We start from the raw sequence: 111,821 nt of genomic DNA, 5'->3' as shown, positions 1-111,821 counted from the left end.
GCGCCCCCAGCCCGTAGAACAGCACCGAAAAGACGATCAGCCCGGCGAAATCAAACGCCCCGGTCATCGCCAGCAGAATGGGCGTACCGCTGAGGTTGCCCACATTGCCCATCTGCGCCAGCACCCCGTTGGCCAGGGCCCGGTCGCCCGGATCGGTGTTGATCTGCGGCACCGAGGCGAACCCGCCACTTTGCATGAAGCCCATGGCGATGAACAGCGCGCCCGGCGCCCAGACCACCCCCGGCGCCACCACCAGCAGCACCACCGAGGCGGCGGCCATCAGGTAGCCCGCGATCGCCACCGGCACGGCGCGAAACAGCTTCAGCGCCAGCGCGCCGAAGGTCAGGGCCGAGACGATGCCAACCAGGGGCAGCACGGTCATCTGCATCTCGCGCGTGGCCTCGGGCAGGAAGGTCGGCAGCACGGTCATCAGCGCCACAAAGTTGATCGCGTAGAACAGCCACGCCACCCCCGGCGCGGCGATGAAGGGCGAGGAATAGGCGGTGACATGGCGCGCCAGGATCATCCGCAGGCCCAGCCGTTCGGCAGGCTGCGCGACCCGGCCCTCGGGCAACGGGCGGTCATCGGGCAGGGCCAGCCACAGCAGCCCGGCCATCAGCAGCAGGAACCCCGCATGGCTGGCCAGCACCAGCTCGACCCCGCCCAGGCGCAGCATCCAGGGACCGAGCACGGCGTAGAGGGCGAAGGTGACGCCGAAATAGGTGCCCCACAGGGTCATAGCCATAGGCCGCGTGCGCTCGTCCGTGATCTCGGCCAGCAGGGTGGGCGCGGCCACGACGATTGCCAGATGCGGCAGGCCCTCCAGCGCGCGCAGCACCAGCATCACCGGCAAGGGCGGCAGGAACACCTCCAGCGCCGAGACCACCGCACTGGCCAGCAGCGCCCAGATCAGGGTGCGGCGAAAGCCCACGCGCATCACCACCAACCCCGCCAGCAGGCCCAGCACCACCCCCATGAGCGAGACCAGCGACACCAGGAAACCCAGGGCCGCGCCGCCGTCGGGGTAGACCTCGGCCCAGGCGGAAAACAGCACCGAGACCTTGCCGAACTGCGCCGCGGCGCCCATCCCGGCAGCGAACAGCAGGATGACCCGCAGCCAGGTGATCACGCCTGCGTCCCCCCGGTCTCGGTGGGATCGCCCAGATCCTTGCGCCCCGGGATCTCGCTGCGCTTGGTGCCTGCGCCTTCCCAGCTCTCGATCGCCTCCAGCGCCTCTTCGGCGGTCTCGACGAAGCGGAAGAGGTTCAGATCCTCGGCCGAGATCGTGCCCGCCTCGACCAGCGCCTCGAAGTTGATCACCCCTTCCCAGAAGCTGCGACCGAAGAACAGCACCGGCTGGCGCTCCATCCGGCCCGTCTGGATCAGGGTCAGCGCCTCGAAGGTCTCGTCCAGGGTGCCGAAGCCACCGGGGAAGACGCAGACGGCGCGGGCGCGCATCAGGAAATGCATCTTGCGGACAGCAAAATAGTGAAAGTTGAAGGTCAGTTCAGGCGTGACATAGGGGTTGGGCACCTGTTCGTGCGGCAACACGATGGACAGGCCGACAGACCGGCCCCCGGCCTCATGGGCGCCCTTGTTGCCCGCCTCCATCACGCCGGGGCCGCCGCCGGTGCAGACCACCCAGTCGGTGCCGCCCGCGGCCAGCGACTTTTCCGTCACCAGGGCCGCCAGCCGTTCGGCCTGGGTGTAATAGGTCGCCAGCTTGGCCATCGGGTGCCCCTCGGGCACCACCCCCGGCGCCCGGATGCGCGCGCCACCGAACAGCACCACGGTGGAATTGATCCCCGCCTCTTCCAGCGCCAGTTCCGGCTTCATCAGCTCCAGCTGCAAGCGGACCGAGCGCATCTCGTCGCGCAGCAGGAAATCCTCGTCCGCATAGGCCAGCCGGTAACTGGGCGACATGGTCTGCGGCGTCTGCTCGACATAGCGCGCGGTGGTCTTGTCGTCATGGGCGTCGCGGAAACGGGAATGGCGGCTGTCGCGGCTGTCCTGGGTCATGAAATCTCTGCTCGGGAAGGAAAAGTCGGAAAAGGGGGACCATAGGGCGCCCCTGTCTCATTAGCTAGCGCAGCGGCGCGGTAGGGACCAGCGCGATTGCGCGCCAATGCGCGAGGCCCTATAGGGGCGTGACCCCTGTTGCACCGGAGGAAGACCATGTCCAACGCCCAGCTTGAAGCCGCCATCGAAGCCGCCTGGGAGGCGCGCGACCAGATCACCCCCGCCACCACCGGCGAAACCCGCGAGGCCATCCTCGACACGCTGAACGCCCTGGACAGCGGCGCCCTGCGCGTGGCCCAGAAGGGCGAAGACGGCAACTGGCACGTCAACCAGTGGGCCAAGAAGGCCGTCCTGCTGGGCTTCCGCATCAAGGACATGGAACCCCACGCCGGCGGCCCCCAGGGCTCGACCTGGTGGGACAAGGTCGACAGCAAGTTCTTCGGCTGGGGCGAGAAGGAATGGAAAGACGCGGGCTTTCGCGCCGTGCCCAACTGCGTGGTGCGCAAATCCGCCTATATCGCCCCCGGCGCGGTGCTGATGCCCTCCTTCGTGAACCTGGGCGCCTATGTCGACAGCGGCACCATGGTTGACACCTGGGCCACCGTCGGCAGCTGCGCCCAGATCGGCAAGAACTGCCACATCTCGGGCGGCGCAGGCATCGGCGGCGTTCTGGAACCGCTGCAAGCGGGCCCCGTGATCATCGAGGACAACTGCTTTGTCGGCGCCCGCTCGGAAGTGGCCGAAGGCGTGATCGTGCGCGAAGGTTCGGTCCTGGGCATGGGCGTCTTCCTGGGCCAGTCGACCAAGATCGTCGACCGCGAGACCGGCGAGGTCTTCTATGGCGAAGTGCCGCCCTATTCGGTGGTCGTGGCGGGCACCATGCCGTCGAAGAACGGCGTGAACCTCTATTGCGCGGTGATCGTGAAACGCGTCGACGAGCGGACCCGCTCGAAGACCGGCGTGAACGAGCTGCTGCGCGACTGATCGTCCCTCGGCGCGTGACATCGGGCCCGTCTCCTGCCGGAGGCGGGCCTTTTCCTTTGTGCCCCCGGCCCCGGGGGCCCTCCTCGCTTCGCCTGCCGGCGGCGCTCTTCGGGGAACCACCGCCCGGGGGCCCGCGTTGATCCGGCAAGAGGCCCCATGGGGGGCGACGACGCATCGCAACACGCTTTCGAAATACGGACAGGAGAGACACAATGGTCGGCATCGGCTGGTTTCTGGCAATCATCCTCGGCGCCCTGGCGGGCTGGATCGCCGAGAAGATCATGAACTCCAGCATGGGGCTGTTGATGAACATCCTGATGGGGATCATCGGCGCCGTGGTGGGCAATTTCCTTCTGACCGCCATCGTGGGCGCCACGCTTTACGGCATCCTGGGCCAGATGATCGTGGCCGTGCTGGGCGCCTGCCTGCTGATCGCCCTGGTGCGCGGGCTGCGCCGCGCCTGAGGCGCGCCCCGCGCCATTCAATCCCGCCCTGCATTTCCACGCCCGCCCGGCCATACCGCGGCGGGCGTTTTGCTGTGCGCGCCCCCTCAGCCCGCAGGCGCCGCGTCCCGCGCGGCTTTCCAGCTGCGATAGGCCTCGCGCGCGGGCGCGGGCAGGTTCTGCGGATCATAGCCCAGCCCGGCGGCCATCCGTTCGAAGACCGACGGGTGGATCACCGCATCCTCGGGAATCTCGCGCCGGGCGCCGCCGGGCAGGGGCAGGCCCAGCAGTTTGCGCCCCGGGGCACCGCCGCCGATGCCCTTGCCGGTGCGCAGGAAGGGCACCCATTCCATCCATTCCAGCCCGCCCAGCTTGCTCAGGTCCAGGCGCCGGGTGGCATCGGGGGCATAATAGATCCGCTCGCCGTCACGTACCGCACCCGGCCCCTCGCCCTGCACCAGCAGTTGCACCAGGGCGTCGTCGAAGATCAGATCCTCGTGGCGCAGCTCGTCGATCATCCAGGCCAGGGGCACCTTGCCCAGCTGGCTGTCCTCTTCGCTGTCGCGCCCGCCGCCCACGTCGCGATGCACGCCCGCGAACCATTCCTCTTTCACGTCGCGCCAGGTGCGCGCCGACAGCTCCAGGTCGCGCATCCCTTGGCTGCCCCACAGGCGCGGGCGGAACATCACCCGGCGTTCGTCAATGGCCATGGCGTGGCGCAGCTTGCGCACCCCGGGGTTCTCATGGGTGAAGGCGTGCAGCCGCACCCCGTAGCGCACCCAGCCCTTGCGTTCGATCATCGAGGCGACGGTGTCGAACAGGCCCATGCTGGCCACCTCGACCTCGCGCGGGCGCAGGGCACGGCGATGCAGGTTGATCGCCGCCAGCGGCCCCTCGCGGTCGCGATGCTCGCGCGCGTCGCGCAGGTCGGGGCTTTCGTCGACCGAGCGGTAGGCGCGATAGACATAGTCCAGCAGGTTGAGGTTGCGCGGCTCCATCAGGCCGAAGGCATAGAGGAACCCCGCCAGCACCCGCGCCGAATAGGCGCCCCGGCTGAAGCCCTGAAGATGGATGCGGTCGCCCGGCTGGTAGGTCTCGACCAGAAAGCGGTAGGCCTCGCGGACGTTCTGGTGCATCCCGGCGCCGGTGCCCTGCTGCACCGTCTCGCGCCAGTTGGGCGGCACCAGGCGCAACGGGTCGTCGCCGCCGAAACTGCCGACGCCCGGGTCGTACCAGACCAGCTGGTCCTCGGATTTCACCAGCGTCCCGTAGAGGCGCAGGATATTGGTGCGCCGTTCGGTGATGCCGTTGCCGGTCCCGTCCAGCAGCAGGACGATGTTCTTTCCCATGATGCCCCCCCTGGCCGCGCGAATGCCCCCGGGCAAGCGGCCTGACTGATACGCCCCGCTGCCCAAGGGCCGACCGGGCTGAAATGCACGTACTGAAATCGCGCCCGACTGACGCCGGACCGCATCAGCATAGCCCCTCGCCCCGGCGCGGGGAATACGGGAACACCCCCCTTTACTCAGCCCGCCCTTTCTGGCACGGCCCTGCCCATCAGCGAGGAGCGCGCGATGAGCCAGGACAGCAAGCCCGCCAAGGAGAAGAAGGCGCCGAAACGGCAGCAGGTCTATACCCTGCTGGTCGAGGTCGGCCGGCACGAGGGCGACGGCCTGCCCGAGGGCAGCACCGGCGCCGCGCTGATGTGCTATGCCTCGGGCGTGGACGAGGCCGAGGCGGTGCGCGAGACCGTGGCGATCCTGAAACAGGCCGATCTGGCGCCGCTGGATGTGACCGGCTACGGCACCCTGGAAGACCGGATCGACATGGGCCACGAGGTGGACCAGGACGAGCGCGACCTGATGGCCCGCGCGGCGGAAGAGAACTCGGTCATCGTGGCCCAGATGACGCCCTTCTTCGGCGAGGAACAGGGCAGCGCCGCGCGCCCCAACTAGGCCAGGACGCCCCGTAGGGCGGAGGCCACTCCGCCATACCTGTGCCATTCCCGATGTTCCGAAAGGCGCCCCGCGCCCGGCCTCAGGCGGCGCGATGGCTGGCCAGCATCTGCGCCTCGTAGTCGCGCAGCACCGGCCGGGCGTGGCCCGCGTGATGCGGCAGGCGCGAGCGTTGATAGCCCGCCAGCAGGCTGGCCTCGACCAGCGCGGCCGAGCGGCGCAACCGGCCCACGTGCAGGCTTTCCATCCGCGCGCCGCAGACCCCCAGCACCTGCTGATCGGGCAGAAGCAGCTGATGCAGGGTGACCAGCGGCCCGGTCTCGGCCCAGGCGCCGGTCTTTTCCGTCACCAGATGCTGGGCGGCGACCAGCACGCTTTCGCTCTGGAACAGGTATTCGACCTCGGCGCCCTCGGTGACCAGGCGCTGGCCCGCGGCCACCACCACGTCACGGGTCAGGCCGAAATAGGGGGCGAACAGCTGCACCGGGCGGAACAGGCCGCGCGCGGGCAGGGTGCGGCGCAGGGCGGCCAGCACCGGCACGGCGCCCTCGCCCTCGATCCGCACCAGGTCGCCGCGCCGCAGCTCGCGCAGGGCGCGCCGCCCGTCGGGCGTGTCGATCGCCGTCTCGCCGGTCAGCCCCGGCATCGGCCCGATCGGTTCGATCCCGTCCGACACGGCCAGGAAATCGACCCCCTCGCCCAGCATCTCCAGCTCGGGGTACAGCGCCGCCTCGGTCAGCGCCTGGAAGGGCAGCGCCAGCGGATCGGCAAAGCCCGTGGCCAGCGGCGCCACGTCCCGTTCGGGCCGTTCCACCACCAGCCGCGCCACGCCCGAGCGACTTTCCCAGGACAGCATGACGCGGATCCGTTCGGGCCGTTCGCCGCTTTCCAGGTTCAGGCTGCAATGGCGGACCTTGCGGCCCCGCTCCAGCACCAGGGTCAGGGCCCCGCCCGGCACCTGGCTGAGCGTCAGGCGCCCGGCGACGGGATGGCGGAAGGGGATGTCCAGCAGCGGGGTCAGCACCCGGGTGGCGGTGATCTGCGCCTCGATCAGGATCGAGCCCTGGCCCATCAGCTCGGCCGGTCCCGCGCTGCGCAAAAGCGTCCCGGTGCCGCGCCCGATGGCCGGCTCGCGCGCCGCATCGGGCCCATGGGCGGCAATGGCCCCTGCACCGGGGCAAGAGATGGCGACCCAGCCCATGGCCTAGCCCCGCCCCCGGGCGCACGTCAGGGCAGCCCGCGCGACACCTGCCACGACGCAAGGCGCGGCGGCCCGCGCGGCTTTGCAAAGATGGATCGTCTGCCCTGTCATGGCGCCTCGCCCTGGCGCGTCTTGTGGCGCGCTCTTGCAGGCAGAATCGCATTCCTTTGGCCTCAGGTAAAGATCATATGGTGTCAAAGCGGGGTGAGGCGGGCAGATCTGCCCCCGCGCGCCCCCTCTTTAGGGCCCCCGCCCCGGCCCCTGGCGGCGCCTCCTCGCTGCCCGGACCTTTGCAAGGGGCGCGAAACCCGCTAGCCATTCGGCCAGAAAAGGAGACCTCTCATGTCCGCCGACACGACCGCGCCCACCGATGCCGTCGCCCTGACCGCCGATCTGATCCGCTGCCCCTCTGTCACCCCGGAGGAGGGCGGCGCGCTGGTGCTGTTGCAGGACCGGCTGGAGGCGGCGGGCTTTACCTGTGTCCGCGCCGACCGGAACGGCATCGCCAACCTCTTTGCCCGCTGGGGCGAGAAGGGGGCGGCGCGCACCTTCGGCTTCAACGGTCATACCGACGTGGTGCCCGTGGGCGATGCCGCCGCCTGGACCGCCGATCCCTTCGGCGCCGAGATCCGCGACGGGCGCATGTACGGGCGCGGCGCCACCGACATGAAATCGGGCGTCGCCTGTTTCGTGGCCGCCGCCATCGACTTTGTCACCCAGACCCCGCCTGCGGAAGGCGCCGTGGTGCTGGCGATCACCGGGGACGAAGAGGGCGACTCGACCGATGGCACCATCGCCCTGCTGGACTGGATGGCTGCCAATGGCGAGACCATGACCCATTGCCTGGTCGGCGAGCCGACCTGCCCCACCACCATGGGCGAGATGATCAAGATCGGCCGTCGCGGCTCGATGACCGCTTGGTTCACGGCGACCGGCAAACAGGGCCATTCCGCTTATCCGCACCGTGCCAAGAACCCCCTGCCCGCCATGGCGCGGCTGATCGACCGGCTGGCCAGCGCCGAGCTGGACCAGGGGACCGACCATTTCGACCCCTCGACCCTGGCGGTGGTGCAGTTCGACACCGGCAACGAGGCCACCAACGTGATACCCGCGCAATGCCGCGCCGCCGTCAACATCCGCTTCAACGACATCCACACGGGCGAAAGCCTGAGCCAGTGGCTGCGCCGCGAAGCGCAGGACGTGTCGCGCCAGTTCGACATCCTGATCGAACCGCGCCTGAAGATCTCGGGCGAGGCCTTTCTGACGCCCCCGGGCGAGCTGTCGGCGCTGGTGGCCCGCGCCGTCGAGGCCGAGACCGGCGTGACGCCGGAGCTGTCGACCACCGGCGGCACCTCGGACGCGCGTTTCGTCAAGGATCTGTGCCCGGTGGTCGAGTTCGGCCTGGTGGGCGAGACCATGCACCAGGTGGACGAGAACGTGCCGGTCGATCAGATCCCGCAGCTGAAGGCGATCTATGCGCGCATCCTGAAGGACTATTTCGCGTGAGCCTGACCATCGCCCCGGTTGCCGATCCCGCCCCCTGTTTCGCCCTGCGCGAAGAGGTCTTCATGGCCGAACAGGGGTTCACCGCCGAGGAGGAATGGGACGACCTGGATGCGGGCGCCGAACATCTGCTGGCGCGCCTGGACGGGGTGCCCGTCGGCACCGCGCGGCTGCTGGAAGAGCCCGGCGCCGGGCGCATCGGGCGGATCTGCGTGGTGAAATCGGCGCGCGGCACCGGCCTTGGCGCGGCCCTGGTGCGGGCGGGGATCGAGCGGCTGGCGGCGCGGGGACACGCCCGCATCGTGCTGGGCGCCCAGGTGCGGGCCATGGGCTTCTACGAGGGGCTGGGGTTCCGGGCCATTGGGCCGGAATACGACGATGGCGGCGTGCCGCATCGCGAGATGGAATTGCGGCTGGAGGCGTGAGGGGAAGGGGGCGCTGCCCCCGTCGCCCGGGGGGCGACTCCCCCGGAGTATTTTCAGCCATCGAATGGGAAGAAGGGCCGCGCCAGGCGGCAAGCGCAGGGAGAGAGAGCATGAAGGTTGCGGTGATCGGATGCGGGGCCATCGGCGGCTGGCTGACGGCGGGTCTGGTGCGCGGCGGCGCCCGGGCGGTGGTGCTGGCGCGGGGGGCGACCCTGGCGGCGTTGCGGGCCGAGGGGCTGATGCTGGACGAGGGCGCGGGGCCGGAGCGGGTGGCGGTGACCGCCACTGAGGATCCGGCGGATCTGGCCGGGGCCGATCTGCTGGTGCTGGGGGTGAAGGCCCATGCCCTGCCGGGCCTGCTGCCCGCCATCGAGACGGCCATGGGCCCCGAGACCCTGGTGATGCCCGCCGTGAACGGCCTGCCCTTCTGGTTCTTGCAGGATTTCGGCGGCCCCGCCGAGGGGCTGGTGCTGGATGCGGTCGATCCGGGCGGCGCCCTGGCCCGGGCCATTCCGGCCGAGCAGATCATCGGCAATGTGGTTCATGCCGCCTCGCGCACCCCTGCGCCCGGCCATGTGGAGCTGGTGAAGGCCAACACGCTGTTGCTGGGACAGATCACCCCGGGCGGGCCCGCCGCGCGGATCGCCGCGCTGGCCGAGGTCTTCCGCAAGGGGGGCATCCCGGCGCAAGAGACCGGCGAGATCCGGCGCGAGGTCTGGGCCAAGCTCTGGGGCAATTCCAACATGAATCCCCTGTCGGCCCTGTCGCGCGCCGATACCGCCGCCATGCTGGCCGACGCAGGCGTCCGCGCCCTGACCCTGGAAATGATGCGCGAGATGGCCGATCTGGGCGCCCGTATCGGCCTGCCGGGCTTTGACGACATGGAAGAGCGCATCGCCACGACGCGCAAGCTGGGCCCGATCCGCACCTCGATGCTGCAGGATGTCGAGGCCGGGCGGCGGCTGGAGATCGACCCGATCCTGGGCGCGCTGGTGGAACTGGCCGCCAAGCTGGAGATGGCCGTCCCCGCCATGGCAGGGGTCTACGGCCTGACCCGGCTGCTGGATGAAAGCCTGGCCTAGGAGAGGCCCGCGATCCCGTCCCACAGGAGTTTCACCGCCGCCAGGGCCACCAGGCCATAGCAGATGGCGTAAAGGCGGCGGGCGTCCATCCGCCCGTGCAGCCGGTGGCCCGCCCAAAGCGCCAGGGGGATCACCGGCAGGGCGGCGGCCATCAGCAGCAGCTCGGAGGCGCCGGGCGGCACCACCAGCATCCAGGGCACCAGCTTGGCCAGGTTGCCCGCCGTGAAGACGATCGAGGTCGTGCCCGCGTAGAGCCGGGGCGGCAGGTCGCGCGGCAGCAGGTACATGGCCAGGGGCGCGCCCCCCGCATGGGCCACCATCGAGGTGGTGCCGCAGCCCAGCCCCGACAGCAGCGCCCCCGGCGCGCTGAAGGCCCGGTGCCCGGCCTTGCGCCCGCCGTGCAGCCAGAGCGCGGTAAAGACCAGGGCGATGCCCCCCACCAGGATGGCCACCGCCGGTTCCGGCAGCACCCCCAGCAGAAGCGTGCCCAGGGCCGTGCCCGCCAGCACCCCCGGCACGATCCAGCTGACGTCCCGGCGGCTCCAGGTCGAGGGGGACCAGTAGCGCAGCCCGAACAGATCCATCGCCAGGAAGAGCGGCGCCAGCACCATTCCGGCCGTCAGCGGGTCCATGGCCAGCGACATCAGCGGGATGCCGATCAGGGCGAAACCGCCGCCGAAGGCGCCCTTGACGAAGGCGATCATCCCCGCCGCCGCCAGGGTGACGAGGACGGCGGCAAGATCCGGCAGGACGGCAAGGTCGGGCAGCATGGACGGGGCCTTCCGGGCAGGGGAAACGGCAGCAGAAGAGGGCGGCGGCGGGAAAAGGTCAAGCCTTCTGCCCTGCCCCCTTTTCCCGATGACCCGCCCGCGCGCCCGTGCTAGGGCTGGCCCATGTCCCAGCTTCCGACAAAGCAACAGATCCTCGACTGGATCTCTGCCAACCCCACCCTTACGGCCAAACGCGACATCGCCAAGGCCTTCGGCATCAAGGGCGCCGCCCGGATCGACCTCAAGCGCATCCTGAAGGAGCTTGAGGACGAAGGCGTGCTGGCCAAGCGCCACAAGACCTATCGCGACCCGGACCGGCTGCCGCCGGTCTCGGTGCTGATGGTCAATGCCCCCGATGCCGACGGCGACCTGACGGCGCGGCCGCTGGAATGGCATGGCGAGGGGGTGGAGCCGGTGGTGCACCTGATCCTGCGCGCCTCGGACCCGGCCCTGGGCGCGGGCGACCGGATCCTGGGCAAGCTGTCGATGATCGACGGCGAAAACGCCTATGAGGCGCGGCTGATCCGCAAGATCGGCAGCAATCCGACCCGCATCCTGGGCGTCTTCCGCGCAGGCTCCGAAGGCGGGCGGATCGTGCCCATCGACAAGGGCAACGACAAGGAATGGATGGTGCCCGCGGGCGCCACCCATGGTGCCAAGGACGGCGAGCTGGTCGAGGGCGAACAGGCCGGGCCGCGCGCCCGGATGGGCCTGCCCAAGGCGCGGATCGTCGCCCGCCTGGGCGATCCGACCGAACCGCGCGCCGTCTCGCTGATCGCCATCCACCAGCATGGCATCCCCGATGCCTTCCCCGACGAGGTGATCGCCGAGGCCGACGCCCGCAAACCCGCGGGCCTGTCGGGCCGCGAAGACCTGCGCGACATGCCGCTGGTCACCATCGACCCCTCTGACGCCCGCGACCACGACGACGCCTGCTATGCCGAAGCCGACGACGACCCGAAAAACCCCGGCGGCCATATCCTGTGGGTCGCCATTGCCGATGTGGCCCATTACGTCACCTCCGGCTCGGCCCTGGACCGCGAGGCGAAGAAGCGCGGCAACTCCAGCTATTTCCCCGACCGGGTGGTGCCGATGCTGCCCGACCGGCTGTCGGGTGACCTGTGTTCGCTGCACGAGGGCGTGCCGCGCGCCTCGATCGCCGTGCGCATGGTGCTGGACCGCCATGGCAAGAAGCTGCGCCATAGCTTCCACCGCGTCCTGATGCGCTCTGCCGCCTCGCTGGCCTATGAAGAGGTGCAGGCGGCCATCGACGGCAATCCCAACGACAAGACCGCGCCGCTGCTGGAGCCGGTGATCAAGCCGCTGTACGAGGCCTATGCCGCGCTGAAGGCCGCCCGCGAGGCGCGCCAGCCGCTGAACCTGGATCTGCCGGAGCGCAAGATCGTGCTGTCGGACGAGGGCGAGGTGCTGTCGGTCAACTTCCGCGAGCGGCTGGATGCGCACAAGCTGATCGAGGAATTCATGGTGCTGGCCAATGTGGCCGCCGCCGAGACCCTGATCGCTAAGAACTCGCCGCTGCTCTTCCGGGTGCACGAGGAACCCAGCCCCGAAAAGCTGAACGCCCTGCGCGAGACGGCGGATGCCGCCGGTTTCGGCCTGGCCAAGGGGCAGGTGCTGAAGACCGCCCATATCAACCGGCTGCTGGATCAGGCGGCGGGCACCGATCAGGCGGAACTGATCAACATGGCCACCCTGCGGTCGATGATGCAGGCCTACTACGCGCCGGTGAACTTTGGCCACTTCGGCCTGGCCTTGCAGAACTACGCCCATTTCACCTCGCCCATCCGGCGCTATTCCGACTTGATCGTGCACCGCGCGCTGATCAACGCCCACCACTGGGGCAAGGACGGGCTGACCGCCCAGGACATCGAGAACCTGGAACAGACCGCCAGCCATATCTCGGAAACCGAGCGCCGCTCGATGATGGCCGAACGCGACACCACCGACCGCTACCTGGCCGCCTATCTGTCGGAACGCATCGGGCAGGAATTCACCGGGCGCATCTCGGGCGTGGCGCGCTTCGGCGCCTTCGTGCGGCTGGATGAAACCGGCGCCGACGGGCTGATCCCGATCCGCTCGCTCGGGCAGGAGTTCTTCCACTTCGACCGCGAGGCGATGACCCTGATGGGCTCGCAGACGGGGATGCTGATCGAACCGGGTATGCGCGTCACCGTGCGCCTGGCCGAGGCCGCGCCGGTCACCGGCGGGCTGGAGCTGGAGCTGATCGAGCTGGACGGCGACGCCGTCACCCCCGGCCCCCGTGGCGGGCGCCCCGGGCGCGGCGGGCCCCGCAAGAGCTTTGGCAAGGGCAAGCCCAAGTCGAAGGGCAGCCCGAAACGCAAGCTGATCCGCGCCAAGGCCAAGACCGACAAGACCAAGCGCAAGCTGACCCGCAAGCGCAACGGCTAAGGCGGCCCCCTGCCGGCCTGACACAATCGCGCCCGCCCCGGCTTTCGGGACGGGCCGTTTCAGGCTACACTCGGGGCAACAATAAAGTCAGAGCAGTCGGATTTTCAGCCATGCGCGTTCCCGCCAAGGCCCTTGCCCTTGCCGCAATCGCGGCCACCCTTGCCCCGCCCATGAGCGGCGCTGCGGTGGCCGAGGCCCCCCAGACCTCGCTGCGCCCCCAGGCGCGGCCGGTGGTCATCGCCGGATCGGTCACCGCCGCCTCGCTGGCGCAGACCATCGCCCAGGCGACCCCCACCCCTGCCGCCGCCCCGGCGCGCGCCAGCGGCCCCGCCGCGCCCCGCGCCGATGTGGTGCTGGCCTCGGCCACCTCGCTGCGCCCGCGCCTGCGGCCCCAGGCCCTGAGCAGCCCGCGCCCCGCTGCCACGCCCCAGGCCACGCCCGCCGCCGCCGACCCGGGCTTTACCGCCTGGCTGCGCGGCTTCCGGGGCCGCGCCATGGCCCAGGGCATCACCGGTGCCACCTTCGACCGGGCCTTCCGCAACGCACAGTTCATGCCCGACGTGATCGCCAAGGACCGCAACCAGTCCGAGTTCACCAAGTCGATCCGCGACTACATGGACGGCGCCGTTTCCGACAGCCGGGTGCGCAACGGCCGACGCGAGTTCTCGCGCCAGTCGCGGCTCTTTTCCGGCATCGAAAGCGCCTATGGCGTACCGGGCCAGTACATCGCCGCCATCTGGGGGCTGGAAACGGCCTATGGCTCTTACCGGGGCAAGACGCCGCTGATCTCCTCGATGGCCACGCTGGCCTATGACGGGCGCCGCGGGTCCTTCTACGAGGCGCAGCTGATCGCCTTGCTGAAGGTCGTGCAGCATGGCGACAGCCAGCCCGAGAACATGCTGGGCTCCTGGGCGGGCGCCTCGGGCCATACGCAGTTCATGCCGACCTCCTACCTCAGCTATGCGGTGGACTATACCGGCGACGGGCGGCGCGACATCTGGGCCGAGGATCCGTCGGATTCCCTGGCCTCCTCGGCCAACTACCTGGCGAAACACGGCTGGCGGCGCGGCCAGCCCTGGGGGGTCGAGGTGACCCTGCCCGCCAATTTCAACTACGCGCAGGCCAACGGCCCGGAACGGCTGCCCTCGGCCTGGGCCCGACTTGGCGTGCAACCCGCCCGCGGCCAGCTGCGCGACTACGGCAATGCCCGGCTGCTGCTGCTGGCCGGCGCGCGCGGGCCCGCCTTCCTGGTCTTCCACAACTTCGACGTGATCAAACGCTACAACAACGCCGACACCTACGCCCTGGCGGTCGGCATCCTGGGCGACCGCATCGCGGGCGCGGGCGACATCACCCGCCCCTGGCCCCAGGGCGAACGGCTGCTGAAACGCGCCGAACGGACCGAGCTGCAACGGCTGCTCACCCGGCGCGGCTATGACACCGGCGGTGTGGACGGCATCCTGGGCTCGCGCTCGATCGCCGCGATCCGCGCCTATCAGCGCTCGATCGGCGCCACGCCCGACGGCCACCCCTCGGTCGCCCTACTGACCCGCCTGCGCGGCTGACATCAACGAGGCGCACCCACACCCCGGCGCGCCCCACTTTCCCCAAGGGGCCCCTGCCCGCCCGGATCCCGGCGCCAGGGCAGCCTACCCCAGGCACCCCGCCCCCTCTTCTCATTGCCAAAAATATCCCGGGGGCTGAGCGGCGTCTCAGAAATCGTCCGGGGGACGATTTCAGCCGCGAAGGAGCCCGCGAGGGCTCAAGGGGGGCAGAGCCCCCACCCTCTCTCCGTCTCGCGAAACCGCCCTAGCGCAGCCCCTCGCGGGCGATCTGTCCGGCCAGTTCGGCCACCGCCTGGGCCCGGGCCGCCGCAATCTGCGACGGGCCGGGGCCCGCCACCGGCACGGTGATGTCGAAAAGGCCCGAGCGCCCGCGCCCGCCCAGATCGGGGGCGACGAAATACTGCCCCGACAGGCGGAAACTGCCGTCGGCCTCGGCCAGCATCTGTTCCACCCGAACCTCCAGCCGCGCCTGGGCGCGGTCGTTGAAGGGCCAGGGCTCCGAGGCCACCTGGGCGCCGCTGATCCGCCCCAGATGGCGGGCCAGCTCCAGGCTCATCCCGCGGGCGGGCAGATCGGCCCAAAGGACATCCTTCGCCGCCGCCACCGCGCCGTCGCCCTCGCGGCGGGCGATCTGCTGGCGTTCGGCGTAGTCGGGCAGCGACACCTCGACCACCTCGACCGAACCATAGCGGATCGAGGCCGGCGCCAGCGCCTCGGCAGAGACATCGGGCACCGTGTAGAACCGCTCGTTGGCGGAACAGCCCGCCAGGGTCAGGGCGGCGGCAGAGGCAAGAAACAGATGGCGCATGATCATCTCCCGAAGAGGATGGAATTGGGGTTGCGTTCCAGTTCGCGGGCCAGGGCGCTGATCGCCTGGGCGGCGCGGTCCAGCTCGCGCAGGGTGCCGCGCAGGTCGCGGCCCACACCGGCCTCGGCGTCATAGCCCGACAGCACGGTGGCGGCGCGCGACAGAACCCCGCGCGCCTGCTCGATCAACTGCGGCAGCCCGTCGGCGGCCACCTCGATAGAGCCCGCCGCATCGCTGGCCGAGGAGAGGGTGGCGTTCAGATTGTCCACCACGCCGCCTTCGCGCAGCTCGGCCAGGGTGGCGCGCAACTCGTCCAGGGCCTCGTTCAGATGCGCGGGCAGGGCCTGGGCACCTTCGGTCGACAGCACCGCATCGGCGCTGGTCATCAGCCGGTCCAGCGTCGCGGCCAGCTGATCCAGCGGCACCTCTTCGGCACTGGCGGCGATGGCGTCGATCCGGGCCACCACGTCGGGCACCCCGGCCACCGCGCCGCTGACGCTGTCGGCAGCCGCCGACACGCCCTCCAGCGCCGCGGCCAGTTTCTCGGCCGCCGCCTGGGCGTTCAGCGCCGCCACCAGTTCCTCGACCTGGTCGGCGATGCCGCCGATCTGCTCGGGCAGGGCCTGCACCGCGTCCGACCCCACCAGGCTGCGGGCATCGCCCAGCAGGTCGCGCACATCGCCCGGCACGGCGTTCAGCTCCTCGTTGCCCGCCAGGGTGCCGATATTGTCCAGGGTGTGAATGGCGCTGTCGATCAGCTCTTCGATCTTCAGGTTGTTGATCCGCTCCATCACCCCTTCGGCAGTGGCAGAGACATCGGAAATCGCGCCCTCGGTGGTGGGGAAGGTGATGGTGCCGTCCTCAGCCACCAAGACCTCGGCCGGGGCGGCGCCCTCGATCTCGGCCAGTTCCACCTTCAGCCCGCCGGTCAGCACCGAGGCCGTGGCCAGGCGCGCCCGCAGCCCATCCTCGCGCACCCGGTCCTGGAAGAATTGCAGCGGCTCGATCGCCACGCCCGCGGCCTCCAGCCCCAGACGCTGCGGGCGGATCTGAAGCGTCACCGCCAGCCGCACCCGGTTGTCGCCAAAGCGTTCAGGGTCGACGATACCGCTGACCGCGTCCACCCGGCCGATGCGCAGCCCGCCATAGGTCACCGGCGCGTCCACCGACAGCCCGGCCACGTTCTCATCGAAGATCGCGTTGAAGGTCATCGGCGCCCCGTCGCGTTCGCCAAAGGCGCTGGCCCTGGCCGCGCCCTCGTTGGGATAGACGGTAAAGACCGTGCCCGCCGTCACCGTCTCGCCGCCCGAGACCACGGTGTTGAAGGTCACGCCCCCCGCCAGCAGCGAGGCCACCGAGGAGAAATCAAGGCTGGCCCCGTTCGGCCCCAGCGAGAAGTTGAATCCCGAGATGTCCCAGAACCGGGTGGCAGAGCTGATCAGCCGGTTATGGGGGGCAAAGATGATCGCGTCGGCCTCGACGGTGGATCCGTCCTCGCTGACCTCGGCCTGGCCCAGGTGGCCCACCTCGATGCCGCGAAACTCGATCGGGACATCGCTGGTCAGCCCGCCGTCATTGGCCGCGCGCAGCCGGATCCGCAGGCCCTCGCGCCCCTCGCGGTTCAGCGGCGCCCGGTCCAGCCCCTCGAACCGCTCCTGGCCGCCCTCGGGGTCGCTGTCCCAGAGCCCCTCGATATAGACGCCCGACAGCACGGTGCCGAGGCCGGTCACGCCGCGCGCGGTGACCTGGGGCCGGACGATCCAGAACTCCGCCTCGGCATCGACATAGTCGGCCACGTCCTTGTCCAGCCGGATGAAGACCTGCACCTGGCTCAGCCCGGCGTTGAAGCCCACCTTCTCGACCACCCCCACGGCCACGTCGCGATAGCGCAGCTCGGTCTCGCCCGCGGCCACGCCCTCGGCATTGCCGAAGCTGACCTCGATCAGCGGGCCGCGTTCGGCATAGCTTTGCCAGGCGACGCCCAGGGCGATGACCAGCGCCAGCACCGGCAGCAGCCAGATCACCGACAGCCGCTGGATCAGCGACCGGCGGGTCGAGGTGATGTGAACGTCGGGGGTCTCGCTCATCCGGCGGGCTCCTTCATGGGGTCTTGCGGCGGGGCGGGGGCGGCGGGCGCCGGGCCCTCCGCCTCGGCGTCCCAGATCAGGCGGCTGTCAAAGGCCATGGCCGAGAACATGGTGAAGATCACCGACAGCGCAAAGTACAGGCTGGCCTGGCCGGGGCGGATCGCCACCACAGAGCCCAGTTGCACCAGCGAACTGAGGATGGCGACGACGAAGACGTCGATCATCGACCAGCGGCCGATATATTCCACGATCTCGTGCAGGTGCTGGCGCCGTCCGGCGGACATGCGGCTGCCGTGGCGCACCCCCAGGGCCAGGGCCGCGATGACCGAGAACTTGGCCACCGGAATGGCCACCGAGGCAGCCAGGATCACCAGGGCGATCCCCCAGCTGCCATGGCGCCCCAGTTCCAGCGCGCCGCCGATGATCGTATTGTCCTGGCGGCTGACCAGGGTGCGGGTGATCAGCATCGGGTCCAGATTGGCCGGGATGTAGCAGATCAGCCCCAGAACCCACCACGCCCAGACATGTTGCAGACCGCGCGGGTTGCGCCCCTGAAGGTGATGCCCGCAGCGCCCGCAGGTCTCTGTGCCCTGGGGCCAGACCCGGTTGCAGCGGGTGCAGGCCACCAGGCCCATGTCGCGCGCCGATCTCATGCGCGGGCCTCGTCAGGGCGGGCGGCGGCGCGGGCCGCGCGGCGCTCCTTGCGGCCGGGGTGGACCAGGCTGCGGTCCAGGCTGCGCCAGACCGACTGGCGGCAGGTCAGCCCGTCCTGCACCGGCACCAGGATCACCAGGAAGGCGAAGATCCAGAAGGCCGGGCCGAATTCCACCCGGGCCAGGTCACTGACCTTGATCAGCGCCACGGCACAGCCGATGGCAAAGACCTCGGCCATGGACCAGGGGCGCAGCGCCTCGGACAGGCGGAAGGCGCCGATGGCGCCGGGCCAGGGGGCGCGGTCGCGCACCAGCGGCCACAGCACATAGATCGACAGCAGCGCCCGCAGGGCAGGGATGAAGACGATCAGCGCCGCCAGCAGCAGTGACAGCAGGGTGAACAGAGGCGACGAGGAAAAGGCCAGCGCCGCATCGAGGATCGACGAGGCATGGGCCAGCCCGGCGCGGCTGATGCGCAGGAAGGGCAGAGAGGTCGCGGTCAGCGCCAGGATCAGCACCGAGACCGCCACCGCGATGATCTGCTTGCCCGCGCTTTTGCGCGGCGCGATCAGCACATGGTCGCAGCGCCCGCAGACCGCCCGCTGCCCCGGCTGCGGTTCGACCACGCGCTGCACCGCGTCGCATCGCGGGCAGGCGATGAGATCGGCAAGCGGGTCAACAGCAGGATCGGCATGGGCCATGGTGGCGCGCCCCGGGGCGAAAAAGTCAGCTTTCAGCTAGCCTCACCATGGCTGATGTCAAATGGCAAGGCACGCGTCCCGACAGGCCCGCGCGCCCTGCCGCAGGGTCAAAGGGCGCCGTCAAGGGCGGGCAGCAGCCGGGCGATGATGCCCTTCAGCTTGGCCGCGCCAATGGGGGCGCTGTTCTTGGTGTGCTCGTGGCTGATGTTTTCGTCCGACAGGCCCGCGGCCATGTTGGTGATCACCGAGACGGCGGCGCAGCGCAGACCTAGGAAGCGGCCCAGGATGATCTCGGGCACGGTGGACATGCCGACGGTATCGGCGCCCAGCAGTTTCAGCATCCGGATCTCGGCCGGGGTCTCGAAGCTGGGGCCCGAGTACCAGGAATAGACGCCGGACTTGATGGCGATGCCCTCGGCCCCGGCGGCCTTTTCGATGGCGGCGCGGATGGCCGGGTCATAGGCGTCGGTCATGTTGACGAAACGCGCGTCGGTGGGCTCGCCGATCAGCGGGTTCAGGCCGGAATAGTTGATGTGATCGGCGATGATCATCAGATCGCCCGGCGGGATGTCGCCGCGGAAGCTGCCGCAGGCATTGGTCACCAGAAGTGCCTTGGCGCCCAGGGCCGCCATCACCTCCAGCGGCAGGCGCATGGCGTCCGAGCGGCCGTTTTCGTAGTAATGCTCGCGCCCGCTCATCACCGCGACGCGCATCCCGTGCAGGGTGCCGATGACCAGTTCGGCGGAATGGCCGGAAACGCCGGAATGGGGAAAGCCGGGCAGCTCGGTATAGGGGATGTGCACGCCCTCGACCTCATCGGCCAGCGGCCCCAGGCCAGAGCCCAGGATCATCGCCATCTCGACCGGGGCGTCGCCCGCCCGGGCACGGATCGTCTCGACAAGCGTCTGGGTGCGGGGGTCTGTCATGGGCTGTCCTCTGGTCTGGGTCGCGGGTCCTTCCCGGGTAGCCGCCCCGCCCGCCCCGGGCAAGCCCTGCCGATGCGCCAGCCGCCCGCCTTTGCGTCACCGCACAGGGGCCGTCCACCATCCTGCCGGAATCGCCTTGCGCCGAGGCACCCAGACGCTAGCGTCGGCACCGACGCAAAGGAGCCCCGCATGACGACCCCCGATTTCGACGAGATCATCGACCGCCGCGGCACCCATTCCGCGAAATGGGACAACATGGAAACCTACTACGGCCTGTCCCCGGACGAGGGCATCCCCATGTGGGTGGCCGACATGGATTTCCGTCCCCCGGCCTGTGTCACCCGGGCCTTGCAGGATTTCATCGACCAGGGCGTTTTCGGCTATTTCGGCGACGACAGCGCCTATAAGGACGCGATCATCTGGTGGATGCAGAACCGCCACGGCTGGCAGGTCGCGCCGGGCGCCATCTTCTCGACCCACGGGCTGGTCAATGGCACGGGGCTGTGTTTGCAGGCCTTCACCCGGCCGGGCGACGGCATCGTCATGTTCACGCCCATCTACCACGCCTTCGCCCGGGTCATCCGCGCGGCGGACCGCAAGGTGGTGGAATGCCCCATGGTGCTGGAAGACGGGCGCTATGCCCTGGATTTCGACGCCTATGACGCGCAGATGACCGGCAATGAGACGATGCTGCTGCTCTGTTCGCCCCACAACCCCGGCGGCCGGGTCTGGACCCAGGCCGAGCTGGAAGGGATGGCGGCCTTTGCCAGGCGGCATGACCTGATCGTGGTCTCGGACGAGATCCACCACGACCTGGTGATGCCCGGGCAAAAGCACATCCCCATGGCCGTGGCCTGCCCCGAGATCGCCGACCGGCTGGTGATGATGACCGCCACCACCAAGACCTTCAACCTGGCGGGCGGCCATGTGGGCAATGTCATCATCCATGACAGCACCCTGCGGCAGCGGTTCGACAAGGTGCTGGGCGCCCTGGGCATCTCGCCCAACTCTTTCGCCCTGCACATGGCCACCGCCGCCTATTCCCCCGAAGGCGCCGCCTGGGTCGATGCCCTGTGTGCCTATCTGGACGGCAACCGCCGGATCTTCGACGCCGGGATCGAGGCGATCCCGGGGCTGAAATCCATGGCGCTGGAAGGCACCTATCTGGCCTGGGTCGATTTCTCGGGCACCGGGATGGAGGCCGCCGAGGTGCAGCGCCGGATCCTGAAAGAGGCGAAGATCGCGGTGAACTACGGCGAAAGCTTCGGCCTGGGCGGCGAAAGCTACCAGCGGTTCAACCTGGCCACGCCGCGCGCGCGGGTGGAAGAGGCGGTGAGCCGGATGCAGAAGGCCTTTGCCGATCTTCAGTAGGTGGTGAGGGGGGCTGCCCCCTCCGTCGCCGGAGGCGACAAATGAAAGGGAGAATGGGGGCTCTGCCCCCCTTGAGCCCATGCGGGCTCAATTCCCCCCGGGATATTTTTGGCAAACGAGAAGAGAGGGGCGGGGCGCCCGGGGGAACCGTCGCGCGCCTGGCCCGGCGGAGGACAACAGATGCAGGCAGGGGTCTATCTGGATCATATCGTGGTGGTGGCGGCGGATCTTTCCGACGGGATCGCCTGGACCGAAGAGAGGCTGGGCGGGACCCTGCCCCAGGCGGGGGGCAAGCATCCCCTGATGGGCACCCATAACCGGGTCATGCGCCTGGGCGCGGCGGCCTTTCTGGAGGTGATCGCCCCCGACCCCGAGGCGGCGGATCCGGGCCGCGCCCGCTGGTTCGATCTGGATCATCCCCCCGCCAGCCCGCGCCTGGGCCACTGGCTGGTGCGGCTGCCCGGCCTGGCGGCGCGGGCCGATCTGCCACGGGTGAACGGCCAGGTGATCGCGCAGCAGCGCGGCGATCTGCGCTGGAAGATCTCGGTGCCCGAGGACGGGCATCGGCCCTTCGATGGGGTCTTCCCCTCTTTCCTGGACTGGGAATGCGACGAGGCGGTCATTCCGCCGCGCGCCATGCCCGGCGGAGATTTCACCCTGACCGCGCTGGAGCTGCACCATCCCCGCGCCGCCCAGGCCGAGGCCCTGCTGGCGCCGATCCTGCGCGACGACCGGGTCCACTGGCAGACGGCGCCCGAGATCGGCCTGTCCGCGCGGCTGCACGGCCCCGGCGGCGAGGTGGTGCTGGGCTGAGGCCCAGACAGCAGAAGGCGCGACCCCCGAGGGGAGGCCGCGCCTGACTGAGGCCCGAGGGAGGCCCGTTTCGAGGTAAGTCCCGGGCGGTCTCGGTCCCAGACCCAGAGGGGCCCGAGGGCCTTAGGCGTCCTGGGCTTCGATCGCGCGATGGTTCACCGTGGTGCCCCGGGCGATCTCGATCCGGCGCGGTTTCAGTGCTTCGGGCACTTCGCGCACCAGCTCGATATGCAGCATCCCGTCGGTATGGGTGGCGCCCGTCACCTGCACATGATCGGCCAGCTGGAAGCGGCGCTCAAACGCGCGGGTGGCGATGCCGCGATGCAGATAGGTGCGCGGCTCGGTCTCTTCGGCCTTGCGGGCCGAGACCACCAGGGCGCGGTCCTTCACCTCGACCGTCAGCTCGTCTTCGGCAAAGCCTGCGACGGCGATCGAGATGCGATAGGCATCGTCGGCGGTTTTCTCAATGTTGTACGGGGGATAGGTGGATTGGGCGCCGTCATTGGTCAGCACGCGATCCATCATGTCGGCCAGCTGGTCGAAACCGACGGTGGCACGGTAGAGCGGCGCAAGATCGAAGTTACGCATGGGGTCATCCTTCTTGAAGCGATAACTATGTCTGGTGGCCTTCCCCAGGGGACAGGCCGGTCTGACGGGACCCGTTTGGCGTCCCGTATCCCTGATCTGGGAAGGCAAAATCGCGTTTTCAAGAGGGGGGTGTCGGGGCGCCGGTCACTCGCCCGGGCGGATGAACTTGGCCCCGATGTCGCTGCGCCCGCCGCCCACGGTGATGCGGTTGGCGCGCGGCGCGGGCGCCAGGCCATAGCCCTGCCCGGCGGCCAGTTCCGCCTTCAGCACCGCCAGCGGCGCGGCAAGTTCGGTGCCCAGGGCCACCGGCCCGCCGTCCACCTCGGCCTTGGCCGAGACCACCGAGACGATGCGCGGCACACCGCTGGCAAAAGAGAAGATCGGCGCGCCGGAGCTGCCGTAATCGACATTGCACGAGGTCACCAGCACACCGCTCTGGCGCGCGATCACGCCGCAGATTTCCTGCAAAGAGGGCGCCTCGGCCCGGTCATGGGCGTAAGAGACGATGCCCACCTTGTCCCCGGCGGCGGGGCGCATGTCGGTCTGGAAGGGGATGACGGTGGTGTTGCGAATGGGCTGATACAGTTCCAGCAGGGCCAGGTCATTGGCCACCCGTTCGGCCGAGACGGCGGCCTCGAAGACATAGTCGGGATGGGTGACGGCGCGGCGCACCTGGCGATAGGCGCTGGCACGGCCATTGCGCATCCCGGCCAGGAACTCGATCTCATCGGGGTCGATGCGGGCACCGCTGCCGCGTTCGTACAGGCAATGCGCCGCTGTCAGCACCAGGTCGGGCGCCACCAGGGCGCCGGTGCAGAACCCCTTGCCGCCGATGTCGAGGCGCCCCACGGCCTCCCAGCCGCGGCCCGCATCGCCGGTGTCCAGCCGTTGCAGCTCCGAATCGGCGGCCTGGGCGGTGGTCAGCAGCAGGAACGGCGCCAGAAGCGCCAGGGCCAAGGGGCGAAACAGGGGGCGGATGGGCATGCGGGGCATCGGATCTCCGGGTCTTTCTGCCGCCATCCTGCGCGCCGCTTCGGGCCAAATTTGGGCGAAGGCGCGGTTTAATCGCGCAGCCCCTCAGTCGCGCAGCAACGGCACCGGCATCGCCCGGGGCTGCGGCAGCGGATCACCCGACAGCGCGGGTGGCATCGGCCCGCCCGTGGCCCAGTCCAGCAGTTCCACCGAATGCACCACCGGCACCCCCGTTCCCGACCCGATCTGCATCATGCAGCCGATGTTGCCTGCGGCGATCACCTGCGGGCTCAGCGCCTCCAGCGTCGCCACCTTGCGCGCCTTCAGCTGCCCCGAGATCTCGGGCTGCATCAGGTTGTAGGTGCCCGCCGAGCCACAGCACAGATGCCCGTCGGCGGGCAGCAGCACCTCGAAGCCTGCGGCCTTCAGCAGCGCCTTGGGCGGGTCGGTCACCTTCTGGCCGTGTTGCAGGGAACAGGCGGCGTGATAGGCGACGCGCATTCCGCGTGCAGGGTGATCGGCGGCGACCTCGGGCAGGTCCAGCTTGGCCAGCAGTTCGGTGATGTCCATAGCCAGGCCCGCGACCTTCGCTGCCGGGCCCGCCAGGTCGTGATCGCGGAACATATGGCCATAGTCCTTGACCGTGGTGCCGCAGCCCGAGGTGTTGATGACGATGCCGTCCAGGCCCGCGCCCTCCATCTCGGCCTCCCAGGCGCGGATATTGGCCGCCGCCGCCGCGTGGCTGTCACCCTCGCGGCCCATGTGATGGGTCAGGGCGCCGCAGCAACCGGCGCCCTTGGCCACCACCACCTCGACCCCCAGACGGCGCAGCAGGCGCAGGGTGGCATCGTTGATGTCGGTATTCAGCGCGCGCTGCGCACAGCCGGTCATCAGCGCCACGCGCATCCGGCGCGGCGCGGCGGGCGCGAAGGTCTGGGGCCGGTCGTTGGGCGAGACGGGGGGCAGGTGGCGCGGTGCCATCTCCAGCATTGCGCGCAACCGGGCATCGGGGATCAGGCGGCGGAAGGGCCGGGCGATCTTGGCCCCCATCATCGCCAGGCGGAAGCGCCCCGGATAGGGCAGGATGCGGGCCAGCAGGGCGCGCAGGGCGCGGTCATGCCAGGGGCGGGTGTAATGCGTCTCGATATAGGCGCGGGCATGGTCCACCAGATGCATGTAATGCACGCCTGAGGGGCAGGTGGTCATGCAGGCCAGGCAGGACAGGCATCGGTCGATATGCTTGACCGTCTTCGCATCCGGCACCCGCTCATTCTCCAGCATGTCCTTGATCAGGTAGATGCGGCCCCGGGGGCTGTCCAGCTCATCGCCCAGCACCTGATAGGTGGGACAGGTGGCGGTGCAGAAGCCGCAATGCACACAGGCGCGCAGGATCTTGTTGGCCGTCGCCGTGCCGGGATCCTGCAATTGCTCGGGGGTGAAATTGGTCTGCATGTCAGGCCCCTTCCATCAGGCCGGGATTAAGAAGGCCCCGGGGGTCGAACTTCGCCCGAAGGCCCGCTTCCAGCCGGGCGACCGGGGCCGGGCGGGGCTGGAACATGGGCACGGTGGCGCGCAGGGCCTCGCCCGCACGGATCAGCGTGGCATGGCCGCCGATGCGGGCGATCTCGCCCCGGATCCGGGCCGCGCCTGCGTCCTCCGCCTCGGGCACCCGCAGCCAGATCAACCCGCCGGACCAGTCCAGCAGCACCTCGTGCTCGACGCCCGCCCCCGCCAGCCGCGCCAGCAGGCCCGGCGCCTCGGTGGGTTTCACCGACAGTTTCCACACCGCGCCCGGCTGGCCCACGAAGGGCGCCACATCGCGCAAGGCGCGCCACAGGGCGGCGCTGTCGTCGCCCTCGACCAGATCCCAGCCGCCGCCCAGGGCCTCGGCCAGGGCCGAGGCGCGATAGGCCACCGATCCCGCCAGCCCCTCAAGGCGCAGCTGCGTCGTGCCGCCAACCCAACCGGCGCCGCTGACGTCATAGGGGGTGCCCATGGCGCGGCACATCTGGGCCACGGCGGCCTCGGCCCCCTGCCCTGATCGGATCAGCGTCGCCTCGGCCTGGGGCCGGGCCAGCACCTTCAGGCTGACCTCGGTCAGCACCCCCAGGGTGCCCCAGCTGCCCGCCATCAGCTTGACCAGATCATAGCCGGTGACGTTCTTCATCACCCGTCCGCCGTTCGACACCACCTCCCCGGCGCCGGTGACAAAGCGTACCCCCAGCAGGTGATCGCGGCAGGCGCCGACCTGCACCCGGCGCGGGCCGGACACATTGGCGGCCACCACGCCGCCGATGGTCGGTTCGCCGCCCGTGCCCAACAACGCACGGTGATCCATCGGCTCGAACGCCAGGCGCTGGCCCTTCTGGGCCAGCAGCGCCTCGACCTCGGCCAGGGGCGTGCCCGCCGCCACCACCAGGGTCAGCGCGCCGGGCTCATAAAGGCGCACCCCCGACAGCCCGCCGGTCTCCAGCGCCTCGCCCGTCAGGGCCACCCCCCGCGTGCCCCCGCCCCGCACCGCCAGCGGCGCGCGCGCGGCCTGCAACAGCTCGGCCAGTTCGGTCTCTGTCCCGGGTCTCATCATCCGAAAGCTCCAAATACTCTGGGGGCCAAATATCCTGGGGGGAGGGGCGCCGTCAGGCGACCCGGGGGGCAACGCCCCCTGCGCGGCGCGGTGCCGAGGCCTCCAGCGGGAACACCTTGGCCGGGTTCAGCAGCCATTGGCCGTCGAAAACATCCTTCACCCGCATCTGCGCCTCCAGATCGGCGGGCCGGTACTGGTGGCCCATCAGGTCGCGCTTCTCGATCCCCACCCCATGTTCGCCGGTCAGACAGCCGCCCACCTCGACGCAAAGCTTCAGGATCTCGGCGCCCAGGGCCTCGCACAACTCCAGCTGCCCCTCCTGGTTGGCGTTGAACAGGATCAGGGGATGCATGTTGCCGTCCCCCGCGTGGAACACATTGGCCACGTCCAGACCGAACTCGCGGCTCAGCTCACCGATGCGGCCCAGCACACGGGGCAGTTCGGTCACCGGAATGGTCCCGTCCAGGCACATGTAATCGTTGATCTGCCCCATGGCGCCGAAGGCCGACTTGCGCCCCAGCCAGATCCGCGCGCTTTCCTCGGCCGAACGGCTTTCGCGCAGCTCGACCGGATCATGGCGGCGGGCGATGGCGGTGATGATCTCCAGCTGTTCGGCGATCTCGCCCTCCGATCCCTCGACCTCGACGATCAGCAGGGCCTCGCAATCGGGATAGCCCGCGCCGGAAAAGGCGTCGGTGGCGCGGATGCAGGGACGATCCATGAACTCGATCGCCACGGGCAGCACGCCCGCCTCGATGATGTCCGACACGCACTGCCCCGCCACCTCCAGGCTGTCGTAACCGATCAGCACGGGCCGCGCGCCCTCGGGCTTGGCGATGATCCGCAGGGTCGCCTCGGTCACCACGCCCAACTGCCCCTCGGAGCCGCAGATGAGGCCCAGAAGATCCAGCCCGGCGGCGTCCAGATGCGCGCCGCCCAGCTCGATCACCTCGCCCTCCATGGTGACCATCGTGACACCCAGCAGGTTGTTGGTGGTCACACCGTATTTCAGGCAATGCGCCCCGCCCGAGTTCATGGCGATGTTCCCGGCAATGGCACAGGCCAGCTGGCTAGAGGGGTCGGGGGCGTAGAAAAACCCGTCGGCCTCGACCGCGCCCGAGACCGACAGGTTGGTGCGCCCAGTCTGCACCCGGATAAAACGGTTGGCATAATCGGTTTCCAGCACCGCGTTCATCCGTGCCACGCCCAGGATCACCGAATCCGCCGTGGGCAGCGACCCGCCCGCCAGCGAGGTGCCCGCACCGCGCGGCACCACCGGCACCTCCATCTCGTGGCAGATCTTCAGCACCGCCGCGACCTCGGCGGTCGAGCTGGGCAGAACGGCACAAAGGGGGGCGCAGCGATAGGCGGTCAGGGCGTCGCATTCATAGGCGCGCGTCTCGGCGGGGTCGTCGATCACCGCCCCCGCAGGCAGCACCTTGCGCAGACGGGCCACCAGCGCGGGCTTTTTCGACAGGACCCTGGCGTCCGGTTCCGGCATCTGCATGGCTCTCCCCCCTCTCAATCGCGGATTGCTGCACCCGGGATAACAGGATTGGTAAGTTTTTTGAACCAATTTTTTCGATAGCCTCACCCCCGGCCGCGCGGCTAGGTAGGGCCATGACCCTGGCCCATTTTCTTTCCCTCTTCTCGACCGCCGACGCGGTGGTTGTCCTGCTGATCCTGGTGGGTTGGCTGGGCATCGGCTGGCGCATCGAACACCCGGGCGCGCGGCCCTCGGTCTCTATCCTGATGGCCGAGAATCGGCGCGAATGGCTGCGCATGACCATCGAACGCAGCAATCGCATCGTCGACAGCCAGATCCTGGGGATGCTGCGCGCCAACAGTTCCTTCTTTGCCTCTTCGACGATGATCGCCATCGGCGGCACCCTGGCCCTGCTGGGCAATTCCGACCAGCTGCGCGGCATCGCCAGCGACCTGGGCGTGACCGACCGCAGCTCGGAAGTGTTCTGGGAAATCAAGCTGATGCTGGTGCTGATGTTCATGGTCAACGCCTTCCTGAAGTTCGTCTGGGCGAACCGGCTGTTCGGCTATTGCGGGGTATTGATGGGGGCCATCCCGAACGAACCCGCCGATCCGCGCGCAGGCCCCCGGGCGCAGAAGGCGGCGCAGATCAACATCTTCGCCGCGCGCAGCTTCAACCGGGGTCTGCGGTCGATCTATTTCGCCATGGCCGCCACCGGCTGGTTCCTGGGGCCCTGGGGCCTGCTGGCCACGACGCTGCTGACCTGCGCGATCCTGTGGCGGCGCGAGTTCGCCTCGCAGTCGCGCGAACTGCTGCTGTCGCTGGACACCACCCCGGCGGCACCTCAGCCCGGCGAAACGGTCACGAAATAGGCAGGGCGCCGGACAGGGGCGCGGTTTTTCTTGTCTGGGCTGGCAAAGCCCCTCTCCGCCCGCTGACCGGCGGGGCGGAACGTGGAACGGTCGGGCCAAAGGCCGTGGCAACCGGAAAATCGGGTCCGGCCGTGTGGCCGCCCTGCGGGGCGCGTCAAACGTCCTGATCAGGAGACCCTATGTCCGACCCGCTCGACGCGCTGGCCCAGGCCGCGCAGGCGCAGATTGATGCGCTGTCCTACCCCCGCAAATGCTGGGTCACGTCCCGCCGCTACAAGGATCAGCCGGTGCTGGACGTGGCGATTGTCGGCGGCGGCCAGTCGGGCCTGTCGATCGCCTTTGGCCTGATGCGCGAGAATGTCTCGAACATCCGCGTCTACGACCGCAACCGCCCCGGCGAGGCCGGGCCCTGGACCTCTTACGCGCGGATGAAGACGCTGCGCACGCCGAAACATGTCTCTGGCCCCGAGATGGGCATCCCCGCCCTGACGCCGGAGGCCTGGTATCGCGCCCGCTACGGCGATGCCGCCTGGGAAGGGCTGGACAAGATCCCCAAGGACCAGTGGCAGGACTATGTCACCTGGGTCTCGGGCGTGGTGCAGCCGCCGGTCTTTCACGGGGTCGAAGTGGTGGACCTGGAGCCGCTGGAGGGTGGCATCACGGCGGTCCGCCTGCGCGACCGTGACGGGCACGAAACCGTGGACTATGCCCGCGCCGTGGTGCTGGCGCCGGGCATCGAGGCCACCGGCGCCTGGGCCGTGCCCGAATTCGTCCGCGACGCCCTGCCCAAGACGCTTTATGCCCATACCGCCGAGGCCATCGACTTTGCCGCGCTGGCGGGCAAGCGGGTGGCGGTGCTGGGTGGCGGGGCCTCGGCCTTCGACAATGCCGCCTGCGCGCTGGAGGGGGGCGCGGCCAAGGTGGATCTCTTCGTGCGGCGCCCGAAACTGCCGCCGGTGAACCCCTATCGCTGGATGGAATACACCGGCTTCCTGCGCCACTTCCCCGATCTGGACGACACGATGAAGTGGGACTTCATGCAGACCATCTTCCGCATGAACCAGCCGCCGCCGCAGGACACCTTCAACCGCTGCCATGTCTGGCAAAGCTTCGACATCCACTACGACAGCCCCTTCACCGCCCTGGCCCATGTGGACGGGCAGGTGCAGATCGCCACGCCCCAGGGCAGCTTTGACGCGGATTTCCTGATCGTCGGCACCGGCATGGCCATTGACCCGACCCTGCGCCCCGAACTGGCGCGCCTGGCCCCGGCCATCGCCACCTGGGCCGACCGTTTCGCCCCCGCCGCGGGCCCCGAGGCCTATGGGCTGGGCGCCTATCCCTATCTGGGCGACGCCTTCCAGTTCCAGGGCGACGACGCCGCCACCGACGCCATGCTGTCGCGCCACTACTGCTACACCTTCGCCGCCATGGTCTCTCAGGGCTGTTCCGCCGGGATCTCGGCGCTGAAGTTCGGCGCCGAACGGGTGGTGCGCGGCATCACCCGCCAGCTGTTCACCGAAGACGCGGCCCTGCATCTGGCGACCCTGCGCGCCTATGACGAGCCCGAGCTGCGCCCCGAAACCGCCCCCCTGCCCCGCCTGACGCCGGAAACCATCTAGGAGGATCCCATGTCGAACCAGGTCATCGTCGAAGACAAGGCCGCCCGCTTCCTCCAATCCCAGGAGAAGATCCAGGCCCCCTACGAGCTCGACCCAGAGCTGTGCCTTTATTGCCCCCAGGACAATATGGACTCGCTGTCGCATCCGCGCATTGCCGACTGGATCGAGTTTGTCACCGAACGCTACATGCCGCCCCTGCCCGAGGGCGGGCGCAAGGTGCTGTTGATGATGCCCTGCACGGCGACCAAGCCCTATCCCTTCTCGACCGAGCACCGGGCGATCAACCGCCGTCTTTATGACGAGGGGTTCCGTCCCGTCGCCCGCCAGCCCCTGGCGCAGGAACTCTGCGCGCGTCTGGGCCCCGACGATCCGCAGGAACTGCTGGATGTGTCGATCCTCAGCGACGGCAAGGGCACCTACATTCACCGCGCGGTGATTTCCGAACCCATGGCGCTGGTCCCCTACGAGACGATCACCGGCTATGAGGGTAAGCCCTCGCCCTGTCATGCCTATGACGATCCGGGGCTGTTCGAGAAGCGCGGCAATGCCGTCTCGCCCTGGCGCGAAGACAGCACGGCGGTTCAGGTCGGCCCGTCGAAATGGGCCTGGGGCGACAATGAAAAACGCGCCTATGTCGAGATGCATAACGAAATGGCCCGCCTGCTGGCCAAGGCGATGGAGCGGATCGGCGGGCTGTACGACGCGCGCATTTCCTGGGTCGCGCCGGGGCTGACCCACCGGTCCTTCGTTCTGGAACGGGCGGCGCGCAAGGCCCATGGGGTGCCCGCCTTCAAGAAGGTCGCGGGCGAGAACCTGGCCTTCACCGGCGCCAACGACCTGCTGCCCGAGCATCTGAAGATCACCTGCCTGCCGCTGGCGGCCGATTGCACCGATGCCATCGAACGGCTGGCCAAACGCCTGGGCACCACGCCGGACCGCGTCGGCAGCCACTGGTCGCGCGGCGGGGCCAACGCCACGCCCCTGGCCCTGCCGGAACTGCTGGACGTGCTGGTTGAAAACATCCTGGAGAAAGAAGACGCATGACCCTGTCCCTGACCATCGGGTCCTCCGACAACGACCGCCTGCGCCCGCTGATCAATGACGAGGTGCGCATCGACGGGGTCGAGGCCACCTGGCACACCCACCCGGTGCAGGATCTGTTCAACCTGCAATGCTCGCGCCACGTCTACGACGCCGCCGAATACCCCCTGGCCACCTATCTGCGCGATCTGGAAGGGCCGCGCCGCTATCTGGCGGTGCCGATCTTCCCCTCGCGGCACTTCCGCTTTTCCTGCGTCTTCGTGAACCGCGCAGCGGGGCTGACCTCGCCCGCCGATCTGGCCGGAAAACGGGTCGGCATCCCGATCTGGGACATGGCCGCCGCCGTCTGGCTGCGCGGCATCTTCGACGAACACTACGGCCTGCCGATGCGCGCGCCCACCTATGTCACCAACGGGCTGGAGTTCGGCCGCAGCGGGGATGAACACCCGCAGCAGTACCCCGAGGATTTCCAGATCGTCCACGCCGATGACGAGGGCGGGCTGGCGCGGATGCTGGCCGAGGGCAAGATCGACGCGCTTTATACCGCCGCCGCGCCGTCCACCTGGGATCCCTTCGACCCCAATTGCCCGGTAACCCGCCTGTTCGAGGATCCGCGCGAGGCCGAAACCGCCTTTTATCAGAAGACCGGGATCCTGCCGCCCATGCATATCTTCGCGGTCAAACGCGCCATCGCCGAGGCCCACCCGGGCCTGACCCGGCGCCTTTACACCGCCCTTGGCGATGCCCAGGACATGGCCCGCGCCCAGATCTATCATTCCGGGGTGCTGAAAACGATGCTGCCCTGGCAGCTGGAGGCGCTGCTGGACACCGAAAAGCGCCTGGGCCAGGGCTATTGGTCGGGCGGCTTTGCCCGCAACCGCCCCACGCTAGAGGCGATCATCCGCTACATGAGCGATGAGGGTCTCCTGAAGACAAACATCACCCCCGAAGACATGTTCGACGCCGACATGCTGGCCACCTGACCAGCGGCGCAGGCCGCATGGCCGGACCTGCGCCCGACAATGCCTGTCCCTGCGGGTGCCCCCCGCCGGGATTGACCGGGGAAAGCCCGCTTTCCACCCTGACCCAAGACCGAGACCCGGAGCCTGACCCGAAAAAGGGCAAGAGGAGACGGGGGCCCTCGGACCCCAGAGAGACCCCTTCGCGGTGCATCGCAAGATAAGGTTCCCCCTGCGCCGCCAGACCCGGAGACCCAAGATGCCCAAGAACGGTGCCGACCACCTCGCCTCGCTTCAGGATGACCGCTGTATCTATCTCGACGGCAAGCGCGTCGCGGATATCAACACAGACCCCGCCTTTCGCGGCGCCGTCTCCTCGGCCTGCGCGCTGTATGACTACCAGGCCGCGCCCGAGAACCAGGAACGGATGACCTTTGCCTCGCCCAAGACCGGCAAGCGGGTCAACAAGTCCTGGATGATGCCCACCAACTACGCCGAGCTGGTCGAGCGCCGGAAGTCGATCGAGGAATGGTCGGCCCTGACCTGCGGCATGATGGGCCGCTCGCCCGATCACGTCGCCTCGACCTTCGCGGGCTTCCGCATGGGGCTGGACGTCTACGAGGCCCACGACCCCAAACGCGCCGCCGCCCTGGCCGATTACTTCGACTACGTGCGCGACAACGACATGTACCTCAGCTACGTCATCATCAACCCGCAGGCGGACAAGGCGAAATCCGCCGCCGGTCAGGCCGACCGCGATCTGGTCGCCCGCATCGTCGATGAAGACAGCGAAGGCCTGACGATCCGGGGCGCCAAGATGCTGGCCACCTCGGGCATCGTCGCCAATGAGATCATGGTTTCGGGCATCACGCCCCTGCAACCGGGCGACGAGGATTACGCCTTTACCCTGACCATGCCGCTTGGCACGAAGGGTCTGAAGATGCTGTCGCGCCGCAGCTACGAGGCGGGCGCCACCTCGACCTTCGACTATCCGCTGTCCGCGAAGTTCGACGAGAATGACGCCGTGGTGGTCTTCGACGATGTGAAGGTCCCGTGGGAACGCGTCTTCCTGCACCGCGACCTGAAGATGGCCCAGGCGCAATGGCACCAGACCCGCGCCCATGTCATGCAGAACTACCAGTGCATGATCCGCCTGACCCAAAAGCTGCACTTCCTGCTGGGCCTGGCGCGCAAGATCGCCGAGATCAACAATATCATCGGCTATCCCCAGGTGCGCGAACAGCTGGGCCTGATCGCCGCCAAGGTGCAGAACATGGATGCCCTGGTCCTGGCGATGGAGGCCAAGGGCGAGCAATACGGGAAATACTATGTCCCCGACCGCTCGATCCTGGTCACCGCCCAGGTCATCGCCCAGACGACCTACCCCGAGGTGGTGGAGGCGATCCGCATCCTGTCGGGCGGCGGGATGATCATGGTGCCCTCTTCGGATCTCGACTTCGCCAGCCCCGAGACGGCCGAGATCATCGGCCGCACGCAGCGCTCGCCCGTGGTGGACAGCCACGACCGGGTGAAGCTGATGAAACTGGCCTGGGACGCGGTCGGCTCGGAATTCGGCTCGCGCCACTTGCAGTACGAGATGTTCTACTCGGGCGCCCAGTTCGTCATTCGCGGCAATTCCTTCCGCTTCTTCGACTGGGACGAGGTGAAATCGCGGGTCGACGGCTTCATGGGCACCTATGACCTGGAGGTCGACAACCTGCTGGCCCGGGCGGCGGCAGAGTGAGCATGGAACCCGAGACGATCCGCCGCGCGGCCTTCGTGGGCCATTCCCCCGCCCCCTTCCGGGCGGCGGAGACCGGCCCGCTGGCCGACCTCAGCTTTGCGGTGAAGGATCTCTTCGACATCGCGGGCAGCGTCACCGCCTGCGGCAACCCCGACCGGCTGAAGGCCGGGGTGGTCGCGGCGGCCACGGCACCGGCGGTGCAGGTGCCCCTGGCCGCCGGGGCGCTGTGCCTGGGCAAGACCCACACCGACGAGGTCGCCTGCGGCATGTTCGGCGACAACGAATTCTACGGCACCCCCATCAACCCGCGCGCGCCGGGGCGCGTGCCGGGGGGCTCTTCCTCCGGCTCGGCCTCGGCGGTGGCGGGGGGGCTGGCGGATTTCGCCCTTGGCACCGACACCGGCGGATCGGTCCGCGTGCCGGGCAGTTTCTGCGGCATCTTCGGGCTGCGCACCACCTTCGGGCGGCTGTCGGTGGCGGGCGTCATGGCCATGGCGCCCAGCTTTGACACCGTGGGCTGGATGGCCCGCACGCCCGAGGTCATGGCCCGCGTCGGCGCGGCCTATTTCGGCGCGCCCAAACCCCTGTCGCCCACCCGCCTGATGCTGGCCCGCGATGCCTTCGCCATTCCCAATCCTCGGGTGGCCGAGGCGCTGACGCCGCTGGCGCGGGCGCTGACCACCACCGAGGTGGACCTTTATCGCGGCGGGGTCGAGCACTGGCTGGACACCTTCCGCCCGCTGCAACTGGGCGACCTGCACGCCACCCTGGGCACCTGGGCCGCGCAGCCCGGGCGGCAGGTCTCGGCCTCCATCGCCCAGCGTATGGAATTGGCCAGCACGGTCACCGCCGCCGACATCGCCCCCGCCACGATCTGGCGCGACGCGCTGACCGGCTACATGGTGGACCTTCTGGGCGACGACGGCGTGCTGTGCATTCCCACGGCCCATGACCTGCCGCCCGAGATCGGCGGCGGGCTGGAAACGCTGATCGAGTTCCGAGAGAAGACCCTGGCGCTGACCTGCGTGGCCTCGCTGACCCGGCTGCCGCAGCTGAACATCCCCGCGACCACGGTCGAGGGGGTGCCCGTGGGCCTGTCCTTCATCGCCGGTCCGCGCGGCGAAGAGCGGCTGCTGGCCATCGCCGCCGATCTCTACGCGCAGTTGCCAGAGGGCGCCGCATGACCCGCGATTTCGTCGGATACGGGCGGGTGAAGCCCGACTTCCGCTGGCCCGGCGGCGCCGGACTGGCGGTCGTGGTCGTGCTGAACTTCGAAGAGGGCGCCGAGCCCTCGATCCCCGACGGCGACCCGGCCACCGAACTGGCCCTGACCGACGCGATCCCCGGCGAGGTGCCCCTGGGCCAACGCGACCTGGTGGCCGAAAGCCTGTTTGAATACGGCAGCCGCGCGGGCTTCTGGCGGCTGGCCGAGATGTTCGAAGAGCTCGACATTCCCCCCACCATCGGCGCCTGCGCCCAGGCCCTGGCGCGCAACCCCGAGGCGGCCGGGTTCATCGCCGAAAAAGGCTGGGACATCTGCGCCCATGGCAACCGCTTTCAGCGCCATTTCCTGATGACCGAAGCCGAAGAACGCGCCGCCATTGCCGCCGCCGTCGAAGGCATCACCGCCGCCACGGGCCGCGCGCCCACAGGCTGGCAATGCCGCTACGCTGCCTCCGAACGGACCCGTATGCTTTTGGCCGATCACCCCTGCCTGATCTACGATGCAGACGGCTATGCGGACGATCTACCATACTGGACCGAAGGGCGCCTGGTGGTGCCCCATACCTTCACCCTGAACGACAACCGCCTGGCCACCGCCAAGCTGCCGACGCCGGGCGATTTCCACGCCTACCTCTGGTCGGCCTTCCGCACCCTGCTACGCGAAAGCGCCCATTCGCCCCGGCTGATGACGATCTCGCTGCACAACCGCATCTCGGGCCAGCCCGCGCGGTTCGAAGGTATCCGCAATTTCCTGGAAGAGGTCGCGGGCACCCCCGGCGTCTGGTTCGCGCCCCGCGCCGAGGTGGCCCGCCACTTCGCGCAGGTCTGCCCGAAATGACAGGCTCCGAGATGACAGGCCTTGTCCTGACCGGCGGCCTGGTGGCCAGCCCACTAACCGGCAAGGTGACCGCCCGCGACGTGATCCTGCGCGACGGGATGATCAGCGACGACCCGACCGGCCTGCCGCGCCGCGACATCGGCGGGCAGATGGTGATCGCCGGGCTGGTCAATGCCCATACCCATGGGCACGCCAACCTGAACAAGGGCGTGGCCGACCGCTGGCCGCTGGAATTCTCGCTGACCTCGGGCGGCTGGATGGCCGCCGGGCGCGACGCGCAGATGGTCTATGACAGCACCCTTCTGGGCGCCTGGGACATGCTGTCGAAGGGGGTGACGGCGGTCTATGACCTGGCCGTGGGAATGCCCGCGCCCGATCCCGAACATCTGGCCGCCGTGGCCCAGGCCTATGCGGATGCGGGGCTGCGCGCGGTGATCGCGCCGATGGTCGCCGACATCGGCTTTGCCGCCAGCATCCCCGGGCTGCTGGACAGCCTGCCGCCCGAGATCGCCGCCAGCCTCTCCGCCGCGCCGCAAGACCCCGAGGCCCTGCTGACCCGGATCGACAGGGGCATGGGCTTTGCCCTGCCCGAAGGCATCAGCTGGGGCCTTGCGCCCACGATCCCGCACCAGTGCTCCGAAACCTTCCTGCGCGGGGCCGCAGATCTGGCCCGGCGCCGGGACTGGCGGCTGCACATGCATGTGGCCGAGAGCCGATTGCAGGCCGAGGTGGCGCGCCAGCTTTGGGGCGGATCGCCCATCGACCGGCTGGAAAGCCTGGGCATTCTGGGCCCCGATTTCACCGCCGGTCACGCGGTCTGGCTGGGGGCGCGCGACTTCGCCACCCTGGCGCGGCATGGGGCGACGGTCGCCCATATCCCGGCCTCGAACCAGCGTCTGGGCGCGGGCATCGCGCCGGTTCAGATGATGCGCGAGGCCGGGCTGACCCCGGGTCTGGCCACCGACGGCGCGAACTCGTCCGATGCCATGAACATGTTCGAGGCGATGCGCCATGCGACCAACCTGTCGCGCCTGACCGAGACCTCGCGCGACCGCTGGATCGACGCCGCCACCGCCTATGGGATGGCGACCCAGGGCGGCGCGGCCTGCATGGGGCTGGCGCCCTCGACCCTGCAACCGGGCGCCCCCGCCGACCTGACGATCCTGTCCCTCGACAGCCTCGCCTTCACCCCCCTGAACGATCCGGTGGTGCAGATGGTGACGGCGGAAACCGGCAGCTCGGTCGCTTCGGTCTTCGTCGCAGGCCGCGAAGTGCTGAGCGATGGAGAGCCCCGTTTCGACACCCGCGCCCTGCGCGCCCGCATCGCCCGCCACATGCCCGCGCTGGAGGCCGCCCGCGCCGATCAGCGGGCGGCATCCGAGGCCGCCCTGCCCCATATCCAGCGCTTCCTCGACACCCGGCCGAAACCCGACCTCGGCTTTACCCGCACCCTGCCCATGGACCTGACATGACCCTGCCCTATCCCTACAGCGACCCCGCCAGCTATACCCGCATCGGCCATATCATGCCCTCGTCCAACACCTGGGCCGAGCCGCTGACCTATGCGCTGAATATGCAAGAGGCGGCGCGGATCTCGAACCATTTCTCGCGGATCGTGGTCAAGACGCTGGCGCTGAACGAAAGCTCGGAAAGCCATTTCCAGTACGAGCCGATGCTGGCCGCCGCGCGCCTTCTGGCCGATGCGCCCCTGGACGTGATCACCTGGAACGGCACCGCCGCCAGCTGGCGCGGCATCGACCAGGACCGCAAGCTGTGCGAGCTGATCGAGGCGGAAACCGGGATCACCGCGACCTCGGCCACCATCGGCTACTTCGATCTGTTTGCCGCGAAGAACTGGCGCAAGATCTCGCTGGCCGTGCCCTATACCGAGGATGTGACGGCGGCCATCGTCGAGAATTACACCCGCTCGGGGTTCGAGGTGGTGAAGGCCGTCTCGCTGGGCTGCGTGGCCAATGTGGACATCGGCGCAACACCCCTCGACCGGATGCGCGCCCTGCTGCACGAGGCTGCCGACGATGCCGCAGATTGCGTCGCGGTGGTCTGCACCAACTTCCCCGCCACGGCGCTGGCGGAAGAGTTCGAGGCCGAGACGGGGATCCCGCTGGCCGATTCCATCTCTGTCACCTATCTGGATGCCTGCCTGAAGGCCGGGGTGCGCCCCGCCATCACCGGTTGGGGCCAGATGTTCGACTGACAGGGGAGCCCGTCGGCCGACTGGCCGCCGCCCGGCCCTAGAGGGGCACCGGGGCGGCGGGGTCCAGCAGGCCCTCGCCCTTCAGATCCGACCAGAACCCCGCGGGGATCGCCGCCTGAAGGGCGGCGATGTTGCGCGTCACCTCTTCGGGGCGCACGGCCCCCAGCACCACCGAGGCGACCGCCGGATGGGCCAGGGCGAACTGCAAGGCGGCATGGGGCAGCGCGACCCCATGGGCGGCACAGACCCTCTCGATCTGGGTCACAAGGGTTAGGATCGCAGGCTCGGCCTCGGCGTAGTTGTACTTGGCCCCGACCACCGCCCCGGTGGCCAGGATGCCGGAATTGAACACCCCGCCCAGGATCAGCGCGGTTCCCGCCGCCTGGGCGCGCGGCATCATCGAGGCCAGGGCAGGCTGTTCCAGCAGGGAATAGCGCCCGGCCAGCAGCACCACGTCATACTCGCCATCGCGCAGGAAGCGTTCGGCCATCTCGTGGTCATCCAGGCCCAGCCCGTAGCCCGCGATCACCCCCTGGGCCTTCAGCTCGGCCAGGGCGCGGGTGGCGCCGTCCAGCGCCTGACGATAGCGCGCCTCGATCATCTCTTCGCCATGGGTCCAGCTGTCCACGTCGTGGATCAGCACCAGGTCCAGCCGGTCGGTCCCGAGCCGCAAAAGCGACTGTTCGATCGAGCGCAGGGTGCCGTCATAGGAATAGTCGAAGCGTGGCCGATGCGGCAGCGAACCGACGAAGCCGCGCGCGGGCGGCGCCACATCGCCCCAGCGATGCGGGTCCATGACCCGCCCCACCTTGCTGGACAGCACCACCCGGTCACGGGGCACGCTGCGCAGCCCGGTGCCGGTGCGATGCTCGGCCAGGCCGTTGCCGTAATGCGGCGAGGTGTCCAGCAGGGTGATTCCGGCGGCCAGCGCCGCCTCGACGGTGGCGATGGCCTGATGCTCGTCCAGGCGTTCGTAGAAATCGCCCAGGGGCGCGGTGCCCAGACCCAGGCGGCTGACGCGAAGGCCGGTGCCCCCCAGGGGCACCGTGGCCAGGCTGCTCACGTCGCCCCCCGGGCGAACTGGTTGTAGAAGGCATAACGCTGCGGCTGGACGAAGTCGGGCTTCTCGACCCCTGCCGCCTCGGCGCATTGCCGGGGGAAGTCGAAATTGTTCAGCATCTCGCTGGCCACCGCGACCAGATCGGCCTTGCCGCCGTCGATGCTGGCCAGGGCCACGGCGGGGCTATGGGTGCCCCCCACGGCCATGGTCGCCACACCCGCGCTGTCGCGGACCTGGGCGGCCATGTCGTGCTGCGCGGTGATCTCGGCGCCCACCTGAGAGCCATTGGTGCCGGGCGCGATGCCCCCGGCGGAACAGTCGATCAGATCGACTCCGGCGGCGGCCAGGCGGGCGGCCAGGGCGACGGTATCGGCGATCTCGATCCCCTGGGCCACGCGATCCACGCAGGAGGCGCGGTAGAAGATCGGCATATCCTCGGGCAGGGCCGCGCGCAGATCCTGGGCGATCTCGACCGACAGGCGGTGGCGCGCCTCGGCGGTGCCGCCGTAGCCGTCGCCGCGATGGTTCGACAGGGGCGAGACGAAGCTGTGCAGCAGATAGCCATGGGCGCCGTGAATCTCGACAAAGTCGAACCCGGCGGCCACGGCGCGGCGCGCGGCGGCGACAAAGGCCGTGCGGAAGGCGGTGATGTCTGCCGCGCTCATCTCGGCCGGGGCGGGCCAGCCCTCGGCGTAGGGCAGGGCCGAGGGCGCGGCGCAGGTCCAGCGGCGATGGTCACCCTCGGGCAGGAATTTTGCCCCGTTCCAGGGCGTCTCGGTCGAGGCCTTGCGCCCCGCATGGGCCAGTTGCACACCGACCGGCACGCCGTGGCGGTGGAAGCCCTCGACGACCCGCGCCAGGCCGGGGATCTGATCGTCGGACCACAGCCCCAGGCAATCGGGGGTGATGCGCCCCTCGGGCAGCACGGCGGTGGCCTCGATCACGGCGCCGCCCAGGCCCGACATGGCCATATGGGCGTAATGGTCGAAATGCCAGCCCGTCGCCCGGCCCTCTTCGGCCGCATATTGGCACATGGGCGACAGCAGCAGGCGATTACGAAATGTCACCCCCCTGATGGACAGGGGGGTGAACAGGGCGCTTTGCCCTTCAGTCTTGTCAGTCATTCGGTCCAGCTCAGATTTCTTTCAGCAGCGAGGTGTCGAACATGCTTTCGTCCGCCTCGATCCCCACCTTGTGCATGGATTCGATGGTGGCCGCGATCCATTCGTCATCCATGGCGAAGATGCCATCGGGATGCTTGATCAGGTCGACCTGGATGTTCGAGTGGAACTGGGTCATGTCGGGGGTATAGCCGTTGCCCTTGAACCAGCTGTCTTCCCATTCCAGCGCCGCCTTGCCGGGGGCCTCGAATTCCTTCTCCCAGCCGCGACGCGAGGCGCGCAGGAAGCCCACCAGGTCTTCGCGGCGGCTTTCGATGGTCTCGACATTGGCGCAGACCAGGTCCTGACCCATCACCATGCCCACGTCCGAGAACAAGATGAAGCCGGATTCCTTGCCCGCCGCCTGGCTGATCACATAGGGCATCGAGGTCATGAAATCGACGACCGCGTCCACCTGACCGGCGACCAGCGGGGTCGGGTCGAAGGTGTAGGGGACGAAGTTCACCTTCTCGCCGTCGACACCGGCCAGACCCAGCACCACCTTGAAGGGGCCGACGTTCAGCGGCGGGCAGGCCACGGTGCGGCCTTCGAGGTCCTTCATGGTCTCGATGCCACTGTCCTTGAGGAAGATCACCGAGTCGGGGCTTTTCTGGAACTGGGCGCCGATCACCTTGAAGTTGGCGCCTTTTTCAAAGATCGCCTCGGCGGTTTCCATGGGCGAAACCAGGGCGATATCGGCCTTGCCGGTCAGCAGCGAGGCCTGGGGAATGACGTCGGGGCCGCCGGGGATATAGTCGATCTTCAGACCTTCATCGGCGTAATAGCCCTCTTCCATGGCGATGTAATAGCCGTTGAATTCGGGGTCGTTGATCCAGATCGCTTGCAGGGTCAGCGTGGTCAGATCCTGGGCGAACAGGCGGCCGGGGACAGAGGCAGCGGCCAGACCGCCCAGGGCGGAGGCGGTGAAGGCGCGACGGGAAAGCTTGGTCATGGGGAAGATCCTGTTGGGTGAGGTTATCGTTTTCCTGGCGCGGTCCGTTTTTCCGGTTCCCGGCGATAGGGATCAGCCTAGGTAGCGGATCGGGGCGCGGTCAATTTGGCAGGCTTGGCATTTCATGCGCGCTGACTTGACGGTTTCTGCGAAGCGGCAAATCGGCTTTGCAAAGCGCATGAAATCCATGCAAATCAGCCCGCTTCGGTCTGTTTTTGCCGCTTTGGCGGCATTTTCGGGCCCGCAGGCGGCGAAATCGCCGCGATGCGGCAAGGCGCCGTTTGCACAGGAATTGCACAAAAATACCGCCCCACGGCGCCTGCCCGCGCCAAACAGGCCCCATGGGCCAAGGGGTGCGCATCTGCGGCCAAGTTTTGCCGCGCCACCGGGCGACGCAGGATTCTGGCCCCCCGGGCGCCTTTGCGGGCAGGCTTGATCCGACCCGGGCGTCCGTGACTCGATGTGACAGGCCCCCGCCTCTTCGGCCGCCCCTGCGGCGGCCTCAGCCTCAGCAAAGGTCCCGCCGCCCATGTCCGACACCCTGCCCCTGCCCGAGACCGCCCCGCGCCCGCTGCTGGCCCTGATGCGTTCCCCCGCCGCGCTGATCGCGCTGAAGGTGGCGCTGGTGCTGGCGGTGCTGCTGGTCTGGCACCTGCTGGGCACCCAGACCCGGATGGGGCGGCTGATCCTGTCCAGCCCGGTCTATATCCTGGGGGATATGTGGTCGGGCGCCGATCTGTACCTTCTGCACGGCGCCGCCACGGTCAAGATCGCCGCCACCGGCTTTGCCATCGGCTGTGGCACGGCCTTTGTCATGGCCCTGCTCTATTGCGTCTTTCCCTGGCTCGACACCGCCTTTCGCGGGGTGAACATCGCCGTCTACACCATGCCCGCCATCGTCGTGGGCCCGCTTCTGGTGCTGTTCTTCAAGGGGGATTGGCCGCAGACGATCCTGTCGGCGCTGATGGTCTATTTCCCGGCCATGTCCACCATGTTGCTGGGACTGAAACAGGTCGACCAGCGGCTGTCGGACCTGATCGAGGTCTACGGCGGCCACGAGGGCGCCCTGATGCGCTATGTGCGGCTGCGCGGCGCGCTGCCCTCGATCTTTGCCGGGCTGCGGGTGGCCGCGCCGATCGCCGTTCTGGGCGCCGTGCTGGGCGAGTTCGGATCAGGCACGCGCTTTGGCTTCGGCTCTTTCCTGCTGTCGACCCTGCCGCAGGCCAATCCGACGCGGCTGTGGGGGATCGCCATCTCGACCTCGATGATCGGGCTTTGCGGCTATCTGCTCTTCATGATCCCCGCCGTCTGGCTGCGCCGCACCACCGAAAGCGCGACCCTGGCCACCGCCATGGCCGCGCCCGCGCGCGGCGGGACCTGGATCGAACGGCTGGGCGCGGGGGCGCTGGCCTTCGTCATGCCCTTCCTGCTCTGGGCCTTCCTGATCGACCTGGCCGACATGCCCTCGATCATCGCGCCGGGGCCGCTGACCACGATCCGCTTCATCTTTACCGAAAACGCCTTTCCCATCTGGGAGGCGCTGTCGGTGACCCTGCCCATGGCGGTGCTGGGGTTGCTGGCGGGGCTGGCCTTCGCCTTCGTGCTGGCCTCGATGTCGATCCTGTCGCCCGCCATCGCCCGCGCCCTGGTGCCGGTGGCCATGGTGGTGCAGAACACGCCGCTGGTGGCGCTGGTGCCCTTCGTGGTGCTGGCCTTCGGGCGCGGCGTGGCGGCCTCGGTCTTTCTGGCCATGCTGGTGGTCTTCTTCCCGGCCTATGTGCTGCTGAACCAGGGGCTGGCCTCGGTGCCCGCCGCGGCGCGCGACCTGGTTTCGGTCTATGGCGGCTCGCGCTGGCAGCTGCTGTGGCGCATCGCCATTCCCTATTCCATCTCTTACCTCTTTGCGGCGGCCAAGATGGTGGCGCCCATGGCCCTGCTGGGGGTGATGGTGGCGGAATGGCTGGTCTCTGGCATCGGCCTTGGCAACTTGCTGAACCTCGCCCGCCCGGCGCTGGATTACGAAACGATCTGGGCCGGGGCGCTGATCTCGATCCTGATCTCGGCCCTGACCTACGAGTTGGTCGGCATCCTGGAACGGCGCACCCGGCGATGAGGTTTCATCACGCCTCGCTGACCGTCTCGGACCTGCCCGCCGCCATGGGGTTCTTCGGCGCTGCCTTCGGCTTTGCCCCCGATTTCGTCGAAGAGGAGATGGGCGCCGACATCGCCCGCATGGCGGGCCACCCCGGGCTTCTGTGCGCCTTTACCCAGATGCGTGCCCCGGGGATCGACATGGTGCTGGAGCTGATCGCCTTCACCCACCCGGGCGGCACGCCCCCCGCCGATCCCCTGCCCTGGCGGCCGGGCGCGGGCCATGTCTGCTTCCACGTCGACGACATGGAAGAGATCCTGACCACCTGTTGTGCTGCCGGTGCCGAAGTGCTGGGCGAGGTCATCGCCTTTCCCGGCGGGCGCTGCTGCTACCTCCGCACGCCGGGCGACGCCTTTGTCGAGCTGGAATGGATGGCCCCCGCCACCTGACGCCCCGCCCACCACGCAAAACCGCCGCAGCCCGGGGGCTACGGCGGCTCTCTTGCTGGCCCGGGCTATGGGATGCGGCCCGCACCTGGCTAGCTCTGCCCCTCAGTCGTCCTTGTGGCCCGGGTGCAGCTTTTCCATCAACTCTTCGCACATGGCGTGGAAGGCCGGATCCGAGAACAGCGCCTTGGTGCGCGGCCGCTCGAAGGGCACGTCGACGATTTCCGCGATGCGCCCCGGCTTGGCGTGCATGACGACGATCTGGTCGGCCAGAAAGACCGCCTCGTCGATGCCATGGGTGACCAGCAGGGTGGTGGCCTTCTGCTGGCTCCAGATGCGTTGCAGCTCGATGTTCATCGACCGGCGCAGGATCTGGTCCAGCGCGCCGAAGGGTTCATCCATCAGCAGCACCTCGGGCTCGGTCACCAGGGCGCGGGCGATGGCGACGCGCTGGCGCATCCCCCCCGACAGCTGCGCGGGCAGGTGATCTTCGTACCCCTTCAGCCCGACAAGGTCGATCATCTCGCGGATCTTGGCGTCATGTTCGGCGACCGAGCGTTTCAGCACCTGCAAAGGCAGCGCCACGTTGCGATAGACCGACCGCCAGGGCATCAGCGCCGCATCCTGAAAGGCGATGCCCAGCTTGCCCTGCTGGCGGTATTGCTGCGGCTGGTGGCCGCGAATGCGCACCGCGCCCTCGGTCGGCGCCTCCAGCCCGGCAACCATGCGCATCAGCGTGGACTTGCCACAGCCCGAGGGCCCGATCAGCGCCACGAAGGCGCCGCGCCGGATCTTCAAAGAGACATCGGCCAGCGCCTCGATCCGCGCCTTGCGGGTGACGAAGGTCTTGTCGACGTGATCGACCAGGATATCCACCGGCAGTTCTGCCGCCTCTGCGGGGCTTGGGCCCTGGCTCTGGGCGCTGACGTTCATGATTGGCTTTCCTCGCGGTTGCGATGGCCCAGCATGGCCTTCACTTCGAGATATTCGGTCAGCCCGAAAACCCCCAGTTCCCGCCCGTTGCCCGATTGCCTGTAGCCGCCGAAGGGGGCGGAGAAATCGAAGGGCGGATTGTTGATGAAGATGCGGCCCGCGCGAATGCGCCGCGCCACGGCCTCGGCCCGGTCCAGGTCGCGGCCATAGACATACCCCGCAAGGCCATAGTCGCTGTCATTGGCGATCTCGACCGCCTCGTCCAGGCTGTCATAGGTCAGCACCGACAGGACGGGGCCGAAGATCTCGGTGCGGGCAATGGCCATGTCGTTGGTCACATCGGCAAAGATCGTGGGCCGCACGTAATAGCCCCGGTTGACGCCCTCGGGCAGGCCCGGGCCGCCGGTCAGCAGCCGCGCGCCCTCGGCAATGCCGGTCTCGATCAGCCCCTGCACGCGATCCCATTGCGCGGCATTGGCCACGGGGCCCATGGTGGTGGCGCGGTCGGTGGGATCGCCGATGCGCACCTTGGCCACCTCGGCCAGCAGCCGCGCCTCGATCTCGTCCTGCATGTCGCGCGGGATCAGCATCCGCGAGGGCGCGATGCAGCTTTGGCCCGAGTTGATGAAGATCCGCGCCACCCCGTCGGCCAGGGCCAGATCCAGATCCGCATCGGGCAGCACGATATTGGCGGATTTGCCGCCCAGCTCCTGGTGCACGCGTTTCACCGTGGGGGCGGCGGTGCGGGCGATCTCGATCCCGGCGCGGGTCGAGCCGGTGAAGGACACAAGGTCGATGCCCGGATGCGCCGCGATGGCCGCGCCGACCTCGGGGCCCGCGCCATTGACCAGGTTGAAGACCCCCGCAGGCACGCCCGCCTCGGCCAGCACCTCGGCCAGGATCAGCGCCGACAGGGGCGAGATTTCCGAGGGTTTCAGCACCACCGTGCAACCGGCGGCCAGCGCCGGGGCCAGCTTGGTCACGATCTGGTTCAGCGGCCAGTTCCAGGGCGTGATCAGCCCGGCCACGCCGATGGGTTCGTAGCGCAGCCTGGTGGTGCCATGGGGCTGTTCGAAGGCAAAGCCCTCGGCGGTATCGGCGGCCTCGTTGAAATAGATCACCGAACTGTCGGTCTGCATCCAGTCCGACAGATCCGCGGGGGATCCCATCTCGGCGGTGACCGCCTGTTCCAGCTCGGCCTTGCGGGCCTTGAATACCTCGGCGATGCGGCGCAGCAGGGCCACGCGCTCGGCCACCGGAGTGGCGGCCCAGGCCGGAAAGGCCGCGCGGGCGGCAGCGACGGCGCGGTCGACATCGGCCGCCGTGCCCCAGGCCACCCGGGCGATCTCTTCGCCCGTGGCGGGGTTCACCACCGGGCCGGTGGTGTCGGACAGGGGCGCCACCCAGGCGCCGCCGATATAGAACTTACCCCAATGGGTCATTCACATGATCCCCAGCTTCTTGGCCGTGGCGTCGATGGCCTGGCGGGCGATGGCGAACATCTCGTCCATCTCGGCGATGGTCATCACCAAGGGCGGCATCAGAGCCATGGTGTCGCCATTGTCGCGGAAGGCCAGACCCAGTTTCAACGCCTCGACCGAACATTGATTGCCGACATGCTGTTCAAAGGGAAACGCCTCGCCGGTTGCCTTGTTTGCGACCAGTTCGATGCCCGCCATCAGCCCGACAGAGCGGACATTGCCGACCAGCGGATGATCCACGAACTCGGCCAGCTTGGCCTCGAAATGGGGCACCAGCTCGGCCTCGGCGCGTTCGACGATGCCCTCGCTTTGCAGCACCTCGATATTGGCCAAGGCCACGGCGCAGCAGGACGGATGCCCCGAGTAGGTATAGCCGTGCGCCCATTCGCCGCCGTCCTCGATCAGCACATCGGCCACGCGATCCGACATCAGGCAGGCCGACAGCGGCAGATAGCCCGAGGTCAGACCCTTTCCCAGCTGCATGAAGTCGGGCTGGATGTCGTAGTAAAAGCTGCCAAACCACTTGCCGGTGCGGCCAAAGCCCATGACCACCTCGTCCACCGCCAGCAGCACGTCATACTTGCGGCAGATTTTCTGGATTGCGGGCCAGTAGGTCATCGGCGGGCAGATTGAGCCGCCGGCGGATTGTGCAGGTTCCGCGTAGAAGGCCGCGACGTTCTCAGGCCCCAGTTCAAGGATCTTGTCCTCAAGCCAGGAGGCGGCCAGTTCGCCGAAATCCTCGTCCGACATGCCCTCGGGCTTGTTGCGGTAGGCGTAGGGGGTGCCGACATGGGTGATGAAATCCAGCGGCAGATCGCCCCCGGCCTCGTGCATGTCGGGCAGGCCCGACAGCGAGGCGGCCACCTGGGTGGAGCCGTGATAGGCCTTTTCGCGGGCGATGATCATCCGCTTTTCCGGCTGGCCCTTCAGCTTCCAGTAGCGGCGGATGGCGCGCACGGCGGTTTCGTTCGCCTCGGACCCCGAGCATTGGAAGAAGACGTGGTTCAGCCCCTCGGGCGTGATCTCGACCAGCTTTTCCGCCAGGCGGATGGCCGACGGGTGCGAGGTGTTGAAGAAGGACTGGCAGAAGCTGAGGTCGGTCATCTGCGCCGTTGCGGCCTCGACCAGTTCCTTGCGGCCATAGCCGATGGTGACGCAGCCCAGGCCCGACAGCCCGTCGATGATCCGGTCCCCTTCGGTGTCCCAGACATAGACGCCTTCGCCGCGCACCGCGATGCGCGAATGGCTGGATTTCAGGGCCTTGTGATCGGTGAACGGGTGCAGGTAATGCGCCTCGTCCAGGTCTTGCCACTGACGGGTCTCCAACTGTCGATAGACCATGGGGCGTTCTTTCCTATCTGTCGCGACCATCCCATGGGGCCGCCAAGGCTAGTATCGGACGGGGCGCCGGGCGGGGCCATCGCGGCCTCTGGCGCGGCCCTGCGGCAAAACATGGTCTCGAATGCGCACCTTTTGCCGCGCCGTGTTTCGGGCCGCGCCCAGGGCCGCGCCCGGGGTCAAAGGCTCTCGACAAAGCGGGCGGCGGCGGCGCCATGGGCGCGGCGCAGGGCGGCCAGATCGACCCCCAGGGGCTGGCCGTCGACCACCCGCCAGCGGCCCGCGATCATCACCCGGTCGGCCTGATGGGCGCCGCACAGGACCAGCGCCGCCAGCGGATCACCGGCACCGGAAAAGCGCAGCTCGTCCAGGGTGTACATGGCCAGATCCGCCTGTTTGCCCGGTGCGATCACCCCGATATCGGTCCGCCCCAGCAGTTTCGCCGATCCTTCGGTGGCCCAGCCAAGCGCGTCCAGATGGGTGACCTCGGCGGCGCCATAGGTCAGCCGCCCCAGCATCAGCGCATGGCGCACCGATTCCATCAGGTTGGAATTGTCGTTCGAGGCCGAACCGTCGACGCCCAGCCCCACCACGGCGCCTGCCGCCTCCAACTCCTTGGTGCGGCACTGGCCCGAGGCCAGGACCATGTTGGAGGTCGGGCAGTGACAGACCCCCATGCCGCATTTGCCGATGCGGGCGATCTCGTCGTCGTTGAAATGGATGCCATGGGCCATCCAGACCCGCGACGACATCCAACCCACATCCTCTAGGTAATCCAGCGGGCGCATCCCGTATTTTTCCAGGCAGAAGGCATCCTCGTCATGGGTTTCGCCCAGGTGGGTGTGCAGACGGCAATCGTGTTTCTCGGCCAGTTCGGCGGTGTCGATCATCATCTTGCGGGTGACGTTGAAGGGCGCGCAGGGGGCCAGGGCCACAGTGGACATGCTGCCCTCGCTGGGGTCGTGATAGCGGCCCAGGACGCGTTCGCAATCGGCCAGCATGTCGTCGTAATCCTGGATCAGCCGCTCATCGGCGATGCCGCCCGACTTGGTCCCCATGTCCAGCGCGCCGCGGGTCAACCCGATGCGCATCCCCAGGGCCTGGGCCTCTTCGGCCTCGATGTCCACCGCATCGGCCATGTCCTCGGCAAAGACGAACAGGTGGTCGGACGCGGTGGTGCAGCCCGACATCAGCAGCTCGACCAGGGCCAGGCGCACGGCGATGCGGAAGGTGTCGCGGTTCAGATGCTTGCCCCAAAGCGGGTAAAGCGTCTGCAACCAGGGGAACAGCTCTTTGTTGATCGCCTCGGGGTGGGCGCGGGTCAGGGTCTGGAAGAAATGGTGATGGGTGTTCACCAGCCCGGGGATGATCACATGGCGCGAGGCGTCCTGCACCTCGTCCACCGGCCGGGCGGGCTGGCCCCCGGTGGGCACCAGTTCGGCGATCCGGCCGTTTTCGATAACCAGGCCACCGCCTGCGCCCTCGGCCATGATGGCAAGGGGGGTCTTGATCCACAGACGCATCTCTTCTGTCCTTGATGTCGGTAGGTTAACTAAGCCGCGACTTGCGGTAGGCGCGCGGCGAGATCCCGTATTGCGCCCGGAAGGCGCGGGAGAAGTGCGAGAAATCCTTGAACCCCCGGCGCAGGGCGATGGTGGTGATCGGCCAGGCGCTGAGCAAGCTGTCGCCCAGATCCTTGCGGATCCGCTCCAGCCGCTGCGCCTTGATCCATTTCGACACTTGCAGGTCTTCGCCCTCGAAAAGCTCGTAAAGGGATCGCAGCGAGATCGCCTGCGAGCGGGCAATCTCGGCCGGGCAGAGGCTCGGTTCGTCCAGATGGGCCAGGATATGCGCCTTCACCCGGGCCAGCTGCGCCTGGCGGTTGGCCGACAGGGGCTGATCCTGGGCGATCTCCGAAAGGGCGGTGGCCAGCAGGTCCACCACATGGCTTTCCAGCCGCGAAATCAGGCTGTCGCGCGCGCTTTCGCCCTTCACCTCGCACATGGTCAGGATGAAATCGAACAGGAAGCGCCCCGGCAGGGACTGGCCCGAGATCTGCCGCACGATCAGCGTATCCAGGCAAGGCACCCGATCCTGCAACAGGCGGCGCGGCAGTTTCAGCGCGATTTGCCGATAGGGCCCCTTGAAGACCATGCGGTAGGGTTGCTGGCTGTCGTACAGCACCATCTCGCGCGGGCGCACGGTGACGGTGCGGCCCCCCTGGGTCAGCTCGCAATCGCCCTCGACCTGAAGGCAGACCTCGTACCAGGCATCATTGCGCGCGATATGTTCCTCGGCACGGGCCACCTCCATGGCGGTCGAGACGAAATCGGCCAGCACCACCTCGCCGAACTGCATCCAGGAGACAGAGCCGAAGAATTCCTCGTCCGGCGAGCCGGTCACATGGGTCGAGGGGAAGAGCGCGTTGGAACTGTCCTGCCAGAAGGCCAGCCGCTCGCCGCGCGGCACGGCGGTGGTGGAAAACCTCTGCCAACCTGTCGCCTCTGTCTGCATCTGCCTGTGTCCTTCTGGTGTCGACCGGGCCATGCCCGCCTGTCTTCCGTTGTCGCCAGCGCTTGCCCCTCCGTGCAAGAAATCGCCCCGTTGAACGCTGGGTCAGGGCCGGAATTTGCGAAAGGATTGGTCATTTGCGCGGCTTTTCGGGCGGTGCGGGGCCGGTTGCGGCCCTCTGGGCCGGTCCGCCGGGCGGGACAGGCGCCGAAGATCCGCACGCAGAGACAAGTCGCCGGGCACGGACAGGCAACCCGCGCGGGCAGGGGCGCGGCGGGCGACTCAGCCCGGCAGCGGCGCCACCGCATGGCCCAGCCGGTCGAAGGCCTCGAAGGACCGGCGGATCAGATCCGGGTCCAGCCCTTCGAAGATGAAGACCAGCCGGGTATGGGGCACCCCCTCGGGCCAGGCCGCCAGGTGCTGCGGCGGATGCACCAGATAGCCCACCCCGTTGACCAGCACCGGCGGGCCGCCCTGCTCGACCTCCAGCACGCCTTTCACACGGTGGATGCGGTCGCCGTGGCGTTGCAGCAGCGCGGTCAGCCACAGGCCAAAGGCCGTCCAGTTGATCGCCCCGGGGCGCGCGATCGTCAGGGTGCGGATCCCGTCCAGCTCGTGATGATGGTGACCGGTGATCGGCACCACGCTGTCGGGCGGGGGCGCGGGCCAGTCGCGCGGGCCCTGCGGCAACAGCCGGTGCAGCGGCGCATCGGCAAAGCTGAGCTGCGCGACGGGGTTCAGCCGGTGCAGCCGGTCCAGGGTGCGTTTCGTCGTCTCGGGGCCGGACAGGTCGCGTTTCGCCAGGGCGATGACATCGGCGGCGGCGACCTGGCGGCGGGCCATGCCGTGATCGTCGAAAAGCGCCCCGGGGCCGTTGATCGCATCGACCACGGTGATCACGCCACCGGGCGCGACCTGGCTGCGCAGCACCGGATCGGCCGAAAGGGTAGAGAGCACCGGAAAGGGATCGGCCAGGCCCGTGGTCTCGATCACGATCCGCGCCAGCGCCGGGATCTGCCCGCGCGCGGCGCGGTCGATCAGGTCGCGGATGGCGCCCGCGATGTCATCGCGCACGGTGCAGCAGATGCAGCCCGAGCGCAGCAGCGTCACCTCGCCCTCCAGCGGGGTCAGCAACTCGTGATCCAGGCCGATCTCGCCGAACTCGTTGACCAGAACGGCGGTGCCCGCCATTGCCGGGCTGGCCAGCAGCCGTTGCAACAGAGTGGTCTTGCCCGCCCCCAGCTGGCCGGTCAGCACGATGACGGGGATCATCGCGCGGCGCCCTCGGCATCCTGGGCGGCGGCCTCGATCCGGGCCAGCCAGAGGGGATCCAGCGGATCCAGATCGCGCCCCGACAGCTGCCCGCCCTCGTCCCAGACATGGGCGATGGCGTTCAGCACCTCGGATTTGCCGGTGAAGGTTTCCAGGATGTATTCGCCCTGCCAGTCGCGGAACTTCAGCCCCATGGGCCGCAGCAGGGCGTTCAGCACCTTGGCGCGCCGCGCCGCCTCGGCCCGCCGCGCCTGGGGGCCGTCGCGGCGGGTATAGACGCCCGCGCGCGGCACGGCGTCCGACCAGTGGTCATCGCCGCCCAGGATACCGCACAGCGCGCACATCAGGCGCGGGGGAAGCGACGGTCGTAATCCTCGGCCATCTCTTCCATGGTGACGAAACGCACGCCCTCGTGCCCCTGGAAATGGCGGATCAGCCGTTCCAGCATCATCAGCACCTGGGGCCGACCCGAGACGTCGGGGTGAATGGTGATCGGGAAGATCGCATAGTCCATCTCGCGGTAAACCCAGTCGAACTGGTCGCGCCACAGCTGTTCGATGTCGCGCGGATTGACGAAGCCATGCGAATTGGGGCTGCCCTTGATGAACATCATCGGCGGCAGGTCATCCAGATACCAGCTGGCGGGGATCTCGATCAGGTCGGTTTCCTCGCCCCGCACAAGAGGTTTCATCCAGTCCTGTGCGCGGGCGGTGTAGTCGATCTTGGTCCAGCTGTCGCCGACGCGCACCCGGTAGGGGGTGTGGTCGTCATGCATCAGTGAGTGGTCGTAGAAGATCCCCCGTTCCAGCAGCAGCTCGTTGGTGACGTTGGAAAATTCCCACCAGGGGGCGACATAGCCCCGGGGTGGCTTGCCGGTCAGCCTGGTGATCAGCTCGATACAGTGGTCCAGCACCGCCTCTTCCTGCTCGCGGGTCATGGCGATGGGGTTTTCGTGGCTGTAGCCATGCACCCCCACCTCGTGGCCCGCCTCGGCGACGGCCTTCATCTGCTCGGGGAAGGTCTCGATCGAATGGCCGGGCATGAACCAGGTGGTGGTCAGGTTGTAGCGCTCAAACAGCTTCAGCAGGCGCGGCACACCCACTTCGCCCGCGAACATCCCCCGCGAGATGTCGTCGGGGCTGTCCTCGCCCCCGTAGGAGCCGAGCCAGCCCGCCACCGCGTCCACATCCACGCCGAAACCGACCAGAATCTCTTTCTTTGCCATGGGATTGCCCCTCCTGTCGCGTCCTTGGGCCCAGGCGACACCGCCCCGCGCGCGCTGTCGAGCGGGCGGGCACCGCGCGCCAAGTCTTTCCGCAGCCGTGGCACCTTTGCCCCGGACCTTGCCGGTTTCGCAGGCAGGCGCGCCCCCCCTGGCCCCCCGGGCGGCCCTGCTTTTGCGCAGCCCCCGCCATGGCGCCCGCCCCGCGGGCCTCTGGGCAAGAGGGGGCAGGCAGGCTATCGAAAGGGCTGGATCACCCGCAGCGAGGCCCCCGATGACCGACGCCCCCCAACCCAAGATCACCCTGATCGCCCTTGGCGGCACCATCGCCTCGATCCGCAGCGACAGCGGGCGGGCGCGGGCGGGCGCCATGACCGGCGAGGCGCTGATCGAGGCGCTTGGCCTCGACACCCCCGTCGCGCTGACGGTCGAGACCCTGGCGCAGAAGGCCTCGAACGCGCTGACCTTCGCCGATCTTTTCGCGGTGCGCGATGCGGCGCAGCGGGCGGTGGCCGCGGGGGCTGCGGGCGTGGTGGTCTCGCAGGGCACCGACACGCTGGAGGACAGCGCCTTCCTGCTGGACATGATCTGCGATCTGCCGGGCGCGGGCCTGGTGCTGACCGGTGCGCAGCGGGTGCCCTATGCCCTGGGGTCCGACGCCGGGCCCAACATCCGCGATGCCATCACCGTGGCCGCACACCCTGCGGCGCGCGGCGCGGGCGCGCTGCTGGTCTTCGACCAGGAGGTGCACGAGGCGCTGCATGTGCGCAAGGTCAGCTCGCACCGGCTGCGCGGGTTCGATTCGCCCGGGCATGGAGCGCTTGGGCTGGTGGATGGCGCCTTCGTCGACATGCGCCGCCCGGCCCGCCTGCCGGATCGATTCCCGGGCCTCACCGCCCCCCTGCCCCGGGTCGACATCCTGCCCGCCGCGATGGAGGCCTCGCCGCGGCTCATGCGCGCCGCCGTGGACAGCGGGGCGCAGGGGCTGGTGCTGGACGGGCTGGGGCGCGGCCAGGTGCCGCCCGATTGGATGCCCGAGATCGCCGCGCTGCGCGATGCGGGCGTGCCGATGGCCGTCACCTCCTCGACCCTGTCGGGACGGCTGGGGCCGGATTACGACTATCCCGGCTGCATGGCCGAGATCACCGCCCTTGGGGTTCTGCCCTGTGATGAGCTGAGCGCGCGCAAGGCGCGGCTGTGGCTGGCCTGCCGGATCGCCGCCGGGGTCTGACGGGGCTTTCGGGGGCGCTCCCCGCTCCCTTCGGGCCGCGGGTCGCAGGCCCCTAGAGGCGCCCTTCGCGCAGCCAGCCGGCCAGGATCAGCCCCGCCGTCAGCAGCAGCACCAGCCAGGGCGGCAAAAGCGGGATCTGGCGGACCGAGCGGGTCTCATAGGCCTCGCGCGGGGTCAGGCCGATCCAGCCGCGCCCCGCCGCCGGGCGCCCGGGACGCACGTCGCGCAGCCCCGGCAGACCGTCGGACAGATTGCGCACGCCGCCGCGCGTCGCCGCCACCGCCTCGGCCAGGACCGCGTCGCTGGCGATGGTTTCCTCGAACTCGCGCGGCGCAGCGGGGCCCAGGCCGATCACCGCCGACAGATCCCCCGAGGCCAGCCGATAAAGCCCGATCTCGGGCCCATCAAACAGCGCCTGGAAGCGCCCGGGCGAGACCTCTTCCAGCGCCAGTTCGGTCTCGGTGCCATCGGGCGCGGTGACGGTCACGCCGCCCACGCGATCGGACAGAGAGCGGCGGGTGATCACCATGCGCTGGCCCTGGGCCTCGGCGGTCAGGGCCTCTTCTTCCAGCTCGGGTTCCTTCATCATCCAATGGGCCAGGCGGCGCAGCAGCTCCAGCTGCGGCCCGCCCCCCTCGAAGCCGCGATTCCACAGCCAGGGCTGATCCGAAGCCAGCTGCGCCACGCGCCCCTCGCCCACCCGGTCGAGGATCAGCAGGGGCCGGTCCTCGGCCCCCGACATCACCACCTGGCCGCGCTCTGGCGTCAGCTCGACCTGGCGCATCCAGCGGCCCCAGTCGCCGTCCCAGGCCTCTTCCAGCCCGGCGGTGACCGGGTGGCGGTGGCCCAGATCGGTGACGGCGGGACGATAGCCCTGTTCCATCACCCGCGCCGTGGGTCGGCCCGGCAGCACCTGCGCCAGGGGCGAGCGGTAAAGCGATTCGGCCGAGGCGAAATCGGGCCCGGCGGCGATCAGCACCGCGCCGCCGGTTTCCACATAGTTGCGGATATTGTCGAGGTAGAGCGCGGGCAGGATGCCGCGCCGCTTGTAGCGGTCGAAGATGATCAGGTCGAAATCCTCGATCTTCTCCATGAACAGCTCGCGCGTGGGGAAGGCGATCAGCGACAGTTCCGACACCGGCACCCCGTCCTGTTTCGACGGCGGGCGCAGGATGGTGAAATGCACCAGGTCGACGGAACTGTCGGATTTCAGCAGGTTACGCCAGGTGCGCCCGCCCGGGTGCGGCTCGCCCGAGACCAGAAGGACCGACAGGCGGTCGCGCACGCCGTTCATCTGCACGATGGCGGAATTGTTGCGATCGGTCAGCTCGCCCGCCTGTTCCGGCGTGGTGAAGCGGATCACGTTGCGGCCCCCATGTGGCAGGACCACGGGAATTTCCACATCCTCGCCGACGCGCAGCCCGTAGCGCTCTGCCGGGCCGCCATCGACCGAGATTGCCAGCTCGGCCACCTCGCCCATCTCCGCGGGCACGGCGCCGTCATCCTCGATCCGCAGGGTCAGCAGCACCTCTTCGCCCAGGATGCCGAAGGCCGGCGCATTGCTGACCACAAGGCGCCGGTCCCAGTCCTGGGGCGTGCCCGACAGCAGCAGATGCATCGGCGCGGGCAGGCCCGGCAGCTGGTCCAGGTCATGCACCCGGCCATCGGACAGCAGGATCACCCCGGCGATCCGCCCGCGCGGTTCCTCGGCCAGGGCCTCGCCCAGGGCGGTCAGCAGCAGGGTGCCGCTGTCGCCCTCGCCATCGCCGACCTCGATCCGGCGCAGCTCGGTATTGGGGCGGGCAGAGATGCGGGCGGCCAGGGTTTCGGCGGCCTCTTCCGTCTGCGCCGCGCGGTCGCCCAGGCGCTGCGAGGCCGAGCGGTCTTCGACCAGCAGCACGATATCCGACAGGGGGCTGCGGTCTTCCTGGCGCAGGGCCGGGCCCGCCAGCGCGGCCAGCACCACCAGGGCTGCGGCGCCACGCCAGGCCCAGCCCGCCAGCCCGCGCCACAGCGCCAGAGCCAGCGCGACCAGGGTCAGCACGGCCAGCGCGATCAGCACGGACCAGGGCAGCAGCGGGTCAAAGAGGATCTGTCCGCTCATGCCTCAGTTCCCCAGCCGGTCGAGCAGGGCCGGCACATGGACCTGGTCGGATTTGTAGTTGCCGGTCAGCACATGCATCACCAGGTTCACGCCGAAGCGATAGGCGATCTCGCGCTGGCGCTCGCCCCCCATGCCCGCGCCCACGGGCAACAGCGGCATGCCGTCTTCGTCCACCGCCCAGGCCGCCGCCCAGTCGTTGCCGCCGATCACCACCGGGGTGACCCCGTCGTTGAGATTGCGGAAGGGCATCCCCTCGATCTGCTCGGCATCCGCCGGGGCCGCCTCGACCCAGACGGGGGCGCCCACATAGCGGCCGGGGAAATCCTGAAGCAGATAGAAGGTGCGGGTCAGCACATGGTCGGCGGGCATCTGTTCCAGCGCCGGGATGTCCAGCGGCCGGGCCAGTTCCTGCAACCGGCGCCCCTCTGGGGTGGCGGCGCCGAAGCCCGCGACATTGGCGTCGCGCGTGTCAAACAGGATCATGCCGCCGCTGCGCAGATAGCGATTCAGCTTGGCATAGGCCGCGTCCGAGGGGATCGGCTGATCCGCCGTGACGGGCCAGTAGAGGAAGGGAAAGAGCGACAGCTCATCGGTTTCCAGATCCACCCCCATGGGCGGCGCCGGTTCCACAGAGGTTCGGAAATAGAGCGTGTCCGACAGGCCGCGCAGCCCGGCCTGGGCCAGATCGTCCAGCCGGGCATTGCCGGTCAGCACATGGGCCAGGACGGTCTCGGCGGTGGCGGCCAGGGCGAAATCCTCGGCCTCTTGCGCGGCCTGACCAGAGGTCTGACCCGCGCTCTGGGCGCGGGCGCCCTGCGGCGCGGCGGGCAGCAGCAGGGCCAGGGCCAGCAGGGCGGCAGAGCCCGCAGCACGGGCGCCGCGCAACCGGCCCGACAGCGCCAGCGAGGCCAGGATGTCGGCCATCAGCAGCAGCAGAGCCAGGGCCAGAAGGTAGCCGCCCAGGGGGCGTTCGGCGGGGGCCACCAGCCCCTGGACCGCCACCCGGGCGGGCCAGCGCATCGGCGCGATGGCGGTCTCAGTTCCCAGCACGTTGCGGGCGATGGCGCGATCCTCGCTGCGGTAAAGGCCCGGTTGCAGGCGCGGGCCCAGGGGCGCGGCGATCAGATCGGCCCCGTCGACCCCCGGCAGGGTGCCCGCGTTCGAGATCGTGCCGAAGGCATCCATCACCCGCTCGGGCGCCCAGGTGCTGCCCGCGATCTCTTCCGGCGCGGGGCGGGTGTTGACCGACGACACCGACAGCCGCTCCAACATCCCCACGAAGAGGCCCGACAGGGGCAGGCTGGACCATTCGGCATTGGCGGTGACATGGAACAGCACCACCTGCCCCTGGCCAATCGCCTTGCGGGTGACCAGCGGCGTGCCGTCGCTGAGCCGCGCGATGACCCGGGCCGCCAGCGAGGGGTCGGGCTGGGCCATCACCTGCGAGGTGACGGTGACATCGGCGGGCACCGGCAGGCCCGCAAAGGGGCTGTCCTCGTCGAAGGGGGCCAGGGTCTTGGGGTCGCCCCAGGACATGGCGCCGCCCAGGCTGCGCCCGCCGGCGCGCAGGCGGACGGGCATCAGCGGGTCTTCCTCGGCGCGGCTGACATCGCTGGCGGCCAGGCGCGGCCCGGCGAAACGCAACAGCATCCCGCCGCCCTCGACCCAGGCGCGCAGGGCCTCGGCCTCGCCATCCGAGAGGGTAGCCACATCGGCCAGCACCACCACGTCGGGGTTGGCGGGCAGCACCTCGGTCAGGGCGCCATGCAGCAGGTCGGCGTTGGTTTCCAGCGCCCGTTGCAGGTAGTGCAGCGGCGACAGCAGCTCCAGCGCCTCGCGGTCGTCGCGCCCGGCGATCAGGGCCACCTCGCGGCGGCGCAGCCCGTCATCGGTCAGGGCCACGGCCCCGGCAGAGCGGGTGCCGGCCAGGGCGAAATGGGTCAGCCGCGCGCGGATCTCGGCGGGCAGGGCCATTTCGGTGCGGGCCAGGGCCGCGCCCGGATCAAAGGTCATCTCGGCCTGCTCCAGCACGCGCATCACCCCCGCCGGGTCGCGGCCATGGGCCTGGACGGTGACGGTTTGGGCACGGTCCAGATCGCGGGCGGCGCGGATCGCGGTCAGCTGCACGGCCCCGTCGGCAAAGGCGGGCGGGCGCAGGGCCAGAACGTCGCCGCCGGTTTCCAGCACCCGCACCGGGCCCCGCGCCTCGACCGCCGCCAGCAGCTCGGTGCGCCCCGGCCGGTCAAGCCCGTCGGAAATCCAGACGGTTTCGGTGCCCGCCTCCAGCCCGGCAAGGGCCTCGATCGTTCGGGCCATGCCCTCCTCCTCGGGGGCGCGCGGCTCCCAGGGTTCGGGGGCCAGGCCCGGCAGGCGGGTCACCCAGGTTTCCGGCGTCTGGAACACCGGCGGCTCGGGCGTGGTCAGGCGGATCACGGCGGCGGGGCGGCCCTCGCGCGCCGCCTCTTCCAGCAGGGTCTGGGCGGCCTCGGCCTGGCGCGGCCAGTCGGCGGCGCTGGCCCAGCTGCCATCCAGAAGCAGCAGAAGCGGCCCCGTGCCGCCCTCTGCCGCGCGCTCTTCGGGGTTCAGCACCGGACCGGCGAGGCCCAGGATCACGGCGGCCACCGCCAACATCCGAAGCAGCAGCAGCCACCAGGGGGTGCGGTCGCTGACGCTTTCGTCGTCCGTCAGCCCCAGCAGCAGCGCCACACCCGGAAAGCGCCGCCGCACCGGGGCGGGCGGCACCGCGCGCAGGATCAGCCACAGAAGCGGCAGCGCCAGAAGCGCCAGCAACAGCCAGGGGGCGGTAAATCCGACAGGACCCAGCATCACACCCCCCGATCCAGCGCCTGCCAGACCCAAAGCAGCGCGCTTTGGGCCGAGGCAGAGGTGTGATGCTGGCCATATTGCCAGCCGGTGGCGGCGCAAAGCGCGGCCAGATGGGCCTTCCGCTCTGCCAGGCGGGCCAGGTAGCGGTCTTTCAGATCCGAGGCCTTCAGCGTTTCATGGGCCAGGCTGCCGCCCATGCTTTCAAAGATCGTGCGCCCGTGAAAGGGGAAGGCCTCTTCCACCGGGTCCAGCACCTGCAACAGCACCCCGCGCACGCCGCGGTCGGCGGCCTTGGTCAGGGCGGTGGTCACCTCGTCCACGGGGCCGAGGAAATCGCTGACGAAAAGGGCGCGGGCATTGGGCAGCATGGCGCGATGTTCGGGCACGCCGAAATCCTCGCCCGAGGGGCGCGAAAAGAACTCGGCCAGGCGCAGCACCTGGTTCTGGCCCCGGCGCGGCGGCAGCAGGCTGCCGGTCAGGCCGACGCGTTCGCCGCCCCGGATCAGCAGGATGGCGGTGGCCAGGGCGATGTCGCGGGCGCGGTCGCCCTTCTCGGGCAGGACCTTCGGATCCGAGGTGAAGGACATCGCGGCCGACTGATCGACCCAGAGCATCACGCTTTGCGCGATCTGCCATTCGCGTTCGCGCACGAAACGGTCGTCGGACCGGGCCGAGCGGCGCCAGTCGATCATCCGGCGCGGGTCGCCCGGCTGTACCGGGCGGTATTGCCAGAAATCATCGCCCAGACCGGCACGGCGGCGGCCGTGTTCCCCCAGCAGGACGGTGCCCGCCAACTGTTCGGCCCGCGCCAGCAGGGGCGGCAGCCGGGCGGCTTCCTCCTCGGCGCGGTGGCGAAGGGCGGCCGGTGTCCTCACGCCGCGGCCCCGGCCCCTTCGGCGCCCATGACATCGGCGGCGATCTCGGCGATCAGGCTGTCGAGGTCGTCGCCCCGGGCCCGGGCGGCAAAGTTCAACCCCATGCGGTGAGACAGCACCGGCTGGGCCATGGCCAGCACATCCTCAGGCGCGGGCGCCAGGCGGCCCTGCAACATGGCGCGCGCGCGCACGGTCATCATCAGCGCCTGGGCGGCGCGAGGGCCGGGGCCCCAGGAGACGGTCTCGCGCACCCGGGCGGGGGCGGTGGCATCGTCGGGGCGGCAGGCGCGCACCAGATCCAGGATCTTCTCGACAATCGATTCGCCCACGGGCATCCGGCGCAGCAGGGCCTGGGCCGCGATCAGCTCCTCCGCGGTGAAAACGGCATGGGCCGCTTCCTCGGTCGCGCCGGTGGTGGACAGCAGGATGGCGCGTTCGGTGTCGCGGTCGGGGTAGCGCACGTCGATCTTCACCAGGAACCGGTCCAGCTGCGCCTCGGGCAGGGGATAGGTGCCTTCCTGCTCGATCGGGTTCTGGGTAGCCAGCACGTGGAAGGGGCGGCCCAGGGCGCGGTCCTCTCCGGCGACGGTGACCTGTTTCTCTTGCATGGCCTGCAACAGGGCCGACTGGGTGCGCGGCGAGGCGCGGTTGATCTCATCCGCCATCAGCAGCTGGCAGAAGATCGGCCCGGGCAGGAAGCGGAAGGCGCGGCTGCCGTCACCGGCGGTTTCCAGCACCTCAGAGCCCAGGATGTCGGCGGGCATCAGGTCGGGGGTGAACTGGATGCGGTTGCCGTCCAGCCCCATCACCGTGGACAGGGTTTCCACCAGCCGGGTCTTGCCCAGGCCCGGCAGGCCGATCAGCAGGGCATGACCGCCGCACAGCAGCGAGGCCAGGGTCAGATCGACCACCTGTTCCTGGCCGACAAAGCGCCGGGTGATCGAGGCCTTGGCCTGCGCCAGCTTGGCCTCTACCGTCTCGATCGCGGCAACCAGATCCTCGGCGGGGATTTCCTGGGTCGTTCCGGGGGCGGTCTCACCCATGACATTCCTCCAGCGCAGACTATAATGATTAACTGAAACTGTAGCGGCGAGTTGGTTAATGATAAATTCACTGTCGTCACAAAATAGTGTGAATATCACGGCGGACACGCTGGCTGCTGCCGCGCGCGCCGCCAAGGGGCGCGGATTGCCGCCGGTGCACAAGTGGAATCCGCCCTTCTGCGGTGACCTGGACATGCGGATTGCCCGCGATGGCACCTGGTTCTACCTTGGAACCCCCATCGGGCGGCCGGAACTGGTGCGCCTCTTCTCGACCATCCTGCGCCGCGACGGCGACGACTATTTTCTGGTCACCCCGGTGGAAAAGGTCGGGATCACCGTCGATGACGCCCCCTTCCTGGCCGTCGATTTCGAAGTCGAGGGCACGGGCGAAGAGCAGGTGCTGACCTTCCTGACCAACGTCGCCGACAAGGCCGTGGCAGGCCCCGACCACCCGATCCGGGTCACCCGCGACCCCGAAACGGGCGAACCCTCGCCCTATGTGCTGATCCGCGACCGGCTGGAGGCGCTGATCGACCGCAAAAGCTTTTACCGGCTGGTCGATCTGGGCGAGACCGCCGAGGTCGAGGGGGTCGACTGGTTCGGCCTGCGCTCTGCGGGGCAGTTTTTCCCGATCATCCCGGCGGCAGAGTTGACCGGCCTCTAGGCGCCGCCCATGCTGAACCCGACGTGCGGCCCGTGGGACGGCGGCGCGCCGGGGAACGGCATCGGGGGGACGACATGCCGGCATTCGCCGCCAATCTTTGCACGCTTTTCACCGAGCGGCCCCTGCCCGCGCGCATCGCCGCGGCGGCCGAGGCCGGGTTCGACGGGGTCGAGATCCCCTTTCCCTACGACAGCCCGGCGATGGAGATCCGCAACGCCCTGGGCCTGGCCCAAATGCCCGTCGTGCTGATGGCCGCGCCGCCGCCCAACTACACCGGCGGCACGCCCGGCTTTGCCGCCCAGCCCGGCGGCGAAGAGCGGTTCCGCCACGATTTCCGCCGCGCCCTGCGCTATGCCCAGGCGCTGAAGGCGCGGCATCTGCATATCCTGTCGGGCCCGGCCATTGGCGCCGCGGGCTTTGACACGCTGGTGGCCAACCTGTCCTGGGCCGCCGCCTCGGCGCCCCGGCAAAGCCTGCTGATCGAGCCGATGAACGCGGGCGACCTGCCGGGTTATTTCCTGACCGATTTCACCCTGGCCGCACGGGTGATCAACACGGTCGGCGCCCCCAACCTCGGCCTACTGTTCGACAGCTATCACGCGCAGCGGATCACCGGCCACCTGGGCGCCACCTGGGCCCAGGTCGCACCGCTGGTGCGCCATGTGCACCTGGCCGCGACCCCGGACCAGGGCGAACCCGACAAGGGGGGCCAGATCGACTTTGCCGCCTTCTATCGGCAGCTGGCGGCGACGGGCTATGACGGCTGGATCGGCGCCGACTATCGCCCGCGCGCCGCCACGCTGGACGGTCTGGGCTGGCTTCAGGCCGCCCGCGCCGCCACTGCCCCCCTGCCCCGCCCGGCCTGACGCCCGGCTAGTGGCCGATCAGCGGCGCATCGGGGCAGGCCTCGTCGCGAGTTTCCAGTTGCAGGGTCACATGGGTCAGCGCGAAACGGTCGTGCAACAGGGTGACGATCCGGGCGCGCACCGCGCCGGCCTCTTCCGCCGCGCCGGTCAGCACCACATGGGCCTCCAGCGCGGCCTCGCTTTCCTGCATCCGCCACAGGTGCAGATGGTGCAGCCCGGCCACCCCTTCGACCCCGCGGATGCCCTCGGCCACCTCGGCCACGCCGGGGCTGTCGGGGCTGCCCAGCATCAGCAGGCGGATCACCGGCCCGACCTCCGAGGCGGCGTGCCACAGGATGTAGCCCGAGATCATCAGGGTGACGATCGGATCCACCAGCCGCCAGTCATAAAGCAGGATCAGCGCGCCGCCGACGATCACCGCGACCGAGCCCAGGGCATCGGCCACATTGTGCAAAAAGGCCGCGCGCATGTTCACGCTGCCCTTTTGCAGCGACAGGATCAGCAGCGCCGTGGCCGTGTCGATGACCAGCGCCACGGCGGCGACGATGACCACGGTCCAGCCCTCGACCTCGGCGGGGTTGAACAGCCGCTCGATACCCTCGAAGGCCAGCATGACGGCGATGACGATCAGCGTCGTGTAGTTCACCAGGGCGGCCACCACCTCGGCCCGGCCATAGCCAAAGGTCATGGCGGCATCGGCGGGGCGGCGGGCGATGCGGCGGGCGAGGAAGGCGATGACCAGCGACAGCGCGTCGGAAAGGTTGTGGATCGCATCGGCGATCAGCGCCAGCGAGCCCGAGAAGAGCCCGGCGATGATCTGCACCACCGTCAGCAGGATATTCACCGCCACCGCCCAGGCGACGCGCTTGTCGCCCGCCAGATCGGCGCTGGCGTGGTGATGGTGATGAGGGTGGGCGTGATCGTGCGGCATGGGTCCGGTCCGGTCTTTTTCTGCGTCACGACACAAGATAGGACCTCTAGTGACTAGAGGTTCAAGGGGAAAAGACATGCTTTCCATCGGCCATTTGTCGCGTGCCACCGGGGTGAAGGTGCCGACCATCCGCTATTATGAAGAGGCCGGGCTGATGCCCGCGCCCGAGCGCAGCGCGGGCGGGCAGCGACGCTACGGGCGCGCCGATCTTGACCGGCTGCATTTCATCGCCCACGGGCGCGGGCTGGGCCTGTCGCTGGAGGCGATCCGCCACCTGCTGGAACTGTCGGACAAGGGCCGCGACTGTGCCGATGCGCATCAGATCGCCGCCCGGCACCTGGGCGACATCCGCGCCCGCATCGCCCGGCTGCAACGGCTGGAGGCCGAGCTGGAGCGGCTGGCGCAGACCTGTGACCACGCCCCGGGCGAAGCCTGCGGGCTGATCGCGGCGCTTGGCGATCACGGCCAGTGCCTGGGCGAGCATTAGGGCCACCTCGGGGGCCAAAAGCAGACCGCCCCCACAGCGGCGGCTGCGGGGGCGGGCAAGACCTTTGCAAAGGGGCGGCTCAGTTCACCTCGTCCAGCCCCTCGGGCTGCCCCACGACGATGAAGCGCAGCTTTTCGGGATGCAGCCGTTCGCGGGCGACGCGGTTGATCTCTTCCAGCGTGACGGCATTGATCCGGTCGTTGCGCCCCGCCGGATAGTCGATGGGGAAGCCGTCATGCTGCATCCCCACCAGGATCCGGGCGATGGTGCCGTTGCCGTCAAAGCGCAGCGGATAGGCGCCGGTCATGTATTTCTTCGCCTGCTCCAGCTCTTCGGCGGTGACGCCGTCGCGGGCCACCCGGGCCCATTCGTCGCGCACCACCTGGATGGTCTCGGCCACCCGGCGATTGTCGGAGGCCACGCTGCCCATCCAGATGTCGGCATAGTCGCGGTCGGCCAGCCAGCAATAGATGCCATAGGTCAGCCCGCGTTTCTCGCGGACCTCCTGCATCAGGCGGCTGTCGAAGCCGGAGCCACCGATGATCTGGTTCAGGATATAGGCCGGGAAGAAATCGGGATCCTCCATCCCCAGCCCCTGCTGGCCCCAGATCACCTGTGCCTGCGGCGTGTCGAAAAGGGTGATCGACACGCCCGGGGTCAGCGTCACCTCGGCCGGGCCGGGCAGCGCGCCGCCCCGCGTCGGCAGATCGCCCAGCAGGCGGTCCAGGAGCACGCCCAGCTCTTCGGGGGTGATGTCGCCCACGGCGGCGATAGAGACGCGGTTGCGGTCCTTCACCATCACATTGCGCCAGGCGGTGATCATGTCGTCGCGGTCCAGGGCGGTCACGCTTTGCTCGGTGCCCTCGATCGGGCTGGCGTAGGGGTGGTGGCCATAGGTCTGGGCGGCGAAATTGGTGCTGGCGATCTTCTGCGGATCCTTGGCGTCATTGCGAATGATGCTGAGGATCTGCGCCTTCACCCGCTCCACCGCATCCTCGGGGAAGGTGGGCTCGACCAGCGACTGGCGCAGCAGGTCGACCGCCTCGTCGCGGTTCTCGGTCAGGAAACGGGCCGAGACCGACAGGCCGTCGGAATGGGCGTCATAGCTGAAATGCGCCGCCAGGCCCTCGACCGCGCGGCCGAAGGCGCGGCTGTCCATCGCCGCCTCGCCCTCGCCCGAGCCCTCTTCCAGAAGGCCGGTCATCAGATAGGTGGCGCCGCGCTTGCCCGGCAGGTCCAGCGAGGTGCCCCCGGCCCAGCGGATCTCCAGCGCGGTGAAGGGGATCGAATGTTCCTCGACCAGCCAGGCGGTCAACCCGCCGGGGCTGGTGACCTCCTGGATGGCGACCTCGGCCCGCAGTGGCAGGGCCAGCATCAGCAGCAGGGCGGGGGCGGCCAGGATGGGTGCGACAAGCGGGGCAAGCCTCCGGCGCAGGGTCAGGCGAATCATTGGGTCACGTCTCCGGCTGCGGGGTTGGACAGGGGCACCGGGGTGGCGCTGGCGTCGGGGTCGGTCATCATCCAGCCGGTCACCGCGTGATCGCGGGTCAGCACCTCGCGGGCGGCGGCCATGATATCCTCGGGCGTCACCGCCTGAAGGATGGCGGGCCAGTCCTGCACATCCTGGATCGTCAGGCCCGAGTTCAGCGCCGTGCCGTACATCCGCGCCATGCGCGCCACGTCGTCGCGTTCATAGACCTGTTCGGCGCGCACCTGCATCTTGATGCGTTCCAGCGCCTCGGGGTCCACCCCGGCGTCGAAGAAGCGGGCGATGCCAGCATCCAGATCCGCCTCGGCCTGCTCCAGCGAGACGCCTTCGGGCGGCACGATGTAGACGCCGAAGGTGGTGTCATCCAGCGAGGTCGGGGCGTAATAGGCCGCCGTATAGACCGCCGCCTGTTGCTCCAGCACCAGATCCTCGTAAAGGAAAGAGGTCGAGCCGCCGCCCAGCAGACGCGCCAGGATCAGCAGCGCCGCCGCCCTTTCCTGGGTGTCGGGGTCGCGCTCCGGCGCCAGGTAGGTGCGGCTGACATAGGGTTGGGCGACGCGGGCATCCTTGAACACCACCCGGCGTTCGGCGATCTGCGGCGGTTCCTGCGGGCGCTGCCGCGCGGCATCCAGCGCCGGGTTGGGCGTCAGGGGGCCGTAATACTGTTGTGCCAGGCTGCGCACCTCTTCGGGATCCACGTCCCCGGCGACAATCAGCGTGGCATTGTTGGGGGCGTAATAGGTCTCGTACCAGGCGTTGGCCTCCTCCAGGCCCAGCTGTTCCATCTCGTGGCGCCAGCCGATCACCGGCACGCCATAGGGATGGTTGAGGTACTGCGCCGCCTTCATCTGCTCGCCGAACAGCGCGCCCGGATCGCTGTCGGTGCGCATCGAGCGCTCCTCCAGGATCACGTTGCGCTCGCTCTCGATCTCGTCCTCGGTCAGCGCCAGGTTGACCATGCGGTCGCTTTCCATCTGCATCATCAGCGGCAGGCGATCCGCCGCGACGCGCTGGTAATAGGCGGTGTAATCCTGGCTGGTGAAGGCGTTGTCGGTGCCGCCATTGGCGGCAACGGTCGCCGACAGCTCGCCCGAGGCCATGGTGTCGGTGGCCTTGAACATCAGGTGTTCCAGGAAATGCGCCACCCCCGACACGCCCGGTTCCTCATCGGCGGCCCCGGCGCGATACCACACCATATGCACGACCACGGGGGCTCGGTGATCCTCGATCACCACCACCTGCATACCGTTGTCGAGGGTAAAATCCGTGACCTGATCCACGGCATCCAGCGCCGCGGCCTGGCTGGCGAGGCTGGCCAGGGTCAGCGCCCCGGCGACAAGCCGTCTGATCATTGCCGCTCCTCTCACACATTCGTCATGGAATAGAAGATACCGCGCGGCGAAGGCGCGGCAAGGGACCGGGCCCGCATTCACCGCGAAGTGACAGGGCGCGAGCAAATTTGTCGGTGCAGCTTTGCCGCGCCCAGGTGAAGGGGCGGTTAACCGCTGATCCCAGGGCGAAGGACTGTGCCCGGCGCGCCAGAGGGGGCACCGAAACGACGCCCGAAACGACAAGGCCCCCGCGACGAAGGCAGGGGCCGGATCGGGCCCCTTGCGGGGCGGTGTGGGGCAAGGCGGGCGCGGCTTACTCGACCGGCGGATAGCTCGGCACCGGAATGCCCCGCTGGGTGTAGTAGCGGGCCATCTGGCGCGGGTCGATCGACTGGTCCTCGTAGGCGCGGTAATACTGGTCCAGCTTGAAGGGACGCAGGTTGTTGAACATCGCCTTGCGACGGCGGAACTCCTCGTCCTCGGCGGCCAGGGTCGGGCGAATCTGCGGATCGACACCGGCGCGCGAGGCATAGGTGACCAGCGCGCCATCGGCGCCGCTGACGCCCTGATCCTGCAACGCAGAGGCGCGACCGCCCAGCACCGCGACCGCATCGCCCAGGGGCTGCGGATCGACAAGGTTCTGTCCACCCGGCGTCGGCTCGGGCAGCGCGGCATAATCCGCGGGCTGCTCCAGCTCCTTGGTGGGCACGATGTTGAACTCCTCGGGGCCACCGCCGGTGTCCGAGAAATAGCGCAGCTTGCCAGCGCTGTTGCCGCAGGCGGCCAGCGCACAGACAGTCAGAAGGATCGCTCCCCGAGGCAGATTCATCGCGGTACTCCTTGGCAGTGTCCGAGGCTTAGCCGATTGCGGGTCCGAGGTCACGCCTCTTTCTCTGCGGGCAGGAAGACCAGCGCCGCCGCCCCCGCAAAGATCGCCACATCGGCGATGTTGAAGGCGTAGGGGTTGTCGATGCCGCAGCAGGTGACATTGGCAAAATCCGCCACCGCGCCGTAGATCAGCCGGTCAACCACGTTGCCAAGCGCCCCGCCGACCACCAGGCCGGCGGCGATCAGCCCGGCACGGCGCGGCGCCTCGCGCTTCACCCACCACAGCACACCGACAGAGATCAGCAGGGCCAGCCCGATCAGCACCCAGCGGGCCCAGAAGGCCCCGTCAGAGAACAGGCCGAAGTTGATCCCGTCGTTCCAGGCCATGCGGAATCGCAGGTAGCCGTCGATCACGACGATTTCCTGCCGATAGGCCAGGTCCATCACATGGACGACCAGGTATTTCGTCACCTGGTCGGCCAGAAAGACCCAGAACCCTGCCCAGAACACGATACGCATTACCGTTCCCCGCTGCCTCGCCTCAGTGACGGAAATGACGCATACCCGTCATCACCATGGCCAGGCCGGCCTCGTCGGCGGCGGCGATCACCTCGTCGTCGCGCATCGAGCCGCCGGGCTGGATGACGGCGGTGGCGCCGGCCTCGGCGGCGGTCAGCAGACCGTCGGCGAAGGGGAAGAAGGCGTCAGAGGCGACGACAGAGCCACGGGTCAGCGGCTCGGCCAGGCCCAGCACCTCGGCCATGTCCTGCGCCTTGCGGGCAGCGATGCGGCAGCTGTCGACGCGGGACATCTGGCCCGCGCCCACGCCCACGGTGGCGCCGTCCTTGACGTAGACGATGGCGTTCGACTTCACGTGCTTGGCGACCTTCCAGGCAAACAGCATGTCGGCCATTTCCTTCTCGGACGGCTGGCGCTTGGTCACCACCTTCAGGTCGTCCATGTCGATATGGCCGTTGTCCTTGTCCTGCACCAGGTAGCCGCCCGAGACCTGTTTCACCATCAGACCGGCGGTCAGCGGGTTGGCCAGGCCGCTGGTCAGCAGCAGGCGCAGGTTCTTCTTCTTGGCCAGCAGCTCCTTGGCGGCGTCATCGGCGCCGGGCGCGATGATGACCTCGGTGAAGATCTGGCTGATCTCCTCGGCGGTCTCGACATCCAGTTTCGAGTTCAGCGCGATGATGCCGCCGAAGGCCGAGGTACGGTCGCAGTCGAAGGCGCTCATGTAGGCTTCGCGCAGGGTCTGGCCGCGCGCCACGCCACAGGGGTTGGCGTGTTTGATGATCGCACAGGCCGGACCGTTGGCGGGCAGGAATTCCGACACCAGCTCAAACGCCGCGTCGGTGTCGTTGATGTTGTTGTAGGACAGTTCCTTGCCCTGGATCTGGGTGGCATTGGCGACGCCGGGGCGGTCCGAGCCATCGACGTAGAAGGCCGCCGACTGGTGCGGGTTCTCGCCATAGCGCAGGGTCTGGGCCAGGCTGCCTGCGAAGGCGCGGCGGCGCGGCGCGGGATCTTCCAGGGCGCCGGTCATCCAGGCGGAAACGGCGGCGTCATAGGCGCCGGTGCGGGCATAGGCGGTCAGCGCCAGCTTCTGGCGGAAGGCATAGGAGGTGGCGCCACCGTTCGCCTCCAGCTCGTCCAGCAGCGGCTGATAGTCGGCCACATCCACCACCACGTTGACGAACTTGTGGTTCTTGGCCGCCGCGCGGATCATTGCCGGGCCGCCGATGTCGATGTTCTCGATGCAGGTGTCGTAGTCGGCGCCCTTGGCCACGGTTTCCTCGAAGGGGTAGAGGTTGACGATCAGCAGGTCGATCGGGCCGATGCCATGCTCGTTCATCGCCGCCACATGGCCCTCGTCGTCGCGCAGCGCCAGAAGGCCGCCGTGCACCTTGGGGTGCAGGGTCTTCACCCGGCCGTCCATCATCTCGGGGAAGCCGGTCACATCGGCCACGTCGCGCACCTCAAGGCCCGCCTCGCGCAGCATCCCGGCGCTGCCGCCGGTGGACAGCAGTTCAACCCCGCGCGCGGCCAGGGCCTGGGCCAGCTCGACCAGACCGGTCTTGTCGGAAACGGAGATCAGCGCGCGGCGGACGGGATGCAGGGCTTGGGTGTCGGTCATGGTACGGGGTCCATCTGTGGGTCAGGTCAGATCGCTCAGAGCCGCCGGATCCTCTTCCTCGCGGGAAAGGTCCCGGACGGAGATGGGAGTATCCTGTGCCTTGGCAAAAGACCAGCGTATGCGCGACGCATAATCGACGGCACGGCCCGAAAGGACGATCTGAAGGGTCGATCGGGGCTTCAGCCGGTTGCGTTCGAGAAAGACCGAGGGCTCCAGCGTCATCTGCTGGCGCCCGTCATGGCGGAACACCCAGACCTCGCCGCTTTTCAGCGCCAGGCTGACGGCGGTGCCGCCCATGTCCAGCTGGGCCTCGATCTCGGGATGCAGGTGGAATCGGATCTGATAGGGGATCCCCTCCAGCTTCTTGGCGTCCATGGCGCGGTCAAAGCGGCGCTTGTCGCGCTCTTCCAGGCACAGCAGCATGTCCTCGCCCGCCACGGCGCGACCGTCGAAGGTCAGCTCCAGCGTGCGGGCATGGGTCAGCCCGTGGGTGCGGATCCAGCCGTCATGGCCGCCCTGGAACCGGATGCCGTCGGGGGCATGGGTCATCCGCACTGGCACGTTGCGCGGCGCATCCTCCAGCTCGTCGCCGCGGCCCTTGCGATGCGACAGCCGCCCCGAGGACAGCCCGTCGAGGCAGAGGGTGGAATGGCTGGGCGTGGCCCGCCCGGCGCGGCGCCATTCGGGGCCGAAACTGCGCCCCGAGCCGCAGTTGACCACCACCGGACGCCGCCCCGAGGTCAGCTCGAAGGCCAGGGTCGAGGCATGGGCCGATAGGCCCGCCCGCCCCGTGGGCGGCGGGCTGGCATCGACGATGACCGAGGTGCGGCCCGTGGACAGCCGGGCAAACCCCATCGCCAGCCCCTCGGGCTGGGCATGGCTGATGCCGCTGGCCGCCAGGGCCTGGTCCAGCCGCCCCTCCTGGCCGCGCCCGCCGCCGTGAAAGCGCGCCAGCGAGCCATCCGCATGGCGCAGGGTCCGCAGGGTGGGGGCGATACGTTCGATGGCGGCGCGATGTTCGGGGCCGGTCTCGATCTCGGCCTCTTCCAGGGCCAGGGCGGCCCAGGTCAGCAGGGTGAAGACCTCCAGCAGCTCTTCGGGGTTGCGCGTCGGCAGCCCGCCCTGGGCGTCGATCTGCGCCGCCGCCTCGCGCTCCAGGGCGCGGCGGGCGGGCTCAACATGGCCCTCCATGCCGCGCAGGGCCAGGCCCGCATAGATCAGCCCGGTCAGCGCCTCGAAGCGTGGCAACCCGGGGCGCGCAGCCTTCCAGCGGCGCGACAGGTAGATGGTCTGGCGACCCAGCGACAGAAAGAAGGCATCCGAGGCGGCGGCGTCCTGGGCGCGCAGCAGGAACAGGGCGTGATGGATCCAGCGGATCAGCCGCCGCCCGGCCAGATCGGGCTGCCAGCCGGGGCCACGCCCGCGCCCGTAACGCGCCATCCACTCCCAGGTCCAGCCCTGGGCGGCCAGCCGCGCCTTCTGATCGCCCACGGCGGCCAGATCATCGAGCCAGGCAAAGCCCTGCACCTCGTCCTCGAAGGCGGCATCGGGGGCGGCAATGTCCCAGATCGAGGACTTGGGCGCCTCGACCAGCTGCCCGGCAAAGAGGAAATTTCCCGCCAGCATCTGCCGCCCCCGGGCAAAGGCGCCGACGCTGCGCGGCTCGGGCTGGCTGGTAAAGGCGGTGGCAGGGCGGGCGCGAGCCGCGGCCCATGCGTGCAGACGGTTCAGAAACCGTGCACCGCCGGGGGCCTGGGGCTCGGATCGGGACATCTGCCTGCCTCTGTCGCTCGTCTGCTTGCCTTGCAAAACGCTCTGCTGGCGTTTGGCCTTATCCTAGCCCGCGCCGCAAGCCCTGTCATGCGCGAAACTGGATAAGCCCCGCGCTGTGCCCGATCCGCCAGCGCCGGCGCCCCCTGTCCGGGCAGAGGGGGACAGATCAACGGGAAGGGGGCTCTGCCCCCGCCCGCCTGCGGCGGCCTCCCCCGGAGTATTTTTGGCCCAGTGAAAGAGCGAGACGGGGCCCAGAGAGGCGGCGGACTTTAGCAATCGAGAGGTCGGAACCGCAGGAAGGCGAAAGGCGGGCGCCTTGCTGGCACAGCCTGCTCTTTCACCGGGCCGAAAATACTCTCGCCGAAGGCAATCGGTCGCAGGCCGATCCCCCTTACTCGACCACGGCCACGATGGGGCCCATCGGGCGGCCCCAGTCGGCCCGGCCCAGTTCCGGCGCGTAAAGGCGCGAGACATTGCCGTCGAGGTAGAGCGCCTGGGGCAGCTCCAGCGCGTCGCGGAAGAAGCTGGCGAAGTCGTGCAGGGTGACCGCGTTGCGCGAGATGACGAAGACCGCGCGGTCGCCCGAGGCCGTGGTGCCCACCCCGTTGCGGATATAGCGCGAGCTGCTGTCGGGCAGGAAGCGCGGGTGCAGCTCTCCGTCGATCACCAGCATCGGCCCCGACTGGGTCACGTCGCGACAGCCCAGCCGGTCGCGGCGGCGCTGGTAATCGAGGGTTTCCACCACCAGGGCGCGGTCCGAGGCGATGCAGAAGACCCCGTTGGGCAGCAGGCCGAAGTTGCCCGGCCCGGCATTGGGGATGACGCGCATCGCCTCTTGCCCGTCCTCGACGTAATGCCCCACCGGGGCGCGGTCCTCGTGATACATGCCCGCGTTCATCGCGAAGGCCAGGCGCTGGCCGCGGCTTTGCAGCCGCGCCTCCAGGGTGGTGAAATCGCCATAGGGCGCGCCGCCCGGATCGTAGAGGAAAAGGCGCAGCGCCTCGGTGGCCGGATCCACCTCGCAGACCGCGAACCGGTTGCCGCCCCAGTCCTGGTTGCGACAGCTGACCGCCCCGGCCGCCAGCGGCCAGGCCAGCAGCACCAGCAACAGCACCGCGAGCGCGGGCAGCAGCGGGGTCCTAAGGCGGCGGGCGGGCATCGGCTCAGGCCTCGTCCCTGTCGTCTTCCTCGTCCCCCTCGGCCGCATCGGCGCCGGTGTCGCGGCGCACCGTCTCATCGGCGAAAAGGCGGCGGGTTTCGTCCAGCCGGTCGAAGGTCTCATCGGGGCGGAAACGCAGGTCGGGCGTGAACTTCAGGTTCAGTTTCTTGCCGATCAGGCGGCGCAGCTCGCCCCGGTTGCGGGCCAGAAAGGCGATGGCATCGTCCACATGGCCGCCGCCCAGGGGCATCACATAGGCGGTGGCGATCTTCAGGTCGGGCGAACAGCGCACCTCGCCCACGGTGATGGACAGCCGGTTCAGCTCGGGGTCATGGATATCGCCCCGGGCCAGCAGTTCGGACAGGGCACGGCGCACCGTCTCGCCCACGCGCAACTGCCGCTGCGAGGGCCCCGGACCGTCGTGGAACTTGTTCTTGCTCATTGCTGCCGCCTCTTGCGGGGCCCGCCGGTCGGGCCCGTCCTGATGTCATCTTGTGGGTGTCGCGCCGCATCTAGGCCCTTCGCGCGCCGGGAACAAGGCCCCGTCCCCGCAGGCCCGGGCCTGCCTGCGCCCGAGCCTGCCACGCCCCTGACCCTTTGCCAAGCAGGGTCGGGGCGGCTAAGGAAGGCGCGACAGACGCAGGGCCATGAAGGAGACCCCCATGACCGACCTCCCGGGTATCGTGATCACCGGCGCCTCGGGGCGCATGGGCCAAATGCTGATCCGCACCGTGGCCGAAAGCGACGCCGCCCGCCTGGTGGGCGTGGTGGAACGCGCGGGCCACGACTGGATCGGTCGCGACGTGGGCGAGTGCATGGGCGGCGCGTCCCTGGGCGTTCTGGTCACCGATGACCCGCTGGAGGCCTTCGCCAAGGCGCAGGCCGTGATCGACTTCACCGCCCCCGCTGCCACTGTGGAGTTTGCCGCCCTGGCCGCCCAGGCCCGTGCAACTCATGTGATCGGCACCACCGGCCTGTCCGAGGACGACCTGGCCAAGATCGCCGCCGCCGCCCGCCATGCCACCGTGGTTCGTGCCGGCAATATGTCCCTGGGCGTCAACCTGCTGGTGCAGCTGACCAAACAGGTCGCCGCCGCCCTGGACGAGGATTTCGACATCGAGGTGATCGAATATCACCACAACCGCAAGGTCGACGCCCCCTCGGGCACCGCGCTGATGCTGGGCGAGGCCGCCGCCGAAGGGCGCGGTGTCGACCTGAAGGAGGTCACCGACAGTGGCCGCGACGGCATCACCGGCGCCCGCAAGCGCGGCGACATCGGCTTCTCGGCCATCCGCGCCGGGGCCATCATCGGCGAACACGACGTGATGTTCGCCTCGCAGTCCGAACGCATCGTGCTGCGCCACGTGGCCGAGGACCGGTCCGTCTTTGCCCGTGGCGCCCTGAAGGCCGCCCTGTGGGGCCAGGACAAGGGCCCGGGCGAATACGACATGCTGGATGTGCTGGGCCTGAAGGGCTGAGCCCCCGCCTGCGCCTTCGGGCGCGGGGCCTGCGGCGGGCGCGGCGCGCGGGGGGGAAACCTCTTCAGGGGGTGTTGAAACGGCCAGACAGGGACTTTATGTCATCCGCATGAGCCTGTCGCACCCCCCGGTCCCACAAGCCCTGTCCAACGGCCTTTGCGCCCTGGCCTGCCTGGCCTTGCTCGCGCCCCCCGCGGCGGCGCAAGAGCCGCAGGAAATCACCACCCGTCACGACTTCACCGCCCTGGTCGACGGCGCCCGCCTGACCGCCCTTGGCGTGACCCTGCGCATTCGCAGCGACGGACGCATCCGGGGCGAAATGCTGGGCACGGATGTCAGCGGGCGCTGGCACTGGCGCGACAGCATGTTTTGCCATCGTCTGGGCTGGGGCGATCGCGGCAAGACCGAAAGCTGCCAAAGCGTGACGCTGATCTCGCGCATCCTGCGTTTCACCGGGCCCGAGGGCGAGATCCGCGATTTCTGGCTGCGCCGCTAGGCGGCGACGACCCGGCGCGCCGCCGGGCCGAGAGGGCCCTTCAGAAAACAGTCCCCTCACATGGCCGGCAGATCAAAAGTCGATCGCCAGCCCCTTCTTCTCCCAATCGCCATAACGCGCCGGATCGGGGCCATCGCGGCCACCGTATTCCTTCGGACGCGCCGCCTGGGCGGCCTCGGCGGCGGCGCGGCGGGCGTCCGCCTCTTCCAGGGCGCGGCGGGCGACCTCGGGCAGGGCGGCGCGGCGCGCGGCCTCTTCCTCGGGGGTCAGGCGGGGGATCTCGGGCTGGGCGGCAGAGGCCGCGTCAGAGGCACCGCCGCTGAGGTCGGGCACCGGCTGCGGCATCCGGTCGGAGGGGTCTTGGCTCATGGCACGCTTCCTTTCGGCTCTGCCCATGATATACGCCGCCCTCATCCAGCCGCAAGACGACCGCCGGTCACGATCCGGCGCCACGCTCCGATCCGCCGCCACCAGAGGTGCCCCGATGCCCAAGCCCACGACGCCCCGCCCGCCCCGCACCAACGGCCCGGGCCGCCCCGATCGCAAGGGAGGGCCGAAGGGCCCGCGCGCGGGCAAATCCGGCGGCGCGCCCAGGGGCCGCGACGGCGGGACGGATCGCAAACCGCCCGCGCCGCTGTCGGCCCGCGCAGGCGCGCTGCGCCTGCTGAACGGGGTGCTGGGCGAAGATCCCCGCCTGCTGTCGGAACTGCGCGACGCCCCCTGGCTGGGGCGGCTCTCGCCCCCCGACCGTGCCCGCGCCCAGCGTCTGGCGACCGAGACCCTGCGCCAGCTGGAACGCTGTGACCGGCTGCTGGAAAAACACCTGAAGAAGGCGCCGCCGCTGCCGATCCTGAACATCCTGCGCCTGGGCACCTGCGAGCTGGCCGCCGGGGAAGCGGCCCATGGGGTGGTCAACGACTGGGTGACCGAGGCCGCCCGTGCCGCAGGGCGCGCCAACATGAAGGGACTGGTGAACGCCGTGCTACGCAAGGTCGCCGCAGAGGCGGGCGAGGAATGGCCCAAGCTGCGCGCGCCGCGCCTGCCCGACTGGCTGCGCGAGCCCCTGGCCCTGGCCTATGGCCCCGAGAAGGTCCGCGCCTTCGAGACCGCCCATGCGGCGGGCGCACCGCTGGATCTGACCCTGAAGGACCCCGCCACGGCGGACCACTGGGCCAAGGAACTTGGCGCGACGCTGCTGCCCACCGGCTCGCTGCGGCTGACCGAGCCGGGCCAGGTCTCGGCCCTGCCGGGATACGCCGAGGGCGCCTGGTGGGTACAGGATGCCGCCGCCGCCCTGCCCGCCCGCCTGCTGGGCGATCTGACCGGCAAGACCGCGCTGGATCTCTGCGCCGCCCCGGGCGGCAAGACGATGCAGCTGGCCGCCGCGGGCGCCCGGGTTACCGCGCTGGACCTCAGCGAAACCCGGCTGGTGCGGGTGAAAGAGAACCTGGCGCGCACCGGCCTCTCGGCCGGGATCCGCGCCGGAGACGCGCTGGCGCAGACCGGCCAATATGACGTGATCCTGCTCGACGCCCCCTGTTCCGCCACCGGCACGATCCGCCGCCACCCCGACCTGCCCCAGGCCCGCCAGGGCGACGAGATCGGCGAGCTGATCGAGCTGCAATCGGCCGTGCTCGACCACGCGCTGACCCTGCTGGCCCCGGGCGGCACCCTGGTTTTCTGCACCTGCTCGCTGATCCCTGACGAAGGCGAATGCCAGATCGAAGAGGCGCTGGAGCGCCACCCCGGCCTCTCGGTGATCCCCCCCGATGCCCCCGGCCTCGACCCCGCCTGGATCACCGAAGAGGGCGGCGTCCGCACCACCCCCGACCTCTGGCCCGACCTGGGCGGGATGGACGGGTTCTACATGGCCCTGCTGCGCAAGCCCGCCTGAGCCCAGGGCCGCCTTCGGCGAGAGTATTTTTGGCCCAGTGAAAGAGCAGGCTGTGCCAGCAAGGCGCCCGCGGTTTGCCTTTCTGCGGTTCCAACCGCTCAATTGCCAAAGTCCGTCGCCTTTCCAGGCCCCGTCCCGCTCTTTCACTGGGCCAGAAATACTCCGGGGGGAATTGAGCCGCAGGCTCAAGGGGGGGCAGAGCCCCCGCCCCTGGGCGCTTGACGCAGGCGCGCGGCTCGGCTAGCTCACCGGCCTTTGAAATCAGGCAATCCGAGAGGCGACATGGCACGCAAACGCAAGGGGCGCGACATTTCCGGCTGGCTGGTGGTGGACAAGCCCGCGGGGCTGACCTCCAACGCGGTGGTGAACAAGGTCCGCTGGGCCTTCGACGCCAAGAAGGCGGGCCATGCGGGCACGCTGGACCCCGAGGCGACCGGCACCCTGGCCGTGGCCCTGGGCGAGGCCACCAAGACCGTGCCCTTCGTCACCGATGCGCTGAAGGCCTATGACTTTACCGTCACCTTCGGCGCCGCCACCAATACCGACGATGCCGAGGGCGAGGTCATCGCCACCTCCGACAGCCGCCCCAGCGATGCCGAGATCAAGGAGGCGCTGAACGCCTTCGTCGGCGACATCCAGCAGGTGCCGCCGCAATTCTCGGCGGTGAAGATCGACGGTGAACGCGCCTACAAGCGGGCCCGTGACGGCGAGGAGATGGATCTGGCAGCCCGCCCCCTCTGGGTCGAAAGCCTGATCCTGCTGGACCGCCCCGATGCCGATCACGCACGGCTGGAGATGGTCTGCGGCAAGGGCGGCTATGTCCGGTCCATCGCGCGTGATCTGGGCGCCGCCCTGGGCTGTCTCGGCCATGTGGACCACCTGCGCCGGCTCTGGTCCGGCCCCTTCGAGGCGGCCAATGGCATTTCCTTTGCCACCGTCGAAGAGCTGGCCCGCACCCCCGAGCTGGATCAGTACCTGCTGCCGCTGGAAACCGGCCTGACGGATCTGCCCCGGGTCACCGCCACCGCCGAGGGCGCGGCGCGGCTGCGCCATGGCAACCCCGGGATGGTGATCGCCGATGGCCTCGACTATGGCGAAGAGTGCTGGGCCGTGCACCAGGGCGTGCCGGTGGCCGTGGGCACCTTCAAGGCCGGCATGTTGCACCCCAGCCGGGTCTTCAACCTGGCCACCGACCCCGCCTCTGACGCCCAGGACTGATGGCGGATCTGGTCGAGAAGCGCTTTCAGAAGGGCGACGCCACCAGCGCCGCCCTCTATTCCCCCTGCGGCCACTACCGCTATGCCCTGACCCGGGTCTGGGACGCGACCGCCCCACGCCTTCTCTACGTCATGCTGAACCCCTCGACCGCCACCGAGGCGCAGAACGATCCCACCATCGAGCGGTGCGAACGCCGCGCCCGGGCCCTGGGCTATGGCGGCTTTCGCGCCTGCAATATCTTCGCCTGGCGCGAGACCTCGCCCGCCCTGCTGAAGAAGGCCGCCGATCCGGTCGGGCCCGCCAATGACGCCCAGCTGGCCGAGGGCGCCCGCTGGGTCGGCGAGACCGGGCTGGTCCTCTGTGGCTGGGGCGCCCATGCCGACCATCTGGGGCGCGGCGCCCAGGTGGCCGCGCTGCTGCGCGCCACGGGCCGCCCGCTGGCCCATCTGGGTCTGACCAAGGCGGGCGAACCGCGCCATCCCTTGTACATCGCCTATGCCACTCAGCCACAACCCTGGGCGGTATCCGTCGGTTAACCACCCGCTGGGGTTTTCTTTGACCCCTGCGCCGCCGCATGGCCTACTTCGCCCCGGGTGTGAGTAGGCCACGCCGCCTTCGGGCGGCGGGGCGGGTAGGGTGACATGTATCTTCTGGCCTCGTTGATGGGATTGCTGATGATCGGCGCCACCGCCGTTCTGGCGCTGGATGAACCTGTCGCGTTGGACGACGACACCGAGGGCGAGGACGACGAGAACAGCGCGGTCGACCACGGCGGCAGCGGCGGCTTGCTCGACCGGATCTTTGGCGGCGGATCGGGGGAGGACGACAGCGACGACGCAGCCGAGGAGGACGGCGGCACCGAGGACAGCCTGTCCGAGGAAACGGGGAACGAGGGGGCCGCAGAGAGCGGCGACGACACGCTTGACCCCGACAGCGACGACGGCGCCACCGATGACAGCGCCACCGGGGATGGTGACGCGGCGACCGGGGACGAGGACACCCCCCTGACCAGTGACGAGATGATCGCCCTGCGCGCCCGGCTGGAGCGGCTGGCCGAAGAGTTCGGCGCCGCCCAGCCCAGCATCGGCGTGGGCGGATCCGGCGACGACCTGATACTGGGCGGCGACGGGGCGGACCAGCTGGGCGGCTATGGCGGCGCCGACAGCCTGGCAGGCGGCGCGGGCGACGATGCCCTGCACGGGATGCGCGGCGATGATGCCCTGATGGGCGGCGCAGGTGACGACACCCTGGTGGGCGGCTCGGGCGAGGATCTGCTGGCGGGGGGCAGCGGCGACGACAGCCTGGCGGGCGGCATGGGCCACGACAGCCTGGCGGGCGGTGCAGGCGCCGACACGCTGGCGGGCGGCGGCGGCGACGACCTGCTGGCGGGAGGCACGGGCGACGATGCGCTGTCGGGCGGTATCGGCGGCGACCTTCTCTATGGCGGGCCGGGGGCCGATACGCTCTTTGGCGCCTCGGGCGACGACTGGATCTCGGGGCTGGTCGACAGCCTGGAGGACGCCGACAGCGACTCGGGCGACTACCTGAACGGCGGCTCGGGCGACGATACGTTGATCGGTGGGGCGGGCGACACGCTGACCGGCGGGGCGGGGGCCGATACCTTCCTCCTGGGCGACTGGATCGAGGGCGGGGACGATGCCGCCGCCATCGTCGATTTCACCCCCGCCGATGACGTGCTGATGATCACCTATCCCGACGGCGCCCCGCCCCCCGAGATCCGCATCACCAGCGAGGGCGACGTGACCCGCGTCTTGGCCGATGGCGATTGCATCGCCACCTTCGCCGGAGCCGAGGCGATCAGCCTCGACAGTATCGCCCTGCTGCCCCGCTCGGACGCCGAGATCTTCGCCGCCTGACCCGGCGCCCCGGCCGGACGGGGGCCGCGCGACCGGCCAGAAAAGGCTTTATTTCACCGCCCGAATCCCCTATCAGCGCGCAATCTTCCGGGGACCGCCCCGGCGGAGACCCTATGGACCCTGCTGGACGACATCCCGGCTTGCGCCCCAACCCTGAACTCATAGGAGATCCCGATGTCGATCACCGTCGAAGAAAAAGCCCGCCTGATCAAGGAATACGCAACCAAGGAAGGCGACACCGGTTCGCCCGAGGTTCAGGTTGCCATCCTGTCGTCGCGCATCGCGACCCTGACCGAGCACTTCAAGACCCACAAGAAGGACAACCACGGCCGCCGTGGTCTTCTGATGATGGTCGCCCAGCGTCGTAAGCTGCTGGACTACCTGAAGGGCAAGGACGAGGCCCGTTACCAGGACCTGATCAAGCGCCTGGGCCTGCGCCGCTAAGCGCGCCCACCGTCGCAAGACAGCAAACGCCCGCCCCGAAAGGAGCGGGCGTTTCGCGTTCCTGACGCCAGTTTTTCTCTCAGCCAGTCCGCCGTTTCGGGGTATCCTGCCGGAAGACAGGAGACCGCGTCATGCCCCTCCCTTCCCCGTCCGACAGCCTGACCGCCCGCGCCGAAGCGGCGCTGGACTGGGCCATGACCACCCCCGGCGCCTGCAACGCCGTCCGCTTTCGCGGCAGTGACGACCCCGCGCGCCTGGGCTGGGCCCAGGTCTTCCGCATCCTGGAGGAAGACGGCCTGATGGGGGTCCGGATGCTGTCACGCGACCACCTTCCCGAGCTGGAGGCGACGCTGGCCGAACGCGGCTACCGCATGGAGTTCTGGAACGTCTTCACCGGCAAGGCGCAGAGGTTCACCGCCGCCTGCGACAGGGTGCTGGCCGGGCCACAGCCCGAAGGCCTGATGCCGGTGCCCGAGGCACGGCGCGCAGACGCCGCCTTTCTGGAGGCCCTGCACGCCATGATGTCGGAAAACGGGATCGTCCCCTTCCCTCCGGCCATGCTGGCCGGGACGATCGGCGGCCCCTCGGCACTGGCCGCCCTACAGGACCCTGCGGGCCGCATCGCCGCCTGCGCCTTTGCCTATTTCCCGCACAACCGGCACAGCCCCCATGCCAACACGGCCTGGGGCGGGTTGGTGGCGGTCGACCCGGCCTTCCGTGGTCGCGGTCTGGGAACGCGGGTCAACGCCATGATGCTGCGCAAGGCGATAGCAGACATGGGGGCCGGGGCGATCTACGAGCTGGTTTCAGAGGGCAACACCCCGTCGCGGCGCATGGTCGAAGGTTGCGGGCTGACGCTTGATCCCGGCCTAGTCTCCGGCATCGCAACCCGCAGCGAGGGACGCTACCTGCGCTAGGTGCGCCGCGCCAGGAACAGGACCTGGCCGCGCGGCAACATGCGGTCGTCGCGCTGCACCTGCCAGCCTGTGGCCCCTGCCGCCGCCCGCACCTGGGCCTCGGGGCGGTGGTAGGGGGGCTTGGCCGGGTGGGTCACCACGCCGTCGGCCTGGCGATAGGGCGCGTCCGCCTGCGCCTCGGGGGCGAGGAAGACGGTGAAGGCGAAAAGCGACAGCGCCGGAAAGCGGCTCAGCGAGGTCAGCGCCCGGTCGAGGTAGCCCGGCGCCAGATGCGGAAAGACGGCAAAGCAGATCGCATGGGTGATCGCCGCGCTGACGCCCGGAAAGTCGAAGCCCGGATCGCCGATCAGCTGCGCCGGGTCGGGGCGCTGCGCGTGCGGCACCTCGGCCAGTTCGCGCGCATAGCCCGCCAGCAGGATCTCGCGGCTGGCATCGGTGGCCCAGTAGTGGCCGGGTTCGAGATAGGGGATCGCCTTGCACCCCAGGCGCAGGGCGCCCGCGCCGATGTCCAGCAGGTGGTGATGGGGCCTGAGCCCGTGGTCGCGCAGCAGGGCCATCTGCACCCGTCCGGTCTCGTCCCAACGGCCGCCGACGATGGCGCGGTGGCGCCCCTCGGCAATGGCGCGGTCGTAGAAACCGGGGGCCTCGTAGGGCGAGGGGGGCAGCGGGGCGGAAGACATCGGGCAGCGCCTTTTCGGGCGAAAGGGGGATGGGCGGCGGGGCGGCAGGATCCGCCCTGCATATCCGCCCCGGCGGACACGGCAAGGGCGAATTGTCCCGCCCCCCGAACCACCACAAAGCTTTCCAAGGGGCCCTTTCTGCTGTATTGGCGCCCGTAATCTGAGACGTGGCGCATGGGACCCCGGCGCTGTGACATGAGGATTAGGGGTCGGTGGCAATGGGGCCACCATGCAAACGGAGGACCCGGGAGGGCCCGGGACAGCCTCCAGACAGGATACGCTGATGTTCAACGTAACGAAAAAAGAGATGCAGTGGGGCGACGAGACCCTCACGCTGGAAACGGGCAAGGTTGCCCGTCAGGCCGATGGCACCGTCATCGCCACCCTTGGCGAAACCTCGGTGATGGCCAACGTCACCTTCGCCAAGAAGCAGAAAGAGGGCCAGGATTTCTTCCCCCTCACTGTCCACTACCAGGAAAAATACTACGCGGCCGGCAAGGTCCCGGGTGGCTTCTTCAAGCGTGAGGCCCGCCCCACCGAGAAAGAGACCCTGACCGCGCGCCTGATCGACCGTCCGATCCGCCCGCTGTTCGCCCCCGGCTTCAAGAACGAAGTGCTGGTGATGTGCACCGTGCTGTCGCACGATCTGGTCAACGACCCCGACGTCGTCGCGATGATCGCCGCCTCGGCCGCGCTGACCATCTCGGGCGCCCCCTTCATGGGCCCGATCGCCGGTTGCCGCGTCGGTTTCACCGATGGCGAATATGTGCTGAACCCCTCTGTCGATGACATGCAGGGCCTGCGCAACAACCCCGAACAGCGTCTCGACCTGGTCGTCGCCGGCACCAAAGGCGCCGTGATGATGGTCGAATCCGAAGCCTACGAGCTGACGGAAGACGAGATGCTGGGCGCCGTGACCTTCGCCCACGAGCAGATCCAGCCGGTTCTGGACCTGATCATCAGCCTGGCCGAAGAGACCGCGAAAGAGCCCTTCGACTTCACCCCCCCGGATTACTCGGCCCTCTACGACGCCGTCAAAGCCGCCGGTGAAGACAAGATGCGCGCCGCCTATGCCATCACCGACAAGCAAGAGCGCACCAGCGCCGTTGCCGCGGTGAAGGAAGAGATCAAGGCCGCACTGAGCGAAGAGCAGCTGGAAGACGCCAACCTGGGCTCGGCGCTGAAAAAGCTGGAATCCACCGTGCTGCGCGGCGACGTGGTGAAGAACGGCAAGCGGATCGACGGTCGCCGTACCGACGAAGTGCGCCCGATCGAAGCCGAAACCGGCTTCCTGCCCCGGACCCACGGGTCTGCGCTGTTCACCCGTGGCGAGACCCAGGGCCTGGTCGTGACCACCCTGGGCACCGGCGATGACGAACAGTTCATCGACGCCCTGCACGGCAACTTCAAATCCAACTTCATGCTGCACTACAACTTCCCGCCCTACTCGGTCGGTGAAGTGGGCCGCGTGGGGTCCCCGGGTCGTCGCGAGATCGGCCACGGCAAACTGGCCTGGCGTGCCCTTCAGGCCGTCCTGCCCGCCTCGACCGATTTCCCCTACACGATCCGCATCGTGTCCGAGATCACCGAATCCAACGGGTCTTCCTCGATGGCTTCCGTCTGCGGCGGCTCGCTGTCGATGATGGACGCCGGTGTGCCGCTGAAGGCCGCCGTGGCCGGTGTGGCCATGGGCCTGGTGCTGGAAGATGACGGCGAATACGCCGTGCTGACCGACATCCTGGGCGACGAGGATCACCTCGGCGACATGGACTTCAAGGTGGCCGGCACCGCCGAGGGCATCACCTCGCTGCAAATGGACATCAAGGTTCAGGGCATCACGCCCGAGATCATGAAGACCGCCCTGGCCCAGGCCAAGGAAGGCCGTCTGCACATCCTGGGCGAGATGAACAAGGCGCTCGACGGCGCTGCGGAATTCTCGGCCCATGCCCCGCGCATCGAGACCATGCAGATCCCCACCGACAAGATCCGCGAAGTGATCGGTTCGGGCGGCAAGGTGATCCGCGAGATCGTGGAAACCTCGGGCGCCAAGGTCGACATCAACGACGACGGCATCATCAAGATCGCCTCGTCCGATGCCGAAGCCATCCAGAAGGCCCACGACATGATCTATTCGATCGTGGCCGAGCCGGAAGAGGGCAAGATCTACAAGGGCAAGGTCGTGAAGCTGGTCGATTTCGGCGCCTTCGTGAACTTCTTCGGCAAGCGCGACGGCCTGGTGCACGTCTCCCAGATCGAGAACCGCCGCCTGAACCACCCCTCGGACGTTCTGAAGGAAGGCCAGGAAGTCTTCGTCAAGCTCGTGGGCTTCGACGATCGCGGCAAGGTCCGCCTGTCCATGAAGATGGTCGACCAGGAGACCGGCGAAGAGATGGCGAAAGAGGACAGCGCCGAGTAATCGGCCCCTCATTCGGACAAATTGCGGAAGGCGCCCCCGGGGCGCCTTCTTGCATTTCAGAGAGAGGAAAAGCTGTGGCGCGCGCCACCAGGCCGCATGGCCGGGCCCGGCGCCCTAGCGCAGGATCCGCCGCGCCGCCCGACGCCAGGCCAGCAGCGCGGGCAGGCGGCCCCGTTGCAGGGCGTTCAGCCGCGATTGCCGTTTCCAGGGTTTGCGCGGCCCGGTGTAGTGGATCAGCCGCGCGGCGGCGGGGCGCTTCTCGGCCTCAGGCAGCCAGGGCAGCCCCTTCAGGGCACGGGCCCGCAGGCGGTCACGCCCCCAGATGCTGTTCCAGGCCTGCGGCAGATACTGCACGCGCCCGTCGAAATGCAGGTTCAGGAAATCCTGATCCATGTATCTGTACTGGCTGGCCTCCGAGGCATTGCCGATCCGCGCACAGAGATCCGCATCGGCGCGGATCGCGTCGCAATCCATCACCAGCAGCCCGGCGTTGAAGTACCCCGCCACATCGGCGCGACCGAACAGCGCCTGGTGATGGGCCAGCTTGGCCAGGCGCGGCGGCGATTTGCGCAGCTGGTCCAGCACGAAGAAGTCGCGCACCGCCCCCAGGGGCTGGCCCGCCAGATCGGCATCCTGCACCTCGGCCAGATCCCCCAGCACCAGCATGTCGCAATCCAGGTAGGTGATCCGCCCCTCGACCCAGCGGGGCAGATGCATCCGCGCCAGGGTCACCAGCGAGATATTAGGATCCTGCTGCTCGGCCCCGGCGAAAAGCGCGGGCGTGATCTCGTGATAGATCAGCGCCGCCCCGCGGGCCTCGCAATAGGCCCTGACCCGGTCGCGCTGCGCCGCCTCCAGGTCGTAGCCCAGGAAATGCACCTCGACCGCGCGCGAGGCATGATCCAGCGCCGAGCCGATCACCACCAGCGCCGCCTCGACCATGTTGGCATCCGTTGCCACCGCCAGGCGGATCGGCCCCTTTGCCGCCGCCGCGCCTGCCATTGCGCCCGCGTCCGTCATTGCGCCCGCGCCGCCAGAAGCGCCCCCAGGTCGGCGGGCAGCTCGGCATAGCTGCCGTGGATCAGGTAGCGGTTCCACAGATAGCCCAGGAACTGGCGCCGCAGGCGCGCCTCCGGCGCCCAGTCGCGCGCCGCCAGCGCCGCATCCAGCGCCGCCGCATCCGGCGCGTGCTGCACCAGGCCCGGCACGTTGTAACAGGCCGCGCCAAGGGTGATGACCGGCTTGCCCAGCAACAGCCCCTCGATCCCCACGGTGGAATTCAGCGTGATCACCGCCCGCGCCTCGCGGATCAGCTCCGAGGTGACATTGCCATTGGCGAAGATCACCCGCGGATGCGACGCCAGCCCCATGACAGAGCGCTTGAAGCTGGGGTGCTCCTTGATGACGAAGGTCTCGTCCGGGTTGCGCTCGGCGGCGGCGCAGACCTCGGTCAGGAACTGTTCCATGTCGCGGATCCAGGGCGAATGCTGCGTCACCTGCATGTCCGAGGGCACCTGGAAGGGCACGAAGACATAGCCCGGGGTCAGTTCGACCGGCTCATACTTGCTTTTCGAGGGGCGGTTGTTGACGAACTCCGGCAGGCCGGGGGCGGCGAAATCCTCCTCCGTCTCCAGGTAGAAGGCCGGATCGCGCGGCACCGAATTGGCGCCGTTCAGCCCCTTGGGATCGACCTGTAGGGTCTTGGGAAAGAACCCCGCCTCGATGAAGACGCGCGGGCGGTCGCGGCTGACGGCCTCGAGCACCGATTCCGGGTAGGCAGAGCCGTTGTAGACGATCACCACCTCCGGGTCGCTGGCCGCCAGCTCGGCCTCCAGCGCCTGGTGCAGCACGGCGGCCTGCACCCGTTTGACGTAGGAATAAAGCCCCGCAACGAAGGGATTGCCGAAGATCTCGGGCAGGCGGATGCGTTTGCGCGCCATGTTGGCCACGATCGCCGCCCGCGCCTGCGGCCCCGGCGCCACCAGCGCGCGGGCCTGCACCGCCAGCGCCCGCGCCCAGCCCCGATGCCGCGCCAGCCGCGCCAGAGGCTTGCCCGGAGAGGTCGCAACCACCTCCACCGCCCCCGCCAGGGCCGTGTCGAAATTGGCGATGACGCCGGTATCAAGCTTCAGGAACCGCATGTGTCTTCAATGTAGGAGGATCGACCGAAAGGAAAGAGGGCGCCCCAGGGGCGCCCTCCGACCATAGTCTAGCAGCGGCAGGATTATGCCGGATCCTTGGCGAAGCGCAGGTAGGGCAGCTTCTTGTCCAGGGCGCCGAACTTCGCCTCGGCGGCGGCATCGTCCAGCGACAGGGCGACGATCACGTCCTGGCCGGTTTCCCAGTTGGCCGGGGTGGCCAGCGGCGCGCCGAAGGTCTTTTGCAGACCGTCCAGGGCGCGCAGCACCTCGGCGAAGTTGCGGCCGACCGACATCGGGTAGGTCATCGACAGTTGCAGCTTCTTGTCGGGGCTGATGATGAAGACCGAGCGCACGGTGGCGCTGTCGGCGGGGGTGCGGCCATCGGGCATGTAGGCGTCAGCGGGCAGCATGTCCCACATCTTGGCGATCTCCAGGTCGGTGCCGTCGATGATCGGGAAGCCCGCCTTGGTGCCGGCGAAGCTCTCGATGTCGCCCTTCCACTTCTTGTGCTCTTCCACACCGTCCACCGAGATGCCGATCACCTTGGTGTTGCGCTTGGCCCATTCATCGGCCAGCTGCGCCACGGCGCCGAATTCGGTCGTGCAGACCGGGGTGAAATCCTTCGGGTGCGAGAAGAGAATCGCCCAGCTGTCGCCGATCCAGTCATGGAACGAGGCAATGGTGCCCTGGTCGGTTTCAGCTTTGAAATCGGGAACGGTATCATTGATGCGCAGAGACATAATGTCCTCCTGTCAGGATGTGTCTTTCGACATATCTAGTGACCATAGGGATCTTTTGCACCCCCATTGAGACAGGCGGTCGCATCCCCCGGCGCCGGGGCGCGCATCGCACAACGCCCCCGCCCCTTCTGCGCCCCGGGGGACCTTGCCCAGACCCGCGCAGAGTGCCACAGTGATCTGGACGACTGCAAAACTGTATCCCGCATCGCGGAATTATCAGACGACCGAAGGACAGACCATGATCGAGAAACGCGACTTCTACATCGACGGCCAATGGGTGGCCCCGCTTTCGGCCCGCGACCATCAGGTCATCGACCCCTCGACCGAAGAGCCCTGCGCGGTGATCTCGCTGGGCGCCGAGGGCGACGCCGACCGCGCCGTCCTGGCCGCCCGCGCCGCCTTCCCTGCCTGGATGGCCACCGACCCGGCAGAGCGCATCGCCCTGGTCGAGAAATTCCTGGAGATCTACGCCCGCCGCCAGGAAGAGATGGCCCAGGCCATTTCCATGGAGATGGGCGCGCCCATCGACCTGGCGCGCTCGGCGCAATGGGGCTCGGGCTATGCCCACACCAAGAACTTCCTGCGCGCCGCCAAGGACTTTCAGTTCGTGCGCCCGCTGGGCGATCACGCGCCCAACGATCGCATCGTCTATGAGGCCGTGGGCGTCTGCGCCCTGATCACGCCCTGGAACTGGCCGATGAACCAGATCACCCTGAAGGTGATCGCGGCGCTGATCGCGGGCTGCACCATGGTTCTGAAACCGTCGGAGGAAAGCCCGCTGAACGCGCTGCTCTTCGCCGAGATGATGGACGAGGCGGGGATCCCCGCGGGCGTCTTCAACCTGGTCAATGGCGACGGTGCAGGCGTGGGTGCGGCGCTGTCGGGCCACCCCGAGGTCGACATGGTCTCCTTCACCGGCTCGACCCGCGCGGGCATCGCGATTTCGCAAAACGCCGCCAAGACCCTGAAGAAGGTGCACCTGGAACTGGGCGGCAAGGGCGCCAACGTGATCTTCGACGATGCCGACGACAAGGCGGTGAAGCGCGGCGTGCTGCACATGATGAACAACACCGGCCAAAGCTGCAACGCGCCCTCGCGGATGCTGGTGCAACGCGCCCGCTATGACGCCGCCGTCGAAGAGGCCGCCGCCGTGGCCAGCGCCGTCACCGTGGGCTCGGCCCATGACGAGGGCCGCCATATCGGCCCGGTGGTGAACGCCAGCCAGTTCGAGAAGATCCAGGGCCTGATCCAGAAGGGCATCGACGAAGGCGCCCGCCTGGTGGCAGGCGGCACCGGCCGCCCCGAGGGCTTCAACCGCGGCTTCTTCGTGCGCCCCACGGTCTTTGCCGATGCCAACAACCAGATGACCATCGCCCGCGAGGAAATCTTCGGCCCGGTCCTGACGATCATGCCCTTCGACACCGAAGAAGAGGCCATCGCCATTGCCAATGACACCCCCTACGGGCTGACCAACTACGTCCAGACCAGCGACGGCGCCCGCGCCAACCGCATGGCCCTGGCCCTGCGTTCCGGCATGGTCGAGATGAACGGCCAGCCGCGCGGCGCCGGTGCCCCCTTCGGCGGCATGAAGGCCTCGGGCAATGGCCGCGAAGGCGGCGTCTGGGGTCTCGAGGACTTCCTCGAGGTCAAGGCCGTCTCGGGCTGGGACGCGCAAACCGCCTGAGCCAAAGGCGATCATTGAAACGAGAAAGGGGAGGCCTGCCGCCTCCCCTTTTACGTCGCACCCGGCCCGAAGGGGAGAGGGGGGCCTTGCCCCCCGCCGCGCGTGCCGCGCGACTCCCCCCGCGAGTATTTTCGGCCCAGTGAAAGAGCTGCCGGGCGCCCAGGAGGCGACCGCCCTCTGGCCCTGCGCGTGGCACGCGCGAAATGCAGAAGGAGGCCGCCTTACCGGGCACCGCCCCCGCTCTTTCACTGGGCCAGAAATACTCCCGCCGGAGGCAACCGGCCGCAGGCCGGTCCCCTTACAGGAACCGCCCGCCGCGCTCCAGCACCTCGATCTCGTAGCCGTCGGGATCCGCGATGAAGAAGAACTTGGCGATGAACTGGCCGTCGGGGGCGAACTCGACGATCTTACGCGGGGAAAGGCCTGCCGCGGTCAGCCGCGCGTGTTCCGCCTCGACATCCTCGACCGTCACCGCCAGGTGGCCGTAGCCGTCGCCCAGATCGTAGGGCTCGGTCCGGTCCTTGTTCAGCGTCAGCTCCAGCTCGAACCCGGTTTCGGCATTGGACATGTAGATCAGGGCGAAGCTCTCGAAATCCAGCTTCTGCGCCACGGACAGCCCGAAGGCGGTCTCGTAGAAGGCGACAGAGCGTGCCTCCTCCAGCACCCGGATCATGGAATGGATCATCTTGGCCATGGGGCCCTCCTGTGGTTGCTGCCCCTCCCCTAGCGCGGCGCGGCGGGGCGCGAAAGGCGCGCCGCGCTTGCCCCTGAGGCCGACCGCCTGCTAGATGCGGCAACGCCTCAGGATCCGGCAGCGCCGACCCAACCCCGAGAGACCCGTTCCGTGACCGATCCCGTCTTCATCCCCGTCACCGTGCTGAAGCGCGACCCTTTCTCGGAAACCGTCTCGGGCCATCTGGACGGCGCCCCCGACCGCCGCGTCGCCCTGCGCAAGCTGGACGAGCTGCCCCTGTGGTCGCGCCCCATTGCCCGGCTGCTGGCCCGGCGCGAGGTGCGGGGCTTGCGCGCCGTGCAGGGGATCGAGGGCTGCCCCGAACTGATCCGCTACGACCGCCAGGGCATCCTGCGCGGCTGGTCCGAGGGCACGCCGCTGCAACTGGCGCGGCCCGCTGATGCCGCCTTCTACCGCGATGCCAAGCGCCTCTTGCGCGAGATGCGCCGCCGGGGCGTCACCCATAACGACATCGCCAAGCCGCAGAACTGGCTGATGCGCCCCGATGGCGGCGCGGCGGTGATCGACTTTCAGCTGGCCTCGGTGCACCGCTTTCGCGGCCCCCTCTTCCGCACCATGGCGCGCGAGGATCTGCGCCACCTGCTAAAGCAAAAACGCGCCTATGCCCGCCACCTGCTGACCCCAGCCGAACGCGCCATGCTGGCGCGCAAGGCCCTTCCCACGCGGATCTGGATGAAGACCGGCAAGCGGCTTTACAACTGGATCACCCGCGACCTTCTGGACTGGTCCGATGGCGAAGGCACCGAGGACCGGATCGAGCGCAACGGGCCGAAGATCGCCGCCCGGCTGAAGGGCCAGCCGGTGACGGCCCACCATGTCACCACCTATGCCCTGCCCGGGCGGGGCACCGGCCTTTACACCTTCGTGGAAACGCAGATGCCCCAGGACGCCCTGCGCGCCCTGCTGCCCGAGGCCCTGTCGGAAAAGGTGCAGCCCGTCGCCCGCCTGCCGCGCGACGAAACGGGCCAGATCCGTGGTGACCTGCTGTCGCTCATTGCCGCCAACCGCCTGGACGAGATCGAGACCCTGCGCCTGCGCGACCCCGCGCTCTCGCCCGAGATCGACGCCCTGATGGCCAACCGCCAGAACCTCACCGACCGCATCCTGAAGCGCTGAGCCCGCCCAAAGGCGCCCTCTTCCCCCATTTTTTGGCCATAAATATCCCGGAGGTGAATTGAGCCACAGGCTCAAGAGGGGGCAGAGCCCCCTCCCCCTCAACAGCCTCAGAACGGCGCCTTGACGCGGAACTTCATCCCCTGGCCACCCTCGGGGTGCAGCAGGCGCAGCTCTTCGGAATGCAGCATCAGGCGGGGATGATCGCGGGCCTCGCCCTCGGCATAGAAGGGATCGCCCAGGATCGGATGGCCAAGGGCCAGCATGTGGACGCGCAGCTGGTGCGACCGCCCGGTCTGCGGAAACAGACGCACCCGGCTTTCGGCATCAGAGGCCTTCAGCACCCGCCAGTCGGTGACCGCAGGCTTGCCATTCTCATGGTCGACCATCTGCTTGGGCCGGTTCGGCCAGTCGACGATCAGCGGCAGATCCACCGTTCCCGTCTTCGGCTCGAGCCGCCCCTGCACCCGGGCCACATAGGTCTTCTTCACCCGGCGGTGTTCGAATTGCAGGCCCAGGTGGCGCTGCGCGTGGGGCGTCATGGCAAAGACCATCAGGCCCGAGGTGTCCCGGTCCAGCCGGTGCACCAGCAGCGCGGTAGGAAAGGCAGCCTGCACGCGGGTCAGCAGGCAATCGGCCAGATGTTCGCCCCGGCCCGGCACCGACAAAAGCCCCGTGGGCTTGTCGACGATCAGCAGTTCGTGATCCTCGTGGATCACCGACAGGGGGGTATCGGGGGGCGTATAGACGTCGGACATGGGCGCCAGATAGCCTGCGCGGGGCGCCCCGTCGAGCCTCGACCGCCCCCGGCCGGCGCCTGACAGCGCCCCTCAGCTCCGCGCGGGCAGCGAGGCAGCCCCCAAAAGCAGCCCATAGACGATGAAGCAGACCGCCATGCCGCGCCGGAACCAGCTGTTGAACACCGCCCCCAGGGCGGCGCGGCCAACGAAGACGCCAAGGGCGGTATAGGTCACGTAGCTGGCCGTTGTCAGGGTCAGCGCGGTCGGCACGATCACCCCCATCTGGCGCCAGATCGGCACATCGGGCTGCACGAATTGCGAGAAGGCGGCCAGGTAGCCCGCCACCGACTTAGGGTTGATCGTGGCGATCAGGAAGGCACGAATATAGACCGAATGGCCAGGCCGGTCCGTGGCCGTGACGGGGCGGCGGGCGTTCATCCAGCCGCGAATCCCCGTCCAGATCAGGAAGGCGGCCCCGGCGTATTTCGCCACCGCGAACCCGGTGGGCGAGGTGGCGATAAGCGCCGTGATCCCGGCGGCCGAGGCAAAGAGGAACAGCGTCGCCTGGGTCAGGATCCCCGCCACCCCCCAAAGGGCGCGGGGAAAGCCCAGGGTCATCCCGTTCTGGATGCAGTTCACCGCATTCGGCCCCGGGGTGGTGACAAAGATCCCCCAGAACAGGGCGAAGACGGTCCAGCCCTCGACGCTCATCCGAAGGTCTCGGCCAGGATCGCCGTCAAGGCCTTTGCGTCCTCCTCGGTGAAGGCGTCGGGCTGGTCGCTGTCGATGTCCAGCACGCCGATCACCGCGCCTGTGCCATCGCGCACCGGGATCACCAGTTCAGAGCGGGTCGAAGAGGCGCAGGCGATATGGCCGGGGAAGGCCTCCACATCGGGCACCAGCTGGGTTTCGCCGGTCCGGGCCGCGGCGCCGCAGACGCCCCGCGTGAAGGGGATTTGCAGGCAGCCATGGCCGCCCTGATAGGGGCCGATCTTCAGCAGCCCCGGTTCCGTCACCCGGTAGAAGCCGGTCCAGTCGAAGCGGTCGTCGCTGTGGTGGATCTCGCAGGCGAGGGTGGCCATCAGGGCGACCTCGTCGGTTTCGCCGTGGGTAAGGGAACGGAGCGTGGCGGCAAGGGTGGCGTAGTCGGGCATGTCGGTCCTTGATGAGAGGGGCGGAGGGGGCTGTCTGCCCCCTCTTGCGGCCCGGGGCCGCAATTCACCCCCGAGGATATTTCAGGCCAAAAAATAGGGAAAGGGCCTGTGCCCTATCCCCCCGGGGGCGCGTCAGGGGCGTTCGATGGCAATCGCCGTGCCCTCGCCGCCGCCGATGCAGATCGCGGCGATGCCGCGTTTCAACCCGCGCGCCTCCAGCGCATGCAGCAGGGTGACGAGGATGCGCGCGCCCGAGGCGCCGATCGGATGGCCCAGGGCACAGGCACCACCGTTGACGTTGACCCGGTCGTGGGGCACCCCCATCTCGGCCATGAAGGCCATCGGGACCACGGCGAAGGCCTCGTTCACCTCCCACAGGTCGACGTCTTCGACCGCCCAGCCGAGCTTCTTCAGCAGCTTGCGCGCGGCGGGCACCGGGGCCGTGGGGAAATCGGCCGGGGCCTGGGCATGGCTGGCATGACCCATCACCTGGGCCCGCATGGGCAGGCCCCGCGCCTTGGCCGTGGCGCGCGAGGCCAGTACCAGCGCCGCCGCCCCGTCGGAGATCGACGAGGAATTGGCCGCCGTCACCGTGCCGCCCTCGCGGAAGGCCGGTTTCAGCTGCGGGATCTTCTCGGGCCGGGCCAACCCCGGCTGTTCATCCGCCGCCACGGTGACGGCGCCCTTGCGGGTTGTGACCTCGACCGGGATGATCTCGGCCGCAAAGGCCCCCGCGCTTTGCGCCGCCAGGGCGCGTTCCAGCGAGGCCAGCGCGTAGGCATCCTGGGCCTCGCGGCTGAAGGCGAAGGCCCCGGCGCAATCCTCGGCGAAGGTGCCCATCAGGCGACCCTTGTCATAGGCGTCTTCCAGCCCGTCGAGGAACATGTGATCCACCGTCCGGCCATGGCCCAGGCGGGCGCCGCCGCGCATGGCGGGCAGCAGGTAGGGGGCATTGGTCATGCTTTCCATGCCCCCCGCGCCCATGACGGCGGCATGGCCCAGGGCGATCTGGTCGAAGGCCACCATCGCCGCCTTCATCCCCGAACCGCACATCTTGTTCAGCGTCGTGGCGGGCACCTCTTGCCCCAGACCGGCGGCGAAACCCGCCTGGCGCGCCGGGGCCTGGCCCTGACCGGCGGGCAGGACGCAGCCCATCAACAGCTCGTCCACCGTCGCGACCCCCGCCTGGGCCAGGGCCGCGCGCAGGGCCGCCCCGCCCAGATCCGCCGCCGTCAGCGGCGCGAAGGCCCCCTGGAACCCGCCCATGGCCGTGCGCGCCGCGCCCGCGATAATCACCTCTTGCATGAAACCCCTCCCTCTGCTGGCCCGTGCATACCGAATGGTAAGGAATGCCGTCTAGCGTTTCCACAGGTCCAGTTGCCAGGGAGGTCCGGGAATGGAGTTCACCCTTAGCGCCAGTGACGGCGCCACGATCATCACCGTCGAGGCGGCGCGGATCGACGCCGCCGTGGCGATCCGGTTCAAGGACCTGATGCAGCAGGCGACAGAGGGGCTGGACGGGCGCGTCATCCTGGACCTGACCCAGGTGGATTTCATCGATTCCAGCGGGCTGGGCGCCATCGTCGCCTCGATGAAGCAGTTGCAACCCGGTCAGCAGCTGGAACTGGCCGCGTTGAACACCAATGTCGACAAGGTGTTCCGGCTGACCCGGATGGACACGGTCTTTCCCATCCACAGCGACATCAGCGCGGCGGTGGCCAGCCATGCGCGCTGACCCCGCGGGCGCCTCGGGGCGGGACGATCCCGCCCCCTCGGCCCTGGCCCCCAGCCCCGACCCCGGTTCCGACCCCGAGGACAGCGCCCTGCACCTGACCTTTCCCAGCTCGCCCCTGTCGGTGCGCCATGCGTTGCAAAGCGTGGTCGCCGCCCTGCCCGAGCTGGACATCGAGGAACGCGGCACGGTCGAACTGGTCCTGGCCGAGGCGCTGAACAATGTCGCCGAACACGCCTATGGCGCCGAGGATCGCGGCTGGATCAGCCTGGACTGCCGGGCCGAGGCCGACGGGCTGCATTTCCGCATCCGCGACGAGGGGCGCCCGATGCCCGATGGCGCGGCCCCCATGGGCCAGCCCGCCCCCCTGCCCGAAACGCTGGAGGCGATGCCCGAGGGGGGGTTCGGCTGGTTCCTGATCCGGGACCTGTCCCGCGATGTGCACTACGCCCGCAAGGGCGACGTGAACGAGCTGACCTTCCGAATGCGCGTCGGCAGCTCTGAACCCACGTTGTAGGGGGCCGAGACCAGGCCTTGGCAGCCGCGCACCTTGCGCGTTCCGCCGCGCCAAAGCCGCACGCCCTGCGCCCCGCCCCCAGGCCGCCCCGAGTCTCACCGCCCTGCCGACCCCGCCCAAAGCGGCGCAAATGGCCCCGAATTGTGGCCCGCGCAGGGTGAATTCCGCCCTCTCGCCACGCCGATCACCGCAAGGGACGATTTTCGCCACAATCGGCGAATTTGCCCCGAAATCGCCCTATCCCAATCCCATTGGGGCCACGACCCGCGCCCATCACTCTACCTGTAGCTGCACTGGCTTCCCTCGGCGCCGCGTGTTACAGCCCCCACCCAGTGCGTGGCGTCGAGGTCTACCCCCCTTCCCCAACACATCCGCCGCCGACCGCCGCCCCCACGGGCCGCGCGCCCCTGCGCCGCTTTGCCCTTGACCCCGGGCCCGCCCCCTCGCAGCATCGCCCCCTCAGAAGAGGAGGAACCATGCGCGATCTGCACCTGCCCGGCCGCTCGGCCGTCTGGGCCGACAACGGCCTTTGCGCCACATCCCACCCCACGGCTGCCAATGCCGCGCTGGACATCCTGAAGGCCGGCGGCAATGCCATGGACGCCGCCATCGCCGGCGCCGTGGCCCTGGGGGTCTGCGAACCCGCCATGTGCGGCCTGGCGGGCGATTGCTTTGCCCTGGTGAAACCCGCGGGCCAGGATCAGGTTCTGTCCTACAACGGCTCGGGCCGGGCGCCCGCCGGGGCCTCGGCCGCCGCGCTGCGCGCCGAAGGGCTGAGCCAGATGCCCGACCGCGACGCCCGCTCGGTCACCGTGCCCGGCGCCGTGGCCGCCTTTGAAGAGATGTCGGCCCTCTGGGGCAAGCTGGGCCTGGCCGACAGCCTGGCCCCCGCGATCCAGCTGTTCGAGACCGGCGTGCCCGTCCACGCTCGCGTCGCCTTCGACTTCGCCACCTCCGCCTCCCGGCTGGACGCCACCGCCGCGCGCCACCTGATGCCCACGGGCCAGCCGCCGAAAGAGGGCGCGCGCTTCGCCCTGCCCGGCCAGGCCGAGGTGCTGCGCCGCATCGCCCGTGACGGCGCCCGCGCCTTCTACGAGGGCGAGGTGGCCGAGGACATGCTGGCGGCCCTGCGCCAGGGCGGCGGCGCCCATGAAGCCGCGGATTTCGCCGCCCAGAAGGGGATGCAGACCGACCCGATCTCGGGCGCCTACAAGGGCGCGACCCTGCACGAGCATCCGCCGAACGGCCAGGGCGCCACGGCGATCCTGATGCTGAACATCCTGAGCCATTTCGACCTGAGCGCCCTGGATCCCTTCGGCGCCGAACGCGCCCACCTGGAGGCCGAGGCGGCCAAGCTGGCCTATGCGGCCCGCAACCGTTTCATCGCCGATGCGGCCCAGGCCGAAGGCGACCGGATGCTCGACCCTGCGCTGGCCGCCGAGCTTGCCGCCCGCATCGACCCGGCCCGCGCCCAGCCCGAGGGCGCCGCCTTCGACGGCACCCCGCATCGCGACACGGTCTATATCACCGTGGTCGACCGCGACCGCATGGCGGTTTCGCTGATCTATTCGGTCTTCCACGCCTTCGGCTCTGGCCTGGGCACCGAGAAATTCGGCCTGGTCCTGCACAACCGCGGCATGGGCTTCACCCTGACCGAGGGGCACGGCAACGAACTGGCCCCGGGCAAGCGGCCGATGCACACGATCATCCCCGGAATGCTGGCCGAGAACGGCACCCCGAACCTGCCCTTCGGGGTCATGGGCGGCCAGTACCAGGCGGCGGGCCACGCCCGATTCGTCACCAACCTGCGCGACTACGGCCTGTCGCCCCAGGCAGCCATCGACGCCCCCCGCGCCTTCCCCGAAGGTGGCGCGCTGCAACTGGAACGCGGCTACGCCCCCGAGGTCGCCGCCGCGCTGGAGGCCAAGGGCCACAGGGTCACCATCCCCGACACGCCGATCGGCGGCGCCCAGGCGATCCGCATCCACGACAGCGGCGTTCTAGAAGGTGGCTCTGACCCCCGCAAGGACGGCTGCGCCATCGGCTACTAAGCCCGCGCCCCGCCCGCCTACAACTGGGCGGGCGGCCCGCCCCGGCCAGGCGCAGACCTCACCAAAGACCCGCCCCTGCATCTATTTGTTGGCCAAAAATATCCCGGGGGGGAATTTCGCCGCAGGCGAAAGGGGGGCAGAGCCCCCACCCCCGTCTCTATGTCGCGCGACGCGGCAGAGGGACCGCCCCCGGCTCAGTTCAGCTGGAAATGCAGCGGGTAATGCCCGTCCTCGAACGGGCCGAACAGATCGGGGATGTCCGGATGATCCACCGGCTCGCCCGACAGGTCCTCGACCAGGTTCTGTTCCGAGACATAGGCCACATAGTAGCTCTGATCGTTCTCGGCCAGCAGGTGATAGAAGGGCTGATCGCGCAAGGGGCGGCTGTCTTCGGGAATGGCATCATACCATTCCTCGGTGTTGCTGAATTCCGGATCGACGTCGAAGATCACACCCCGGAACGGGTGCTTCTTGTGGCGCACGATCTGGCCCAGATGATATTTCGCGTTGGTCTTCAGCATCGCCTTGCAGCTCATGAGGCCCCCTACTAACGTCTTTCCCCGGCCCTTGTCCAACCCGATGCAGCGAATTTAAAGGAAACACACTGTGAATCTCGTCCTGACAGTGCTGGAGATCACCGCGCCGGTCTTCCTGCTCGCGGCCATCGGCTTTATCTGGGTCCGCATGGGCTTCGATTACCAGATCGACTTCGTCACCCGGATGGCGATGACCCTGTCGGTGCCCTGCCTGATCTTCACCGCGCTGATGAAGACCGACATCGACCCCTCGGCCCTGACCGCCCTGTCGCTGGCCGCGGTCGGCGCCTATGGCGCGCTGACGCTGGTCACCGCGCTGGTGATGTGGGGGCTGAAACTGGAAATGCGCAGCTACCTGTCGCCGCTGATCTTCGGCAATACCGGCAACCTGGGCCTGCCGCTGGCGCTTTTCGCCTTCGGCGAGGCCGGGCTCAGCTATGCAGTGGTGGTCTTTGCGGTCATGGCGGTGTGGAACTTCACCTTCGGGGTCTGGATCGTCTCAGGCGGCGGCTCGGTGGTGCGGGCGCTGAAGGAACCGCTGCTCTGGGCCACGATCCTGGGCGGGGTCTTCCTCAGCCAGGGCTGGCACACGCCGCTTTTCCTGACCAACACGCTGGAACTGGTGGGACAGCTGGCGATCCCGCTGATGCTGATCACCCTGGGCGTGGCGGTGGCGCGGCTGCGGCCCGGCTCGATTCGCCTGGCCTCGGCCCTGTCGGTGCTGAAGGTGGTGCTTTGCGTCGCCATCTCCTGGATCATCGGGCGGGCCTTCGGCCTGGATGACGTGGCCTTCGCGGTGCTGGTGCTGCAAATCTCCACGCCGGTGGCCGTCACCTCCTACCTGCTGGCGGTGAAATACGGCGCCGATGCGGATGCGGTGGCGGGCCTCGTCGTGGTCTCGACCCTGCTGTCGGTCCTGCTGCTGCCCGCGCTGCTGGCCGTGCTGCTCTGAGCGGCCTGTCCGGGCCGCCCTGACGGGCCGATCACGCGTTTGCCAGTTTCGCCCCCGGCGCCTTTCGTGTAGACTGCCCGGAAAAGAAAAGAGCAGAAAAACGAGAGGCAGATGAGCAGAAAGCTATATGCGTTTCTGGCGATCCTCCTTGTCGCATCCTGTGGGGGCGGCCGGGACACCACGGCGCCACGCGATCTTGATAACGCCTGTTCCATCCTTCAGCAGCGCCCCCATTACGAGCGCGCCTTCGAGCGGACCGAGCGTCGCTGGGGGGTTCCCGTCCATGTGCAGATGGCGGTGATGCACCAGGAAAGCAAATTCATCGGCAATGCGCGCACCCCGCATCGCTTTGCCCTGGGGGTGATCCCGCTGGGGCGTCAAAGCTCGGCCACGGGCTACAGCCAGGCGCTGGATGGCACCTGGGAGGAATACCAGGACGAGGTCGGCGGCCGCTCTGCCAAGCGCACCGATATCGACGATGCCGCCGATTTCATGGGCTGGTACATGAATGAGACGACCCGCCGCCTGGGCATCCCGCTGGACGACGCGCGCGGCCAGTACCTGGCCTATCACGAGGGCCGGGCGGGCTATTCCCGCGGCACCTACCTGCAAAAATCCTGGCTGATCTCGGTGGCACAGAACGTCGCCGTGCGCTCGGACCTTTACGCGCAACAGCTGGCCTACTGCCGCTGAGGCCCGGCCCAATCCTCCCGTAAAACCAGAACGGCGCCCCCGATCCCGGAGGCGCCGTTTTCTGTTGCGGGGTCTTGCCGCGGGTTACCCGCCGCGCCGCGCGGTTTCCTGACGGATCGAGAACATGCCGGTGCCCAGGCGGATCCCGGTCTCCAGCTCGCCCAGGATCACCGTGGTCTGGCTGCCCGCCTCGTCGGTGATCACCCATTGCCGCAACTCGACCGGATCGCCGGTGAAGATCAGCTCGATATGGCCGTATTCCGGGTTCTCGGGATCCTGGGCGCGGACCACGGTCGAGGGCCCCTCTTCGCGGTAATCGGTCACCATGTTGTCGCGGCTCAGGTCGATCCGGTCGTCGAGGATCAGCTTCAGCGGCGTCATGTTCAGGCTGTAGGTCTCGGGCCCGCCGTTCGACTTCGGATCGAAGACCGCCACGGCATTGCCCCCCGCCATCACCAGGGCATTGTTCGGCGGGTCGTATTCGAACCGCATCCGCCCCGGGCGCAGGATGAACAAGCGACCGGTGGAAATGGTGCCATCGGCGTTCACCTGGGTGAACTTGGCCCGCGCCGTAGTCATGTCGTTCATATAGGCCGACAGATCGCGCAGCGGGATGGGATCGGCCAGCACCGGCAGGGCGGTAGCCAGGATCAGGGCGACAGGCGCCAGAAGACGGGTCAGATATGTCATGGGTTAGATGTAAGCTCCGGCTGGCTCTCGTTCCAGACACAAACGCGCGCCCCGGCCCCGGCGTTCCGCCATCGGCGCCCGCCCGCCAAGGGGGCTTTGCCCCCGCCCGCCTTGCAGGCGGCCTCCCCCAGAGTATTTCCAGCCATCGAATGGAACAAGGGCTGCCCCGCGCATCCGGCGTGCCCTACGTCCCGGCCACCGCGGGCGCGGCCCAACAGCAAGAGGGGCGGGTGCCGCATTGGCACCTCCCCTCTCTTCTCATTGCCCAAAATATCCCGGGGGCTGAGCGGCGTCTCGGGAATCGTCCGGGGGACGACTTCAGCCGCGAAGGGGCGGAGCCCGGGCGAGCCCGCGAGGGCTCAAGGGGGGCAGAGCCCCCCCCTGCGCCCTATTGCTCGGGCACCAGAACTTCGCGCTTGCCAACGTGGTTGGCGGGGCTGACGACGCCCTCTTCCTCCATCTGCTCGACCAGCCGCGCGGCCTTGTTGTAGCCGATGGCCAGCTTGCGCTGGATGTAGGAGGTGGAACACTTGCGATCCTTGATCACGATCGCCACCGCCTGATCGTAGAGCGCATCCTCGCCGCTGGTGTTGCCGCCGGTGTTCAGCCCCAGCACCGCGTCGATATCGGCCGATTTCTCGTCATCCGGGCCTTCGACCACGCCGCCCACATAGTCGGGCGGGCCATAGGCCTTCAGGTGGTTGACGATCTCTTCGACCTCTTCATCGCTGACGAACGGCCCGTGGCAACGGGTGATCTTGGCGCCGCCCGCCATATACAGCATGTCGCCCATGCCCAGAAGCTGTTCGGCGCCCATCTCGCCCAGGATGGTGCGGCTGTCGATCTTCGAGGTCACCTGGAAGGAGATCCGGGTGGGGAAGTTGGCCTTGATCGTGCCGGTGATCACGTCGACCGAGGGGCGCTGCGTGGCCATGATCAGGTGGATACCGCTCGCCCGCGCCATCTGCGCCAGGCGCTGGATGCAGGCCTCGATCTCCTTGCCTGCCACCATCATCAGGTCGGCCATCTCGTCGACGATGACGACGATATAGGGCATCTTCTCGGGCTGGATCTCTTCGGTCTCGAAGATCGGATCGCCGGTTTCCTCGTCAAAGCCCGTCTGCACGGTGCGCGAGAACATCTCGCCCTTCTTCAGGGCATCCGCCACCCGGCCGTTGTAGCCGTCGATGTTGCGCACGCCCATCTTGGACATCTTGCGATAGCGTTCTTCCATCTCGGCCACGACCCATTTCAGGGCCACCACGGCCTTCTTGGGGTCGGTCACCACGGGCGACAGCAGGTGCGGGATGCCGTCATAGACCGACAGTTCCAGCATCTTCGGGTCGATCATGATCAACCGGCAATCCTCGGGCGTCAGACGGTAGAGCAGCGACAGGATCATGGTGTTGATCGCCACCGATTTACCCGACCCGGTGGTCCCCGCGATCAGAAGGTGGGGCATCTTCGCCAGGTTGGCGATCATCGGCTCGCCGCCGATGTCCTTGCCAAGCGCCAGGGGCAGCTTCATGTGGCTGTCGCCGAAATCGCGGGCCGCCAGGATCTCGCGCAGCACCACCATCTCGCGGTTGTCGTTGGGCAGTTCGATCCCGATGACGGAGCGGCCCGGCACGGTGGACACACGGGCGGACAGCGCGGACATCGAGCGCGCGATGTCATCGGCCAGGCCGATCACGCGGCTGGCCTTCAGGCCCGGCGCCGGTTCCAGCTCGTACATGGTGACCACGGGGCCGGGGCGGACGCTGACGATCTCGCCCTTGACGCCATAGTCGTCCAGGACGTTTTCCAGCATCCGGGCGTTTTCCTCCAGGGCGTCATCGCTCAGGTGGTGACGCTGGATCGACGAGGGGCTGGTCAGCAGGGACAGCGGCGGCAGTTCGTATTCGGCCTCGGCAGGGTCGAAGGCCAGCGAGGGCTGAGCCTCGGCCTTGGCGCGGCTGGATTGCGGCACCGGCTTGCGCTCGAAGGGTTGCACCACCTTCTTGGGCTCGGCCACCGGCACCCGGGGCATCTCGCGCGGCATCGGCTCGGGGGTAGCGAAATCGGCATAGGGCGCGTCTTCGGCGGCCTCGATCTCGGCCTCATCCTCATAGGCCCCATCTTCATAGGCCGCGTCCTCATAGGTCTCGGCATAGGCCGGATCGTCGTAGCCCTCTGCCTCATAGGGTGCCTCGGCATAGGCTTCGGGGGCGGGCTGGGGGGCGCGGGCGGCGGCGGCCTCGTAGGGGTCGACCAGTTCGGCGCGCGGCAGTTCGGTGGCAGCAATCTCGGCCTCGGCCCTGTCCTCGGCGGCATAGGCCAGGCCCGCATGGCGCGGATCGGCCCCGCCCAGGCGCGGGCGGGCGGGCGCGGCGGCCCGGGCGGCGGTCAGCGGCGGTTCCGGCGGCAGGCCCTGGTCGCGGGCCGAAGTCAGCGGCGGCTCGGGGCGGTTGGTGTCCAGGATCAGCGGCGCGGGCCCCTTGCCACGCAGGCCCCGGCGGGGCGCGGCGGCGGCGCGGGCGGGCTGGCCCTGCGGCCGGGCGGGCATCGGCGCCCGGCGCGCCCGCGAGCGGACCACATCGGCGATCTTGGCGCGAATGCGTTCGTCCGAGGGCAGCTCCTCTTCGCCTGCGGCCATCAGCAGGTCATCGTCGTCCATCTCGTCCCAGTTTTGCGGCTCGGGGCGGCGGATCAGGCCCGGCAGGCGGCCCAGAAGGCGCGGCTTGGCCTCGGGTTCGGGCGCAGGCGCGGCCTCGGCATAGTCAGGCGCCTCGTCATAGGCCAGGGCGGCGCCCTCGTCGTCATACCAGGCGTCCTCGGGCGGCAGGTCGTCCTGCTGCCAATAGGCATCTTCCTGGGCGGTCAGCCGGGCATCCTGTTCATAGGCGGCAGAACGCGCCACCAGCCGCGCGTCGCGGCGGCGTTCGGCGCGGTTGCGCAGGCTGTCGCCCGCCTTGGCGGTGGCGGTGCCCGCAACGGCAAAGGCCCCCGCCGCGCCCCGGCCCAGCAGGCGGCGCAGCATCGCATAGCTCAGGACCACGGCCACCAGCAGCCAGCGGAACCCCAGACGGATCTCGGCCATGGTCACCCCCGCCACGTAGATCCCGAGCGCCAGCGCCGCAGGCCCCATCACCAGCCCGGCCAGTTTCAGCGAGGTCGAGACGGTCATCGGCGACAGGCCAATCAGCGCGCCCAGCACCGTATCGCCAAAGAGCCCCCCCAGCCCGAAGGCATGGGGCCAGGCGTCAGAGGTGTTGAGCGTGCCCCCATAGACCGACAGCAGCACCACGAAGACCGGCGCGAAGACCAGGCGGCCCACGGGCGCCTCATCCGCCACATGCAGGCCAAAGCGCAGCCCCCAGATCACCGCCAGCGCCGCCAGCGCCCAGCCCCCGATGCCGATCACCATGATCACCGGCGCCGAGATCGAGGCGCCGAAGAGGCCCAGCCAGTTGCGCACCGGCGCGTCCGAGGCCGACAACCAGGACGGATCCGAAGGGGTATAGCTGTAAAGCATCGCGGCCAGGATCAGCCCGGCCACCAGCAGGGCGACGCCCAGCAATTCCTTGCCGCGCTTCTCGATCGCCTCTTGCATCGAGCTGTCGAAGAGGGGGTCACGTTTCGTCTGGTAGGCCATGCTGTCCGCTCCTCGTCAATCCCACAGGCAGGCGCGCAGCTTTTCCAGCCCCGTCACCATCTCGTCGCGCGGCGCCACCATGGCGACACGAATATAGCCGCGACCGGGGTTCCCCGCCTCGGTCTCGCGGCTGAGGTAGGCGCCGGGCAGAACCCGCACACCGGTCTCGGTCCACAGTTTCACCGCCGCTGCCTCGCCATCTTCGACGGGCAGCCAGAGGAAGAACCCGGCCTCGGGGCCCTGATAGCCGGGCACACCGCCCAGCACCTGGTCGGCGGCCTGGTATTTCTGTTGGTAGAGGGCGCGGTTCTCGGTCACATGCACCTCATCCGCCCAGACCCGTTCCGCCACCCGTTGCAGCGGCAGCGGCAACGGCGCACCGGCATAGGCGCGCAGCTGGCGGATGCGGCGGATCGACTGCGGGCCGCCCGCGACGAAGCCAGAGCGCAGCCCGGGCAGGTTCGAGCGTTTCGACAGCGACTGGAAGATCAGCACCCGTTCCGGGTCGGCGCCCAGCTCGGCGGCGATCTCAAGCGCACCCGTGGGCGCCGCGTCGCGCCAGATCTCGGAATAGCATTCATCCGAGAAAAGCTGGAAATCCCACTTCTCCGCCAGCCCCAGCAGATCGCGCCAATAGGCGGGCGAGGCCACGGCGCCCTGCGGGTTGGCAGGCGAACAGATAAAGGCCGCGACGGTGCGGTTCAGCACGTCCTCGGGCAGGCTGGCATAGTCGGGCAGATGCCCCGTTTCAGCGGTGGCGGGCACGAAGACCGGCTCGGCGCCCACCGAAATGGCCGCGATCATGTAGACCTGGTAGAAGGGGTTGGGGATCAGCACCACCGGGCGCTGGCCGCGTTTCTCTTCCGGGCAAAGGGCCATGCCGACGTTATACAGCCCCTCGCGGGTGCCGTTCAGCGGCATCACCTGGGTGGCGGGGTCCATCGCCACGCCATAGCGCCGGGCGATCCAATCGGTGATCGCCGCCTGCAACTCGGGCGTGCCGTCGTTGGGGGGGTATTTTGCAAAACCGGCGACGTTCTCGGACAGCACCTGGCCCACCCAGTCCGGAAACGGGTGCTTGGGCTCTCCGATCGTCATATGCGTCACCTCACCGCCCGGCTCGATATGATCGAGCAGCGCGCGCAGGCGCGGGAACGCATATTCCGGAAGGTTCGAAAACCGCTCTGGAAACATCTAAAACTGCCTCTGGATCGGGGTCGTTTCGCCCCGTTTATCCCGGCAGACTAACCCATTAGGCGGCGCCCCGTCCAGCGGTCTTGCCCTTTGGCAACACCGATGTTGCATCGAAACCGCGCCCAGACCGGCGCGCGCGCCCGGCGTGTGGCGTCAGGCCGCGCCCAGAGCGGCCTCGGCGGCACAGGCCACGCGGGCCAGGGCCTCTTCGCCCATGGGCCGCCCCAAAAGCATCAGACCGCAGGCCGGGGTGCCCGTGGGCAGGGAATAGCCCGGCAGCCCCATCATGTTCCCCACCCGGGTGTTGCGCAGGGCCAACAGATTTTCGGTGACGTAATAGGCGTGATCGGCCAGCATCCGGTCGGCATCGGGCGGCAGGATGGGCGAGGTGGGCATCAGCACCGCGTCATAGGCCCCCATGCGGGCATTCCAGGCGGCGCGGGCCTGATACACGGCCTCCCAGGCGGCGACATAGTCGGGCGCGCTGACCAGGGCGCCGCTGCGGAACCGCTCCAGGATCTCGGGGAACATCTTTTCGGGGGCGGCCTCGATCACCTCGGACCACAGGCCGTAGGCCTCGGGGGCGAAAAGCTTGGCCGCCAGGGGGGCCACGGTGTCGTATTCCGGCGCGCTGACCGGCACGACCTCGGCGCCCGCCTCGGCCAGCACGGCGACCGCGCGGCGGTAGGCGGCCAAGGGTTCGGAGCGGATGTCGTCCAGCACATGGGTTTCCAGCGTCGCCAGGCGCAGGCCCCGCAGGCTGGCCCCCGTCAGATCCGGCGCCGCGCGCCCCTCGACCGCCGACAAGAGCAACACCGCGTCGCGCACCGAGCGGGCCAGCGGCCCCACGGTATCGAACCGCTTGGCCAGGGGCACCACGCCCTCCAGGCTGACCCGGCCGCTGGTGGTCTTCAGCCCCACCAGGTTGTTCCAGGCCGAGGGGATGCGTACCGAGCCCCCGGTGTCGGACCCGATCCCCCCCGCCGCCAGGCCGAAGGCCACCGAGGCCGCAGCGCCCGAGGAGGAGCCCCCCGGCACCCAATCGGGGTTGTTGACGTTGGGCGAGGTGGCGGTGATCGGGTTCAGCCCGATCCCCGAAAAGGCCAGTTCCGACATATGGGTCTTGCCCAGGCAGACCAGCCCCGCCTGGCTGGCGTTGCGCAGCACCCGGGCGTCCTCGGCGGGCACGCGACCGGCCAGCAGGGCGCTGCCCGCCTCGGTCGCCACACCGGCGCTGTCGAACAGGTCTTTCCAACTGATCGGCACCCCGTCCAGCGGGTGCAGCCGGGTGCCGTTCTGCGCCCGCGCGCGGGAAGCTTCGGCCTCGGCCAGGGCGCGGTCGGGCGTGGTGCGGGCATAGATGCGGGCGGCCTCGGGATGGGCGTCGATGGCGGCCAGATAGGTCTCTGCCAGGGCCAGCGGGTCGATCTCGCCCCGTGCGATCCCCGCGCCCAGCTCTGCCGCTTCCATCCACAGCCAGTCCTGCATGACACCCTCGCCCTTTTGCCGGTCCCCATTGCCGCGCGACGGTAGCGGCAGCCGGGCGCATGGACAATCCCGCCCGGGGGCGCATATTCACCCCCAGGATCAAAAGAGGCGATGCCATGAGCGATGCGAGCGAAAGTCACAGCGATCTGCTGATCGTGGGCGGCGGGCTGAACGGCCCCGCCCTGGCCCTGGCGGCGGCCCGCGCGGGCCTGACCAGCACCATCATCGACGCCATGCCCCGCGCCCGGATGGAAGACAGCGCCTTCGACGGCCGCGCCTATGCCCTGGCCCTGGCCTCGGTCCGGCTGCTGCGCGCCATCGGCGTCTGGGACCGGATCGAGGGGCACAGCCAACCGATGCTGGACATCAAGGTCAGCGATGGCCGCGCAGGCGAAGGCCCCTCACCGCTCTGGCTGCATTTCGACCATGCCGAGATCGAGGAAGGCCCTATGGGCCATATGGTCGAAGACCGCTACCTGCGCCGCGCCCTGCTGGAGGAGATGGCCGAACGGCCCGAGATCACCGTGCGGAACGAGATCCGGGTGACCGACCAGCAGACCGGCCCCGAGGGCGCCTCGGTCACGCTGTCGACGGGCGAGGTGCTGCGCGGCCAGGTGGTGATCGGCTGCGACGGCAAGACCAGCGCCACGGCGCAGCGCGCGGGCATCCGCCGCCATGGCTGGGGCTATGGGCAAACCGCCCTGGTCTGCGCCATCGCCCATGAAAAACCCCACCACGGGGTGGCGCATCAGTTCTTCATGCCGCCGGGGCCGCTGGCCATCCTGCCCCTGCCCGGCAACCGGTCCTCCATCGTCTGGAGCGAGCGGGACGCCACCGCCCAGGCCATCCAGGCCCTGCCCGATGATCAATACCTGGAGGCCCTGCGCCCCCGCTTCGGCGATTTCCTGGGCGAGATTTCCCTGGAGGGGCAGCGGTTCCTTTACCCCCTCGTCCTGTCGATCTGCGAGGAGTTCGCGGGCTGGCGCCTGGCCCTGGTGGGCGACGCGGCCCATGGGATGCATCCGATCGCGGGCCAGGGACTGAACGCGGGCCTGCGCGACGTGGGCGCCCTGGCGCAGGTGCTGTCCGAGGCGCGGGCGCGGGGCGAGGACATCGGCGCGCTGGACGTGCTGAAGCGCTATGAGGAATGGCGCCGTTTCGACACCGCCAGCCTGGCCATGGCGACGGATCTGACCAACAAGCTGTTTTCCAACGACAATCCGATCCTGCGCGCCGGGCGCGACCTGGGTCTGGGGCTGGTGAACCGCCTGCCCGGCCTGCGCCGCACCTTCATCCGCGAGGCCGCGGGCCTGACCGGCGACCTGCCCGACCTGATGCGCTAGGCGCGTCGGGGCCGGGCTTTCGGCAAGGCCCGGTTATGGCGGGGTCACCCCCGCCCTACGTGCCCTGTCGCCCGGGCTTGCCTCGCCGCGCCCCGAAAACCCGCGCGCCCGGACCGATCCCGCGCCCAAGCACCCCCAGACACGAAAAACCCCGCCGCCCGCAGGCGACAGGGTCCATCATGTCCCACCGGGGCGCGGGCCTCAGCGCAGCGCGCGGGCCTCGTCGACCAGCATGACCGGGATGCCGTTGCGGATCGGGAAGGCCAGGCCTGCGGCCTCGGAAATCAGCTCTTCCGCCGCCGCGTCGTAGCGCAGGGTGGTCTGGGTCTGCGGGCAGACCAGCGCCTCCAGCATCCGGCGGTCGAAAAGGGTTTGGGGCGTCTCGCTCATTGCAGCAGTTCCTGTCCGTCGCCGCCCCGCAGGGCGTATTCCAAAAGCGTCACCAGCGTCTCGCGCCGGGTTGTCAGCGAGGGCGCCTCGAGCAGCGCCTGTTTCTCATCATTGGAGAAATTCAGCAGCATCGACAAGGAGTTGATGAGCAATTCATCATCCGCTTCGGTCAGCGTCTCCCAGTCGGTCGACAGGCCCTGATCGTCGAAATAGCGCGACAGCAGGGCCATGAAGGACTCGCGCCGAAAACCCGGGTCGCTGTCATTAGGGGCCAGGTCGGCCTCGAACCCGGCCCAGTCGACCGAGACCCGGCGATAGGGGGTGAAACCGCTGACCTCGTCCCGCACGCGGTAGCGCGACACGCCCGCCAGGGTGATCATATAGCGCCCATCCTCGGTTTCCGAGAACTGCGTCACCCGGCCCGCACAGCCGATGCGGTGCAGCCCGTACTGCCCCACCCCCGCCATCTCGTTGGGCTGGATCATCCCGATCAGGCGATGCGGCGTCTTCAGCACATCCTCGAACATCGCCAGATAGCGCGGTTCGAACAGATGCAGCGGCAGACGGGCGCGCGGCAAAAGCAGCGCGCCCGGCAGCGGGAAGATGGGAAGGACCTCGGGAAGATCGGCGGGCGTCATCATCTGGTACAAGCTAGACCGCATGGCGCACCGGGAAAGAGGGTCAGGCGAAAATCATCGACGACAATTTGCGCCGTCCGTTCAGCACGATCGGATCCTGCGGCTTCAGCGCGTCGAAGATGGTGAAAAGCTGCTGCTTGGCGGCGGCCTCGTTCCACTCGCGGTCGCGGCGGAACAGCTCCAGCAGTTGATCCACGGCCTCTTGCACCTGACCCGCGGCGTGCAGGGCCAGGGCCAGGTCGAACCGCGCCTGATGGTCGTCGGGGTTGGCCTCGACCTTGGCGGTCAGCTCGGCCACCGGGCCCGCCTCGGCCGCCTGCTTGGCCAGTTCCAGCTGAGCATGGGCCGCCTCCAGCTCGGGCGCGGTACTGATCTCGGCCGGTGCGCCGTTCAGGATCGCCTCGGCCTGATCGACCTCGTCCAGCGCCAGATAGGCGCGAACCAGGCCGCCATAGGCGGCGGCGTTGTTGGCGTCTTCCTGCAAGATCGCGGCAAAGGTCTGGGCCGCATCGGCGGCGGCACCTTCGGCCAGCATCTCTTCGGCGGCGGCCACCGCATCGGCCAGGCCGTTATCGGCGCCGGGCGACATCTCGACCAGCTTGTCGACGAATTTCTGCACCTCGGAGGCCGGCAGCGCCCCCTGGAACCCGTCCACCGGCTGCCCCTGGAAGAAGGCATAGACCGTGGGGATCGACTGCACCCGCATCTGGCCCGCGATCATCTGGTTCTCGTCGACGTTGACCTTGGCCATGCGCACCGCGCCGCCCGCGGCATTCACCGCCGCCTCCAGCGCCGGGCCAAGCTGCTTGCAGGGGCCGCACCAGGGCGCCCAGAAGTCGACGATGACCGGCACCTCCTGGCTGGCCTCGACCACGTCCTGCATGAAGGTCGCTTCGCTGACATCCTTGACGTAATCGCCCTTGGGCGCGTCGCTGTTCTGGCCGGTTCCAAGCTCGATCATGGCGGGCTTCCTCGATAGTGTCTGTCGTCACGCGTGTCGCGCGCGGGGCTTCCATTGCGCGCCTTCGCGCATCTCGACTTTAGCGCGCGCCTCCGCGCGCGGGGGCTTTCCGCCTATATGGACCCTTCGCGGGCGTTTTCCAAGCGGCAGAGGGACGCGGGCGGCGGGGGGTGTGCAGCGAGGAGGCCCCACCCCCGCCGCGCATAGCCGCCCTGCGCCTGCGCAGACCCGCCTCGCCTTGCCTTCGCGCCGTCGCCACGGCTAACTGGCGCGACGAAAGGCCCCCCATGACCCTGCGGATCTCGAACCTGCCCGCCTCCCCTCGCCATGACCGGATCACCGGGGCGCTGTTGTGTCTGGCGGTGCTGGGGGTGGTGCTGGGCGCCTTTACCGGCTGGGCCGGGGCGGCCTGGCTGGCCGGGGGCGCGACGCTGGCGGTCATCCTGTGGCTGACGCCCACGGTGCGCGCGGGCCGTCAGGTCTTTGTCCTGCTGGGCGCGGCGCTGGCCCTTTATGCATTGATCGCGGCGCCCGACGCGGGCCCGGTGCTGGCGGCCGCGCTGGCGCAGGGCAGTTTCATCCTGGCCTTCTTCTGTGCCCTGGCCACCCTGCGCCATGCGGCGGAACTGTCGGACAGCATCACCCGCGCCGCCGTCTATCTGGCGCAGCAGCCGCCGGGGCGGCGCTATACCGCGCTGACGCTCGGGGCGCAGATCTTCGCCCTGGTGCTGAACTACGGGTCGATCTCGCTTCTGGGGACCATGGCGCGCAGTTCGGCGCGCAGCGAACCGGACCCCGAAATCGCCCGGATCCGCACCCGCCGGATGCTGCTGGCGGTGCAGCGCGGCTTTGCCGCCTCGCTGGTCTGGTCGCCCCTGGCCCTGGCGGTGGTCATCTCGACCACGGTGATCCCCGGGGCCACCTGGGGCGGTGTCGTGCTGCCCTCGCTGGTCTCGGCGGCGCTGATGTCGGGGATCGGCTGGGCCCTGGACCGGGCGTTCAAGCCGAAACTGCGCCCCGATCAGGTGCCCAGCCGGGCCGACCCGGGCCAAAGCGGCGGGCCGCGCCTGCTGCTGCCGGTTCTGGCGCTGCTGGCGCTGATCGCTCTGCCGGTCTGGGGGATCCACCTGGGCACCGGCCTGCCCGCCTCGCGCATCGTGCTGGCGGTGGTGCCGCTGGTGGCGGCGGTCTGGCTGTGGCGTATGGGCCCGGCGGGGGCGCGCGGGCGCTATCTGGCGCAGCATTCGGGCGCCTTCCTCTTCTCGGAACTGCCTGCGCTGCGCTCGGAAATCGTGCTGCTGACCATGGCGGGCTTTTTGGGCACCGGGGCGGGCACGCTTCTGTCGCCTTTGGTGCTGGCCGCGGGGCTGGATCTGACGGCGCTGCCGGTCTGGCTGATCCTGGTGCTGCCGATCTGGCTGATCCCACTGGGCGGGCAGATCGGCATGAACCCGATCCTTTTCGTCTCGCTCTTCGGCCCGCTTCTGCCCACGCCCGAGGCCCTGGGCATCTCGCCCCTGCCCATGGTGCTGGCCTTCACCGGGGGCTGGGCCATGTCCGGCGTCACCTCGCCCTTCACCGCCTCGGTGATGCTGACCGCGCGCCTGGGCGACATGGAGGTGTCCGAGGTCAGCCACCGCTGGAACGGCCCCTATGTGCTGATCCTCGGCCTGGCCCTGTCGGCCTGGGTGCTGCTGCTGGTCTGAGGGGCGCGCGCCCCCTCAGTGCAACCCGTTCAGATCCAGCCGCGACATCAGCAGCGGGGCGAAGAAGAGCAGCGCCAGTTCGGGCAGCCAACCGGAATAAAGCAGGATCGACCCGGTGAACTCCTGCCCCTTGAAGGTGAAGGAGACGAAGTCCGACAGGAAGACCAGCATCTCCCAGACCGCGCCGGGGCCGCCCGCCAGCGTGTCGAGGGCCGCATCGAACCCGATGCGCAGGCTGAACCAGATCAGCAGGGCCACCCCCAGATTGAGAACCCCGCCCAGCAGGGCCAGCGGCAGGCGCCGCGCGCGGGGCATCGGCAGGGCGGAATAGACCAGGCACAGCAACAGCATCAGTGTCAGGGTCGCGCCAGTGGCCGGGACCACCAGGAAGGGCACCAGCGTTACCGCCAGCGTCTCGATCGCCGCGCCGACAGCCCCTGCGACCAGCGCCAGCAGCGACCAGCCCAGGGCCGATCTGTTGTCCTCGTCCTGTTGATAGGTCATCGCAAATCCCTCCGTCCAAAACCCGGCGGCGGCCCGGGGCCGCGTCGCCGCAAAGAATGGCGGAAAGTCTAGGCGCAGCGGGCGCGCGGCCCGAAGGGTTTCCCGCCCCGGCAAGCCGAGACAGGGGGCAACTGTGGCTTTCGGGTTAGGGCGCGCGCCCTACAGATCAAACGTCGCAAACACCGGGACGTGGTCCGAGGGTTTCTCCCACCCGCGGGCGGCGCGCAGGATGCGCGAGCCGTGGGCGGCACCCGAAATGTCGGGGGTGGCCCAGACGTGATCCAACCGGCGCCCCTTGTCGGCCGCGTCCCAATCGGGCGAGCGGTAGGACCACCAGGAATAGAGGTTGCCCGAGGGGATATCGGCGCGGGTCACATCGACCCAGGCGCCCGCCTCCTGGGCGGCGCCCAGGGCCTCGACCTCGACCGGGGTGTGGCTGACGATCTTCAGCAGCTTCTTGTGATCCCAGACGTCATCCTCGCGCGGGGCGATGTTCAGATCGCCCACCAGGATGGCCTTTTCGGGGCGCTCGGCGTGGAAGAAATCGCGCATCTCGGCCAGGTAGTCGAGCTTCTGGCCGAACTTCTCGTTGATCTCGCGATCCGGCTTGTCGCCACCCGCGGGGACGTAGAAATTGTGGATGGTCACGCCGTTTTCCAGCGTCGCCGCCACATGGCGGGCATGGCCCAGGGCGGCGAAATCACGGTCGCCCGCATCCTGAAGCGGCAGCTTCGACAGGATGGCCACGCCGTTATAGCCCTTCTGGCCGCGCGCCACGATATGGCCGTAGCCCAGCTCGCGGAACCGCTCCATCGGGATCTTGTCGACCGGGGATTTGCATTCCTGAAGGCACAGCACGTCGGGCCCCTCGGCCTCCAGGAGCTGGCAGACCAGCGGCTCGCGCAGGCGGACAGAGTTGATGTTCCAGGTGGCCAGGGTAAATGACATCTT

Annotated in this window: 102 protein-coding genes (1 of these 102 cut by a window edge); 43 read left to right on the top strand and 59 right to left on the bottom strand. The window is 68.9% G+C overall.

All coding sequences use genetic code 11. The features are described 5' to 3' along the window. Both ACRARE_RS17965 and ACRARE_RS17960 read right to left on the bottom strand, forming a co-directional pair. Window positions 1-1,129: the 5' portion of an MFS transporter gene (locus ACRARE_RS17965; protein WP_432657844.1), read on the bottom strand. 74 nt of this gene lie to the left of the window's left edge; only the first 1,129 of its 1,203 coding nucleotides appear in the window; it begins with the start codon at window positions 1,127-1,129; the stop codon falls past the left edge of the window. Continuing rightward, window positions 1,126-2,019: an LOG family protein gene (locus ACRARE_RS17960; protein ID WP_432657843.1), complete on the bottom strand. Its 894-nt coding sequence runs from the start codon at window positions 2,017-2,019 to the stop codon at window positions 1,126-1,128. Before ACRARE_RS17960 ends, ACRARE_RS17965 begins: the two co-directional genes overlap by 4 nt. Window positions 2,020-2,175: 156 nt before the next feature. Between ACRARE_RS17960 and dapD the strand changes: the two genes are divergently transcribed. Both dapD and ACRARE_RS17950 read left to right on the top strand, forming a co-directional pair. Further along, window positions 2,176-3,003: a 2,3,4,5-tetrahydropyridine-2,6-dicarboxylate N-succinyltransferase gene (gene dapD, locus ACRARE_RS17955; RefSeq protein ID WP_432657842.1), complete on the top strand. Its 828-nt coding sequence runs from the start codon at window positions 2,176-2,178 to the stop codon at window positions 3,001-3,003. A gap of 212 nt (window positions 3,004-3,215) precedes the next feature. Continuing rightward, complete coding sequence (locus ACRARE_RS17950) at window positions 3,216-3,467, top strand: GlsB/YeaQ/YmgE family stress response membrane protein (RefSeq protein WP_432657841.1); 252 nt, start codon at window positions 3,216-3,218, stop codon at window positions 3,465-3,467. An 86-nt stretch (window positions 3,468-3,553) separates the two neighbouring features. Here the strand turns inward: ACRARE_RS17950 and ACRARE_RS17945 are convergent, their stop codons facing one another. After that, entirely contained in the window at window positions 3,554-4,795 is a 1,242-nt protein-coding gene (locus ACRARE_RS17945) for a T6SS phospholipase effector Tle1-like catalytic domain-containing protein (protein WP_432657840.1), read from the bottom strand. 225 nt (window positions 4,796-5,020) lie between these two features. On the opposite strand from ACRARE_RS17945, the gene ACRARE_RS17940 reads away from it, so the two are divergent. Continuing rightward, on the top strand, window positions 5,021-5,401 hold the full coding sequence (locus ACRARE_RS17940; RefSeq protein ID WP_432657839.1) for a DUF8846 family protein: 381 nt from the start codon (window positions 5,021-5,023) through the stop codon (window positions 5,399-5,401). An 82-nt stretch (window positions 5,402-5,483) separates the two neighbouring features. On the opposite strand, the gene ACRARE_RS17935 is transcribed toward ACRARE_RS17940, so the two are convergent. Next, window positions 5,484-6,602, bottom strand: a complete 1,119-nt coding sequence (locus ACRARE_RS17935; RefSeq protein WP_432657838.1) for a Hint domain-containing protein — start codon at window positions 6,600-6,602, stop codon at window positions 5,484-5,486. A 342-nt stretch (window positions 6,603-6,944) separates the two neighbouring features. On the opposite strand from ACRARE_RS17935, the gene dapE reads away from it, so the two are divergent. The 3 genes from dapE (at window position 6,945) to ACRARE_RS17920 (ending at window position 9,612) form a co-directional block, all read left to right on the top strand. Next, a complete protein-coding gene (gene dapE, locus ACRARE_RS17930; RefSeq protein ID WP_432657837.1) occupies window positions 6,945-8,108 on the top strand; it encodes a succinyl-diaminopimelate desuccinylase in 1,164 nt (387 codons plus the stop codon). Then, window positions 8,105-8,530 carry a GNAT family N-acetyltransferase gene (locus ACRARE_RS17925; RefSeq protein ID WP_432657836.1) on the top strand — a complete coding sequence of 142 codons (426 nt, stop codon included), beginning with the start codon at window positions 8,105-8,107 and terminating at the stop codon, window positions 8,528-8,530. Before dapE ends, ACRARE_RS17925 begins: the two co-directional genes overlap by 4 nt. A 110-nt stretch (window positions 8,531-8,640) precedes the next feature. Further along, a complete protein-coding gene (locus tag ACRARE_RS17920) occupies window positions 8,641-9,612 on the top strand; it encodes a ketopantoate reductase family protein (protein WP_432657835.1) in 972 nt (323 codons plus the stop codon). Here ACRARE_RS17920 and ACRARE_RS17915 read toward each other — a convergent pair. Then, window positions 9,609-10,382 carry a sulfite exporter TauE/SafE family protein gene (locus ACRARE_RS17915; RefSeq protein WP_432657834.1) on the bottom strand — a complete coding sequence of 258 codons (774 nt, stop codon included), beginning with the start codon at window positions 10,380-10,382 and terminating at the stop codon, window positions 9,609-9,611. The two genes, ACRARE_RS17920 and ACRARE_RS17915, sit on opposite strands and share 4 nt — an antisense overlap. 123 nt (window positions 10,383-10,505) lie before the next feature. Here ACRARE_RS17915 and rnr point away from each other — a divergent pair, with 123 nt between their 5' ends. Next, window positions 10,506-12,812, top strand: a complete 2,307-nt coding sequence (gene rnr, locus ACRARE_RS17910; RefSeq protein WP_432657833.1) for a ribonuclease R — start codon at window positions 10,506-10,508, stop codon at window positions 12,810-12,812. A 110-nt stretch (window positions 12,813-12,922) separates the two neighbouring features. After that, window positions 12,923-14,377: a lytic murein transglycosylase gene (locus ACRARE_RS17905; protein ID WP_432657832.1), complete on the top strand. Its 1,455-nt coding sequence runs from the start codon at window positions 12,923-12,925 to the stop codon at window positions 14,375-14,377. Window positions 14,378-14,621: 244 nt separating this feature from the next. On the opposite strand, the gene ACRARE_RS17900 is transcribed toward ACRARE_RS17905, so the two are convergent. From ACRARE_RS17900 to ACRARE_RS17880, 5 genes are all read right to left on the bottom strand, one after another. After that, on the bottom strand, window positions 14,622-15,185 hold the full coding sequence (locus tag ACRARE_RS17900; RefSeq protein WP_432657831.1) for a PqiC family protein: 564 nt from the start codon (window positions 15,183-15,185) through the stop codon (window positions 14,622-14,624). A gap of 2 nt (window positions 15,186-15,187) precedes the next feature. Next, window positions 15,188-17,272, bottom strand: coding sequence for an MlaD family protein (locus ACRARE_RS17895; protein ID WP_432657830.1), 2,085 nt, complete (start codon window positions 17,270-17,272; stop codon window positions 15,188-15,190). Further along, window positions 17,269-17,925, bottom strand: a complete 657-nt coding sequence (locus ACRARE_RS17890; RefSeq protein WP_432657829.1) for a paraquat-inducible protein A — start codon at window positions 17,923-17,925, stop codon at window positions 17,269-17,271. Before ACRARE_RS17890 ends, ACRARE_RS17895 begins: the two co-directional genes overlap by 4 nt. Then, complete coding sequence (locus ACRARE_RS17885; RefSeq protein ID WP_432657828.1) at window positions 17,922-18,626, bottom strand: paraquat-inducible protein A; 705 nt, start codon at window positions 18,624-18,626, stop codon at window positions 17,922-17,924. The genes ACRARE_RS17890 and ACRARE_RS17885 overlap by 4 nt, the downstream gene beginning before the upstream one ends. Window positions 18,627-18,733: 107 nt before the next feature. Then, a complete protein-coding gene (locus ACRARE_RS17880; RefSeq protein WP_432657827.1) occupies window positions 18,734-19,552 on the bottom strand; it encodes a purine-nucleoside phosphorylase in 819 nt (272 codons plus the stop codon). Between the two features lie 189 nt (window positions 19,553-19,741). Between ACRARE_RS17880 and ACRARE_RS17875 the strand changes: the two genes are divergently transcribed. Both ACRARE_RS17875 and ACRARE_RS17870 read left to right on the top strand, forming a co-directional pair. Beyond that, window positions 19,742-20,923 (top strand): MalY/PatB family protein, encoded by a 1,182-nt coding sequence (locus ACRARE_RS17875; protein WP_432657826.1) that lies wholly within the window; start codon window positions 19,742-19,744, stop codon window positions 20,921-20,923. 180 nt (window positions 20,924-21,103) lie between these two features. Next, complete coding sequence (locus tag ACRARE_RS17870) at window positions 21,104-21,736, top strand: VOC family protein (protein WP_432657825.1); 633 nt, start codon at window positions 21,104-21,106, stop codon at window positions 21,734-21,736. 123 nt (window positions 21,737-21,859) lie between these two features. Here ACRARE_RS17870 and ACRARE_RS17865 read toward each other — a convergent pair whose 3' ends face one another. The 5 genes from ACRARE_RS17865 to ACRARE_RS17845 form a co-directional block, all read right to left on the bottom strand. After that, window positions 21,860-22,324 (bottom strand): Hsp20 family protein, encoded by a 465-nt coding sequence (locus ACRARE_RS17865; protein WP_432657824.1) that lies wholly within the window; start codon window positions 22,322-22,324, stop codon window positions 21,860-21,862. A 144-nt stretch (window positions 22,325-22,468) separates the two neighbouring features. Next, window positions 22,469-23,308 (bottom strand): trypsin-like serine peptidase, encoded by an 840-nt coding sequence (locus tag ACRARE_RS17860; protein ID WP_432658057.1) that lies wholly within the window; start codon window positions 23,306-23,308, stop codon window positions 22,469-22,471. 93 nt (window positions 23,309-23,401) lie between these two features. Next, on the bottom strand, window positions 23,402-24,748 hold the full coding sequence (gene glcF, locus ACRARE_RS17855) for a glycolate oxidase subunit GlcF (RefSeq protein ID WP_432657823.1): 1,347 nt from the start codon (window positions 24,746-24,748) through the stop codon (window positions 23,402-23,404). A 1-nt stretch (window position 24,749) separates the two neighbouring features. Then, complete coding sequence (gene glcE, locus ACRARE_RS17850; RefSeq protein WP_432657822.1) at window positions 24,750-25,877, bottom strand: glycolate oxidase subunit GlcE; 1,128 nt, start codon at window positions 25,875-25,877, stop codon at window positions 24,750-24,752. Window positions 25,878-25,932: 55 nt separating this feature from the next. Then, the gene (locus ACRARE_RS17845; RefSeq protein ID WP_432657821.1) at window positions 25,933-27,387 is read right to left on the bottom strand and encodes an FAD-linked oxidase C-terminal domain-containing protein; all 1,455 of its coding nucleotides are present in this window, start codon (window positions 27,385-27,387) and stop codon (window positions 25,933-25,935) included. A 113-nt stretch (window positions 27,388-27,500) separates the two neighbouring features. Here ACRARE_RS17845 and ACRARE_RS17840 point away from each other — a divergent pair, with 113 nt between their 5' ends. The 9 genes from ACRARE_RS17840 to ACRARE_RS17800 all read left to right on the top strand — a co-directional run bounded on the left by ACRARE_RS17840 (window position 27,501) and on the right by ACRARE_RS17800 (window position 37,881). Beyond that, entirely contained in the window at window positions 27,501-28,238 is a 738-nt protein-coding gene (locus tag ACRARE_RS17840; protein ID WP_432657820.1) for a DUF599 domain-containing protein, read from the top strand. A 179-nt stretch (window positions 28,239-28,417) separates the two neighbouring features. Next, the gene (locus ACRARE_RS17835) at window positions 28,418-29,860 is read left to right on the top strand and encodes a SidA/IucD/PvdA family monooxygenase (RefSeq protein WP_432657819.1); all 1,443 of its coding nucleotides are present in this window, start codon (window positions 28,418-28,420) and stop codon (window positions 29,858-29,860) included. 9 nt (window positions 29,861-29,869) lie between these two features. Beyond that, entirely contained in the window at window positions 29,870-30,904 is a 1,035-nt protein-coding gene (locus tag ACRARE_RS17830; protein WP_432657818.1) for a DUF5591 domain-containing protein, read from the top strand. After that, on the top strand, window positions 30,901-31,884 hold the full coding sequence (locus tag ACRARE_RS17825; protein ID WP_432657817.1) for a substrate-binding domain-containing protein: 984 nt from the start codon (window positions 30,901-30,903) through the stop codon (window positions 31,882-31,884). The genes ACRARE_RS17830 and ACRARE_RS17825 overlap by 4 nt, the downstream gene beginning before the upstream one ends. A gap of 235 nt (window positions 31,885-32,119) precedes the next feature. Then, on the top strand, window positions 32,120-33,604 hold the full coding sequence (locus tag ACRARE_RS17820) for a 4-hydroxyphenylacetate 3-hydroxylase family protein (protein WP_432657816.1): 1,485 nt from the start codon (window positions 32,120-32,122) through the stop codon (window positions 33,602-33,604). A gap of 2 nt (window positions 33,605-33,606) precedes the next feature. Continuing rightward, on the top strand, window positions 33,607-34,788 hold the full coding sequence (locus ACRARE_RS17815) for an amidase (RefSeq protein WP_432657815.1): 1,182 nt from the start codon (window positions 33,607-33,609) through the stop codon (window positions 34,786-34,788). Continuing rightward, complete coding sequence (locus tag ACRARE_RS17810) at window positions 34,785-35,666, top strand: polysaccharide deacetylase family protein (protein ID WP_432657814.1); 882 nt, start codon at window positions 34,785-34,787, stop codon at window positions 35,664-35,666. The genes ACRARE_RS17815 and ACRARE_RS17810 overlap by 4 nt, the downstream gene beginning before the upstream one ends. 11 nt (window positions 35,667-35,677) lie before the next feature. Next, window positions 35,678-37,138 carry an amidohydrolase family protein gene (locus ACRARE_RS17805; RefSeq protein WP_432657813.1) on the top strand — a complete coding sequence of 487 codons (1,461 nt, stop codon included), beginning with the start codon at window positions 35,678-35,680 and terminating at the stop codon, window positions 37,136-37,138. Further along, a complete protein-coding gene (locus tag ACRARE_RS17800; RefSeq protein WP_432657812.1) occupies window positions 37,135-37,881 on the top strand; it encodes a maleate cis-trans isomerase family protein in 747 nt (248 codons plus the stop codon). The genes ACRARE_RS17805 and ACRARE_RS17800 overlap by 4 nt, the downstream gene beginning before the upstream one ends. Before the next feature lie 37 nt (window positions 37,882-37,918). Here the strand turns inward: ACRARE_RS17800 and ACRARE_RS17795 are convergent, their stop codons facing one another. The 3 genes from ACRARE_RS17795 to ACRARE_RS17785 are packed head-to-tail and all read right to left on the bottom strand — an operon-like array spanning window position 37,919 to window position 41,053. Further along, on the bottom strand, window positions 37,919-38,944 hold the full coding sequence (locus tag ACRARE_RS17795; RefSeq protein WP_432657811.1) for an aldo/keto reductase: 1,026 nt from the start codon (window positions 38,942-38,944) through the stop codon (window positions 37,919-37,921). Beyond that, the gene (locus tag ACRARE_RS17790; RefSeq protein WP_432657810.1) at window positions 38,941-40,065 is read right to left on the bottom strand and encodes an oxidoreductase; all 1,125 of its coding nucleotides are present in this window, start codon (window positions 40,063-40,065) and stop codon (window positions 38,941-38,943) included. Before ACRARE_RS17790 ends, ACRARE_RS17795 begins: the two co-directional genes overlap by 4 nt. Before the next feature lie 10 nt (window positions 40,066-40,075). Beyond that, complete coding sequence (locus ACRARE_RS17785) at window positions 40,076-41,053, bottom strand: ABC transporter substrate-binding protein (protein WP_432657809.1); 978 nt, start codon at window positions 41,051-41,053, stop codon at window positions 40,076-40,078. Window positions 41,054-41,582: 529 nt separating this feature from the next. On the opposite strand from ACRARE_RS17785, the gene ACRARE_RS17780 reads away from it, so the two are divergent. Both ACRARE_RS17780 and ACRARE_RS17775 read left to right on the top strand, forming a co-directional pair. Then, window positions 41,583-43,166, top strand: a complete 1,584-nt coding sequence (locus ACRARE_RS17780) for an ABC transporter permease (RefSeq protein ID WP_432657808.1) — start codon at window positions 41,583-41,585, stop codon at window positions 43,164-43,166. Continuing rightward, on the top strand, window positions 43,163-43,594 hold the full coding sequence (locus ACRARE_RS17775) for a VOC family protein (RefSeq protein ID WP_432657807.1): 432 nt from the start codon (window positions 43,163-43,165) through the stop codon (window positions 43,592-43,594). Before ACRARE_RS17780 ends, ACRARE_RS17775 begins: the two co-directional genes overlap by 4 nt. Before the next feature lie 102 nt (window positions 43,595-43,696). On the opposite strand, the gene ACRARE_RS17770 is transcribed toward ACRARE_RS17775, so the two are convergent. The 8 genes from ACRARE_RS17770 to ACRARE_RS17735 all read right to left on the bottom strand — a co-directional run bounded on the left by ACRARE_RS17770 (window position 43,697) and on the right by ACRARE_RS17735 (window position 52,351). Then, window positions 43,697-44,524: an ABC transporter ATP-binding protein gene (locus ACRARE_RS17770; RefSeq protein WP_432657806.1), complete on the bottom strand. Its 828-nt coding sequence runs from the start codon at window positions 44,522-44,524 to the stop codon at window positions 43,697-43,699. Next, on the bottom strand, window positions 44,521-45,966 hold the full coding sequence (locus tag ACRARE_RS17765; RefSeq protein WP_432657805.1) for an aldehyde dehydrogenase family protein: 1,446 nt from the start codon (window positions 45,964-45,966) through the stop codon (window positions 44,521-44,523). The genes ACRARE_RS17770 and ACRARE_RS17765 overlap by 4 nt, the downstream gene beginning before the upstream one ends. Beyond that, complete coding sequence (locus tag ACRARE_RS17760; protein WP_432657804.1) at window positions 45,967-47,346, bottom strand: aminotransferase; 1,380 nt, start codon at window positions 47,344-47,346, stop codon at window positions 45,967-45,969. It abuts the gene before it with no gap. Between the two features lie 176 nt (window positions 47,347-47,522). Then, the gene (locus ACRARE_RS17755; RefSeq protein WP_432657803.1) at window positions 47,523-48,866 is read right to left on the bottom strand and encodes an 8-oxoguanine deaminase; all 1,344 of its coding nucleotides are present in this window, start codon (window positions 48,864-48,866) and stop codon (window positions 47,523-47,525) included. A gap of 25 nt (window positions 48,867-48,891) precedes the next feature. Beyond that, window positions 48,892-49,857 carry an AraC-like ligand-binding domain-containing protein gene (locus tag ACRARE_RS17750; protein ID WP_432657802.1) on the bottom strand — a complete coding sequence of 322 codons (966 nt, stop codon included), beginning with the start codon at window positions 49,855-49,857 and terminating at the stop codon, window positions 48,892-48,894. Window positions 49,858-50,136: 279 nt separating this feature from the next. Next, window positions 50,137-51,126 (bottom strand): CobW family GTP-binding protein, encoded by a 990-nt coding sequence (locus ACRARE_RS17745; protein WP_432657801.1) that lies wholly within the window; start codon window positions 51,124-51,126, stop codon window positions 50,137-50,139. Then, the gene (locus ACRARE_RS17740; RefSeq protein ID WP_432657800.1) at window positions 51,123-51,470 is read right to left on the bottom strand and encodes a hypothetical protein; all 348 of its coding nucleotides are present in this window, start codon (window positions 51,468-51,470) and stop codon (window positions 51,123-51,125) included. Before ACRARE_RS17740 ends, ACRARE_RS17745 begins: the two co-directional genes overlap by 4 nt. Beyond that, entirely contained in the window at window positions 51,470-52,351 is an 882-nt protein-coding gene (locus tag ACRARE_RS17735; protein WP_432657799.1) for a polysaccharide deacetylase family protein, read from the bottom strand. Before ACRARE_RS17735 ends, ACRARE_RS17740 begins: the two co-directional genes overlap by 1 nt. Before the next feature lie 271 nt (window positions 52,352-52,622). On the opposite strand from ACRARE_RS17735, the gene ACRARE_RS17730 reads away from it, so the two are divergent. Next, window positions 52,623-53,579 (top strand): asparaginase, encoded by a 957-nt coding sequence (locus ACRARE_RS17730; RefSeq protein ID WP_432657798.1) that lies wholly within the window; start codon window positions 52,623-52,625, stop codon window positions 53,577-53,579. A 52-nt stretch (window positions 53,580-53,631) separates the two neighbouring features. On the opposite strand, the gene ACRARE_RS17725 is transcribed toward ACRARE_RS17730, so the two are convergent. The 4 genes from ACRARE_RS17725 to ACRARE_RS17710 are packed head-to-tail and all read right to left on the bottom strand — an operon-like array spanning window position 53,632 to window position 60,427. Continuing rightward, window positions 53,632-55,683 (bottom strand): hypothetical protein, encoded by a 2,052-nt coding sequence (locus tag ACRARE_RS17725; protein WP_432657797.1) that lies wholly within the window; start codon window positions 55,681-55,683, stop codon window positions 53,632-53,634. A 3-nt stretch (window positions 55,684-55,686) separates the two neighbouring features. Continuing rightward, window positions 55,687-58,509, bottom strand: a complete 2,823-nt coding sequence (locus tag ACRARE_RS17720) for a DUF4159 domain-containing protein (RefSeq protein WP_432657796.1) — start codon at window positions 58,507-58,509, stop codon at window positions 55,687-55,689. Continuing rightward, window positions 58,509-59,384, bottom strand: coding sequence for a DUF58 domain-containing protein (locus ACRARE_RS17715; protein WP_432657795.1), 876 nt, complete (start codon window positions 59,382-59,384; stop codon window positions 58,509-58,511). The genes ACRARE_RS17720 and ACRARE_RS17715 overlap by 1 nt, the downstream gene beginning before the upstream one ends. Beyond that, window positions 59,381-60,427 (bottom strand): AAA family ATPase, encoded by a 1,047-nt coding sequence (locus ACRARE_RS17710; protein ID WP_432657794.1) that lies wholly within the window; start codon window positions 60,425-60,427, stop codon window positions 59,381-59,383. The genes ACRARE_RS17715 and ACRARE_RS17710 overlap by 4 nt, the downstream gene beginning before the upstream one ends. 58 nt (window positions 60,428-60,485) lie before the next feature. Here ACRARE_RS17710 and ACRARE_RS17705 point away from each other — a divergent pair, with 58 nt between their 5' ends. Together ACRARE_RS17705 and ACRARE_RS17700 are read left to right on the top strand one after the other, a co-directional pair. Beyond that, entirely contained in the window at window positions 60,486-61,091 is a 606-nt protein-coding gene (locus tag ACRARE_RS17705) for a DUF1285 domain-containing protein (RefSeq protein ID WP_432657793.1), read from the top strand. Between the two features lie 74 nt (window positions 61,092-61,165). Beyond that, window positions 61,166-61,957 carry a hydroxypyruvate isomerase family protein gene (locus tag ACRARE_RS17700; RefSeq protein WP_432657792.1) on the top strand — a complete coding sequence of 264 codons (792 nt, stop codon included), beginning with the start codon at window positions 61,166-61,168 and terminating at the stop codon, window positions 61,955-61,957. Between the two features lie 7 nt (window positions 61,958-61,964). On the opposite strand, the gene ACRARE_RS17695 is transcribed toward ACRARE_RS17700, so the two are convergent. Further along, window positions 61,965-62,888 (bottom strand): cation diffusion facilitator family transporter, encoded by a 924-nt coding sequence (locus tag ACRARE_RS17695; protein ID WP_432657791.1) that lies wholly within the window; start codon window positions 62,886-62,888, stop codon window positions 61,965-61,967. 76 nt (window positions 62,889-62,964) lie between these two features. Between ACRARE_RS17695 and ACRARE_RS17690 the strand changes: the two genes are divergently transcribed. Next, window positions 62,965-63,375 carry a MerR family transcriptional regulator gene (locus ACRARE_RS17690; protein WP_432657790.1) on the top strand — a complete coding sequence of 137 codons (411 nt, stop codon included), beginning with the start codon at window positions 62,965-62,967 and terminating at the stop codon, window positions 63,373-63,375. Between the two features lie 79 nt (window positions 63,376-63,454). On the opposite strand, the gene ACRARE_RS17685 is transcribed toward ACRARE_RS17690, so the two are convergent. The 8 genes from ACRARE_RS17685 to rbfA form a co-directional block, all read right to left on the bottom strand. Continuing rightward, window positions 63,455-64,825, bottom strand: a complete 1,371-nt coding sequence (locus ACRARE_RS17685; RefSeq protein ID WP_432657789.1) for a M16 family metallopeptidase — start codon at window positions 64,823-64,825, stop codon at window positions 63,455-63,457. Then, window positions 64,822-66,216, bottom strand: coding sequence for a M16 family metallopeptidase (locus ACRARE_RS17680; protein ID WP_432657788.1), 1,395 nt, complete (start codon window positions 66,214-66,216; stop codon window positions 64,822-64,824). The genes ACRARE_RS17685 and ACRARE_RS17680 overlap by 4 nt, the downstream gene beginning before the upstream one ends. 292 nt (window positions 66,217-66,508) lie before the next feature. Beyond that, window positions 66,509-67,024, bottom strand: a complete 516-nt coding sequence (locus ACRARE_RS17675; protein ID WP_432657787.1) for a DUF3035 domain-containing protein — start codon at window positions 67,022-67,024, stop codon at window positions 66,509-66,511. A 50-nt stretch (window positions 67,025-67,074) separates the two neighbouring features. Next, window positions 67,075-67,542, bottom strand: coding sequence for a signal peptidase II (gene lspA, locus ACRARE_RS17670; protein WP_432657786.1), 468 nt, complete (start codon window positions 67,540-67,542; stop codon window positions 67,075-67,077). Window positions 67,543-67,564: 22 nt separating this feature from the next. Next, on the bottom strand, window positions 67,565-69,163 hold the full coding sequence (purH, locus tag ACRARE_RS17665; RefSeq protein ID WP_432657785.1) for a bifunctional phosphoribosylaminoimidazolecarboxamide formyltransferase/IMP cyclohydrolase: 1,599 nt from the start codon (window positions 69,161-69,163) through the stop codon (window positions 67,565-67,567). Between the two features lie 21 nt (window positions 69,164-69,184). Next, complete coding sequence (locus ACRARE_RS17660) at window positions 69,185-70,936, bottom strand: heparinase II/III family protein (protein WP_432657784.1); 1,752 nt, start codon at window positions 70,934-70,936, stop codon at window positions 69,185-69,187. A gap of 391 nt (window positions 70,937-71,327) precedes the next feature. Further along, complete coding sequence (locus ACRARE_RS17655; RefSeq protein WP_432657783.1) at window positions 71,328-72,095, bottom strand: phosphodiester glycosidase family protein; 768 nt, start codon at window positions 72,093-72,095, stop codon at window positions 71,328-71,330. A 4-nt stretch (window positions 72,096-72,099) separates the two neighbouring features. Further along, entirely contained in the window at window positions 72,100-72,537 is a 438-nt protein-coding gene (gene rbfA / locus ACRARE_RS17650; RefSeq protein ID WP_432657782.1) for a 30S ribosome-binding factor RbfA, read from the bottom strand. 220 nt (window positions 72,538-72,757) lie between these two features. Between rbfA and dapB the strand changes: the two genes are divergently transcribed. Both dapB and ACRARE_RS17640 read left to right on the top strand, forming a co-directional pair. Beyond that, window positions 72,758-73,573, top strand: a complete 816-nt coding sequence (gene dapB / locus ACRARE_RS17645) for a 4-hydroxy-tetrahydrodipicolinate reductase (protein WP_432657781.1) — start codon at window positions 72,758-72,760, stop codon at window positions 73,571-73,573. Between the two features lie 109 nt (window positions 73,574-73,682). Further along, complete coding sequence (locus ACRARE_RS17640; protein WP_432657780.1) at window positions 73,683-74,069, top strand: dihydrodipicolinate reductase; 387 nt, start codon at window positions 73,683-73,685, stop codon at window positions 74,067-74,069. A 72-nt stretch (window positions 74,070-74,141) separates the two neighbouring features. Here the strand turns inward: ACRARE_RS17640 and ACRARE_RS17635 are convergent, their stop codons facing one another. After that, window positions 74,142-74,339: a DUF1674 domain-containing protein gene (locus tag ACRARE_RS17635; RefSeq protein WP_432658056.1), complete on the bottom strand. Its 198-nt coding sequence runs from the start codon at window positions 74,337-74,339 to the stop codon at window positions 74,142-74,144. A gap of 214 nt (window positions 74,340-74,553) precedes the next feature. Here ACRARE_RS17635 and ACRARE_RS17630 point away from each other — a divergent pair, with 214 nt between their 5' ends. From ACRARE_RS17630 to ACRARE_RS17605, 6 genes are all read left to right on the top strand, one after another. Further along, complete coding sequence (locus tag ACRARE_RS17630) at window positions 74,554-75,963, top strand: RsmB/NOP family class I SAM-dependent RNA methyltransferase (RefSeq protein ID WP_432657779.1); 1,410 nt, start codon at window positions 74,554-74,556, stop codon at window positions 75,961-75,963. Window positions 75,964-76,245: 282 nt separating this feature from the next. Next, a complete protein-coding gene (gene truB, locus ACRARE_RS17625; protein WP_432657778.1) occupies window positions 76,246-77,181 on the top strand; it encodes a tRNA pseudouridine(55) synthase TruB in 936 nt (311 codons plus the stop codon). A gap of 8 nt (window positions 77,182-77,189) precedes the next feature. Beyond that, window positions 77,190-77,717: a DUF1643 domain-containing protein gene (locus ACRARE_RS17620; protein ID WP_432658055.1), complete on the top strand. Its 528-nt coding sequence runs from the start codon at window positions 77,190-77,192 to the stop codon at window positions 77,715-77,717. A gap of 105 nt (window positions 77,718-77,822) precedes the next feature. Then, window positions 77,823-79,058: a calcium-binding protein gene (locus tag ACRARE_RS17615; RefSeq protein ID WP_432657777.1), complete on the top strand. Its 1,236-nt coding sequence runs from the start codon at window positions 77,823-77,825 to the stop codon at window positions 79,056-79,058. A 174-nt stretch (window positions 79,059-79,232) separates the two neighbouring features. Next, complete coding sequence (gene rpsO / locus ACRARE_RS17610) at window positions 79,233-79,502, top strand: 30S ribosomal protein S15 (RefSeq protein ID WP_432657776.1); 270 nt, start codon at window positions 79,233-79,235, stop codon at window positions 79,500-79,502. Between the two features lie 131 nt (window positions 79,503-79,633). Next, the gene (locus ACRARE_RS17605) at window positions 79,634-80,419 is read left to right on the top strand and encodes a GNAT family N-acetyltransferase (protein WP_432657775.1); all 786 of its coding nucleotides are present in this window, start codon (window positions 79,634-79,636) and stop codon (window positions 80,417-80,419) included. Here the strand turns inward: ACRARE_RS17605 and ACRARE_RS17600 are convergent. Continuing rightward, complete coding sequence (locus ACRARE_RS17600) at window positions 80,416-81,099, bottom strand: class I SAM-dependent methyltransferase (protein WP_432657774.1); 684 nt, start codon at window positions 81,097-81,099, stop codon at window positions 80,416-80,418. The two genes, ACRARE_RS17605 and ACRARE_RS17600, sit on opposite strands and share 4 nt — an antisense overlap. Before the next feature lie 283 nt (window positions 81,100-81,382). Here ACRARE_RS17600 and pnp point away from each other — a divergent pair, with 283 nt between their 5' ends. Next, a complete protein-coding gene (pnp, locus tag ACRARE_RS17595) occupies window positions 81,383-83,515 on the top strand; it encodes a polyribonucleotide nucleotidyltransferase (protein ID WP_432657773.1) in 2,133 nt (710 codons plus the stop codon). A gap of 114 nt (window positions 83,516-83,629) precedes the next feature. Here pnp and ACRARE_RS17590 read toward each other — a convergent pair whose 3' ends face one another. The 3 genes from ACRARE_RS17590 to ACRARE_RS17580 all read right to left on the bottom strand — a co-directional run bounded on the left by ACRARE_RS17590 (window position 83,630) and on the right by ACRARE_RS17580 (window position 86,396). Then, a complete protein-coding gene (locus ACRARE_RS17590) occupies window positions 83,630-84,535 on the bottom strand; it encodes a glycosyltransferase family 8 protein (protein WP_432657772.1) in 906 nt (301 codons plus the stop codon). Beyond that, complete coding sequence (locus tag ACRARE_RS17585; protein ID WP_432657771.1) at window positions 84,532-85,656, bottom strand: capsular polysaccharide export protein, LipB/KpsS family; 1,125 nt, start codon at window positions 85,654-85,656, stop codon at window positions 84,532-84,534. The genes ACRARE_RS17590 and ACRARE_RS17585 overlap by 4 nt, the downstream gene beginning before the upstream one ends. 83 nt (window positions 85,657-85,739) lie before the next feature. After that, window positions 85,740-86,396 carry a peroxiredoxin gene (locus ACRARE_RS17580; protein WP_432657770.1) on the bottom strand — a complete coding sequence of 219 codons (657 nt, stop codon included), beginning with the start codon at window positions 86,394-86,396 and terminating at the stop codon, window positions 85,740-85,742. 238 nt (window positions 86,397-86,634) lie between these two features. Between ACRARE_RS17580 and ACRARE_RS17575 the strand changes: the two genes are divergently transcribed. Next, window positions 86,635-88,080, top strand: a complete 1,446-nt coding sequence (locus ACRARE_RS17575; RefSeq protein WP_432657769.1) for an aldehyde dehydrogenase family protein — start codon at window positions 86,635-86,637, stop codon at window positions 88,078-88,080. A gap of 298 nt (window positions 88,081-88,378) precedes the next feature. Here the strand turns inward: ACRARE_RS17575 and ACRARE_RS17570 are convergent, their stop codons facing one another. Then, entirely contained in the window at window positions 88,379-88,774 is a 396-nt protein-coding gene (locus ACRARE_RS17570) for a VOC family protein (RefSeq protein WP_432657768.1), read from the bottom strand. A 150-nt stretch (window positions 88,775-88,924) separates the two neighbouring features. On the opposite strand from ACRARE_RS17570, the gene ACRARE_RS17565 reads away from it, so the two are divergent. Next, window positions 88,925-89,950: a serine/threonine protein kinase gene (locus ACRARE_RS17565; protein WP_432657767.1), complete on the top strand. Its 1,026-nt coding sequence runs from the start codon at window positions 88,925-88,927 to the stop codon at window positions 89,948-89,950. A 107-nt stretch (window positions 89,951-90,057) separates the two neighbouring features. Here ACRARE_RS17565 and ACRARE_RS17560 read toward each other — a convergent pair whose 3' ends face one another. From ACRARE_RS17560 to ACRARE_RS17545, 4 genes are all read right to left on the bottom strand, one after another. Continuing rightward, window positions 90,058-90,705 carry an RluA family pseudouridine synthase gene (locus ACRARE_RS17560; RefSeq protein WP_432657766.1) on the bottom strand — a complete coding sequence of 216 codons (648 nt, stop codon included), beginning with the start codon at window positions 90,703-90,705 and terminating at the stop codon, window positions 90,058-90,060. A gap of 72 nt (window positions 90,706-90,777) precedes the next feature. Next, window positions 90,778-91,398 (bottom strand): LysE family translocator, encoded by a 621-nt coding sequence (locus ACRARE_RS17555; protein ID WP_432657765.1) that lies wholly within the window; start codon window positions 91,396-91,398, stop codon window positions 90,778-90,780. Continuing rightward, window positions 91,395-91,841: a free L-methionine (R)-S-oxide reductase MsrC gene (gene msrC, locus ACRARE_RS17550; protein WP_432657764.1), complete on the bottom strand. Its 447-nt coding sequence runs from the start codon at window positions 91,839-91,841 to the stop codon at window positions 91,395-91,397. Before msrC ends, ACRARE_RS17555 begins: the two co-directional genes overlap by 4 nt. Window positions 91,842-91,973: 132 nt before the next feature. After that, window positions 91,974-93,146: an acetyl-CoA C-acyltransferase gene (locus ACRARE_RS17545; protein ID WP_432657763.1), complete on the bottom strand. Its 1,173-nt coding sequence runs from the start codon at window positions 93,144-93,146 to the stop codon at window positions 91,974-91,976. A gap of 91 nt (window positions 93,147-93,237) precedes the next feature. Between ACRARE_RS17545 and ACRARE_RS17540 the strand changes: the two genes are divergently transcribed. The 3 genes from ACRARE_RS17540 (at window position 93,238) to ACRARE_RS17530 (ending at window position 96,141) form a co-directional block, all read left to right on the top strand. Beyond that, a complete protein-coding gene (locus ACRARE_RS17540; protein ID WP_432657762.1) occupies window positions 93,238-93,576 on the top strand; it encodes an STAS domain-containing protein in 339 nt (112 codons plus the stop codon). Beyond that, window positions 93,566-94,090, top strand: a complete 525-nt coding sequence (locus ACRARE_RS17535; RefSeq protein WP_432657761.1) for an ATP-binding protein — start codon at window positions 93,566-93,568, stop codon at window positions 94,088-94,090. The genes ACRARE_RS17540 and ACRARE_RS17535 overlap by 11 nt, the downstream gene beginning before the upstream one ends. 476 nt (window positions 94,091-94,566) lie before the next feature. Next, window positions 94,567-96,141 carry a gamma-glutamyltransferase family protein gene (locus ACRARE_RS17530; RefSeq protein ID WP_432657760.1) on the top strand — a complete coding sequence of 525 codons (1,575 nt, stop codon included), beginning with the start codon at window positions 94,567-94,569 and terminating at the stop codon, window positions 96,139-96,141. A 194-nt stretch (window positions 96,142-96,335) separates the two neighbouring features. Here the strand turns inward: ACRARE_RS17530 and hspQ are convergent, their stop codons facing one another. Beyond that, window positions 96,336-96,662: a heat shock protein HspQ gene (gene hspQ, locus ACRARE_RS17525; RefSeq protein ID WP_432658054.1), complete on the bottom strand. Its 327-nt coding sequence runs from the start codon at window positions 96,660-96,662 to the stop codon at window positions 96,336-96,338. Window positions 96,663-96,747: 85 nt separating this feature from the next. On the opposite strand from hspQ, the gene ACRARE_RS17520 reads away from it, so the two are divergent. Next, on the top strand, window positions 96,748-97,629 hold the full coding sequence (locus ACRARE_RS17520; protein WP_432657759.1) for an AEC family transporter: 882 nt from the start codon (window positions 96,748-96,750) through the stop codon (window positions 97,627-97,629). A 111-nt stretch (window positions 97,630-97,740) separates the two neighbouring features. Next, complete coding sequence (locus ACRARE_RS17515; RefSeq protein WP_432657758.1) at window positions 97,741-98,322, top strand: transglycosylase SLT domain-containing protein; 582 nt, start codon at window positions 97,741-97,743, stop codon at window positions 98,320-98,322. An 84-nt stretch (window positions 98,323-98,406) separates the two neighbouring features. Here ACRARE_RS17515 and ACRARE_RS17510 read toward each other — a convergent pair whose 3' ends face one another. The 4 genes from ACRARE_RS17510 to ACRARE_RS17495 form a co-directional block, all read right to left on the bottom strand. Then, the gene (locus tag ACRARE_RS17510; RefSeq protein WP_432657757.1) at window positions 98,407-99,012 is read right to left on the bottom strand and encodes a LolA family protein; all 606 of its coding nucleotides are present in this window, start codon (window positions 99,010-99,012) and stop codon (window positions 98,407-98,409) included. Between the two features lie 388 nt (window positions 99,013-99,400). Continuing rightward, complete coding sequence (locus ACRARE_RS17505) at window positions 99,401-102,646, bottom strand: DNA translocase FtsK 4TM domain-containing protein (protein WP_432657756.1); 3,246 nt, start codon at window positions 102,644-102,646, stop codon at window positions 99,401-99,403. Between the two features lie 15 nt (window positions 102,647-102,661). Further along, window positions 102,662-103,840 (bottom strand): aminotransferase class I/II-fold pyridoxal phosphate-dependent enzyme, encoded by a 1,179-nt coding sequence (locus ACRARE_RS17500; RefSeq protein ID WP_432657755.1) that lies wholly within the window; start codon window positions 103,838-103,840, stop codon window positions 102,662-102,664. A gap of 153 nt (window positions 103,841-103,993) precedes the next feature. Then, window positions 103,994-105,328, bottom strand: a complete 1,335-nt coding sequence (locus ACRARE_RS17495) for an amidase (RefSeq protein WP_432657754.1) — start codon at window positions 105,326-105,328, stop codon at window positions 103,994-103,996. Between the two features lie 59 nt (window positions 105,329-105,387). On the opposite strand from ACRARE_RS17495, the gene ACRARE_RS17490 reads away from it, so the two are divergent. Continuing rightward, window positions 105,388-106,671 (top strand): FAD-dependent monooxygenase, encoded by a 1,284-nt coding sequence (locus ACRARE_RS17490; protein WP_432657753.1) that lies wholly within the window; start codon window positions 105,388-105,390, stop codon window positions 106,669-106,671. A gap of 201 nt (window positions 106,672-106,872) precedes the next feature. Here ACRARE_RS17490 and ACRARE_RS17485 read toward each other — a convergent pair whose 3' ends face one another. From ACRARE_RS17485 to ACRARE_RS17475, 3 genes are read right to left on the bottom strand one after another with little or no spacing between them, the layout of a single operon-like run. Beyond that, a complete protein-coding gene (locus tag ACRARE_RS17485; RefSeq protein WP_432657752.1) occupies window positions 106,873-107,061 on the bottom strand; it encodes a Trm112 family protein in 189 nt (62 codons plus the stop codon). After that, entirely contained in the window at window positions 107,058-107,702 is a 645-nt protein-coding gene (locus tag ACRARE_RS17480; protein WP_432658053.1) for an LON peptidase substrate-binding domain-containing protein, read from the bottom strand. Before ACRARE_RS17480 ends, ACRARE_RS17485 begins: the two co-directional genes overlap by 4 nt. A gap of 40 nt (window positions 107,703-107,742) precedes the next feature. Further along, entirely contained in the window at window positions 107,743-108,660 is a 918-nt protein-coding gene (locus ACRARE_RS17475) for a tetratricopeptide repeat protein (protein WP_432657751.1), read from the bottom strand. A gap of 287 nt (window positions 108,661-108,947) precedes the next feature. On the opposite strand from ACRARE_RS17475, the gene ACRARE_RS17470 reads away from it, so the two are divergent. After that, window positions 108,948-110,366 carry a hypothetical protein gene (locus ACRARE_RS17470; protein ID WP_432657750.1) on the top strand — a complete coding sequence of 473 codons (1,419 nt, stop codon included), beginning with the start codon at window positions 108,948-108,950 and terminating at the stop codon, window positions 110,364-110,366. A 15-nt stretch (window positions 110,367-110,381) separates the two neighbouring features. On the opposite strand, the gene ACRARE_RS17465 is transcribed toward ACRARE_RS17470, so the two are convergent. Both ACRARE_RS17465 and ACRARE_RS17460 read right to left on the bottom strand, forming a co-directional pair. Continuing rightward, window positions 110,382-110,870, bottom strand: coding sequence for a hypothetical protein (locus ACRARE_RS17465; RefSeq protein WP_432657749.1), 489 nt, complete (start codon window positions 110,868-110,870; stop codon window positions 110,382-110,384). 159 nt (window positions 110,871-111,029) lie between these two features. Beyond that, complete coding sequence (locus tag ACRARE_RS17460) at window positions 111,030-111,818, bottom strand: exodeoxyribonuclease III (protein ID WP_432657748.1); 789 nt, start codon at window positions 111,816-111,818, stop codon at window positions 111,030-111,032. Between the last annotated feature and the right edge of the window lie 3 nt (window positions 111,819-111,821).

The organism is Pseudooceanicola aquaeponti (genome assembly GCF_050897975.1).
In the GTDB taxonomy this organism is placed as follows: Bacteria; Pseudomonadota; Alphaproteobacteria; order Rhodobacterales; family Rhodobacteraceae; genus Pseudooceanicola.
The sequence above is the reverse complement of the archived record's forward strand: the minus strand, read 5'-3'. Positions and strand labels throughout refer to the sequence as shown.

Excerpts from the sequence above, each read along its gene's own strand:
- dapD (WP_432657842.1), top strand. The coding sequence starts at position 2,176 with ATGTCCAACGCCCAGCTTGAAGCCGCCATCGAAGCCGCCTGGGAGGCG.
- ACRARE_RS17555 (WP_432657765.1), bottom strand. The coding sequence starts at position 91,398 with ATGAGCGTCGAGGGCTGGACCGTCTTCGCCCTGTTCTGGGGGATCTTT.
- glcE (WP_432657822.1), bottom strand. The coding sequence starts at position 25,877 with ATGAGACCCGGGACAGAGACCGAACTGGCCGAGCTGTTGCAGGCCGCG.
- ACRARE_RS17765 (WP_432657805.1), bottom strand. The coding sequence starts at position 45,966 with ATGACCCATTGGGGTAAGTTCTATATCGGCGGCGCCTGGGTGGCGCCC.
- ACRARE_RS17640 (WP_432657780.1), top strand. The coding sequence starts at position 73,683 with ATGAGCCTGTCGCACCCCCCGGTCCCACAAGCCCTGTCCAACGGCCTT.
- ACRARE_RS17585 (WP_432657771.1), bottom strand. The coding sequence starts at position 85,656 with ATGCGGTTCCTGAAGCTTGATACCGGCGTCATCGCCAATTTCGACACG.
- ACRARE_RS17870 (WP_432657825.1), top strand. The coding sequence starts at position 21,104 with ATGCAGGCAGGGGTCTATCTGGATCATATCGTGGTGGTGGCGGCGGAT.
- msrC (WP_432657764.1), bottom strand. The coding sequence starts at position 91,841 with ATGCCCGACTACGCCACCCTTGCCGCCACGCTCCGTTCCCTTACCCAC.
- ACRARE_RS17840 (WP_432657820.1), top strand. The coding sequence starts at position 27,501 with ATGACCCTGGCCCATTTTCTTTCCCTCTTCTCGACCGCCGACGCGGTG.
- ACRARE_RS17605 (WP_432657775.1), top strand. The coding sequence starts at position 79,634 with ATGCCCCTCCCTTCCCCGTCCGACAGCCTGACCGCCCGCGCCGAAGCG.
- ACRARE_RS17710 (WP_432657794.1), bottom strand. The coding sequence starts at position 60,427 with ATGGGTGAGACCGCCCCCGGAACGACCCAGGAAATCCCCGCCGAGGAT.
- ACRARE_RS17770 (WP_432657806.1), bottom strand. The coding sequence starts at position 44,524 with ATGAACGTCAGCGCCCAGAGCCAGGGCCCAAGCCCCGCAGAGGCGGCA.
- ACRARE_RS17825 (WP_432657817.1), top strand. The coding sequence starts at position 30,901 with ATGACCCTGTCCCTGACCATCGGGTCCTCCGACAACGACCGCCTGCGC.
- ACRARE_RS17505 (WP_432657756.1), bottom strand. The coding sequence starts at position 102,646 with ATGGCCTACCAGACGAAACGTGACCCCCTCTTCGACAGCTCGATGCAA.
- ACRARE_RS17690 (WP_432657790.1), top strand. The coding sequence starts at position 62,965 with ATGCTTTCCATCGGCCATTTGTCGCGTGCCACCGGGGTGAAGGTGCCG.
- ACRARE_RS17735 (WP_432657799.1), bottom strand. The coding sequence starts at position 52,351 with ATGGCAAAGAAAGAGATTCTGGTCGGTTTCGGCGTGGATGTGGACGCG.
- ACRARE_RS17535 (WP_432657761.1), top strand. The coding sequence starts at position 93,566 with ATGCGCGCTGACCCCGCGGGCGCCTCGGGGCGGGACGATCCCGCCCCC.
- ACRARE_RS17820 (WP_432657816.1), top strand. The coding sequence starts at position 32,120 with ATGCCCAAGAACGGTGCCGACCACCTCGCCTCGCTTCAGGATGACCGC.
- ACRARE_RS17745 (WP_432657801.1), bottom strand. The coding sequence starts at position 51,126 with ATGATCCCCGTCATCGTGCTGACCGGCCAGCTGGGGGCGGGCAAGACC.
- ACRARE_RS17775 (WP_432657807.1), top strand. The coding sequence starts at position 43,163 with ATGAGGTTTCATCACGCCTCGCTGACCGTCTCGGACCTGCCCGCCGCC.
- ACRARE_RS17700 (WP_432657792.1), top strand. The coding sequence starts at position 61,166 with ATGCCGGCATTCGCCGCCAATCTTTGCACGCTTTTCACCGAGCGGCCC.
- ACRARE_RS17950 (WP_432657841.1), top strand. The coding sequence starts at position 3,216 with ATGGTCGGCATCGGCTGGTTTCTGGCAATCATCCTCGGCGCCCTGGCG.
- ACRARE_RS17935 (WP_432657838.1), bottom strand. The coding sequence starts at position 6,602 with ATGGGCTGGGTCGCCATCTCTTGCCCCGGTGCAGGGGCCATTGCCGCC.
- ACRARE_RS17915 (WP_432657834.1), bottom strand. The coding sequence starts at position 10,382 with ATGCTGCCCGACCTTGCCGTCCTGCCGGATCTTGCCGCCGTCCTCGTC.
- ACRARE_RS17730 (WP_432657798.1), top strand. The coding sequence starts at position 52,623 with ATGACCGACGCCCCCCAACCCAAGATCACCCTGATCGCCCTTGGCGGC.
- ACRARE_RS17760 (WP_432657804.1), bottom strand. The coding sequence starts at position 47,346 with ATGGTCTATCGACAGTTGGAGACCCGTCAGTGGCAAGACCTGGACGAG.
- ACRARE_RS17755 (WP_432657803.1), bottom strand. The coding sequence starts at position 48,866 with ATGCGTCTGTGGATCAAGACCCCCCTTGCCATCATGGCCGAGGGCGCA.
- ACRARE_RS17500 (WP_432657755.1), bottom strand. The coding sequence starts at position 103,840 with ATGTTTCCAGAGCGGTTTTCGAACCTTCCGGAATATGCGTTCCCGCGC.
- ACRARE_RS17570 (WP_432657768.1), bottom strand. The coding sequence starts at position 88,774 with ATGGCCAAGATGATCCATTCCATGATCCGGGTGCTGGAGGAGGCACGC.
- rbfA (WP_432657782.1), bottom strand. The coding sequence starts at position 72,537 with ATGAGCAAGAACAAGTTCCACGACGGTCCGGGGCCCTCGCAGCGGCAG.
- ACRARE_RS17875 (WP_432657826.1), top strand. The coding sequence starts at position 19,742 with ATGACGACCCCCGATTTCGACGAGATCATCGACCGCCGCGGCACCCAT.
- purH (WP_432657785.1), bottom strand. The coding sequence starts at position 69,163 with ATGACCGACACCCAAGCCCTGCATCCCGTCCGCCGCGCGCTGATCTCC.
- ACRARE_RS17740 (WP_432657800.1), bottom strand. The coding sequence starts at position 51,470 with ATGTGCGCGCTGTGCGGTATCCTGGGCGGCGATGACCACTGGTCGGAC.
- rpsO (WP_432657776.1), top strand. The coding sequence starts at position 79,233 with ATGTCGATCACCGTCGAAGAAAAAGCCCGCCTGATCAAGGAATACGCA.
- ACRARE_RS17630 (WP_432657779.1), top strand. The coding sequence starts at position 74,554 with ATGCCCAAGCCCACGACGCCCCGCCCGCCCCGCACCAACGGCCCGGGC.
- dapE (WP_432657837.1), top strand. The coding sequence starts at position 6,945 with ATGTCCGCCGACACGACCGCGCCCACCGATGCCGTCGCCCTGACCGCC.
- ACRARE_RS17685 (WP_432657789.1), bottom strand. The coding sequence starts at position 64,825 with ATGATTCGCCTGACCCTGCGCCGGAGGCTTGCCCCGCTTGTCGCACCC.
- ACRARE_RS17865 (WP_432657824.1), bottom strand. The coding sequence starts at position 22,324 with ATGCGTAACTTCGATCTTGCGCCGCTCTACCGTGCCACCGTCGGTTTC.
- ACRARE_RS17460 (WP_432657748.1), bottom strand. The coding sequence starts at position 111,818 with ATGTCATTTACCCTGGCCACCTGGAACATCAACTCTGTCCGCCTGCGC.
- ACRARE_RS17545 (WP_432657763.1), bottom strand. The coding sequence starts at position 93,146 with ATGCAAGAGGTGATTATCGCGGGCGCGGCGCGCACGGCCATGGGCGGG.
- ACRARE_RS17845 (WP_432657821.1), bottom strand. The coding sequence starts at position 27,387 with ATGCAGATGCCGGAACCGGACGCCAGGGTCCTGTCGAAAAAGCCCGCG.
- ACRARE_RS17465 (WP_432657749.1), bottom strand. The coding sequence starts at position 110,870 with ATGACCTATCAACAGGACGAGGACAACAGATCGGCCCTGGGCTGGTCG.
- ACRARE_RS17575 (WP_432657769.1), top strand. The coding sequence starts at position 86,635 with ATGATCGAGAAACGCGACTTCTACATCGACGGCCAATGGGTGGCCCCG.
- glcF (WP_432657823.1), bottom strand. The coding sequence starts at position 24,748 with ATGCAGACCAATTTCACCCCCGAGCAATTGCAGGATCCCGGCACGGCG.
- ACRARE_RS17885 (WP_432657828.1), bottom strand. The coding sequence starts at position 18,626 with ATGGCCCATGCCGATCCTGCTGTTGACCCGCTTGCCGATCTCATCGCC.
- ACRARE_RS17580 (WP_432657770.1), bottom strand. The coding sequence starts at position 86,396 with ATGTCTCTGCGCATCAATGATACCGTTCCCGATTTCAAAGCTGAAACC.
- ACRARE_RS17805 (WP_432657813.1), top strand. The coding sequence starts at position 35,678 with ATGACAGGCCTTGTCCTGACCGGCGGCCTGGTGGCCAGCCCACTAACC.
- ACRARE_RS17780 (WP_432657808.1), top strand. The coding sequence starts at position 41,583 with ATGTCCGACACCCTGCCCCTGCCCGAGACCGCCCCGCGCCCGCTGCTG.
- ACRARE_RS17880 (WP_432657827.1), bottom strand. The coding sequence starts at position 19,552 with ATGACAGACCCCCGCACCCAGACGCTTGTCGAGACGATCCGTGCCCGG.
- ACRARE_RS17835 (WP_432657819.1), top strand. The coding sequence starts at position 28,418 with ATGTCCGACCCGCTCGACGCGCTGGCCCAGGCCGCGCAGGCGCAGATT.
- truB (WP_432657778.1), top strand. The coding sequence starts at position 76,246 with ATGGCACGCAAACGCAAGGGGCGCGACATTTCCGGCTGGCTGGTGGTG.
- ACRARE_RS17540 (WP_432657762.1), top strand. The coding sequence starts at position 93,238 with ATGGAGTTCACCCTTAGCGCCAGTGACGGCGCCACGATCATCACCGTC.
- ACRARE_RS17615 (WP_432657777.1), top strand. The coding sequence starts at position 77,823 with ATGTATCTTCTGGCCTCGTTGATGGGATTGCTGATGATCGGCGCCACC.
- ACRARE_RS17895 (WP_432657830.1), bottom strand. The coding sequence starts at position 17,272 with ATGAGCGAGACCCCCGACGTTCACATCACCTCGACCCGCCGGTCGCTG.
- ACRARE_RS17860 (WP_432658057.1), bottom strand. The coding sequence starts at position 23,308 with ATGCCCATCCGCCCCCTGTTTCGCCCCTTGGCCCTGGCGCTTCTGGCG.
- ACRARE_RS17675 (WP_432657787.1), bottom strand. The coding sequence starts at position 67,024 with ATGAATCTGCCTCGGGGAGCGATCCTTCTGACTGTCTGTGCGCTGGCC.
- dapB (WP_432657781.1), top strand. The coding sequence starts at position 72,758 with ATGACCGACCTCCCGGGTATCGTGATCACCGGCGCCTCGGGGCGCATG.
- ACRARE_RS17750 (WP_432657802.1), bottom strand. The coding sequence starts at position 49,857 with ATGCAGACAGAGGCGACAGGTTGGCAGAGGTTTTCCACCACCGCCGTG.
- ACRARE_RS17945 (WP_432657840.1), bottom strand. The coding sequence starts at position 4,795 with ATGGGAAAGAACATCGTCCTGCTGCTGGACGGGACCGGCAACGGCATC.
- hspQ (WP_432658054.1), bottom strand. The coding sequence starts at position 96,662 with ATGCTGAAGACCAACGCGAAATATCATCTGGGCCAGATCGTGCGCCAC.
- ACRARE_RS17810 (WP_432657814.1), top strand. The coding sequence starts at position 34,785 with ATGACCCGCGATTTCGTCGGATACGGGCGGGTGAAGCCCGACTTCCGC.
- ACRARE_RS17785 (WP_432657809.1), bottom strand. The coding sequence starts at position 41,053 with ATGACCAAGCTTTCCCGTCGCGCCTTCACCGCCTCCGCCCTGGGCGGT.
- ACRARE_RS17890 (WP_432657829.1), bottom strand. The coding sequence starts at position 17,925 with ATGAGATCGGCGCGCGACATGGGCCTGGTGGCCTGCACCCGCTGCAAC.
- ACRARE_RS17655 (WP_432657783.1), bottom strand. The coding sequence starts at position 72,095 with ATGCCCGCCCGCCGCCTTAGGACCCCGCTGCTGCCCGCGCTCGCGGTG.
- ACRARE_RS17725 (WP_432657797.1), bottom strand. The coding sequence starts at position 55,683 with ATGAGCGGACAGATCCTCTTTGACCCGCTGCTGCCCTGGTCCGTGCTG.
- ACRARE_RS17490 (WP_432657753.1), top strand. The coding sequence starts at position 105,388 with ATGGACAATCCCGCCCGGGGGCGCATATTCACCCCCAGGATCAAAAGA.
- ACRARE_RS17515 (WP_432657758.1), top strand. The coding sequence starts at position 97,741 with ATGAGCAGAAAGCTATATGCGTTTCTGGCGATCCTCCTTGTCGCATCC.
- ACRARE_RS17900 (WP_432657831.1), bottom strand. The coding sequence starts at position 15,185 with ATGCGCCATCTGTTTCTTGCCTCTGCCGCCGCCCTGACCCTGGCGGGC.
- lspA (WP_432657786.1), bottom strand. The coding sequence starts at position 67,542 with ATGCGTATCGTGTTCTGGGCAGGGTTCTGGGTCTTTCTGGCCGACCAG.
- ACRARE_RS17830 (WP_432657818.1), top strand. The coding sequence starts at position 29,870 with ATGTCGAACCAGGTCATCGTCGAAGACAAGGCCGCCCGCTTCCTCCAA.
- ACRARE_RS17470 (WP_432657750.1), top strand. The coding sequence starts at position 108,948 with ATGACCCTGCGGATCTCGAACCTGCCCGCCTCCCCTCGCCATGACCGG.
- ACRARE_RS17705 (WP_432657793.1), top strand. The coding sequence starts at position 60,486 with ATGATAAATTCACTGTCGTCACAAAATAGTGTGAATATCACGGCGGAC.
- ACRARE_RS17560 (WP_432657766.1), bottom strand. The coding sequence starts at position 90,705 with ATGTCCGACGTCTATACGCCCCCCGATACCCCCCTGTCGGTGATCCAC.
- ACRARE_RS17920 (WP_432657835.1), top strand. The coding sequence starts at position 8,641 with ATGAAGGTTGCGGTGATCGGATGCGGGGCCATCGGCGGCTGGCTGACG.
- ACRARE_RS17485 (WP_432657752.1), bottom strand. The coding sequence starts at position 107,061 with ATGAGCGAGACGCCCCAAACCCTTTTCGACCGCCGGATGCTGGAGGCG.
- ACRARE_RS17590 (WP_432657772.1), bottom strand. The coding sequence starts at position 84,535 with ATGACGGACGCGGGCGCAATGGCAGGCGCGGCGGCGGCAAAGGGGCCG.
- ACRARE_RS17695 (WP_432657791.1), bottom strand. The coding sequence starts at position 62,888 with ATGCCGCACGATCACGCCCACCCTCATCACCATCACCACGCCAGCGCC.
- ACRARE_RS17800 (WP_432657812.1), top strand. The coding sequence starts at position 37,135 with ATGACCCTGCCCTATCCCTACAGCGACCCCGCCAGCTATACCCGCATC.
- ACRARE_RS17600 (WP_432657774.1), bottom strand. The coding sequence starts at position 81,099 with ATGTCTTCCGCCCCGCTGCCCCCCTCGCCCTACGAGGCCCCCGGTTTC.
- ACRARE_RS17475 (WP_432657751.1), bottom strand. The coding sequence starts at position 108,660 with ATGATCGAGCTTGGAACCGGCCAGAACAGCGACGCGCCCAAGGGCGAT.
- ACRARE_RS17660 (WP_432657784.1), bottom strand. The coding sequence starts at position 70,936 with ATGTCCCGATCCGAGCCCCAGGCCCCCGGCGGTGCACGGTTTCTGAAC.
- ACRARE_RS17790 (WP_432657810.1), bottom strand. The coding sequence starts at position 40,065 with ATGACTGACAAGACTGAAGGGCAAAGCGCCCTGTTCACCCCCCTGTCC.
- ACRARE_RS17495 (WP_432657754.1), bottom strand. The coding sequence starts at position 105,328 with ATGCAGGACTGGCTGTGGATGGAAGCGGCAGAGCTGGGCGCGGGGATC.
- ACRARE_RS17940 (WP_432657839.1), top strand. The coding sequence starts at position 5,021 with ATGAGCCAGGACAGCAAGCCCGCCAAGGAGAAGAAGGCGCCGAAACGG.
- ACRARE_RS17720 (WP_432657796.1), bottom strand. The coding sequence starts at position 58,509 with ATGCTGGGTCCTGTCGGATTTACCGCCCCCTGGCTGTTGCTGGCGCTT.
- ACRARE_RS17680 (WP_432657788.1), bottom strand. The coding sequence starts at position 66,216 with ATGATCAGACGGCTTGTCGCCGGGGCGCTGACCCTGGCCAGCCTCGCC.
- ACRARE_RS17905 (WP_432657832.1), top strand. The coding sequence starts at position 12,923 with ATGCGCGTTCCCGCCAAGGCCCTTGCCCTTGCCGCAATCGCGGCCACC.
- ACRARE_RS17510 (WP_432657757.1), bottom strand. The coding sequence starts at position 99,012 with ATGACATATCTGACCCGTCTTCTGGCGCCTGTCGCCCTGATCCTGGCT.
- rnr (WP_432657833.1), top strand. The coding sequence starts at position 10,506 with ATGTCCCAGCTTCCGACAAAGCAACAGATCCTCGACTGGATCTCTGCC.
- ACRARE_RS17530 (WP_432657760.1), top strand. The coding sequence starts at position 94,567 with ATGCGCGATCTGCACCTGCCCGGCCGCTCGGCCGTCTGGGCCGACAAC.
- pnp (WP_432657773.1), top strand. The coding sequence starts at position 81,383 with ATGTTCAACGTAACGAAAAAAGAGATGCAGTGGGGCGACGAGACCCTC.
- ACRARE_RS17815 (WP_432657815.1), top strand. The coding sequence starts at position 33,607 with ATGGAACCCGAGACGATCCGCCGCGCGGCCTTCGTGGGCCATTCCCCC.
- ACRARE_RS17480 (WP_432658053.1), bottom strand. The coding sequence starts at position 107,702 with ATGATGACGCCCGCCGATCTTCCCGAGGTCCTTCCCATCTTCCCGCTG.
- ACRARE_RS17960 (WP_432657843.1), bottom strand. The coding sequence starts at position 2,019 with ATGACCCAGGACAGCCGCGACAGCCGCCATTCCCGTTTCCGCGACGCC.